Annotated in this window: 93 protein-coding genes and 3 tRNA genes (2 of these 96 only partly in view); 53 read left to right on the top strand and 43 right to left on the bottom strand. The window is 71.6% G+C overall.

Features of this window, described 5'->3' with window-relative positions:
- The 6 genes from D3P35_RS03490 to D3P35_RS03465 form a co-directional block, all read left to right on the top strand.
- Positions 1 to 587, top strand: partial view of an ABC transporter ATP-binding protein gene (locus D3P35_RS03490; protein WP_232830356.1) — the 3' portion only. The gene continues 547 nt to the left of window position 1, outside the view; the window shows 587 of its 1,134 coding nt (coding positions 548–1,134); its start codon lies beyond the left edge, outside the window; its stop codon occupies positions 585 to 587.
- A gap of 35 nt (positions 588 to 622) precedes the next feature.
- Positions 623 to 1,732 (top strand): ABC transporter substrate-binding protein, encoded by a 1,110-nt coding sequence (locus D3P35_RS03485; protein ID WP_118133057.1) that lies wholly within the window; start codon positions 623 to 625, stop codon positions 1,730 to 1,732.
- A 17-nt stretch (positions 1,733 to 1,749) separates the two neighbouring features.
- A complete protein-coding gene (locus D3P35_RS03480; protein ID WP_118133056.1) occupies positions 1,750 to 2,622 on the top strand; it encodes an ABC transporter permease in 873 nt (290 codons plus the stop codon).
- On the top strand, positions 2,622 to 3,422 hold the full coding sequence (locus tag D3P35_RS03475) for an ABC transporter permease (RefSeq protein WP_118133055.1): 801 nt from the start codon (positions 2,622 to 2,624) through the stop codon (positions 3,420 to 3,422). The genes D3P35_RS03480 and D3P35_RS03475 overlap by 1 nt, the downstream gene beginning before the upstream one ends.
- Positions 3,423 to 3,541: 119 nt before the next feature.
- Positions 3,542 to 4,540, top strand: coding sequence for a fatty acid desaturase (locus D3P35_RS03470; protein WP_118133054.1), 999 nt, complete (start codon positions 3,542 to 3,544; stop codon positions 4,538 to 4,540).
- Position 4,541: 1 nt separating this feature from the next.
- Positions 4,542 to 5,372, top strand: coding sequence for a sugar phosphate isomerase/epimerase (locus tag D3P35_RS03465; protein ID WP_118133053.1), 831 nt, complete (start codon positions 4,542 to 4,544; stop codon positions 5,370 to 5,372).
- Between the two features lie 477 nt (positions 5,373 to 5,849).
- On the opposite strand, the gene D3P35_RS03460 is transcribed toward D3P35_RS03465, so the two are convergent.
- The 13 genes from D3P35_RS03460 to D3P35_RS03400 all read right to left on the bottom strand — a co-directional run bounded on the left by D3P35_RS03460 (position 5,850) and on the right by D3P35_RS03400 (position 19,082).
- Positions 5,850 to 6,797 (bottom strand): LysR family transcriptional regulator, encoded by a 948-nt coding sequence (locus D3P35_RS03460; protein ID WP_118133052.1) that lies wholly within the window; start codon positions 6,795 to 6,797, stop codon positions 5,850 to 5,852.
- Between the two features lie 22 nt (positions 6,798 to 6,819).
- Positions 6,820 to 7,590 carry an ABC transporter ATP-binding protein gene (locus D3P35_RS03455; protein ID WP_232830355.1) on the bottom strand — a complete coding sequence of 257 codons (771 nt, stop codon included), beginning with the start codon at positions 7,588 to 7,590 and terminating at the stop codon, positions 6,820 to 6,822.
- Positions 7,587 to 8,402, bottom strand: coding sequence for an ABC transporter permease (locus tag D3P35_RS03450; protein ID WP_198670448.1), 816 nt, complete (start codon positions 8,400 to 8,402; stop codon positions 7,587 to 7,589). The genes D3P35_RS03455 and D3P35_RS03450 overlap by 4 nt, the downstream gene beginning before the upstream one ends.
- Before the next feature lie 41 nt (positions 8,403 to 8,443).
- Positions 8,444 to 9,397, bottom strand: a complete 954-nt coding sequence (locus tag D3P35_RS03445) for an ABC transporter substrate-binding protein (RefSeq protein WP_198670447.1) — start codon at positions 9,395 to 9,397, stop codon at positions 8,444 to 8,446.
- Between the two features lie 191 nt (positions 9,398 to 9,588).
- Positions 9,589 to 11,898, bottom strand: coding sequence for a methyl-accepting chemotaxis protein (locus D3P35_RS03440; protein WP_118133049.1), 2,310 nt, complete (start codon positions 11,896 to 11,898; stop codon positions 9,589 to 9,591).
- A 200-nt stretch (positions 11,899 to 12,098) separates the two neighbouring features.
- Positions 12,099 to 12,174, bottom strand: a tRNA-Glu gene (locus tag D3P35_RS03435).
- A gap of 102 nt (positions 12,175 to 12,276) precedes the next feature.
- A tRNA-Glu gene (locus D3P35_RS03430) sits at positions 12,277 to 12,352 on the bottom strand.
- Between the two features lie 62 nt (positions 12,353 to 12,414).
- Positions 12,415 to 14,223, bottom strand: a complete 1,809-nt coding sequence (gene recJ, locus D3P35_RS03425) for a single-stranded-DNA-specific exonuclease RecJ (protein ID WP_118133048.1) — start codon at positions 14,221 to 14,223, stop codon at positions 12,415 to 12,417.
- 436 nt (positions 14,224 to 14,659) lie between these two features.
- Positions 14,660 to 15,625 carry a class II fructose-bisphosphatase gene (glpX, locus tag D3P35_RS03420; protein ID WP_118133047.1) on the bottom strand — a complete coding sequence of 322 codons (966 nt, stop codon included), beginning with the start codon at positions 15,623 to 15,625 and terminating at the stop codon, positions 14,660 to 14,662.
- Between the two features lie 128 nt (positions 15,626 to 15,753).
- Positions 15,754 to 17,052 (bottom strand): homoserine dehydrogenase, encoded by a 1,299-nt coding sequence (locus tag D3P35_RS03415; protein ID WP_118133046.1) that lies wholly within the window; start codon positions 17,050 to 17,052, stop codon positions 15,754 to 15,756.
- The gene (locus D3P35_RS03410; RefSeq protein WP_118133045.1) at positions 17,045 to 17,410 is read right to left on the bottom strand and encodes a hypothetical protein; all 366 of its coding nucleotides are present in this window, start codon (positions 17,408 to 17,410) and stop codon (positions 17,045 to 17,047) included. The genes D3P35_RS03415 and D3P35_RS03410 overlap by 8 nt, the downstream gene beginning before the upstream one ends.
- Positions 17,407 to 18,642 carry an LL-diaminopimelate aminotransferase gene (locus tag D3P35_RS03405; protein ID WP_118133044.1) on the bottom strand — a complete coding sequence of 412 codons (1,236 nt, stop codon included), beginning with the start codon at positions 18,640 to 18,642 and terminating at the stop codon, positions 17,407 to 17,409. The genes D3P35_RS03410 and D3P35_RS03405 overlap by 4 nt, the downstream gene beginning before the upstream one ends.
- Positions 18,643 to 18,740: 98 nt before the next feature.
- Positions 18,741 to 19,082, bottom strand: a complete 342-nt coding sequence (locus tag D3P35_RS03400) for a hypothetical protein (RefSeq protein ID WP_118133043.1) — start codon at positions 19,080 to 19,082, stop codon at positions 18,741 to 18,743.
- Positions 19,083 to 19,195: 113 nt separating this feature from the next.
- Between D3P35_RS03400 and D3P35_RS03395 the strand changes: the two genes are divergently transcribed.
- The 10 genes from D3P35_RS03395 (at position 19,196) to D3P35_RS03350 (ending at position 28,020) form a co-directional block, all read left to right on the top strand.
- Positions 19,196 to 21,010 carry an alpha/beta hydrolase gene (locus D3P35_RS03395; protein ID WP_198670446.1) on the top strand — a complete coding sequence of 605 codons (1,815 nt, stop codon included), beginning with the start codon at positions 19,196 to 19,198 and terminating at the stop codon, positions 21,008 to 21,010.
- A 577-nt stretch (positions 21,011 to 21,587) separates the two neighbouring features.
- Positions 21,588 to 22,538: a methyltransferase domain-containing protein gene (locus D3P35_RS03390; protein WP_118133042.1), complete on the top strand. Its 951-nt coding sequence runs from the start codon at positions 21,588 to 21,590 to the stop codon at positions 22,536 to 22,538.
- Between the two features lie 127 nt (positions 22,539 to 22,665).
- Positions 22,666 to 23,271: a TetR/AcrR family transcriptional regulator gene (locus D3P35_RS03385; RefSeq protein ID WP_118133041.1), complete on the top strand. Its 606-nt coding sequence runs from the start codon at positions 22,666 to 22,668 to the stop codon at positions 23,269 to 23,271.
- 105 nt (positions 23,272 to 23,376) lie between these two features.
- Positions 23,377 to 23,595, top strand: coding sequence for a translation initiation factor IF-1 (gene infA / locus D3P35_RS03380; RefSeq protein ID WP_118133040.1), 219 nt, complete (start codon positions 23,377 to 23,379; stop codon positions 23,593 to 23,595).
- A 71-nt stretch (positions 23,596 to 23,666) separates the two neighbouring features.
- Positions 23,667 to 24,248, top strand: a complete 582-nt coding sequence (locus D3P35_RS03375) for a nucleoside triphosphate pyrophosphatase (RefSeq protein WP_118133039.1) — start codon at positions 23,667 to 23,669, stop codon at positions 24,246 to 24,248.
- Positions 24,245 to 25,297, top strand: coding sequence for a ribonuclease E/G (locus tag D3P35_RS03370; RefSeq protein WP_118133038.1), 1,053 nt, complete (start codon positions 24,245 to 24,247; stop codon positions 25,295 to 25,297). The genes D3P35_RS03375 and D3P35_RS03370 overlap by 4 nt, the downstream gene beginning before the upstream one ends.
- Entirely contained in the window at positions 25,294 to 25,476 is a 183-nt protein-coding gene (locus tag D3P35_RS03365; RefSeq protein WP_118133037.1) for a DNA gyrase inhibitor YacG, read from the top strand. Before D3P35_RS03370 ends, D3P35_RS03365 begins: the two co-directional genes overlap by 4 nt.
- Positions 25,477 to 25,531: 55 nt before the next feature.
- Positions 25,532 to 25,607, top strand: a tRNA-Phe gene (locus tag D3P35_RS03360).
- 128 nt (positions 25,608 to 25,735) lie between these two features.
- The gene (locus D3P35_RS03355; RefSeq protein WP_157982018.1) at positions 25,736 to 26,158 is read left to right on the top strand and encodes a hypothetical protein; all 423 of its coding nucleotides are present in this window, start codon (positions 25,736 to 25,738) and stop codon (positions 26,156 to 26,158) included.
- A gap of 266 nt (positions 26,159 to 26,424) precedes the next feature.
- Entirely contained in the window at positions 26,425 to 28,020 is a 1,596-nt protein-coding gene (locus D3P35_RS03350) for a bifunctional diguanylate cyclase/phosphodiesterase (protein WP_198670445.1), read from the top strand.
- Between the two features lie 247 nt (positions 28,021 to 28,267).
- On the opposite strand, the gene D3P35_RS03345 is transcribed toward D3P35_RS03350, so the two are convergent.
- The 11 genes from D3P35_RS03345 to D3P35_RS03295 form a co-directional block, all read right to left on the bottom strand.
- Positions 28,268 to 28,717, bottom strand: a complete 450-nt coding sequence (locus D3P35_RS03345; protein ID WP_232830354.1) for a MarR family winged helix-turn-helix transcriptional regulator — start codon at positions 28,715 to 28,717, stop codon at positions 28,268 to 28,270.
- Between the two features lie 18 nt (positions 28,718 to 28,735).
- On the bottom strand, positions 28,736 to 29,449 hold the full coding sequence (locus D3P35_RS03340) for an ABC transporter ATP-binding protein (RefSeq protein ID WP_370029965.1): 714 nt from the start codon (positions 29,447 to 29,449) through the stop codon (positions 28,736 to 28,738).
- Complete coding sequence (locus tag D3P35_RS03335; protein WP_118133034.1) at positions 29,442 to 30,215, bottom strand: ABC transporter ATP-binding protein; 774 nt, start codon at positions 30,213 to 30,215, stop codon at positions 29,442 to 29,444. Before D3P35_RS03335 ends, D3P35_RS03340 begins: the two co-directional genes overlap by 8 nt.
- Positions 30,212 to 32,074, bottom strand: a complete 1,863-nt coding sequence (locus tag D3P35_RS03330) for an ABC transporter permease (protein ID WP_118133033.1) — start codon at positions 32,072 to 32,074, stop codon at positions 30,212 to 30,214. Before D3P35_RS03330 ends, D3P35_RS03335 begins: the two co-directional genes overlap by 4 nt.
- A gap of 101 nt (positions 32,075 to 32,175) precedes the next feature.
- A complete protein-coding gene (locus tag D3P35_RS03325) occupies positions 32,176 to 33,375 on the bottom strand; it encodes an ABC transporter substrate-binding protein (RefSeq protein ID WP_118133032.1) in 1,200 nt (399 codons plus the stop codon).
- A gap of 64 nt (positions 33,376 to 33,439) precedes the next feature.
- On the bottom strand, positions 33,440 to 34,507 hold the full coding sequence (locus D3P35_RS03320) for an aromatic ring-hydroxylating dioxygenase subunit alpha (protein ID WP_118133031.1): 1,068 nt from the start codon (positions 34,505 to 34,507) through the stop codon (positions 33,440 to 33,442).
- A gap of 30 nt (positions 34,508 to 34,537) precedes the next feature.
- A complete protein-coding gene (locus tag D3P35_RS03315) occupies positions 34,538 to 35,116 on the bottom strand; it encodes an amino acid synthesis family protein (protein ID WP_118133030.1) in 579 nt (192 codons plus the stop codon).
- Between the two features lie 19 nt (positions 35,117 to 35,135).
- Positions 35,136 to 35,720 carry an amino acid synthesis family protein gene (locus D3P35_RS03310; RefSeq protein ID WP_118133029.1) on the bottom strand — a complete coding sequence of 195 codons (585 nt, stop codon included), beginning with the start codon at positions 35,718 to 35,720 and terminating at the stop codon, positions 35,136 to 35,138.
- The gene (locus D3P35_RS03305; protein ID WP_118133028.1) at positions 35,713 to 36,597 is read right to left on the bottom strand and encodes a UPF0280 family protein; all 885 of its coding nucleotides are present in this window, start codon (positions 36,595 to 36,597) and stop codon (positions 35,713 to 35,715) included. The genes D3P35_RS03310 and D3P35_RS03305 overlap by 8 nt, the downstream gene beginning before the upstream one ends.
- On the bottom strand, positions 36,594 to 38,165 hold the full coding sequence (locus D3P35_RS03300; RefSeq protein WP_370029961.1) for a 6-hydroxynicotinate reductase: 1,572 nt from the start codon (positions 38,163 to 38,165) through the stop codon (positions 36,594 to 36,596). Before D3P35_RS03300 ends, D3P35_RS03305 begins: the two co-directional genes overlap by 4 nt.
- Positions 38,166 to 38,232: 67 nt before the next feature.
- Entirely contained in the window at positions 38,233 to 39,078 is an 846-nt protein-coding gene (locus tag D3P35_RS03295; protein WP_118133027.1) for a ferredoxin--NADP reductase, read from the bottom strand.
- Positions 39,079 to 39,292: 214 nt separating this feature from the next.
- Between D3P35_RS03295 and D3P35_RS03290 the strand changes: the two genes are divergently transcribed.
- From D3P35_RS03290 to D3P35_RS03275, 4 genes are all read left to right on the top strand, one after another.
- A complete protein-coding gene (locus D3P35_RS03290) occupies positions 39,293 to 40,129 on the top strand; it encodes a xanthine dehydrogenase family protein subunit M (protein WP_118133026.1) in 837 nt (278 codons plus the stop codon).
- A gap of 2 nt (positions 40,130 to 40,131) precedes the next feature.
- Positions 40,132 to 42,855, top strand: coding sequence for a molybdopterin cofactor-binding domain-containing protein (locus tag D3P35_RS03285; protein WP_118133025.1), 2,724 nt, complete (start codon positions 40,132 to 40,134; stop codon positions 42,853 to 42,855).
- Positions 42,856 to 42,963: 108 nt separating this feature from the next.
- Positions 42,964 to 45,045, top strand: a complete 2,082-nt coding sequence (locus D3P35_RS03280) for a hydantoinase/oxoprolinase family protein (RefSeq protein ID WP_118133024.1) — start codon at positions 42,964 to 42,966, stop codon at positions 45,043 to 45,045.
- Positions 45,042 to 46,787: a hydantoinase B/oxoprolinase family protein gene (locus D3P35_RS03275; protein WP_118133023.1), complete on the top strand. Its 1,746-nt coding sequence runs from the start codon at positions 45,042 to 45,044 to the stop codon at positions 46,785 to 46,787. The genes D3P35_RS03280 and D3P35_RS03275 overlap by 4 nt, the downstream gene beginning before the upstream one ends.
- A 249-nt stretch (positions 46,788 to 47,036) precedes the next feature.
- On the opposite strand, the gene D3P35_RS03270 is transcribed toward D3P35_RS03275, so the two are convergent.
- Positions 47,037 to 47,978 (bottom strand): nucleoside hydrolase, encoded by a 942-nt coding sequence (locus tag D3P35_RS03270; RefSeq protein ID WP_118133022.1) that lies wholly within the window; start codon positions 47,976 to 47,978, stop codon positions 47,037 to 47,039.
- A 206-nt stretch (positions 47,979 to 48,184) separates the two neighbouring features.
- Here D3P35_RS03270 and D3P35_RS03265 point away from each other — a divergent pair, with 206 nt between their 5' ends.
- From D3P35_RS03265 to D3P35_RS03225, 9 genes are all read left to right on the top strand, one after another.
- Positions 48,185 to 49,159, top strand: a complete 975-nt coding sequence (locus D3P35_RS03265) for an isopenicillin N synthase family oxygenase (RefSeq protein WP_118133021.1) — start codon at positions 48,185 to 48,187, stop codon at positions 49,157 to 49,159.
- Positions 49,160 to 49,217: 58 nt separating this feature from the next.
- Positions 49,218 to 50,264, top strand: coding sequence for an ABC transporter substrate-binding protein (locus tag D3P35_RS03260; protein WP_118133020.1), 1,047 nt, complete (start codon positions 49,218 to 49,220; stop codon positions 50,262 to 50,264).
- Positions 50,265 to 50,385: 121 nt separating this feature from the next.
- Positions 50,386 to 51,453 (top strand): ABC transporter ATP-binding protein, encoded by a 1,068-nt coding sequence (locus D3P35_RS03255; protein ID WP_118133019.1) that lies wholly within the window; start codon positions 50,386 to 50,388, stop codon positions 51,451 to 51,453.
- Entirely contained in the window at positions 51,450 to 52,292 is an 843-nt protein-coding gene (locus D3P35_RS03250) for an ABC transporter permease (protein WP_118133018.1), read from the top strand. Before D3P35_RS03255 ends, D3P35_RS03250 begins: the two co-directional genes overlap by 4 nt.
- Positions 52,293 to 52,297: 5 nt before the next feature.
- Positions 52,298 to 53,086: an ABC transporter permease gene (locus tag D3P35_RS03245; protein WP_232830367.1), complete on the top strand. Its 789-nt coding sequence runs from the start codon at positions 52,298 to 52,300 to the stop codon at positions 53,084 to 53,086.
- Between the two features lie 5 nt (positions 53,087 to 53,091).
- Positions 53,092 to 53,778, top strand: coding sequence for a GntR family transcriptional regulator (locus tag D3P35_RS03240; RefSeq protein ID WP_118133016.1), 687 nt, complete (start codon positions 53,092 to 53,094; stop codon positions 53,776 to 53,778).
- Positions 53,779 to 54,008: 230 nt separating this feature from the next.
- Complete coding sequence (locus D3P35_RS03235; protein ID WP_232830352.1) at positions 54,009 to 54,617, top strand: sigma-70 family RNA polymerase sigma factor; 609 nt, start codon at positions 54,009 to 54,011, stop codon at positions 54,615 to 54,617.
- Positions 54,614 to 55,255, top strand: a complete 642-nt coding sequence (locus D3P35_RS03230) for a ChrR family anti-sigma-E factor (RefSeq protein WP_118133014.1) — start codon at positions 54,614 to 54,616, stop codon at positions 55,253 to 55,255. Before D3P35_RS03235 ends, D3P35_RS03230 begins: the two co-directional genes overlap by 4 nt.
- 1 nt (position 55,256) lies before the next feature.
- Complete coding sequence (locus tag D3P35_RS03225; RefSeq protein WP_118133013.1) at positions 55,257 to 56,018, top strand: SDR family oxidoreductase; 762 nt, start codon at positions 55,257 to 55,259, stop codon at positions 56,016 to 56,018.
- Between the two features lie 968 nt (positions 56,019 to 56,986).
- Here D3P35_RS03225 and D3P35_RS03220 read toward each other — a convergent pair.
- Genes D3P35_RS03220 through D3P35_RS03210 form a run of 3 tightly spaced genes read right to left on the bottom strand, consistent with a single transcriptional unit; the run spans position 56,987 to position 60,359 of the window.
- Positions 56,987 to 58,234 (bottom strand): cyclopropane-fatty-acyl-phospholipid synthase family protein, encoded by a 1,248-nt coding sequence (locus D3P35_RS03220; RefSeq protein WP_118133012.1) that lies wholly within the window; start codon positions 58,232 to 58,234, stop codon positions 56,987 to 56,989.
- Positions 58,219 to 59,037, bottom strand: a complete 819-nt coding sequence (locus D3P35_RS03215; protein WP_118133011.1) for a DUF1365 domain-containing protein — start codon at positions 59,035 to 59,037, stop codon at positions 58,219 to 58,221. Before D3P35_RS03215 ends, D3P35_RS03220 begins: the two co-directional genes overlap by 16 nt.
- Positions 59,034 to 60,359: an NAD(P)/FAD-dependent oxidoreductase gene (locus D3P35_RS03210; RefSeq protein ID WP_198670444.1), complete on the bottom strand. Its 1,326-nt coding sequence runs from the start codon at positions 60,357 to 60,359 to the stop codon at positions 59,034 to 59,036. Before D3P35_RS03210 ends, D3P35_RS03215 begins: the two co-directional genes overlap by 4 nt.
- A gap of 163 nt (positions 60,360 to 60,522) precedes the next feature.
- Here D3P35_RS03210 and D3P35_RS03205 point away from each other — a divergent pair, with 163 nt between their 5' ends.
- Positions 60,523 to 60,930 (top strand): DUF2177 family protein, encoded by a 408-nt coding sequence (locus D3P35_RS03205; RefSeq protein ID WP_118133009.1) that lies wholly within the window; start codon positions 60,523 to 60,525, stop codon positions 60,928 to 60,930.
- 19 nt (positions 60,931 to 60,949) lie between these two features.
- Here the strand turns inward: D3P35_RS03205 and D3P35_RS26040 are convergent, their stop codons facing one another.
- Positions 60,950 to 61,543: a TetR/AcrR family transcriptional regulator gene (locus tag D3P35_RS26040; RefSeq protein WP_157982017.1), complete on the bottom strand. Its 594-nt coding sequence runs from the start codon at positions 61,541 to 61,543 to the stop codon at positions 60,950 to 60,952.
- 214 nt (positions 61,544 to 61,757) lie between these two features.
- Between D3P35_RS26040 and D3P35_RS03190 the strand changes: the two genes are divergently transcribed.
- From D3P35_RS03190 to D3P35_RS03150, 9 genes are all read left to right on the top strand, one after another.
- Positions 61,758 to 62,939 carry an amino acid ABC transporter substrate-binding protein gene (locus tag D3P35_RS03190; RefSeq protein WP_118133008.1) on the top strand — a complete coding sequence of 394 codons (1,182 nt, stop codon included), beginning with the start codon at positions 61,758 to 61,760 and terminating at the stop codon, positions 62,937 to 62,939.
- Between the two features lie 78 nt (positions 62,940 to 63,017).
- On the top strand, positions 63,018 to 63,902 hold the full coding sequence (locus D3P35_RS03185) for a branched-chain amino acid ABC transporter permease (protein WP_118133007.1): 885 nt from the start codon (positions 63,018 to 63,020) through the stop codon (positions 63,900 to 63,902).
- Complete coding sequence (locus tag D3P35_RS03180; RefSeq protein WP_118133006.1) at positions 63,899 to 64,849, top strand: branched-chain amino acid ABC transporter permease; 951 nt, start codon at positions 63,899 to 63,901, stop codon at positions 64,847 to 64,849. The genes D3P35_RS03185 and D3P35_RS03180 overlap by 4 nt, the downstream gene beginning before the upstream one ends.
- Complete coding sequence (locus D3P35_RS03175) at positions 64,846 to 65,589, top strand: ABC transporter ATP-binding protein (RefSeq protein WP_118133005.1); 744 nt, start codon at positions 64,846 to 64,848, stop codon at positions 65,587 to 65,589. The genes D3P35_RS03180 and D3P35_RS03175 overlap by 4 nt, the downstream gene beginning before the upstream one ends.
- Positions 65,573 to 66,286: an ABC transporter ATP-binding protein gene (locus D3P35_RS03170; RefSeq protein WP_118133004.1), complete on the top strand. Its 714-nt coding sequence runs from the start codon at positions 65,573 to 65,575 to the stop codon at positions 66,284 to 66,286. Before D3P35_RS03175 ends, D3P35_RS03170 begins: the two co-directional genes overlap by 17 nt.
- Before the next feature lie 127 nt (positions 66,287 to 66,413).
- Positions 66,414 to 67,433, top strand: a complete 1,020-nt coding sequence (locus tag D3P35_RS03165; protein ID WP_118133003.1) for a VOC family protein — start codon at positions 66,414 to 66,416, stop codon at positions 67,431 to 67,433.
- A gap of 10 nt (positions 67,434 to 67,443) precedes the next feature.
- Entirely contained in the window at positions 67,444 to 68,628 is a 1,185-nt protein-coding gene (locus tag D3P35_RS03160) for an NAD(P)/FAD-dependent oxidoreductase (protein ID WP_118133002.1), read from the top strand.
- Between the two features lie 146 nt (positions 68,629 to 68,774).
- Positions 68,775 to 69,374, top strand: coding sequence for a MarR family winged helix-turn-helix transcriptional regulator (locus tag D3P35_RS03155; RefSeq protein WP_118133149.1), 600 nt, complete (start codon positions 68,775 to 68,777; stop codon positions 69,372 to 69,374).
- A complete protein-coding gene (locus D3P35_RS03150; protein WP_118133001.1) occupies positions 69,371 to 71,323 on the top strand; it encodes an FUSC family protein in 1,953 nt (650 codons plus the stop codon). The genes D3P35_RS03155 and D3P35_RS03150 overlap by 4 nt, the downstream gene beginning before the upstream one ends.
- 228 nt (positions 71,324 to 71,551) lie before the next feature.
- On the opposite strand, the gene D3P35_RS03145 is transcribed toward D3P35_RS03150, so the two are convergent.
- The 5 genes from D3P35_RS03145 to D3P35_RS03125 form a co-directional block, all read right to left on the bottom strand.
- Positions 71,552 to 72,022: an ion channel gene (locus D3P35_RS03145; protein WP_118133000.1), complete on the bottom strand. Its 471-nt coding sequence runs from the start codon at positions 72,020 to 72,022 to the stop codon at positions 71,552 to 71,554.
- Positions 72,023 to 72,044: 22 nt separating this feature from the next.
- Positions 72,045 to 73,082, bottom strand: a complete 1,038-nt coding sequence (locus D3P35_RS03140; RefSeq protein WP_118132999.1) for an AI-2E family transporter — start codon at positions 73,080 to 73,082, stop codon at positions 72,045 to 72,047.
- A gap of 309 nt (positions 73,083 to 73,391) precedes the next feature.
- Positions 73,392 to 74,189, bottom strand: coding sequence for an ATP-binding cassette domain-containing protein (locus tag D3P35_RS03135; protein WP_118132998.1), 798 nt, complete (start codon positions 74,187 to 74,189; stop codon positions 73,392 to 73,394).
- Between the two features lie 54 nt (positions 74,190 to 74,243).
- On the bottom strand, positions 74,244 to 75,188 hold the full coding sequence (locus tag D3P35_RS03130) for an ABC transporter substrate-binding protein (RefSeq protein ID WP_118132997.1): 945 nt from the start codon (positions 75,186 to 75,188) through the stop codon (positions 74,244 to 74,246).
- Positions 75,189 to 75,270: 82 nt separating this feature from the next.
- Positions 75,271 to 76,293 (bottom strand): ABC transporter permease, encoded by a 1,023-nt coding sequence (locus tag D3P35_RS03125; protein WP_118132996.1) that lies wholly within the window; start codon positions 76,291 to 76,293, stop codon positions 75,271 to 75,273.
- Between the two features lie 132 nt (positions 76,294 to 76,425).
- On the opposite strand from D3P35_RS03125, the gene D3P35_RS03120 reads away from it, so the two are divergent.
- On the top strand, positions 76,426 to 77,328 hold the full coding sequence (locus tag D3P35_RS03120) for a GntR family transcriptional regulator (RefSeq protein WP_118132995.1): 903 nt from the start codon (positions 76,426 to 76,428) through the stop codon (positions 77,326 to 77,328).
- A gap of 6 nt (positions 77,329 to 77,334) precedes the next feature.
- Here the strand turns inward: D3P35_RS03120 and D3P35_RS03115 are convergent, their stop codons facing one another.
- Positions 77,335 to 78,303, bottom strand: a complete 969-nt coding sequence (locus D3P35_RS03115) for an aldo/keto reductase (protein WP_118132994.1) — start codon at positions 78,301 to 78,303, stop codon at positions 77,335 to 77,337.
- A gap of 193 nt (positions 78,304 to 78,496) precedes the next feature.
- Between D3P35_RS03115 and D3P35_RS03110 the strand changes: the two genes are divergently transcribed.
- Together D3P35_RS03110 and D3P35_RS03105 are read left to right on the top strand one after the other, a co-directional pair.
- A complete protein-coding gene (locus D3P35_RS03110; RefSeq protein WP_198670443.1) occupies positions 78,497 to 79,336 on the top strand; it encodes an amidohydrolase in 840 nt (279 codons plus the stop codon).
- A 19-nt stretch (positions 79,337 to 79,355) separates the two neighbouring features.
- Complete coding sequence (locus D3P35_RS03105) at positions 79,356 to 79,685, top strand: L-rhamnose mutarotase (protein WP_118132992.1); 330 nt, start codon at positions 79,356 to 79,358, stop codon at positions 79,683 to 79,685.
- Positions 79,686 to 79,694: 9 nt separating this feature from the next.
- Here the strand turns inward: D3P35_RS03105 and D3P35_RS03100 are convergent, their stop codons facing one another.
- Positions 79,695 to 80,585, bottom strand: a complete 891-nt coding sequence (locus D3P35_RS03100) for an AraC family transcriptional regulator (RefSeq protein ID WP_118132991.1) — start codon at positions 80,583 to 80,585, stop codon at positions 79,695 to 79,697.
- A gap of 208 nt (positions 80,586 to 80,793) precedes the next feature.
- On the opposite strand from D3P35_RS03100, the gene D3P35_RS03095 reads away from it, so the two are divergent.
- Positions 80,794 to 81,888, top strand: coding sequence for a Gfo/Idh/MocA family protein (locus D3P35_RS03095; protein WP_118132990.1), 1,095 nt, complete (start codon positions 80,794 to 80,796; stop codon positions 81,886 to 81,888).
- A gap of 74 nt (positions 81,889 to 81,962) precedes the next feature.
- Here D3P35_RS03095 and D3P35_RS03090 read toward each other — a convergent pair whose 3' ends face one another.
- Entirely contained in the window at positions 81,963 to 82,445 is a 483-nt protein-coding gene (locus D3P35_RS03090) for a DUF6644 family protein (RefSeq protein WP_118132989.1), read from the bottom strand.
- Positions 82,446 to 82,453: 8 nt separating this feature from the next.
- Complete coding sequence (locus tag D3P35_RS03085; protein WP_118132988.1) at positions 82,454 to 82,954, bottom strand: DUF6152 family protein; 501 nt, start codon at positions 82,952 to 82,954, stop codon at positions 82,454 to 82,456.
- Positions 82,955 to 83,273: 319 nt separating this feature from the next.
- Here D3P35_RS03085 and D3P35_RS03080 point away from each other — a divergent pair, with 319 nt between their 5' ends.
- The 4 genes from D3P35_RS03080 to D3P35_RS03065 all read left to right on the top strand — a co-directional run bounded on the left by D3P35_RS03080 (position 83,274) and on the right by D3P35_RS03065 (position 88,377).
- Positions 83,274 to 84,293: a sorbosone dehydrogenase family protein gene (locus D3P35_RS03080; protein ID WP_118132987.1), complete on the top strand. Its 1,020-nt coding sequence runs from the start codon at positions 83,274 to 83,276 to the stop codon at positions 84,291 to 84,293.
- A 549-nt stretch (positions 84,294 to 84,842) separates the two neighbouring features.
- The gene (locus D3P35_RS03075; protein WP_118132986.1) at positions 84,843 to 86,192 is read left to right on the top strand and encodes an MFS transporter; all 1,350 of its coding nucleotides are present in this window, start codon (positions 84,843 to 84,845) and stop codon (positions 86,190 to 86,192) included.
- 52 nt (positions 86,193 to 86,244) lie between these two features.
- Positions 86,245 to 87,246: an NAD-dependent epimerase/dehydratase family protein gene (locus tag D3P35_RS03070; protein WP_118132985.1), complete on the top strand. Its 1,002-nt coding sequence runs from the start codon at positions 86,245 to 86,247 to the stop codon at positions 87,244 to 87,246.
- 177 nt (positions 87,247 to 87,423) lie between these two features.
- Positions 87,424 to 88,377: an alpha/beta hydrolase gene (locus D3P35_RS03065; protein ID WP_118132984.1), complete on the top strand. Its 954-nt coding sequence runs from the start codon at positions 87,424 to 87,426 to the stop codon at positions 88,375 to 88,377.
- Positions 88,378 to 88,563: 186 nt separating this feature from the next.
- Here D3P35_RS03065 and D3P35_RS03060 read toward each other — a convergent pair whose 3' ends face one another.
- From D3P35_RS03060 to D3P35_RS03045, 4 genes are all read right to left on the bottom strand, one after another.
- A complete protein-coding gene (locus tag D3P35_RS03060; protein ID WP_118132983.1) occupies positions 88,564 to 90,747 on the bottom strand; it encodes a xanthine dehydrogenase family protein molybdopterin-binding subunit in 2,184 nt (727 codons plus the stop codon).
- 4 nt (positions 90,748 to 90,751) lie between these two features.
- The gene (locus D3P35_RS03055; protein ID WP_118132982.1) at positions 90,752 to 91,702 is read right to left on the bottom strand and encodes a xanthine dehydrogenase family protein subunit M; all 951 of its coding nucleotides are present in this window, start codon (positions 91,700 to 91,702) and stop codon (positions 90,752 to 90,754) included.
- Positions 91,699 to 92,340 carry an aldehyde dehydrogenase iron-sulfur subunit PaoA gene (paoA, locus tag D3P35_RS03050; RefSeq protein ID WP_118132981.1) on the bottom strand — a complete coding sequence of 214 codons (642 nt, stop codon included), beginning with the start codon at positions 92,338 to 92,340 and terminating at the stop codon, positions 91,699 to 91,701. The genes D3P35_RS03055 and paoA overlap by 4 nt, the downstream gene beginning before the upstream one ends.
- Before the next feature lie 370 nt (positions 92,341 to 92,710).
- Positions 92,711 to 93,781 carry a nitronate monooxygenase family protein gene (locus D3P35_RS03045; protein ID WP_118132980.1) on the bottom strand — a complete coding sequence of 357 codons (1,071 nt, stop codon included), beginning with the start codon at positions 93,779 to 93,781 and terminating at the stop codon, positions 92,711 to 92,713.
- Positions 93,782 to 94,145: 364 nt separating this feature from the next.
- Here D3P35_RS03045 and D3P35_RS03040 point away from each other — a divergent pair, with 364 nt between their 5' ends.
- The 4 genes from D3P35_RS03040 (at position 94,146) to D3P35_RS03025 (ending at position 111,312) form a co-directional block, all read left to right on the top strand.
- Positions 94,146 to 95,072 (top strand): LysR family transcriptional regulator, encoded by a 927-nt coding sequence (locus D3P35_RS03040; protein WP_118132979.1) that lies wholly within the window; start codon positions 94,146 to 94,148, stop codon positions 95,070 to 95,072.
- 265 nt (positions 95,073 to 95,337) lie between these two features.
- Positions 95,338 to 99,096 (top strand): hypothetical protein, encoded by a 3,759-nt coding sequence (locus D3P35_RS03035; protein WP_118132978.1) that lies wholly within the window; start codon positions 95,338 to 95,340, stop codon positions 99,094 to 99,096.
- Positions 99,093 to 100,415 carry a hypothetical protein gene (locus D3P35_RS03030; protein ID WP_118132977.1) on the top strand — a complete coding sequence of 441 codons (1,323 nt, stop codon included), beginning with the start codon at positions 99,093 to 99,095 and terminating at the stop codon, positions 100,413 to 100,415. The genes D3P35_RS03035 and D3P35_RS03030 overlap by 4 nt, the downstream gene beginning before the upstream one ends.
- Before the next feature lie 31 nt (positions 100,416 to 100,446).
- The gene (locus D3P35_RS03025; protein ID WP_118132976.1) at positions 100,447 to 111,312 is read left to right on the top strand and encodes a hypothetical protein; all 10,866 of its coding nucleotides are present in this window, start codon (positions 100,447 to 100,449) and stop codon (positions 111,310 to 111,312) included.
- A 51-nt stretch (positions 111,313 to 111,363) separates the two neighbouring features.
- Here D3P35_RS03025 and D3P35_RS03020 read toward each other — a convergent pair whose 3' ends face one another.
- Positions 111,364 to 112,008, bottom strand: coding sequence for a hydrolase (locus D3P35_RS03020; RefSeq protein ID WP_118132975.1), 645 nt, complete (start codon positions 112,006 to 112,008; stop codon positions 111,364 to 111,366).
- Positions 112,009 to 112,841: 833 nt separating this feature from the next.
- Between D3P35_RS03020 and D3P35_RS03015 the strand changes: the two genes are divergently transcribed.
- Together D3P35_RS03015 and D3P35_RS03010 are read left to right on the top strand one after the other, a co-directional pair.
- A complete protein-coding gene (locus tag D3P35_RS03015) occupies positions 112,842 to 113,270 on the top strand; it encodes a peptidylprolyl isomerase (RefSeq protein ID WP_118132974.1) in 429 nt (142 codons plus the stop codon).
- An 820-nt stretch (positions 113,271 to 114,090) separates the two neighbouring features.
- Positions 114,091 to 114,461: the beginning of an arylsulfatase gene (locus tag D3P35_RS03010; RefSeq protein ID WP_118132973.1), read on the top strand. It continues 1,981 nt past the right edge of the window; the window shows 371 of its 2,352 coding nt (coding positions 1–371); it begins with the start codon at positions 114,091 to 114,093; the stop codon falls past the right edge of the window.

The following is a 114,461-nucleotide window of genomic DNA, read 5'->3' as shown; positions in this document are numbered from 1 at the left end:
CGCTCGACAAGAACCTGCGCGAGCAGATGCAGGCCGAGCTGCGCTCCCTCCAGCGCGACTCCGACACCACCTTCGTCTTCGTCACCCACGACCAGGCCGAGGCGCTGCACCTCTCCAACCGCATCGCCATCTTCGACCAGGGCCGCCTGCAGCAGGTGGGCAGCCCCGAGGATGTCTACGAGCGCCCGGAAAACCGCTTCGTGGCCGAGTTCCTGGGCCAGATAAACCTCTTCCCGGTCTCCGGCCTGCGCGCCGAGGCCGGCCGGATGACCGGTGCCTTCGAGGGCACGGCGCTGGTCGCACCCGAGCGCGCCCTCGCCCCCGGGGCGGCGCATCTCGCGGTGCGCCCGGAGAACCTGCGCATCACCGCCGCGCGGCCGGAGGGGGCGGTGAACGCCCTGCAGGCCTCGGTGGAGGAGGCGGTCTACGGCGGCGCGCGCATCAACCTGGTGCTGCGCACCGCCTCCGGAACCCCGGTGCTCTGCGACCTGCCGGCGGGCAGCGACGCGGGCCTCGTCACCCCCGGCAGCCCGGTGTGGCTGTCCTGGGAGCCGGAGAAATGCCTGCTGCTGCCGCAGGACGCCTGAGACAGAAAGAACCGTTCTCTGACAGGGAGATACAGATGAACAACGCCTTCCAGAAAGACCAGGCCGCGCTGCTTCTCGAACAGGTCGAGAAGGGCCGCATCAGCCGCCGCCGCTTCACCCAGGCCGTGGCCGCCATGTTCGCCGTGCCGGCCGGGCTCGGCGCGAAAATGTCCTTCGCCCAGGCCAGGCAGCTCGTGCTGGTGAACTGGGGCGGCGACGCGATGACCGCCTATGACGAGGCCTACGGCAAGCCCTTCCAGGAGGAAACCGGCATCCGCGTGGTCGAGGACGGCTCCGGCCCCACCGAGGGCGCGCTGCGCGCCCAGGCCCAGAGCGGCAACGTGACCTGGGACGTGGTCGACGCCGACCCGTTCTCCGCCATCGCACTCGGCAAGGAGGGCGTGGTCCAGCCCATCGACTATTCCATCGTGGACAAGTCGAAGTTCCGCGAGGGCTTCGGCTGGGAGCACGCCACCTCGGCGTATTTCTTCTCCTTCGTCATCGCCTACAACGCGACGAAATACGAAACGCCCCCCTCCTCGCTGGCCGATTTCTTCGACGTGGAGAAATTCCCCGGCAACCGCGCCATGTACAAGTGGGGCGTCTCGAGCTGGGAAGCCGCGCTGCTGGCCGACGGTGTGGCGCGCGACGCGCTCTACCCGCTCGACATCGAGCGCGCGCATGCCAAGCTCGCCGCCTTCAAGGAGAATGTCTCGGTGTTCTGGGGCGGCGGGGCGGAGCTGCAGAACGCCCTGCTCACCGGCGAGGCCGACATGGCCATCGCCTGGAACACCCGTGCCAAGGTGGTGGAGGCCGACACCGGCGGCGACGTGAAGTACATCTGGGACGACGGGCTGCTGCAGCCCGCCTCCTTCGCGGTGATGGCCAACAACCCCGGCGGCACCGAGCCGGCGATGCAGCTGCTCGCCGCCATGCAGGTGCCCGAGCGCCAGCTGGTGATGTTCGAGATGCTCGGCCAGGGCCCGGCAAACCCCGCCGCCGACGCGCTGATCGCCGAGGAGGACAAGCGCCACAACTGCGTCGACCCCGAGAACATGGCCAAGCAGATCCCGCTCGACATGGAGTGGTACGCGGAGAACTACGGCGCCGCACTCGACGCCTATCTCTCGGTCATCTCGGCCTGATCGGGGGGAGGAGCGCGATGCCGGCCCCGCTGAACGCCGCCACCGTCGGCCCCGCCCCGCGCGCGCGGGGCTGGCGCACCGGCGGCTGGGTGCTGATCGCGCTCCTGCCGCTCTTCCTCTGCGCGGCCTATCTCGTGCCCTTCCTCGGGGTGGCGAACTGGTCGATCACCCTGCCCGAACCGGGCCTCGGGCAATACGCGAGAGTGGCGACCGACCCCGGCGTGCACTCGGTGATCTGGCGCACGCTGCGCATCTGCGCCCTGGTCACGCTGCTCGCGGTGATCCTCGCCTACCTGCTCACCTATGTCTGGATCCACGGCAACCGGCCGATGCGCATCCTGGCCGAGATCTGCATCATCGTGCCGTTCTGGATCTCGGTGCTCAGCCGCGCCTTCGGCTGGCTGGTGGTGCTCTACAACCGCGGCATCCTAAACACCTGGGCGCAGGATCTCGGCATCCTCTCCGAACCCCTCACCCTGGTGCGCAACGACGTGGGCGTGGTGATCGGCATGGTGCATTTCCTCGTGCCCTTCGCGGTGTTTCCCATCGCCTCGGTGATGCGCGGGCTCGACACCCGGGTGCTGATGGCCGCCCGCGGCATGGGCGCCGGCCGGCTGCGCACCTTCTGGGAGGTGTTCGTGCCGATGACCATGCCGGGCATCTTCGGCTCCGCCGTCATCGTGTTCGTGTTCTCGCTGGGCTTCTTCGTGACCCCGGCGCTCCTGGGCGGCGGCCGCTCGATCATGATCGCGGAATACGTCTACGTGCAGATCTTCCAGGCCTCGAACTGGGGCCTCGCCGCGGCGCTCAGCGTCACGATGATCGTGATCGTCTCGCTGCTCCTGCTGGCCCTGATGCGGCTCACCCGCGTCGAGAAACTGGTGCGCTGATGGGAACCTATCGCCCCGGCCCCGTGGCCATCCTGCTTGCCGTCCTCGCCGGGCTGTTCCTGCTCGCCCCGATGCTGGCGGTGATCCCGATGTCCTTCACGCCCTTCCGCTACCTGAAGATGCCGGAGGGCGAACTGTCGCTGCGCCATTACCGGACCATCTGGGAAAACGCCGACTGGCACGCCTCCATCTGGCTCTCGGTGCGGGTGGGGCTGGTGGCGAGCAGCATCGCCACCTTCCTCGCCACCGCCTTCAGCCTCGGCATGTGGTACGTGCAGCCGCGGCTGAAGGCGCTGCTGATCGGCTTCGTCATGCTGCCGATGATCGTGCCGCCGGTGGTCTCGGCCGTGATCCTCTACTTCTTCATGTCCTGGCTGGCCAAGGCCGCCCCCGCCATCGGCTACGACACGTTCTGGGGCGTGGTGATCTCGCATGTGGTGATGGTGGTGCCCTTCGCCGTGGTGGTGGTGATGGTGGCGCTGTCGCAGATCGACCGGCGCATCGAGATGGCGGCCCGCGGCATGGGCGCCTCGATCTGGCAGGCCTCGGCCTGGGTGATCCTGCCCAACATCGGCTTCGGGCTGGTGGCGGCCTGGGTGATGGCCTTCGTGCTGAGCTGGGAGGAGATCGCGGTGACGCTGTTCATCACCTCGATCAACGCCATCACCCTGCCCCGCCGGATCTGGATGGGCCTGCGCGACAATGTCGACCCCGCGGTGGCGGCGATCTCGGTCATCCTGATCGTGATCACCCTCGCGGTGGTGCTGGGCCGGATCCTCTGGCGCGAGACACGGAAGTAGCCTGTGCCGGCCACGCGCTCACTAAAGCATACGCTCAAGTTTGCTTTGCAACATGCCGCTTCCGCGCCGCCTGCCCCGCGGGCAGGATATGCGCTGGTCCCAACGGAGGAGGTTTTCCCATGCAAGAGGCGTTCGGTAGACGCGACCTCATCGAGCCGGCGAAACTCAAGGAACTGGCGCAGCGCGACGATGCCCGCGGCTGGTTCCAGCTCGGCTCGCATCTCGGCGCCATCGCCGCCACCGGCACGGCGCTGTGGTTTGCCTGGGGGAATGCCTGGGCCGCCGTGCCGCTGTTCATGGTGCACGGCATCCTGATCAACTTCCTCTACGCGGGCCAGCACGAGCTCAGCCATTCCACCGTGTTCTCCAGCCGCCGGCTCAACGAGGTGGTGGGGCGGATCTTCGGCTTCATCCTGCTCTACCCGCGCGATTTCGACCAGATCCAGCATTTCGCCCATCACCGCTACACCCAGGACTGGGAGAAGGACGGCGAGCTCGCCCGCCCGCCCTACACCTTCACCTCCTACGCGCTCTGGGTGCTCGGCCCCACCTACTGGTACTCGCGCGTGCGCCGCATCCTGCGCTTCTCCGCCGGGATCGTGACCGAGCCCTACATCCTGCCCAACGAGCGTCCGAAGGTGATCCGCGAAGCGCGGCTGCATCTGGCCGGCTACGCGCTGATCGCGGCGCTGTCGGTCTGGGCGGGGAGCTGGATCGCGGTGCAGCTCTGGCTCGCACCCATGGTGGTGATGAAGTTCGTCCACCAGTTGCAGAACACCATCGAGCACCTCGGCCTGCCGCATAACGATGTCATTACCCAGAACACCCGCTCCACCCGCACCAACGCGCTGATGCGCTGGGCCTGCTGGAACATGCAGTACCACACCGCGCACCACGCCTTCCCCTCGGTGCCCTGCTACAACCTCTCGAAGCTGCACCGGACCATCTTCACCGACCACGGCCGCAAGCCGCCGCAGATGACCTATCTCGGCTTCCAGGCCGCGGTGCTGCGCGCCTTCGGCCGCGGCCGCACCGAGGCCGACTACCCGCAGGACCGGATCTGGATCTCCGACGATACCGATCTCGAGCCCGTCGCCCCGCCGCCGGCCCGCGCCTGAGATGGCCCTGCTCACCTACCAGTCCCTCTGGGCGACGGAACTCCGCCGCCCCGGGACCCCCGAGGCCCCGCTGGCCGAGCGCTTCGACCGGGTAAAGGCCGCGGGCTATGACGGCATGTGCATCGACCTCGGGGCCCTGAGCCTCGAGGAGGCCCGCGCCACGGTGCCGGAATACCGCCGCACCGGGCTCGGCGGCCTGCTCACCGCCTTCCCCGGATCGGTGGAGGACCTGCGCCCGGCCCTGCGCCTCGGCCGCGAGATCGGCTCGCCCTACGTGATCGTGGTGGGGCAGGTGATGCCGATTACCGTGGCCGGCATGATCCCGGTGATCCGCGACTGGCTGCGCGTCTCGGCCGAGGAGGGCATGCCGATCCAGTTCGAGACCCATCGCAACTGCATCACCAACGACCTCTTCGCCACGCTCCAGCTGCTCGACGCCGTGCCCGAGATGCGCCTCTCCGCCGATCTCTCGCATTACGTGGTCGACCGCGAGCTCACCTTCCCGATCCCGCCCGAGGCGATGGGCTGGATGAGCCGCGTGCTCGCCCGATCCGACAGTTTCCAGGGCCGGGTCGCCACCCGGTCCCAGGTGCAGGTGCCCATCGCCTTCCCGCAGTTCCGCCGCTGGGTCGACCTGTTCGAGGGCTGGTGGGAGGAGGGCTTCAGGGGCTTCCGCGCCCGGACGGATGCCGACTGCATCTTCCTCTGCGAGCTCGGCCCCCCGGAATACGCCATGACCGACGCGAACGGCGACGAGCTCTCCGATCGCTGGGAAGAAGCCCTGAAACTCCGCCGCATCGCCAACGCCGCCTGGGAGCGCGCGGCGCCCTGAACCGGCCGCTCAACGGTCCGGGCGGGCGTGGCACTCCGATCCGGCCACCTCGGGCTGACGGCCTCCGCGGGCCCGGCCGGATGCTGCATATCCGACGACGCCCGCCCCTCTCCCCGATCGCTCCGCGAGGGGTGGGACAGGGCGGCTCCCGATCCGGCTCCTGAAGCCCCCGGGCGCTGCCCTCCGCCGCTTCGCGCCTGCGCCGCGCGGCACGCGCGGCCCGGCCCAAACCGCAGGAGACGCGCCCCGCGAGGGGCGGGTCGACGGAGGGCGGGAGGCCCCCCGGACCGGTCACCAGGCCCGAGCGTCAGCCGGGGCTCTCCCGTGATGCGCCCACCTGTCGGTGATCGCCTCTTTGGGCCCGGCCGGATGCTGCGCATCCGGCGCCCGCGCCCGATGTGCCAGGGAAGGCACGGTGTCGGGGCGGGAGGCGGGGGGCTGGCTCCCTTCATCGGTCGCCGGGCAGCGCGGCCGGCCTCAAGCGGAACCCGGTGCGAGCCCGGCGGCACGGAAGGCGCCGAGGAGTTCGGTGATCATTGCCTCCGCCGCCGAGGAGCGCTGGCCGGAACGGCGGGTAACGAGCTGGAAGGCGTTTTCCGTGCGCAGCGCCTCCGGGCAGAGCGGGCGCAGGGCGTCTCGCGCCACCCAGGGGGCCGCGAAATCCGGCGGCAGGAAGCCGATGTCGCCGCCCGAGAGCAGGAGCAGCACCCGCCCGTCGAGATTGTCGGAGCGCGCGCCGGGCGGGAAGCGCGACAACACCTCGTCGAAGGCCGGGTCGTCGCGCACGCTGGGCCAGATCAGGCGGTGGGCCTGCACTTCGTCCACCGTGGCCTCGGCCGCGCGGGCGAAGAGCGGGTGGCCGGCGCCGCAGTAGAGCAGGAGCTCCTCGCGGAACAGCGGGATGGCGTCGAGCGTGTCCACCGGGCGGGGCATCACCGTGATGCCGATTTCCGCCGTGCCCTTCACCACCGCCTGCACCACGCCCTGGGCGCTGGCGCTGTCCAGCACCGGCACCACGTTCGGCCAGTCCGCCCGGAAGGCGGAGAGGGCGCGCACCAGCGGCGCCTCGGCCACGGTGACGAGATTGTCGATGGTCGAGAGGGTGATGCGCCCGGCCATCTCCCGCGCCGCGGAGCCGATCCGGTCGCGGAAGCGGTCGATGTCGGTGAAGAGCTGCAGCGCCGCGTTGTAGACGATGCGCCCCTCCTCGGTGAGGGCGAAGCCGCCCTTGCCGCGCCGGCACAGGGTGGCGCCGAGACGCGTCTCGAGCTTGGAGATGTCGAGCGAGATCGCCGAGACCGACTTGTCGAGCGCCAGCTCCGAGGCCGCCAACCCCTCGTGCTCCACCACGGTGAGGAAGACGCGCAGCAGCCGCAGGTCGGTGTCCGACAGCCGGCCGGCGAGGCCTGTCCACTTGCGCCGCATCGCCGCCTCCCCTCCCCGCCGCTCAGGCGGCCTTGATCGCCTCCTCGCGGATCTCCTCGGTGAGACGCTCCTTCAGCGCCATGAACTCCGGCGCGGTCTTGAGCTTGTAGAGGCGCGGGTGCGGCAGGCCGATCGGGATGTCGGCCTTCACCCGGCCCGGGCGCGCGGTCATCACCACGCAGCGCGAGCCGAGGAAGATCGCCTCCTCGATGTCATGGGTTACGAAGAGCACCGTCTTGCGGTCGTCCTCCCAGATCTTGAGCAGGAGCTCCTGCATCAGGCTGCGGGTCTGGTTGTCGAGCGCGCCGAAGGGCTCGTCGAGCAGCAGCACCGCGGGGTCGTTCGCCAGTGCCCGGGCAATGGCGACACGCTGCTGCATGCCCCCCGAGAGCTGGCGCGGGTGATGGCCCTCGAAGCCGCGCAGCCCGACCTTGTCGACGTAGAAGGCCACGATTTCCGCCCGCTCGGCCTTCGGCATGCGCTTCTCGCGCAGGCCGAAGGCGATGTTCTCGGCCACGGTGAGCCAGGGGAACAGCGTGTAGGACTGGAAGACCATGCCCCTGTCCGGCCCCGGGCCGGTGACCGGGCCGGAGGGCAGGCGCACCTGGCCCTCGGTGGCCTCGTCGAGCCCGGCGACGATGCGCAGCAGGGTGGACTTGCCGCAGCCCGAGGGCCCGAGGATGGTCACGAAGTCGTTGCGCGCCACGGAGAGGCGCACGGGCTCGAGCGCGCGGGTGGGGCTGCGGCCCCGTGCGCCGGGGAAGGTGCGGGCGACGCCCTCGATCTCGATCACGCGAGGCTCCATGCGAAGAGGCGGCGGTTCAGCGCCTTGAAGGCGGTGTCGGAGATGAGCCCGATCACGCCGATGACGATGATGCCGAAGATGATCTGCCCGGTGTTGAGCAGGGCCTGGCTGTCCACGATCATGTGGCCGATGCCGGCGGAGGAGCCGATGAGCTCGGCGACGATGACATAGGTCCAGGCCCAGCCCAGCACCAGCCGCAGGATCTCGGCGATCTGCGGCGCCGCGGCGGGGATGAGCACGCGGCGCACCACGCCGCCGTCGGTGGCGCCGAGCGTGTAGGCCGCCTCGACCAGGTCGCGCCTTGTGCCGCCCACGGCGCCGGCCACCATCAGGATGATCTGGAACACCGCGCCGATGAAGATCACCAGCAGCTTCTGGGTTTCGCCGATGCCGGCCCAGAGGATGAGCAGCGGGATGAAGGCCGAGGCCGGCAGGTAGCGCGCGAAGCTCACGAAGGGCTCGAGAAACGCCTCCACCGGCTTGTAGGCGCCCATCAGGATGCCCAGTGGCACGGCGACGAGCCCGGCCAGGATGAAGCCGCCGAACACCCGCCACACGGTGATGCCGATGTCGCCGATGAAGCCGAATCTGGTGAACAGCAGCCAGCCTTCCTGCAGCATGGTGAACGGGTCGGCGAGGAAGAACGGCGAGACGAGGCCGCCGAAGGTCGCCAGCGCCCAGAGCGCGACGAAGAGAACGAAGAAGGCAAGCCCGAGCCCGACGCGCATCGCCGGGGAGGCGGGGCGCAGCGGGCGCATGGCGCGGCGGAGGGCGGAGCGGGGCGCGGTCGGGGCGGTCATCGCGGTGGTGCGGGCGCGCAGGGCGCGCGCCCGCCGAGCCTTCACTCGGCCCAGGACGTGTCGACGAGGTCCTCGGTGGCCGGGATCTCGCGGATGATGCCGGCGTCGAGCAGCAGCGGACCGGCCTTCTCGTAGAACTCGGGCAGGCCGGTCTTCATGAACTCGGCGCTCGCGTCCTTGCCCTGCCACTCGAGATAGGCGGCGGACTTGCCGAAATCCTCGGCCGACTGGTTCACATCCGAGCCCATGATCTCGTAGGCCTTCTGCTGGTCGCTGGCGATCATGTCGAGCGCGGCGTAATAGCCCTCGGCCAGCGCCTTCACCGCCTCGGGGTTTTCCTCGATGAACTCGGGCGTGCAGCCCAGCGTGTCCATCACCACCGGGTAGTCGAGCGTGGTGGCGATGATCTTGCCGGCCTCCGGCTTGTCGCGCACGGCGGAGAGGTAGGGCTCGTAGGTCATCGCGGCGTCGTTCTGGCCGGCGATGAAGGCCTGGGCGGCGGCGGAGGGCTCGAGGTTGGCGATGGTCACGTCATCCTTCGAGAGCCCGTTCTCGTTGAGCATCCACAGCAGCACGAAATAGGGCGAGGTGCCGGGGGCGGAGGCCGCGACGGTCTTGCCCTTCAGGTCGGCGATGGAGGCGATGTCGTTGCGCACCACCATGCCGTCGGCGCCGTGGGACATGTCGAGCTGGAAGAGCTGCTTGATCTTCACGCCGTTGGCGTTCCAGATCATGAAGGTCTCCACCGTGGTCGCGGCACACTGGATGTCGCCGGAGGCGATGGCGAGGTGGCGGTCCTTCTGCGGGATCTTCACGATGTTCACGTCGAGCCCGGCCTGCTCGAACAGCCCCGCCTCGGCGGCGAGGGTGAGCGGGCCGAAACCGGTCCAGCCGCTCATGCCGATGGCAACCGGCGTGTTCTGCGCCATCGCCGGCAGGGCGGCTGCGGCGGCAAAAAGGGCAGCAATGCTGCCGAATCGAAATGCATTCTTCACTGTGGTTTTCCCCTTGCTGGACCCGTAGGCCAAAGGGCAGCACAGGCCGGGGAGAGTGTCAATCACGCGGGGCCGCGAGGGCCTGCGACGCCGTGCCCGCACCACGCGCGCGGCGAAGGCGCCAGACTGTGCTGCGCGCTCTCCCGGCTCGCGCCACCGCCGGCGCGGCGGCGGAAGGCGCGACGCCGCCCTCACGCCGCGCGGGGCGACGCGTCGCGCGCGGCAGGTTCCTCGATCAGCCGGAAGCGCGACATGCTGTCGGACAGGGTGCCGATCTGGTCGCTGAGCCCGCGTGCGAGGCTCACCGACTTGTCGGACAGCTGGGCGTTCTGCTGGGTGATGTTGTCGAGACTGGCGATGGACTGCGAGATTTCCTCGATGCCCCGGTTCTGCTCCTGCCCCGCCTCGGAGACCGAGCGGATGTTGGAGGAGAGCTCGGCGATGGAGACGTTGATGGCCGAGAGCGCCTGCCCGGTGTCTGCCACCAGCCGCACCCCGTCGGCGACGGAGACGGTGGATTCCCTGATCAGCTCGGTGATGTCGCGCGCCGCGTCGGATGAGCGCTGTGCCAGTTCACGCACCTCGCTCGCCACCACGGCGAAGCCCTTGCCCGCCTCTCCGGCCCGGGCCGCCTCCACCGCCGCGTTCAGTGCGAGCAGGTTGGTCTGGAAGGCGATCGCCTGGATGACCGAGATGATGTCGGTGATGCGCATGGAATTCTGCTCGATGCGGCCCACGGCCTCGACCGCGCGATTCACCGTCTCCTCGCCGCTGCGGGAGGTTTCGGTCATGCCGCCGGCCAGGCTTTCCGCCTCGCGCAGGGCGACGGAGTTGGAGCGCACGGTGGCGGCGAGCTGCTCCATGGTGGCCGCGGTCTGCTGCAGGGAAGCGGCCTGGGATTCGGAGCGCGCGGCCAGGTCGATCGCGCCGTCGTTGATGCCGCGCGCGCCACCGAGCGCGCCGCGCACCGCGGCACCGATCTCGCTCATGAAGGCCGAAAGCCGGGTCGCGGTGGCATTCGCGCCGTCGCGAAGCTCGGCGAAGGCGCCCTGCCGGTCTCCGGTGATGCGATGGGTGAGATCGGCGTTCGACATGGCGCGCAGCATCACCACCACCTCGTCGATCCCGGCCTCGACCGAGGCGAGCAGCCGGTTCACCGACTGGGCCAGCGTGCGAAGCTCGTCCTCCTCGAAGGCGATGTCGACGCGCACGGAGAAATCGCCGGCCTGTCCCGCCTCGACCGCTGCGCGAAGCGAGCTGCGCAGGCGCTCGGTCTGCTCGGCACGCCGGGCAAGCTGCTGCGCGCGCAGCTCGCGCCGTCGCTCGGCCGCTCGCTCCTCTTCCAGCCGGGCGCGGGCGTTTGCGCGGAAGACCTCGAGCGCGCGCACGATGGCCCCGATCTCGTTACGGCGCTCCGGGGGGAGCGCCACGTCGAGGTTTCCCTCCGACATCTCCTGCATGGGCCGCAACACCTGCCTCATGCCCCGGCTGAGGCCGCCGAGCAGGATCGCCGAGACGATGCCGCAGACGAAGAGCGCCAGCACGCAGGTGACGGTGACGAGGGTGAGCCCGCGCTCCGCCGCGGCGCGCCGGCTTTCGGCCAGGGCGCGGAGATCCTCCGTCAGCAGGTCCTCGAATGCATGCAGGGCGTTGATCTTCTCGGAGATGGCATCGAACCAGGTCGCCGCATCCGTGCCCTCCAGCGCGCCCTCGAGACCGCCGCGGAAGGCGATCTCGCGCAGGCGTTCCACCTCGCGCGCGGCCGGGCCCTGCATCATCTCCTCGAACCGGGCGCGTTGCGCGTCCGGGGCATGTGCGAGGAAGTTGGCGTGATAGAGCTTCTGCGCGCTCACCAGTTCCTCGAACCGGTTCATCAGCACGGGCGTGAAGCGCCCGACGGCGAAGGAGGCAGCCCCCACCGCCCGCTCGATGCCGGCGCGTTCCTTGGCCTGCAGGAAGCTTACGTAGCCCAGGACGGACATCACCACGTCCGGGTCGGCGCTGACCTCGGCCACCCGGCTCACCAGCGAGAGCGCGAGGGCATTGCTCCCGGTGTAATACTCCAGCGCGGCGCCGAGGGGGATGCCCTGCGCGTCGACCTCGCGGCGGATGCTGCCGAGCCGCGACAGCCGGTCCTGCAGTGCCGCGAGATCGGCGGCGAAACGCGGGCCGGCGCCCGCCACGTCGAAGCCGGCGAGCGCCGTCTCCAGCGCGGCACGGCGAGCGTCGGTGTCGAGCCTCTGGCCGGCGAGGACTTCGGCGAAGCGCCTCCCCTCGCTGTTGAGGAACACCGCGGTCGCCCCGCGCTCGCGCTGCTGTTCGTGCACGAGGTCGCTCAGATGCCCGGCCAGCACGACCATCCGCTCGATCGCCTCGAACTCGCGCAGCTCGGAGAGGTTTTCGCGCGCGAGCTGATAACTGAAGACGATGGCGGCAATAGCGGGCGCGACCACTGCGAGAATCATGGCGTGCGCCAGCTTCAGGTCCTGGATCCTAGGCATGCATCTCTCCGGGCAGGGGAGGATCTCTCCGTGACAGACAGCGACAGACAGCGACAGACGGCAGGCGCCGGGCCGGCCTTGCTGCGATGCACGTTAGAGACGAGCCCTGAAGAGAGCGTTACCGCAAGACGCATCCGCGCGCCGCCGGAGCGGTGGGGCGATATCTTCTTGCGAAATCGGGGAAATCCGCCGGGGGAGGTTGGTACGCCCTACGGGGTTCGAACCCGTGTTGCCGCCGTGAGAGGGCGGTGTCCTAGACCACTAGACGAAGGGCGCCCGGGGTGTGGGCGGGTATTTAGTCGGTCCCGTTGGCGGGTGCAAGCGGAAAAGATGATCCCTGTCGAGACTTTCTTCCTGCCGCATCCGTTGCCGGGAAGGTGGTACGCCCTACGGGGTTCGAACCCGTGTTGCCGCCGTGAAAGGGCGGTGTCCTAGACCACTAGACGAAGGGCGCCCGGTGTGTGGAGGGGTGTTTAGTCGCTCGCCCGGCACCGCGCAAGCGGAAATTTGGTCGCATCAGAGGTTTGTTTCGTCATCCGCCGGGGCGGCGTCCTCGACGCGCAGTTTCGCCCGGCGGCGGCCGTTCCAGTCGTCGATCTCGAGCCGGCCGGCGAGGTGGACCGAGCGGCCGGCATGGTCGAGCAGGAAGGGGCCGAGCGGGCCGTTGAGCGCGCGGAAGGCGATGCCGTCGAGCCGGCCGCCGTTGAGGTCGGTGCAGGTGATCTGCACGTGGCTCTCGCCCGCCTGGCGCACCCGGGCGAGGCGCACGCCGGGCAGCACGAAGCGCGGCGCCGGGGCAGAGGCACCGTAGGGCCCGGCGCGCTCCAGCGTCTCCAGCAGGTCGACCGTGGCGCCGGAGGGGGCGAGCACGCCGTCGATGGCGAGGTCGGCCGGCCCGCCCTGCCCCGCGCCCTGGCGGGCGAGCAGGGCGGCGAGGCGCTCCATCGCCGGCTCCACCCCGTCGGGGTCGACCGTGAGGCCGGCCGCCATGCGGTGGCCGCCGCCCTTCACCAGCAGCCCCTCGGCGGCGAGCCGGGCGATGGCGGCGCCGAGGTCGACCCCGGTGACCGAGCGGCCCGAGCCCTTGCCCTCGCCCAGCGCGCGGTCGATGCCGATGACGATGGCGGGGCGGTTGAACGCCTCCTTGAGCCGCGAGGCGACGATGCCGACCACGCCGGGGTGCCAGCCCTCGCCCGCCGCCCAGACCAGCGGGCCCTCGGCGCCGCGCGCCTCGGCCTGCGCGGTGGCGGCGACGAGCACGCCGGCCTCGATCTCCTGGCGGGCGCGGTTCAGCTCCTCCAGCCGTTCGGCGATGGCGGAGGCCTCGGCCGCGTCCTCGGTGCACAGCAGCCGGGCGCCGAGCGCCGCGTCGCCCACCCGGCCGCCGGCGTTGATGCGCGGGCCCAGCAGGAAGCCCAGGTGGTAGGAGGTGGGGGCGCTGGCCATGCGCGCCACGTCGGAGAGCGCCGCGAGCCCGCGGTTGCGCCGCTGGGCCATCACCTTCAGCCCCTGGCGCACCAGCGCGCGGTTGAAGCCGATGAGCGGCGCCACGTCGGCCACGGTGGCGAGGGCCACGATGTCGAGCAACGACATCAGGTCGGGCCCGGGCCGGCCGCGGCCGCGCAGCAGGCGGTTGGCGGCGACGAGCAGCAGGAACACCACGCCGGCGGCGCAGAGATGGCCGAGGCTGCCGTCCTCGTCCTGGCGGTTGGGGTTCACCACCGCCTCAGCCTCGGGCAGGGTTTCGCCGGCGAGGTGGTGGTCGAGGATGAGCACCTTCGCGCCAGCGGCCCGGGCGGCGGCCACCGGCCCGTGCGAGAGCGTGCCGCAATCGACGCAGATCACCATGTCATGCGCGCGGGCGAGGCGCTCCATGGCCGGCACGTTGGGGCCGTAGCCCTCGTCGATCCGGTCGGGGATGTAGATGGTCGCGGCGATGCCGAAGCCGGCGAGCCAGCGGAACAGCAGCGCCGAGGAGGAGGCGCCGTCGACATCGTAGTCGCCGAAGATCGCCACGCGCGCCCGCCCGAGGGCGGCCTCGACCAGCAGCTCGGCCGCGCGGTCCATGTCGCGCAGCGCGGAGGGGTCGGGGGTGAGCTCGCGCAGCGAGGGGGCGAGGAAGGCCTCGGCCTCGGGCGCGGGCACGCCGCGGGCGGCGAGGATGCGGCAGACCGGGTCCGGCAGGCCGGTGGCCTGCAGCAGGGCGAGGGCCTGGCGGTCGCGCTCCAGCCCGGGCGCCACCCAGCGGTGCCCGGTGACGGAGGCGGCGACGCCGAGCAGGGGCGCCGGTTCCGCCGCCCCGGAAAGTGCCGCTTCGCCCGCCATGTCCCGTACCTCCCGTGCCCGTCCGTGTCCCGCGCCCTTCCGACCACGCGCGGGGGGCCGGGTCAAGTCCCGCGGGCAGTGCGGGGTGAAACGCCGGGGCGGGGGCATCGAGCCCCCTTCCGTCGTGTCGCCGCTGCGCGGCTCGGTGCGCGCGGCGGCAGGCCGGGCGCAACGGGGTCAGCCAGGGGGCGGGACGGTGCGGAACGGGGTGGGGCGGGGCGAAGACCGGGGACGCGCACGCCCGGCACGAGGCGGGCACAGGTGCCGCCGGCCCGCGTGCCTTCCCGCGCTCCGCTCTTCGCGGTGCCGGAAGCCGCGCAGCGGCGACGCGGCGGAAAGGGGCTCGATGCCCCTGCCCGACGCATCCCCGCGAAACGGCAGGACCCGGCGGGGAGGCGCCCCGCCGGGTCCGGATCAGCGTCAGCCGGGGTGCGGCTTACTGGTTGCGCTGGCGGTAGAACAGGCGCCGCACGGAGCCGGTCTTGGAGCGCATCAGGATGGTCTCGGTCTCGAGGTACTCGCCGTCGCGGCGCGCGCCGGTGACGACCGAGCCGTTGGTCACGCCGGTGGCGGCGAAGATCACGTCCTGGGTCACCATGTCGTCGCGGCTGTACTTCTTGTCGAGGTCGGTGATGCCGGCCTTGGCGGCGCGGCCGCGCTCGTCGTCGTTGCGGAACAGCAGCCGGCCCTGGATCTGGCCGCCCATGCATTTCAGCGCCGAGGCGGCGAGAACGCCCTCGGGCGCGCCGCCGGAGCCCATGTACATGTCGATGCCGGTCTTGGCGCTCTCGGCACAGTGGATCACGCCGGCCACGTCACCGTCGGTGATCAGGCGGATGCGCGCGCCGGTGGAGCGGATCTCGCGGATCAGCTCCTCGTGGCGCGGGCGCTCGAGCACGCAGCAGGCGATCTCGGCCGGCTTCACGCCCTTGGCCTTGGCCAGCGCCAGCACCCGCTCGGTGGGGGTCATGTCGAGGTCGACCACGCCCGGGGCGTAGCCGGGGCCGATGGCGAGCTTGTCCATGTAGACGTCCGGCGCATGCAGCATCGAGCCGCGCGGCCCCATGGCGATGACCGCGAGCGCGTTGGGCATGTCCTTGGCGGTGAGGGTGGTGCCCTCCAGCGGATCGAGCGCGATGTCCACGCCGGGGCCGTTGCCCGAGCCGACTTCCTCGCCGATGTAGAGCATCGGCGCCTCGTCGCGCTCGCCCTCGCCGATCACCACCACGCCCTTGATGTCGAGCAGGTTGAGCTGCGTGCGCATGGCGTCCACCGCCGCCTGGTCCGCCGCCTTCTCGTCACCCATGCCGATCAGCTTGGCCGAGGCGATGGCCGCTGCCTCGGACACGCGGGCAAGCCCGAGAGAGAGCATGCGGTCCGCGAAAATCTCGTTATCCGCCATGGATAAAATCCTTTCTGTGCCGGAACCCGGGCAGCCTCGCACCGCCCGTCTCCGTATTCCTGTCACCTGCAAGCCCTGTCGTCATCCGTGATCGACAGGGTTCGCGCAAGAAAAACCTTCCCGCGCGATCAGAGCGTCTCGATACGTAGCGCGACCGGCGCCGCAAGCGAGACCTCGAGCCCGTCGATCTCGGCCAGCGCGGTCTGCATCCGCGCCGTATCCGCCGGATGGGTGACGATAACCACCGGGGCACCGTCGCCCTCGTGGCCATATTGCCGCATCATGTCGATGGAGATCTCGTGGCCGCCCAGCACGGTGGCGACCCGCGCCAGCATGCCCGGCGCGTCGCGCAGCAGGATGCGGATGTACCAGGCCGCCGCCGCCCCGCCGGCCGAGCGCGGCGCGGGCTTCAGCGAGGCCGCGGGCTGGCCGAAGGCCGGCACGGTGAGCCCGCGCGCGATGTCGATCAGGTCGCCCAGGATGGCGGAGGCGGTGGGCCCCTCGCCGGCACCCGGGCCCTGCAGGGTGACGCCCTTGATGAAATCGCCCTCGATCACCACGGCGTTGGTGACCCCGTCGAGCTGGCCCACCGGCGAGGCGAGCGGCACCAGGCAGGGCTGCATGCGCTGCTCCAGCCCGTCGGCGTTCATGCGCGCCACGCCGAGCAGCTTGATGCGGTAGCCCATGTCGGCGGCCTGCTCGATGTCCGGCAGGGTGATGCGCTCGATGCCCTCGATGGCGACACCGTCGAAATCGACCTTCGTGCCGAAGGCGAGGGCCGAGAGCAGCGCGAGCTTGTGCGCCGCGTCGATGCCGCCCACGTCGAAGCTCGGATCGGCCTCGGCATAGCCGAGGCGCTGCGCGTCGGCGAGCACGTCGGCATAGTCGGCGCCGGTCTTCTCCATCTCGGTGAGGATGTAGTTGCAGGTGCCGTTCATCACGCCCATCACGCGGGTGATGCCGTTGCCGGCCAGCCCCTCGCCCAGCGCCTTGATCACCGGGATGCCCCCGGCCACGGCGGCCTCGTAGCGGATGGTGACGCCTGCGGCCTCGGCCTTCTCGGCCAGCGCCTGGCCGTGGCGGGCGAGCAGCGCCTTGTTGGCGCTCACCACCGGCTTGCCGGCGGCGATGGCGGCCTCGGTGCCGGCCTTGGCCGGGCCGTTCTCGCCGCCCATCACCTCGACGAACACGTCCACGTCCTCGCGCCGGGCCAGCGCCACCGCGTCATCCTCCCAGGCATAGCCGGAGAGGTCGACGCCGCGGTCCTTGGCGCGCGAGCGGGCGGAGACGGCGACGATCTGAAGCGGGCGGCCGGCGCGCGCGGCGATCAGCTCCGCATGGGTCTGGACCATCTTCACGACCCCGGCACCCACGGTGCCGAGCCCGGCCAGGCCGATGCGGAGCGGTCGTTTCGCGGGGTCACTCATCGTCGGCGTCTTCCTCGTCGTTGGGGTCCCAGAAACCCCAGCCATCGGGCGCGTAGCCGCGGGCCAGGGCGATCTTGGTGGTGCGTTCCTCGTGCTTCCAGATGTCCTCGACGGTGAAGGGCACGCCCTCGATGGTGGCCTCCACCGTGTCGTCTTCCTCGTAGCGGTTCACGTCGTAGCCGAAGGAGGAGAGCGCGCGCATGAAGGCGGCCTCGTCGCTGTCGGTCTCCGCCGGCAGGAACTGCAGGTCGAGGGTGATGACGGTGCCGGGCTCGATGCCGGCCTCCTTCTTCAGCTCCTCGTAGGTGAATTCGGTGTCGCGCCGCTGTTCGGCCCAGTCCCAGGTCTCGTCGCTCATCTGCCGCTCTCCAGCTGGCTGTACCGGGCGAGGATCTCGCCGGCGTTCTGCATCACTTTCTTCACACCGCGCGCCGCCTGGCGGATGCGGTGCTCGTTCTCCACGAGGCCGAGGCGCACGTAGCCCTCGCCGTACTCGCCGAAGCCCACCCCCGGCGCCACGGCCACCGAGGCCTCGCGCAGGAGGATCTTCGAGAATTCCATCGAGCCCAGCCCCGCGAAGGGCTCGGGCACCGGCGCCCAGCAGAACATGGTCGCGGGGGGCGAGGGGATCGCCCATCCGGCCTGCTCCATGGAGCGCACCATCACGTCGCGCCGCGCACGGTAGGTGTCGCGGATCTCGGCGATGCAATCCTCCGGCCCGTTCAGCGCCGCGGCGGCGGCCACCTGCACCGGGGTGAAGGCCCCGTAGTCGAGGTATGACTTGATGCGCGTGAGCGCGTCGATCAACCGCCGGTTCCCCACCGCGAAGCCCATGCGCCAGCCCGGCATGGAGAAGGTCTTGGACAGCGAGGTGAATTCCACCGCCACGTCCCGCGCGCCGGGCACCTGAAGGATGGAGGGCGGGGGCACGTCGTCGAAGTAGATCTCGGCATAGGCGAGGTCGGAGAGCACCCAGAGGTGGTGCTTCTTCGCGAAGGCGATCAGCTCGGCGTAGAAATCGAGGTCGCAGACCTGCGCCGTGGGGTTCGACGGGAAGCTCACCACCACCGCCACCGGCGCGGGCACCGAGTGTTTCACCGCCTGCGCGAGCGAGCGCATGTAGGCCTCGGGGTCGAAGCGCCCGTCATGCAGGGCCGAGACATGGCGCAGCGTGCCGCCGGCGATCATGAACCCGTAGGGGTGGATCGGGTAGGAGGGGTTGGGCACCAGCATCACGTCGCCCGGCGCGGTGATGGCCATGGCGAGGTTGGCGAGGCCCTCCTTCGAGCCGAGCGTGGCGATCACCTCGGTCTCGGGGTCGAGGTCGACGCCGAAGCGGCGGGCGTAGTAGCCGGCCTGGGCGCGGCGCAGGCCCGGAATGCCCTTCGAGGAGGAATAGCGGTGGGTGCGCGGGCGGCGCACGGTCTCCACCAGCTTCTCCACGATGTGGGGCGGGGTGTCCATGTCGGGGTTGCCCATGCCGAAATCGATGATGTCGGCGCCCTGGGCACGGAACTCGGCCTTCAGCCGGTTCACCTCGGCGAAGACATAGGGGGGCAGGCGCTTGATGCGGTAGAATTCCTCGGACATCGGTCGACTCTGGCGCGGCTACGGGCTCTGCGCGGGCTTATAGGGCGCTTGGCCCGCGAAAGACAGATGCTTTGCGCAAGCCGGGGCGCGCGCCCCGCTCAGCTGCGCTTGCCGAGCCTGGCGAGGTCGGCCGGGGTGAGCACGGGGGCTGCAAGCTCGGCCGCGCGGGCGCGCATCGCCACCGCCTCGGCGGCGAGATCGGTCTGCAACTGCTGGCCGGTCTGCGGGTCGGGCACCGCGGCGGAGAAGCTGCCGGGCGCCGGCGGCTCGGGGATGTCGACCAGCCGGGGCCAGGGCGCGTCGCGCACCGCGTCGGACTCGGTGAGCTCGTAATCTCCCAGCTCGGGGCCCAGCGTGCCGCAACCGGCCAGCACCAGGCAGCAGGCGGCCGTGCGGCAAAACGCGCCGGCACGCCGGACTGTCTTCGCTTCAAATCTCATCGGCGTCTCTGGCATGAATTTGTCTCGACCGGCATTTGGCGCATATGCCTTCCCGTGCCATACTTGGGGCATTGAGCACAAGCGCGGCCTGAACCGCGACAGGAGGAACCGTCATGACCACGAAGAGTTTCGTCCCCGACGACTACTCGGAGCAGGCGGAATCGGCACAGGTCTTTGCCCGCAACATGGCCATGGTGGCCGAGCAGTCGCAGCTGATCTGGAGCAAGTTCCTCGACGCCCAGCTGCGCGACGACCACCCGATGCACGGCGACCCGCTCAACACCCTGCCCGCCTTCAACGAGCTCGGCCAGGCCTGGCTGCAGAACCCCGAGAAGCTCGCCGAGCAGACGCTGGAGCTGTGGAACGCCCAGCTCGAGCTGTGGCGCCGCGCAACCCTGCGCTTCATGGGCGCGCCCGACCCCGGGCCGATGGCGAAACCCGCCCGCGGCGACCGGCGCTTCCGCCACGAGGACTGGTCGGAGAACGTGCTCTTCGACTACCTCAAGCAGTCCTACCTGCTCACCTCGAACTACATCCAGGACGCCGTCTCCTCCGCCGAGATCGAGGATGACCGCGACCGGCGCAAGGTGGCCTTCTACACCCGCCAGTTCGTCGAGGCGATGAACCCGGCCAACTTCTACGCCACCAACCCCGAAGTGCTGCACGCCACCATGCAGGAGAAGGGCGAGAACCTGGTGCGCGGGCTGAAGATGATGCTCGAGGACCTCGAGCGCGGCCGCGGCCGGCTGCTCATCCGCCAGACCGACATGACCGCCTTCGCCGTGGGCCGCAACATGGCGATGACCCCGGGCAAGGTGATCTTCGAGAACCACCTGTTCCAGCTCATCCAGTACGCGCCGGTGACCGAGAAGGTGCATGCCACGCCGCTGCTGATCATCCCGCCCTGGATCAACAAGTTCTACATCCTCGACCTCAACGAGCAGAAGAGCCTGGTGCGCTGGCTGGTGGCGCAGGGCCACACGGTGTTCATGGTGTCCTGGGTGAACCCCGACGAGCGCCAGCGCGACGAGACCTGGGCCAGCTACATGTTCGACGGCGCCTCCACCGCCATCGACAAGGTGCTGGAGGAGACCGGGCAGAAGGCGCTCAACCTCACCTCCTACTGCATCGGCGGCACGCTGGCGGGCGGCATGCTGGCCTATTTCGCCAAGGTGAAGGACCGGCGGGTGAAATCCGCCACCTTCTTCACCGCCCAGCTCGATTTCGAGGACGCGGGCGAGCTGCAGGTGTTCGTCGACGACCACACCATCGCCGTGGTCGACGAGCAGATGGACAAGGGCTACCTGCCGGCCGAGGCCATGGCCCAGGCCTTCAACATGCTGCGCGCCTCCGACCTGATCTGGGGATACGTGGTCAACAACTACCTGCTGGGGAAGGAGCCCTTCCCCTTCGACCTGCTGTACTGGAACTCCGACAGCACCCGCATGGCCGCGAAGGTACACCACTTCTACCTCGACCATTTCTACAACCGCAACGCGCTGGTGAGCGGCGACCTGCAGGTGGGCGGCAAGACCGTCAACCTGCACGACATCGACGTGCCCACCTACCATGTCGCCGCGAAGGAGGATCACATCGCCCCGGCGGATTCGATCTACCGCGGCGCGCGGCTGATGACCGGGGCGAAGGTGCGCTTCGTGCTCGCGGGCTCGGGCCATATCGCCGGGGTGGTGAACCCGCCGGAGATGAACAAGTACCAGTTCTGGACCAACGACGACATGACCGCCCGCGACGTGGAGCACTGGCTGGAAGGCGCGAAGGAGACCCCCGGCTCCTGGTGGCCGGACTGGGATGCCTGGCTGGCGAGGCAGTCCCGCTCGAAGGTCGATGCCCGCGCGCCCGGCGCGGTGCTCGGCACGATCGAGGACGCCCCGGGCCGCTACGTCACCGTGCGCTCCGACGAGGGCTGAGTCGGCTCGCTTCGGCCCCGGCGAGCGCCAACCCGGCACATTCCTGACCCGTCCGGGCGCAGGCCCGGCACACTCCTGACCCGTCCGTGCACCGCCCGGCTCGCGCCCAGGCCGGCCGGGAAGTGCCCGGCTGGGGCCCCGCCTCTCCCCGCGTCGGGCGGCCGCTCCCGGAAAGCGCCGGCGAGGCGGATGGCGATGATGCCGGGGCCGTGTCGCCGGGCGCATCCCGGGAGGGGGGCGGACGGCACGCCCCGGTGGCTCGCGGGCCCGGGGCCGCCGCCTGCCGGCTCCCCGCATCCCCGCCCTCGCCGGCCATCTTCCCGACCCGTCCGCGCAGCCCGGCGGAACCGGCCCGGCCCGCCCGCGCGGCGCGGCGGAACAGGCGCCGGCACGCCGGGCGCCTCCGGCCCGGGCCGCCCTCCCCCGGCACTGGCGCGACACCGCATTGACAGCCGATTGACAGCCGGCCGCGCGCTGCTCTAATGCGCGCCGAAGCCCCGCGTCGGCGGTGCAGCGTGTCGCCCGCCGCGTGGCCGGTTCCCGGCAGATGAGCGGGCCCTTTTTGAAAGACCCCGAGATGGCGGGCACAGCCTTCCCCTCCGGCGATCCGCGCGCGGACCGCCGGGCCGAATATGCCGAGACCTTGGCCGACGCGGGCGAAACCGCGGCCGCCGTCGAGGTGCTCACCGGCGCGCTCGATCTCGCGCCGGGCTGGGCGGCCGGCTGGTTCCGCCTCGGCGAGCTGCTCGAGGCGGCGGGCGACACCGAGGCCGCGGCCCGCGCCTGGGACCGCGCGGTGGCAGCCGACCCGGCCGACCCGCTCGGCGCCGGGCTGAAGCGCGACCTCGCCCGCCGGGTGCCGGTGGCCGAGGCCATGCCGCCCGCCTTCGTCGAGCTGCTGTTCGACCAGTACGCCCCGCGCTTCGAGCGCGCGCTGGTCGACGGGCTGGGCTACCGCGGCCCGGAGCTGCTGCTGGCCGGGCTCGCGGCCGCCGGCCTGCACCGCTTCGCCCGCGCGCTCGACCTCGGTTGCGGCACCGGGCTGATGGGGGCCGCCCTGCGCCCCCGCTGCGACTGGCTGGGCGGCTACGACATCTCCGCCCGCATGCTGGCCCGGGCCCGCGAGAAGGGCGTGTACGAGCTGCTGGAGAAGCGCGACATCGCCCGCCTCGCCCTCGGGGCGGAGCGCTACGACCTCATCGTGGCGGCGGATGTGTTCATCTATCTCGGCGCGCTCGAGCGCATCATCGGCTGGTGCGCCGGCTCGCTGGCCGAGGGCGGGGCCCTGGCCTTCACGTTGGAGCTCGGCGCGCAGCCGGTGGAGCTGCGCGAGAGCCGCCGCTTCGCCCATTCCCGCGCCTATGTCACCGGCCTGCTCACCGATGCCGGCTTCTCCGCCCTCACCGTCACCGACTGCGTGCTGCGCGAGGACCGCGGCGCGCCGGTGGCCGGCCTGAGCGTGGTCGCCACCGGCCTGCCCCGCCGCTTCGACCGGCAGGGCGACGGCGAGGCCGAGGTCTGCGCCTGAACCTCGCCCGCGGCCCCGGCGCGTCGGGGCCGCGGCGTCATTCCGTTAACCTCGCCACCCGCTTCCCCTTTCAACTGAACATCCGGTCATTTACTCTGACCACATCGGGCAGGGCGAAGGGGACGGCATGGGGCGCAGGAGCGGATCGAAGGGGGCGAGCACGGCCGAGGCGGTCCAGGCGGCGGCGCGCCGGCTGATCGCGGCCCGGGGCTTCGCCGCCGTCTCGATGCGCGAGATCGCCGCCGAGGTGGGGGTGCAGGCCGGCACCATCTACCTCTACATCCCCGACAAGCAGACCCTGCTGCACGCGCTGATGCGCGAGCACATGTGCGCCCTGCTCGAGGCCTGGGAAGCGGAAAGCGCCCTCGGCGCCGGCGAGGGGGCCTCCGACGCGCTGGAGCGCTTCGTGCGCTTCCACGTGGGCTACCACATCTCGCGCCCCGAGGAGGTGTTCATCGCCTACATGGAGCTGCGCAACCTCTCGGAGACGAATTTCGCCGAGATCGAGGGCCTGCGCGGCTGCTACGAGGCCGCCCTGCGCGCCATCCTGGAGCGCGGCATGGCCGAGGGCTGCTTCCGCCTGCCCGACCTGCGCTTGACCACCCGCGCCATCATTGCCATGCTCACCGGAGTGACGACCTGGTATCGCGCCGGGGGGCGGCTCTCGGCCGTCGAGGTCGCCGATCACTATGCCGACCTCGTCCGCCGCATGACCCATGCGGCGACACCCTAGGTATTCGGCCTTGCATTTCCCCCGCTTTGCCCCCATGTTTCGCCCGGCGTGGGGTCCCGGTGTTCCGTTGGCCCTGCACACCCTTTGTATTTACTCGGAGAAATCATGGCCAAGGAAGAAATGCTCGAATTCCCCGGTGTCGTGACCGAGCTGTTGCCGAACGCGACCTTCCGGGTGACGCTCGACAACGGCCATGAGATCATCGCACACACCGCCGGCAAGATGCGCAAGAACCGGATCCGGGTTCTGGCGGGGGACAAGGTCCAGGTCGAGATGACCCCCTACGACCTCACCAAGGGCCGGATCACCTACCGCTTCAAGTAAGACACGCCGCGGGCGGCCGCACGCCCGCCGACGCGTGCGCCCCCCGAAGGCATCGCCCGCAGGGAGGCTGCATGCGACTGATCCTAGGCTCCGCCTCGCCCCGACGGCTGGAGCTTCTCGCCCAGGCCGGCATCACGCCGGACGCGGTGCACCCCGCCGACATCGACGAGACCCCGGCAAAGGGCGAACTGCCCCGCCCCTATGCCGAACGCCTCGCCCGCGAGAAGGCCGCCGCAGTCCAGGCCGGGGCCGCTGACGGCAGCTTCGTGCTCTGCGCCGACACGGTGGTCGCCCTCGGCCGCCGCATCATGGGCAAGCCGCGGGACGAGGCGGAGGCCGCGCAGTTCCTCTACCTGCTCTCGGGCCGCCGCCACCGGGTGATCACCGCCGTTGCCCTCGCCGGCCCGCGGCTCTGGACCCGCACGGTGGAGACGACCGTGCAGGTGAAGCGCCTGTCGGACGCGGAAGTCTCCGCCTATATCCGCTCCGGCGAATGGCGGGGCAAGGCGGGCGGCTACGGCATCCAGGGCCGGGCGCAGGCCTTCATCCCGGCGATAAACGGCAGCTATTCCAACGTGGTCGGCCTGCCGCTGTGCGAAACCGTGAACCTGCTCGCCGGCGCCGGCGTGCTGCGCATGGAGGAGACTGCATGAAGGGCCGCATCATCGTCACCGACGAGATCGCCGGCCGCGGCTACGCGGCGCTGCTGGTCGACGGCAAGCTCGAAGACCTGCTGGTCGACCCGGCGGAGGACGACCCCACCCCGCGCCCCGGCGCGATCTACTGGGGCCGCGTCACCCGCAAGAGCCAGAACGCCGGCGGCGTCTTCGCCGATCTCGGCGGCGCCGAGGGGCTGGTGCGCGAGGCCCCCGGCCTGCGCCCCGGCGACATGATCCTCGCCCAGGTCACCAGCCATGCCGAGGCCGGCAAGGCGGTGCCGATGAGCGCGCGCGTGCTCTACAAGGGCCGCTACGCCATCCTCTCGCCCACCGCGCCCGGCGTGAACGTGGCCCGCCGCATCCGCGACGGCGCCGAGCGCGACCGCCTCGCTGCCATCGCCGCCGAGGCGCTGGGAGACGACGATACCGGCGCCATCATCCGCTCCGCCTCCGAGGGCGTGGCGGCCGAGGCCATCGCCGAGGACATCGCGACGCTCACCGACCTGCGCGCCGCAGCCGAGGCCGCGGCCGAGGCCGGGCCCTGCCTTGCCGTCGAGGCCCCCGGCGCCATCGTCGAGGCCTGGCGCGACTGGTCGGACCCCGACCCCGACGCTGTCTGGCAGGACGAGGAGAGCCGAGAGGGCCATTTCGAGCATTTCGGCGTGTGGGAGGCGATCGACGCGCTGCGCAGCCCGCGGGTTGCCCTGCCCGGCGGCGGCCACATGTATGTGGAGGCCACCCGCGCCATGGTGGCGGTGGACGTGAACACCGGCAAGGATTTCTCCCCCGCCGCCTGCCTGAAGGCCAATCTCGCCGCGATTCGCGAGCTGCCCCGGCAGCTGCGCCTGCGCGGCTTCGGCGGCCAGGTGACCGTCGACCTCGCGCCCCTCGCCAAGAAGGAGCGGGTGCAACTGGAAACCGCGCTGCGCGCCGCGCTGAAGGCCGACGCGGTGGAGACCAGCTTCGCCGGCTGGACCCCGCTCGGAAACCTCGAACTTCAGCGCAAGCGGGAAAGGCGCCCGATCACGGAGCTTCTCGCATGAGCTGCCCGATCTGCGGAAAACCGACCGAACGAGCCTACCGCCCGTTCTGCTCAAAACGCTGCGCCGACGTCGATCTCGGCCGCTGGCTGCGCGGCTCCTATGCCATCCCCGCCGAGGAAGAAGAGGCCCCCGACGACCTCGATGACGAGAGCGGCGAAAACACCGTCAGAAGGCACTAGACACTGCCTTTCGGCTGGTCTAAACACCGCTCCACCGAGGCGCTGCGCCTCGCCCGCCCGGGTAGCTCAGTTGGTAGAGCAGCGGATTGAAAATCCGCGTGTCGGTGGTTCGAATCCGCCCCCGGGCACCACGCCCCCCCTCGCAGAGACCCGCCGGGACCGGCTTTGCCGAAGACGCGCGCGCGCGGAACTACCCCCTTGCGAACGCGCGCCGGGCGGCCGAATGCTGTCGACCCAACCCCGGAGCGGACAGCGAGCGATGCCAAGTTCTGAGCAGGCCGGCCAGATGACCGAGCTCACGCCCCTCGAAGCGGCGGTGTTTCACCACATCTGCGAGACCGACACTGCCCGGCTGAGCGCCGATCAGCGCGGCACCCTGCGGGCGCAACTGGCCACCGCACGCGTGGTCGACCGCGACAACACCGGGCACGGCTTCTACACCACCATCGAGGTGGACCGGAGCGCGGCGCCGAAATGGGACGGTGAGCGCCTCGCCCATGGCCCGGCCGTGCGGATGCATGGCCTGGGCGAGGGGAACATGCTGGGCTTCATCCTCTGGCTGGAGCACGGCTACGCCCACGTGCTCGAAGCCTTCCAGTACGGCGACAGGACCGGGCAGACCGTGAACCTGCGCGAGCACGACCTGTCGCGGCTTCGCTTCGACCCCGTGCCCGACTCCTGACCCCCGCGGCAACACCCGAAAGGCCACCGGCCCTGCGCGAGGCGATGCCGCCCTCGCAGGCCGCGTCCAGCCATGCGGCGTCGGCCCCCCGCTGCGGGACGGACACGGGGCCCCCGGCCGGCGGGGCTCCCGCGCGCGGGGACAGCAGGGCGAGAGCGGGGCGCGCCGCGTGATCCGGGCCCGGTTAACGCTCGGGCAGAGAATTGCGGCTAGACCCGTGTTTCATGGTCGCCCCGGCCCGGGGCCGGCAGTCGGAACAGAACAGCATGAAGCGCAATCCGGATCGAGACAGGGAGCCGCGCGCACCCGGCCTCCCGGGCCGTCGCCGGCCCTATGTCGTCGTGTTCGTCGTCGCCTTCCTCGCGCAGATCCTGCTCGTCTCGCTGGATTCCTTCGAATGCTTCTACCAGTACTCCCGCGCCCACGAAGACCTGGAGCTGGACGAGATCTTCACCGTCTTCGTGGTGCTTTCGCTGGCGCTCGTCGCCGTGCTGGTTCTGCGCACGCGGGAGCTGTACCGCGAGGTCTCGCGCCGGCAGGCGGCGGAGAACAATGCCGCCGTGCTCGCCCGCTACGACGCGCTCACCGGCGTGCCGAATCGCCGCCTCTACCAGGAGGAGCTGGAGGACCGCATCGCCCTCGCCCGGGCGACCGGGCGCGGCTTTTCCGTGCTGCTGCTCGACCTCGACCGCTTCAAGAGCGTGAACGACACCTATGGCCACGCCACCGGCGACATGCTGCTGCAGACCGTCACCGACAGGCTGAAGGGCAACCTGCGCGCCGAGGACTTCCTCGCCCGGCTCGGGGGAGACGAGTTCGCCGTGCTGATGACACATGACGGCACGGGCAGCGAAACGGTCTTGCGCGTGGCCCAGCGCATCCTCGCCTCGATCGACCAGCCCTTCAGCCTCGGCACGGTGGAGAGCCGCGTGAGCGTGAGCATCGGCATCGCCGGCTTTCCCGGCGACGCGGAGGATGCGGGCGCGCTGATGCAGCGCGCCGATCTCGCGATGTACCAGGCGAAATCGGCCGGGCGAAACACCTATGCCGTGTTCGACAGCGCGCTCGACAGCAGCCTGCGCGCCCGCATCGCGCTGGAGGCGGAGCTGCGCCTCGCGCTCTGCAACGGCGGCATCCGCCCGCACTATCAACCCCTGCACGACCTGGCCAGCGGCGCGCTCACCGGCTTCGAGGCGCTCGCGCGCTGGGAGCATCCGGAACGTGGCCTGCTCACCGCCGATACCTTCATCCCCGTGGCCGAGGACGCGGGCCTGCCGCCGCAGATCTTCCCGGTGATCCTCGGCCATGTGGTGGAGGACGCGCGGGACTGGCCGGAGGCCCTCACCATCGCCATCAACACCTCGCCCAGCCAGCTGCGCGACCGCGCCTTCGCCACCCGGGTGCTGGAAGTGCTCGACAGCGCCGGCTTCGCCCCGGGGCGGCTCGAGATCGAGATCACCGAAACCGCGCTGGTGAACGACCTCGAGGCGGCGCGCGACATCATGAACACGCTGAAGGCGGCGGGGGTGCGCGTGTCGCTCGACGATTTCGGCACCGGGTATTCCAGCCTGCGCCACCTGCGCGAACTGCCCTTCGACAAGATCAAGATCGACCGGTCCTTCGTCCACCGCCTCGACGGCAGCGAGGACAGCGAGAAGATCGTCCGCTCGATCATCAACCTCACCCGCTCGCTCGGCCTCGTGAGCGTGGCGGAGGGGATCGAGACCATCGGCGAGGCGGACTGGCTGCGCGCCCAGGGCTGCGACATGGGCCAGGGCTTCCTGTTTTCCCGCCCGATGCCGGCCGACCAGGCGCATGCGCTCTTCGCCCGCCCCCGCCCGCCCCAGCCGGCGACCGGCTGAGCGCGCCCGCGCCGCAGCCGCTGCGCGTGCCTCGCCCGCGCCGCCGGCCGGCATCCGGCAGACTGGGTGCAACCAGACGGGGGGGCATCCAGCCGGGGGGCATGGCCCGGGTCTGTGCCGCCTGCCGGACCGGCGGAAAGCCGCCTCGGCCGAGCTGGCCGGGCGGCGCGGGCGTCAGGGGCGCGAGCGTCAGCGGCAGGCGGGCGTCAGGGGCGCGCGGGCTCCATGGGTGCGCCCGGCCGCGCGGCTACTGGATCTTGGCGAGCAGCCGCACCAGGGTGCGCTGTTCGGCGGCGGTGAGGGGGGCGAGGGTTTCCGCCGTCACCCTGTGCGCCGTCATCACCGAGGCCTCGAACACCTCCCGGCCCTCGGCCGTGAGCGAGACGAGGTGGCGCCGCCGGTCATCCGGGTCCGGCCGGGTGGTGAGCAGGCCGCGGCCGATCAGCCGGTCGACCACGCCCTTGGTGGTGGCGCCGTCCATCGCGACCGAGCGGCCGAGCTGGTTCTGCGACACCGAGCCCACCTCCGACAGCCGGTACATCACCGAGAACTGGGTGGGCGTGAGCCCGGTCTCCATCCGCTCGGCGAAAATCACCGTGTTGCGCTGCCAGGCCTTGCGCAGCAGGAAGCCCACCTGCTCGTCGAGCACGTAACCGTGCGCCGGGCGCTTCGTGTCCTGCGTGGTGTCGTCCGTCACATGCTCAGTCCCGTGCCATTAAACCGAAAGGTACGCATCCCGGATCTCGGGATGATTTTCAAGCTCGGCGAAGCTTCCGTCGAACTTCTTCTCGCCGCCCTCGATGATCACCGCCCTGTCGGCCACCGCGCGGGCGAAGTGCAGGTTCTGCTCGGAGATGATCACCGTGAGCCCCTCGTCCTTGAAGCGCAGGATGGTGCGGGCCATCTGCTCGACGATCACCGGGGCGATGCCCTCGGAGGGTTCGTCGAGCAGCAAGAGCCCGGGGTTGCCCATCAGGGTGCGGGCGATGGTGAGCATCTGCTGTTCGCCGCCCGACATCGCCTTGCCGCGGTTGTGCCGGCGCTCCGAGAGGTTGGGGAACAGCTCGAACAGTGCCTCCACGGTCCAGAAGGGCGCGCCCTCGCGGCGCGCCTGCCGGCCCACCTCGAGGTTTTCGAGGATGGTGAGGTCGGTGAAGATGCGCCGCTCCTCGGGCACGTAGCCCAGGCCGCGCCGCGCCACCCGGTGCGCGGGCCAGCCGGTGATGTCCTCGCCGCCGAAGCGCACCTTGCCCTCGCGCGGGCGCACGAGCTGCATCACCGATTTCATCGTCGTGGTCTTGCCGGCGCCGTTGCGCCCCAGCAGGGCCACCACCTCGCCCCGGCCGACGCTGAAGCTCAACCCGTTGAGGATATGCGCCTTTCCGTAGAAGGAATGCAGCGCGTCGACTTCGAGAATGGGCTCAGCCATGGGCGTCCTCCGGCGAGAACAGGGTGCCGCCGCCGAGATAGACCTCCTGCACGCGGGCATTGGCGCGCACCTGCGCCGCCGTGCCGTCGGCGATCAGCTCGCCCCGGTTCAGCACCATGATGTGATGGGAATGGGCGAAGACCACGTCCATGTCGTGCTCGGTGAAGAGCACCGATATGCCGCGCTCGGCCACGATGTCGGCGGTGAGCTGCATGAGCGAGATGCGCTCGCGCGGGGCCATGCCGGCGGTGGGCTCGTCCATCAGCAGCAGGCGCGGCTCATGCGCGAGCGCGATGGCAAGCTCGAGCCGCTTCAGGTCGCCATAGGCGAGGATGGCGCAGGCGCGGTTGGCCTGGTCCGCCATGCCCACCAGCGCCAGCAGGGCCAGCGCCTCCTCGCGGTACATCCGGTGGGCCCGCGGCAGGAAGGAGTAGATCTTCCGGTGATGGCTGATCAGCGCCATCTGCACGTTTTCCGCCACCGTCATGCTCTGGTAGGTGCCGGTGATCTGGAAGGTGCGCCCCACCCCACGGCGCCAGACGTCGCGCGGGGAGTGGCCGGTGATGTCCTGCCCGTCGAGGCTCACGCGGCCGGAGCTGGGCTTGAGCTGGCCCATGAGCATGTTGAAACAGGTGCTCTTGCCGGCGCCGTTGGGCCCGATCAGCGCCTTCAGCTCGCCCGCGCGCACCTCGAAGCTCACGTCCGTCACCGCCTTCACCCCGCCGAAGCTCTTGGCCAGGTGCTCTACCTTCAGGATGACGCTCATCGCGTGCCCTCCCCTTCCTTCACCAGGCCCAGCCGCTCGCCCACCCGGCGCGCGGTGCCCACGATGCCTTCCGGCGCCACGATGACCACGCCGATGATGACGAGGCCCAGCACCAGCCGCCAGTATTCCAGCCGGGTCAGCCAGTCCTTCACGCTCTCGAAGAACGCCCCGCCCACCACGGCGCCGGAGAGGGTCTTCACCCCGCCCAGGAACACCACGATCAGCGCGTCGAAGCTCTTGGCGATCTCGAGCTCGTTGGGGAAGATCGAGCCCTTGGAGAACACGAACAGCCCGCCCGCGAGCCCGGCCATCATGCCGGCGAAGGCGAAGGCCACCCATTGCACCCGGCGCACGTCGATGCCGGTGGCCTCGGCCTGGCGGGCGCTGTCACGGGTGGCGCGCAGGGCGTAGCCGAAGGGTGAATGGATGACATGGCGCAGGAACACGATGCCGCCCAGCCCCACCAGCAGGGTGAAGAGGTAATAGGCCGTGGTGTCCGACAGCCAGGCCGCCGGCCAGATGTTCACCAGCCCGTCGTCGCCCCCGGTCACCTCGCCCCACTGGAAGACGAGCGACCAGATGAGCTGGCTGAAGGCAAGGGTGAGCATGGCGAAATAGACGCCCGAGAGCCGGATGCAGAACCAGCCCACGAGGATGGCGATCAGCCCCGCGCCCAGCGGCGCGAGCAGGAAGGCGAGCTCCATCGGCGTGTCCGCATAGGTGACCGCGAGCGCCGAGACATAGGCGCCGCCGCCGAAGAACATCGCGTGGCCGAAGCTCACCAGCCCGCCCGAGGCGAGGATGAACTGCAGCGAGGCGGCGAAGAGGCAGAAGATCACGATATCGGTGATGAGCACCTGCGCGAAGGGCGAGCCGTAGAGCGGCAGCAGCGCCAGCGCCAGCACGATGGCCCCGAAGATCAGCCGGCCGGTGAGGCCGAAGGGCCGGATGGGCCGCTCCGGCTCGCCGACCTGGCCGTGTTCGCCGGCCACTTCCTCGCGCCCCAGCAGGCCGAAGGGCCGCACGGTGAGCACGATGGCCATCACCACGAACATGAGCACCAGCGTGCTCGAGGGCAGGTAGGCCACGCCGAAGACATTGAGCACCGAGATCAGCACCGAGGCGATGAAGGCGCCGGGGAGCGAGCCCATGCCGCCGATCACCACCACCACGAAGACGGCGGCGATGATGTTGAAATCCATCAGCAGGTCGGCGCCGCCCTTGGGCAGCTGGATGGCGCCGCCGAGGCCGGCGAGCGCCGAGCCGAGGAAGAAGACGCCGGTGAACAGCCAGGACTGGTTCACCCCCAGCGCGCCCACCATCTCGCGGTCCTGGGTGGCGGCGCGCACCAGCACGCCCAGCCGGGTCTTCGTGATCAGCCACCAGAGGCCGAAGAGCACGAAAGGCGTGATGCCGATGAGCGCGAGGTCGTAGAGCGGCACCGGCTCGCCCAGGATGCGGATCACGCCGCGCAGGCCGGGCGCACGGGGGCCGAGCTGGTCTTCCGCGCCCCAGGTCATCAGCGTGAGGTCCTGGATCACCAGGATCACGCCGAAGGTGGCGACGAGCTGGAACAGCTCCGGCGCGCGGTAGATCGGCCGCAGCACCAGGATCTCGACCACGACGCCGATCAGCCCCACGGCGATGCCGGCGAGCAGGATGGAGCCCCAGAAGCCCACATGGCCCGGCAGGATGTTCATCAGCGTGAGCCCGATATAGGCCCCCAGCATGTAGAACGACCCATGCGCGAAATTCACGATGCGGGTGACGCCGAAGATGAGCGAGAGGCCGGAGGCCACGAGAAACAGCGCCGCCGCATTGGCCAGCCCGGTGAGGAGCTGCGCAATCAGAAGTCCCATATCAACCCGAGATCAGAAGGGTGGCGGGGGCCGGCCCGCAACGGGGGCCGGCCGGAAGGAAGCAGGCGCCGGGGGCCGCGGGGGCGCCCCGGCACGCGGCGTCACTCGGCCGGGCGCATGGCGGTGATGTCCTCGTCGCTCGGCATGTAGGGCTCGGGCGAGCGGTAGTCCCAGTCGACCATCACGCCGCGGTCGTCCTCGAGCGCGATCCTGCCCACGTAGGCGCCCATCGTCGACTGGTGGTCGAGCCCGCGGTAGGTGATCTCGCCCAGCGGCGTCTCCACCTTCAGGTCCTCGAAGGCGGCGAGCATGGCGTCGGTCTCGGTGGAGCCGGCCTTGGTGATCAGCGCCGCGATGCTCTGGGCGGTCATGTAGCCCACGAGCGAGCCGATCTTCGGGGTCTCGCCGGTCTCGGCCTGGTAGGCGTCGACGAACTCCTTGCCCGGGCCGTCCGGCAGGTCGTACCAGGGGTAGCCGGTGACGATCCAGCCCTCGGGGGCCTCGTCGCCCAGCGGGTCGAGGTATTCCGGCTCGCCGGTGAGCATGCCGTACACCTGGCGGCCGTCGAACAGCCCGCGGGTGTTGCCCTCGCGCACGAATTTCGCCAGGTCCGAGCCGAAGGTGACGTTGAAGATCGCGTCGGGCTTGGAGGATTCGAGGGCCTGCACCTCGGCGCCGGCGTCGATCTTGAACAGGGCGGGCCACTGCTCGGTGACGAATTCCACCTCCGGTTTCAGCTTCTTCAGCGCCGCCTTGAAGGCCTCCACGGCATCGGTGCCGTAGGCGTAGTTCGGCGCGATGGTGGCGTAGCGCACGGCGTCGGTCTTGGCGGCTTCCTCGGCCAGCATGGCGGCCTGCACCCAGGTGGAGGTGCGCAGGCGGAAGGTGTAGGGATTGCCCGCCTTCCAGACGAGCGAATCCGCCAGCGGCTCGGCCGCGAGGTAGATGAAGCCCTTCTGCGCGGCGAGCGAGGAGATGGCGAGGCCGACGTTCGAGAGGATCGAGCCGGTGACCATCACCGTGCCGTCGCGGGTCATCAGCTCGTCGGCGATGCGCACCGCGTCGCCGGGCTGGCCGTCATCGTCGCGGAAGACGAACTCGAGCGGCTTGCCCAGCACGCCGCCGTCGGCGTTGATCTGCTCGAGGGCCAGCTCGATACCCTTGCGGTAGGGCTCGGCGAAGGCGGCCATGCGCTTGTAATGGTTGATCTCGCCGATCTTGATCGTGTCCTGCGCGAGACCGGTGCCGCTGAGGGCAAGCACCGCGGCGGCCGCCGCGGCGAGGGTCCGTATCGGGTTCATGAGGCTCTCCTGTTGGAATTCCGGTTCGGGCCGTTTGCCGGCCACTGTTTCGGGTCTTGGTCTGTCAGTCGTGATACACGAAGGCCGGCGTCGGGTCGGACGCGACATCGTGGGTACGTTCCCTCTCCAGAAGCTCGCTGATCCGCTTGCGATACACCATCGGACCCTTGTCGATGGCGATGCGGATGGGCCGGCGCTTTTGCGGCCGGCTTTCCTCTTCCTGCACGGCCTCGAGGATGGCCTTGTCCTCGGCGAAGGCCTTGCGGAACATCACGTCCATCTGCGCCGCGGCGGTCTCGTCGCCCAGCGCGGTGTTGCGCAGGTGCATCCAGCGGTCGATGGTGTGGGTGGGGGTGACGGGGGTCATGAAGTGCAGCGCGAAGATGCGCACCCCGCGGTTCCGCTCCTCCTCGGGGATGGCGTCTTCCGCCGGGGCGGAGCCGAAGTCGATCACCGCGGTGCAGGGCGTGTAGAGATAGTAGTAGTGCCAGCGGTCGACGTTGCCGGTGAAGCCGCCGAAGTTCTTGAAGAAACCGATCGGCTCCGCGTCACGGATCCAGCGCCAGGCCACGATGGCCTTGCCCTCGGTCACCACGTGCACCGGCACGTTCTCGGAGGCCGAGTTGCCCAGCGTGGTGGGGTGGACGAAGCTCACATGCGCGGGGTCGACGAGGTTTTCCGCCACGTTGAGATAGTTCGACTTCAGGTGCAGCGCGTCGCCCTGGTGGGCCTCCCAGGCGGGGTCGGTGAACTCCGGCATGTCGAAGACATCGGCCGGGTCGGCCTTCTCGGCGTCGCCCATCCAGATCCAGACGATGTCGTGCTTCTCCACGATCGGGTAGGCCTCGACATAGGCGGAGGCGGGCAGGTTCGACTGGCCGGGCACGCGCACGCATTTGCCCGAACAGTCGAAGGTGAGGCCATGATAGCCGCATTGCACCGTGTCGCCGATGCGCTTGCCCTGGCTGAGCGGCAGCAGGCGGTGGGGGCAGCGGTCTTCCAGCGCGGCCACCGTGCCGTCGGACCTGCGGAACATCACCACGTGGTCGCCGAGGATGGTGAAGCGCCTGAGCGCGTCGTCGAACTCCGACGACCAGCCGGCCACGTACCAGGCGTTTCTCACGAATTCCATGCCTTGCCTCCTCTGCTGGGTCTGTCGTCTCTAGCGCAAGCCGTCCTCGCCGATCGCGTCCTCGTGGGTCAGGCCGCCGACACGCGGCAGCGGCCGCCCGCCGGGCGCCACCGCCACGGCGACGAGGATTTCCCCCGCGCGCGGCGCATCGTTGATCCTGACCTCGATACCGTCGAAATGCGAGCGCACATATGCGGCGTCCTTGTGGCCCAGCGGCACGTCGAGCGGCGCGCCGGGCCCGGCCATCTTCTTCGAGGAGGGCACGAGGGCCGCCCCCCGCTCCACCGCCGCGCGCAGCGGCGCGCCGAGCTTCGGGTGCAGGATGGCCGCGGCATGCTCGATCTCGCCGGCCTCGCCCACCATCGCCGCCTTGCCGTAGCTCTGGGCCTGGGCGGGTGTGATGCCCAGCGCCGCCACGCAGCGCGCGCCGAGCAGCGCGCCCAGCTCGGCGCCGATCTCCATCAGCTCCGAAAGGTCGGGCTCGAAGCGCCCGGCGAAGGGGTTCTCGATCACCGCGGCGGAGACGGCGCGGCGGGCGGGCGGGCTCACCGCCTGCCCCATCTCGCGCCGGATCTCCTCGACGGTGGTGACGATCTTGCGGATGCGCATCAGCGGCGGGCCCCCCGGCTCATCGCAGCCCGTCCTCGCCCCTGATCTCGGAGGCCTTCAGGCCGCCGACACGGGCGTGGATGCGCGGCCCGGTGGTCATCACCAGCGCGAGCAGGATCTCGTCGGCCTTCGGCCCGTCGGCGAGGCCCACTTCCATCGCGTCGAAATGCGAGCGCACGTAGGAGGCGTTGCAATGGGTCACCGGGATGTCGAGCCGGGTGCCCGGGCCGCCGAGCTTCTTCGTGGAGGGCACGATGGCGTTGGAGGCGGGCAGCAGCTCGCGCATCGAGTAACCGCCGGGCACATGCCACAGCGCGCCGTGCTCCAGCTCGCCGTTCGCGCCCACGATGGCGCCCTTGCCGTAGCCCTCGACCACCGAGGCATCGCCGCCCAGCGCCTCCACGAGGTCGCCGGCCATCTTCAGGCCCAGCGGCTTCAGGTCGTCCATGAAGCCGGAGATGTCCTCCACGTAGCGGCCCGCAAAGGGGTTTTCGATGACGGCGAGTGCCGCGGCGCGGCGCAGCGGCACGGCGGCGGCGGGGCCGCCCTCGTGGAAGATCTCCTCCACGGTGATCGCGGTCTTGCGAATGACGGGTTCAGGCATCCGGGGCCTCCCTCGGTATCCGTTTCTGATCCTCAGGGGAGAGCACGGTTTCCCGCTCTCCCGCAAGGCTGAGATAGGCGGCGGTGAACAGGCCGCGCGCGTGCCAGGCCTCGGCCCGGGCGCGGCCGCGGCCGAGCGCGATGCGCACCCCGCGCGGCCCGATCGGCCCCACGCCGGTGGTGACCAGCCGGGTGCCGAGGTCGCTGTCGGGCGAGAGCGTGTCGGCCGGCGCGCGGTCGATGAGCGGCGACCAGGGCAGGTCGACGAAATTGGCGATCATGGTGGCGGCGGCATCCGCCTCGGCGGCGGAGGCGGCGAGCACGGTCACCGCGTCGGCGATGCCGCGCGAATGCGAGCGCCCGCGCCAGCCGGAGGTGGCGATGCCGCCCACCCCGTCGCCCGGCCGCAGGGTCACCACCCCGCCGGGCGCGCCGGTGTCGGGGCTTTCGCAGATGCCGATGCGGAACTCGCCCTCCGCGAGGTGCAGCGCGATGTCCCCGCCGTTGTTCACATAGGCCCGGGCGAGGTCGCCCTCCGCGGTGAGCGCGGCCAGCACATGGTCGGCCACGGCCCCGGCCACGGCGGCCATGGGGGTGATGAATTCCGCCGAATAGGGCGCAGTGGCCACCGCCATGCGCCGGGCGACCGGGCCCTGCAGCTCCGCCCCCTCGGGCGCGCGCAGGCGCGGCAGCTCGGCCACCAGTGTCTCGAGCAGGGGGGCGAACGCGGCGCGGGCGCGCTCATGGGCGCGGGCCACAGCGGGCCCCGGCCCCTCGGCCCCGATCACGAGGTCGATGGGCCCGTGCTGGAGGTGCAGCCGTCGCCCGTCGGGCAGCAGCGCCGCCACGGCGCCGGGGAAACGGCCGCCCACGCTCATCGCGCGGTCTTCTTCCAGGGGTAGTTGTCCGGACGGGCCGGCCAGGGGTTTCGCGGGCCCGGAGCCACGGCGCGGCGGCCCTTCAGCTTGTGGTCGTTCTGCCGCCCCGAGGCGCCCTGCACCGCGTCGGCCAGCGGGATCACGTAATCCATGTGGCCGCCCAGCGCGCGGTAATCCTCCGCGCGCATGGTGAACTCGATGGGCGCCACCAGCGCCGGCGTGGGCACGTAGCCGAAGGAGTTCAGCGGCATGCGGGTGACATCGGCCATCAGCGTGATGCCGCCGCCCGGCCAGACATAGACCGGCGCGCCGCCGCAGCTCACGTAGGTGAGCGCGCGCTGCACCGAGCGGGTGAGCCCCACCGGGTTCTCCGTGACGCCCGAGCGCAGCGAGCCGCCGGCGCCGGCCATGAACAGCACCGAGGTCATCGCCGGTTCGCAGTTCTCCTCGATGCGCGCCACCGAGGGCTGCAGCCGCTCCGGCATCGGCTTTTCCACCGGGGTGAGGCTGTCATCGAGCTCGAAATAGGCCGCGTGCTCGCCGGTGGTGGAGACCATCAGGATGGAGAGGCCGGGCCAGGCGAGCTTGGCGTTGAAGGCGCCCAGGATGTCGAGCGGGTTGGTGAGGTCGGTGCCGCCCCAGCCGGTGCCGGGCTCGGCCACCTGGAAGTAGCGACCCGGGGTGGAGCGGCGGCCGTTGATCTTGATGCCGGTCGGCGCCCAGCCGATCACCTTGCCGGCCTGGTGCTCGGACATCACGCCGGTGATGTGGTCGTCGACCACCACCACCTCATCGACGAGCCCCTTCCACTGCGCGGCGAACATGCCCACCGTGGCCGAGCCGCAGCCCACGCGCATGCGCTCCTCGCGCGCGCCGTTCACCACCGGGGCCTCGCCGGCCTTCACCACCAGCTCCGCGCCGCCGTCGATGGTCAGCTCCACCGCCTCGCCGTTGCACAGTGCCAGCAGCGAGGAGCAGGTCACCCGCCCCTCCTTCTTCGAGCCGCCGGTGAGGTGGTTGACCCCGCCGAGCGAGAGCATCTGGCTGCCGTATTCGGAGGTGGTGACATGGCCGATCACCTCGCCCTCGGCGCGCACCGCGGCGCATTCCGAGCCGAGGTGCCGGTCGGTGTCGATCTTCACCTTGGCACCGCAGTAGGAGAAGATGCCCTCGGTGACCACGGTCACCATGTCCACCCCCTCGACCTGCGAGGAGACGATGAACGGTGCCGGCTTGTAATCCGGGTAGGTGGTGCCGGCGCCGACCGCGGTGATGAAGCTCTCCTGCCCGGGCAGGATGTCGCCATCCCACTCGCGCTCGAGGAAGGGCACGAGATCGCCCGTGCCCGCGCCCGCATCGGCGCGGTTTTCCAGGATGGTCAGCGGGTCGAGCCGCACGAGGGCGCCGCCCTCGTTCGCGTAGCGGTCGCAGGCGCCGGTGCGGCCCTCGGCGATGAAACAGGTCACCGGACAGGCGTCGCAGCGGATCTTGTCGGGCTTGCCTTCGGCTGGCTTCACGGCAGTTGCTCCCTGGTCCACGGCTCGCGGGGAGCGCCCCGAGCCGGCCATTCATTTGTATGCGAACATCTTTCCCCGGCCGCTGTCAACGGTTTCGTGACGGGCTCCGGGGCGGCGCTCAGTCGACGAAGGCGCGCTCCACCACGAACTGCGCGGGCTTGTTGTTGGCGCCCTCCTCCAGCCCGTGCGACAGGCACAGCTCCTTGGTGTCGCGCAGCATGGCCATCGAGCCGCAGATCATCGCGCGGTCCTCCTCCGGGCCCATGCGCGGCAGGCCGAGATCGTCGAACAGCTTGCCGGAGGTGATGAGATCGGTGATGCGGCCCTGGCGGGCGAAGGGCTCGCGCGTGACGGAAGTGTAATGCCTCAGGTGGCCGTTGACGAGTTCGCCCACCAGCGGGTCTTCCATCAGGCTTTGCACCAGTTCCTCGCCGTAGCGCAGCTCGGCCACGGTGCGGCAGGAATGGGTGAGGATGACCTCGTCGAACTTCTCGTAGGTCTCGGGGTCGCGGATCAGGCTGGCGAAGGGGGCGATGCCGGTGCCGGTGGAGAACATCCACAGCCGCTTGCCGGGCAGCAGCGCGTCGTTCACCAGCGTGCCGGTGGCCTTCTTGCGCATCAGCACCGTGTCGCCCGGACGGATCTTCTGCAGGTGCTCGGTGAGCGGGCCGTCGGCCACCTTGATGGAGAAGAACTCCAGTTCCTCGTCCCAGGAGGGGGAGGCGACAGAATAGGCGCGGAACACCGGCTTCTCGGCATTCGGCAGGCCGATCATCACGAACTCGCCGGAGCGGAAGCGGAAGGTCGCCGGCCGGGTGATGCGGAAGCGGAACAGCGAATCGGTATAATGCTCCACCTCGGTGACCGTGAGGGCGAAGCAGCCCGCAGGCACGGCAAAGGGAGAGGGTGCGCCCTGCAGGATGGTGACTTCCGCGACGGGGGCGAGGGGAAGGGCATCGGTCATGGCCGGTCTCCGGTCTGGGGGTCGATTCGCTGAGCCGATTTTCAGCCCAAATTCATTTGTATGCAAACGATATTTGCAGCGCAGCACAAATTCTGGGCCGCGTGGCGCAAGCGCGCTTGACACTCGGCGGCTTCGGGGCTCAGCTTGTTTGTGTGCGAATGACAAAACACGAAGCGCACCCGATCTAGCCAGAAGAGCCAACAGGGGGCCGATCATGCTGTTTCACAGGCCTGAGACGCTGGAGAATGCCATCGGCATCATGCAGGCGGGGCCGGTGCGCCCGCTCGCCGGCGGCACCGATCTTTATCCGGGCCTGCGCGACGGCCCGCCCCCCGCGGCGCTGATCGACCTCTCCCGCATCGCCGGCCTGCGCGGCATCACCCGCGAGGACGGGGGCTGGCGCATCGGCGCCACCACCACCTGGACCGACATCGTGCGCGCCGATCTGCCCGCCCTCTTCGACGGGCTGCGCGCCGCGGCGCGCGAAGTGGGCTCGGTACAGATCCAGAACGCCGGCACCGTGGCCGGCAACATCTGCAACGCCTCCCCCGCCGCCGACGGCGTGCCCGCCCTGCTCACGCTCGATGCCGAGGTCTCGCTCGCCGGGCCCGGCGGCAGCCGCCGCCTGCCGCTCGGCGATTTCATCACCGGCGTGCGGCGCACCGCGCTCGGCGAAGGCGAGATCGTCACCGCCCTGCACGTGCCCGACGCCCCCGGCGGCCGCGGCGCCTTCGTGAAGCTCGGCGCCCGGCGCTACCTGGTGATTTCCATCGCCATGGTCTCGGCGGTTGTGATTCCGGCGCAAGATGGCACCATCGGCGAGGCGCGCATCGCCGTGGGCGCCTGCTCGGCCGTGGCCCGGCGCCTGCCCGGGCTGGAAGCGGCGCTGGCGGGCTGCGCCCCGGAGGGCATCGCCACTGTGGTGGCGGCGGCCGACCTCTCGGCGCTGACGCCGATCGACGATGTTCGCGGCTCGGCCGGCTACCGGCTCGACGCCGTTCGTGAAATCCTCGGCCGCGTGATCGTGGCCGCGCTGGGCAGGGAGGGCTGAGAATGAGCCTCGATCAGGTCACCGACGGCCTCGCCATCAGCTTCGATCTCAACGGCGAGCGCCTCAGCCTCTCCGCGCCGCCGGCCGAGCGCCTCTCCGAGTTCCTGCGCGAACGCGCCGGCGCGCGCGACGTGAAGGTGGGCTGCAACGCCGGCGATTGCGGCGCCTGCACCGTGCTGGTCGACGGGCTGCCGGTGTGCTCCTGCACCACCGCCGCGGCCCAGGTGGAGGGGCGCCGCGTCGAAACCCAGTCCGGCCTCGCCAAGGCCGACCCGGACGGCCAGGCCCTCGTCGCCGCCTTCCAGCGCCACCAGGCGGCGCAATGCGGCATCTGCACGCCGGGCATGATGGTTTCCGCCGTCGCCCTGCTGCGCGAGGTGGCCGAACCCTCCGAGGCGCAGGTGCAGGACGCGCTCGGCGGCGTGCTCTGCCGCTGCACCGGCTACCGCAAGATCATCGACGCGGTGCGCGACGCGAAGGGCTCCGCCAGCGTGGCGCCCGGCGGCGTGGGCACCGCGATGGCCCGGGTCGACGGCCTGCCCAAGGTCACCGGCACGGAGGCCTTCGGCGACGATGTCGCCCCCGCCGGCGCCCTCACCCTGCGGGTGATCCGCAGCCCGCATCACCGCGCGGCCTTCACCTTCGGCGACATCGAGGCCTGGCGGGCGGCGAACGGGCTCGACCTCGTGCTCACCGCCGCCGACGTGCCGGGGGTCAACCGTTTCGGCGTCATCCCCGGCTTCGAGGACCAGCCGGTGATGGCCGAAGGCGAGGCGAAGTTCCGCGGCGAGGCCGTGGCGGCGGTGGTGGGCGCGGGCGAGCGCCTCGCGATGCTCGACCTCGCGGATTTCCCGGTGCGCTGGACCCCCCTGCCCCATGCCCTCACCCCCGAGGAGGGGCTGACCGCCGCCCTGCTCCACGAAGAGCGCGCCGGCAACATCATGTGCCGTGGCCTCGTTCAGCGCGGCGATGCCGAGGCCGCGCTGGCCGGAGCTGCCCATGTCGTGGAGGGCGATTTCTCCACCGGCTTCATCGAGCACGGCTACATCGAGCCCGAGGCCGGTTTCGCCGAGCGGGTGGGCGACCGGATCGAGGTGCATTGCTGCACCCAGGCCCCCTACATGAACCGCGACGCGGTGGCCAAGGTGATGGGCCTCGCGCCCGAGGGCGTGCGCATCGTGCCCACGGCGGTGGGCGGCGGCTTCGGCTCGAAGCTCGACCTCACCACCCAGCCCTTCCTCGCCCTCGCGGCCTGGAAGCTGGGCCGGCCGGTGCGCATGGCCTTCACCCGCACCGAGTCGATCTCCTCCTCCACCAAGCGCCACCCCTCGCAGGTGACCATGCGGCTGGGGGTGAACGCCGACGGCACGCTCGCCGGCGCCGATTTCTTCGGCACCTTCAACACCGGCGCCTACGCGAGCTGGGGGCCCACGGTGGCCAACCGCGTGCCGATCCACGCCTCCGGCCCCTACCGCTTTGCCGATTACCGCGCCCGCTCGGTGGCGGTGCACACCAACTGCACCCCCTCCGGCGCCTTCCGCGGCTTCGGCGTGCCGCAATCGGCGGTGGCGCAGGAGCAGTTGCTCGACATGGCGGCCGAGGCCCTCGGCCTCGACAAGCTCGAGATCCGCCGCCGCAACGCGCTCACCAACGGCGACGAGACCGTGACCGGCCAGGTCTTCGACACCGGCATGGGCATTCTCGACTGTCTCGACGCGCTGAAGCCGCACTGGGACCGGGCGAAGGCCGAGGCAGCGGCCTTCAACGCCGCCGCCATAGGCACGAAGCGCCGCGGCATCGGTGTCGCCTCCGGCTGGTACGGCTGCGGCAACACCTCGATGTCCAACCCCTCCACCATCCGCGCCGGCATCACGGCGGACGGGCGCATCGTGCTCCACCAGGGCGCGGTGGACATCGGCCAGGGCTCGAACACGGTGATCTCCCAGATCTTCGCCACCGCACTCGGCGTGCCGGTGGAGCGCATCGAGCGGGTGAGCCCCGACACCGACCTCACGCCCGACGCCGGCAAGACCTCGGCCAGCCGGCAGACCTTCATCACCGGCAACGCCGCCCGGCTCTGCGGCGAGGCGCTGCGCGCGCAGGTGCTGCGGCTCGGGAATGTCTCCGAGGCGGCGGTGATCGAGATTACCCCCGGCGCCATCCGCCTCACCGACGGCGGGGCCGAGCGCGTGGTGCCGCTCTCCGGCGAGGGCTACGCGCTGGAGGCGACCGAGAGCTACGACCCGCCCACCAAGCCGCTCGACGAAAACGGCCAAGGCGACCCCTACGCGGTCTTCGGCACCACGGCGCAGATGGCCGAACTGGAGGTCGACACCGCGCTCGGCACGGTGAAGCTCCTGAAGATCACCGCCGCGCATGACGTGGGAAAGGCGATCAACCCGCTGCTCGTCGAGGGCCAGGTGGAGGGCGGCGTGGCGCAGGGCATCGGCCTCGCGCTGATGGAGGAGTTCCTGCCCGGGCGCACGGAAAACCTGCATGACTACCTGATCCCGACCATCGGAGACGTGCCGCCCGTCGACACGCTCATCGTCGAGACCGGCGACATGCACGGCCCCTACGGCGCCAAGGGGCTGGGAGAGCATTGCCTCATCCCCACGGCGCCGGCGATCCTCAACGCCATCGCCGACGCCTGCGGCGCCCGGGTGCACCACCTGCCGGCCACGCCCGCCACGGTGCGCGCCGCGATCCTCGCCGCCGCGACGTGACGTGCCGCGCCGCGCGGAGGCTTTTTCGCGCCCCTCGCGAAAAACTTCTGGACGGCGCCAAATTCGTTTGCGTACAAACGATAAAACATCCCAGCGAGTGAGCCCCCGATGCCCGGATCTCCTGCCTCCGCCCTGCCCGACACCCGCCAGAGCCAGGTGGCCGGCATCGACGTGGGCGGCACCTTCACCGACCTCGTGCTCTTCGACGCCGAGGCGCGCTCCGTCCGCCTCGCCAAGGTGCCGACCACGCTGGACAACCAGTCCGGCGGGGTGCTGAACGCGCTCGACGCGGCAGGCGCCGACATCGCCGCGCTCGACCTCATCGTCCACGGCACCACGACGACGACCAACGCCGTGCTGGAGCGCGCGCTCTGCCGCACCGGGCTCATCACCACCGCCGGTTTCCGCGACGTGCTCGAGCTCGGCCGCCGCACCCGCCCCAATGCCTACGGCATGAAGGGCGAGTTCCGCCCGATCATCCCGCGCGACCTGCGCCTCGAGGTGCCCGAGCGGATGGATGCCTCCGGCGCCGCGCTGATCCCGCTCGACGAGGCGGCGCTGCGCGACGCCGTCACCGCGCTGAAGGACGCCGGCTGCGAATCGCTCGTCATCCATTTCCTGCATGCCTATGCGAACCCGGCCCATGAGCTGCGCGCCGCCGAAGTGGCGGCGGAGATCTGGCCCAATGGCAACATCACCATGGGCCATGCGCTGCTCTCGGAGAGCCGGGAGTTCGAGCGCGGGGTGACCGCGGCGGTGAACGCCTCCGTCCAGCCGCTGCTGCGCCGCTACGTGGAGCGCCTCGCCGACCGGCTGGCGAGCCGGGGCTATTCCCACGACGTGCTGGTGATGAACGGCAATGGCGGCATGGTCTCGGCCCGGCGCGTGGCCGACGAGGCGGCGAAGACGGTGATGTCCGGCCCCGCCTCGGGCGTGATGGCCGCGGCCTATACCGGGCGGCGCGCCGGCATTCCCGACCTGCTCACCTACGACATGGGCGGCACCTCGACCGATGTCGCGCTGATCCGCGGCGCGGAACCCGCGGTCTCCAACGAGATCGAGATCGAATACGCCATGCCGATCCACGTGCCGATGGTCGACGTGCGCACCGTGGGCGCGGGCGGCGGCTCCATCGCGCGGGTGAACGCGGCGGGCCTGCTGCAGGTCGGCCCCGAGAGCGCCGGCGCCACCCCCGGGCCGATCTGCTACGGCCGCGGCGGCACGCGCCCCACGATCTCCGACGCGAACCTGCTCCTCGGCCGCCTCAACCCCGCGAAGCTCAACCAGGTGCCCGGCGGCATGGAGGTCGGCGATGTCGCCGCGATCTTCGAGCGCGAGCTCGGCGCGCCGCTGGGCCTCGACGCCACCGGGGCGGCGGCGGCGGTCCTTCGGGTCGCCAATGCCAAGATGGCCGGCGCGGTGCGCATGGTCTCGGTCTCGCTCGGCGAGGACCCGCGCGACTTCGCGCTCTTCGCCTTCGGAGGTGCGGGGCCGCTGCACGCCACCGCCATCGCCCGCGAGCTCGGCGTGCCGCGCGTGCTCGCCCCCTCGCGCCCGGGCATCACCAACGCGCTCGGCTGCGTGGTCGCCGACCTGCGCCACGATTTCGTCAACACGGTGAACCGTCCCCTCGATCTCGCCGACATGGAGGCCGTGCACGCGCTCTTCGACGCGCAGTCCGCCGAGGGCCGCCGCCTGATCGGCAAGGAGGCGGTGAAGATCGACGAGATCCGCGAGATCCGCACCGTGGACATGCAGTTCGTCGGCCAGACCCATGTGCTGCGCGTGGCGGTGGACGGCCCGCGCCCGAGCCGCGAGGAGTTGCAGGCGCGCTTCGAGGAGGCGTATTTCGCCCGCTTCCGCGTGAAACTCCCCGAGATCCGCGCGACGCTGGTCAACGTGAACACCTCCGTCATCGGCCGCCGCCCGGAGATCGACCTCTCGACCCTGATCGACCCCGCCGGCCGCAAGGCCACGCTCGAGGAGGCGCTCACCTCCCGCCGCCCGGTCTGGTTCGACGGCTGGCACGACACCCCGGTCTACTGGCGCGACCACCTGCCGGCGGAGGCGACGATCACCGGCCCCGCGATCATCGAGCAGATGGACACCACCATCATCATCGAGCCCGGCGACACCGCGGCGCAGGACGCCGACGGCAACATCATCATCACCCTGGGAGAGACGGCATGAGCATCGACCCGATCACCCTCTCGGTCATCCAGGCGGGCCTGCAGCAGGTCTGCGACGAGATGGACCTCTCCTTCTCCCGCGCCGCCTTCTCGCCCGTGATCGCCGAGGCGAACGACCGCTCGGACGGGATCTACTCGGCCGTCGACGGCGCGCTGATCGCGCAGGGCGCGCAGGGCCTGCCGGTGTTCGTCGGCACCATGCAGTACTCGACGCGCACGCTGATCGAGATGATCGCGGCCGGCACCGCGGCGGCACCCAAGCCCGGCGACATCTACATCGTGAACGACCCCTATCTCGGCGGCACCCACCTGATGGACGTGCGCTTCGCCATGCCCTTCTACCGCGGGGGCGAGATCTTCTGCTGGCTGTCGAACACCGGCCACTGGCCGGACACGGGCGGCTCGGTGCCCGGCGGCTTCTCGGCCTCGGCGACCTCGGTGGAGCAGGAGGGGCTGCGCCTGCCGCCCGTGCGCCTGTTCAAGGAAGGCGAGATGGACGCCGAGATCTATGCCATCATCTGCTCCAACATCCGCGTGGCCGAGCAGCGCATCGGCGACGTGAAGGCCCAGGCGGCGGCGCTGCTGGTCGGCGCCGAGCGCCTCTCGCGCCTGCTCGACCGCTATGGCGACGCGACCGTGCAGGAGGCGATCGGCGAGCTCAGCACCCGCGCCGCGGGGCAGATGCGCGCCAATCTCGCGCTGATCCCGAAGGGCACCTACCGCTCTGTCGCCTGGGTCGACAGCGACGGCGTGGTGAACGAGCCGCTGAAGATCAACCTCGCCGTCACCGCCCATGGCGACCGGCTGACCTTCGACTTCACCGGCTCCTCGAAGCCCTGCACGGGCCCGATGAACTCGGTGCTGGCGACGACCCTCTCCTCGGTCTACCTCGCCATGCGCCACATCTTCCCCGATGTGCCGATCTCCGCCGGGGCCTTCGAGCCGCTCGAGGTGATCCGCCCCGAGGGCACCTTCCTCGACGCGCAATATCCCCGGCCGGTCTCGGGCTGCGCGGCGGAAGTCTCGCAGCGCATCGCGGAGGCGGTGTTCGCGGCGCTGGTCGAGGCGCTGCCCGACCGGGTGACGGCGGCGCCGGCGGGCTCCTCGGGGAACTTCGCGCTCGGCGGCTCCGACCCCGAGCGCGGGCGCGGCTTCGTGATGTACCAGCTCTCGGGCGGCGGCTATGGCGGCAACTCGGACCATGACGGGCTCTCGAACGGCTGCTCGACCATCGGCATCTCCAAGGCACCGCCGGTGGAGATCATGGAGCAGCAGTTCCCGGTGCTCTACCACCGCTACGCGCTGCGCGAGGGCTCGGGCGGCGCGGGCAAGCATCGCGGCGGCTTCGGGCTCGACTACGAGATCGAGCTGCGCCGGGGCGAGGCGCGGGCGAGCTTCGTGATGGACCACGGCCGCTTCGGCCCGCAGGGCGCGCTCGGCGGCGGAGACGGGGCGCCGAACACGGTGACCGTCTGGCAGGGCGGCGTGGCGCTCACGCCCGAGCATCTCTCCAAGGCGCAGGACATCCCGATGGCGCCGGGCGACCGGGTGCGCGTCGGCACCCCGGGCGGCGGCGGCTACGGCCGGGCGCATGAGCGCGCGCCGGAGCTGGTGGCCGAGGACGTGCGGCTCGGCCGCTACACGAAGCTGCAGGCGCACGACCTCTTCGCCGTGGCGCTCGATGGCGAGGGCCGGGTGGATGCCGCGGCCACCGCGGCGCTGCGCGGGAAGGTGCCGGCCTGAGGGGCCGAGGCCGGGCGGCGCTCTGGCTGCTCCGCCGGAGCCCGGCCGGGGGCTTCGCCTCGGGGGCATCGAGCCCCCTTCGGCGAAGGGCCGGCAGGGCCAGCCGGCGCCCGGGCCCGGTGGCGGACAGACGAACGGCCCGCGGGGAACTCCCCCGCGGGCCGTCTGCTTGTGGCGGGTGGGCAGCCGCCCCGGAGCCGGGCGGATGCGCTCAGGCCCAGCGCTTCGGGAGCGGCGCCGGGCCTGCCCTCAGGGGAGTGTCGCGATGAGTTTCAGCATGCGGGCATAGACCTCGGCCGGGTCGGTGCAGCCGTTGAGCCAGAGGCAATTGTCGGGCTTGCCGGTCTGGCGCAGCCAGTCGACCACGGTCATGCCGGTGGTGAGCTCGCCGGCGCATTCCACGTCGACCGGGCAGAGCTTGCCGGTGAAGAGCTCGGGCCAGAGCAGGGCGGCGACGGCGACCGCGTCATGCAGCGGGCGGCTCTTCGTGCCGTGCTTGGCGTTGCCGTAGATCTCGAAGAAGCGCATCATGCCGCCGCAGGCGCGGCCCGTGAGGGTGCCGAGCGCCTCCAGCGGCTCCGACCAGCCCACCGGCGCGGGCGTTGCATGGGTGCAGTCGAGCGGCACGGCGGTGATCGGCACGCCGGAGCCGAGCACGATGCGCGCCGCCTCGGGGTCGACCATGATGTTGTACTCGGCGGCGGGGCTCATGTTGCCGCCCTCGAAATAGCCGCCGCCCATGAAGACGATGCGGTCGAGCCGCGAGGCGATCTCCGGCGCCCGACGCAGGGCCATCGCGACATTGGTCTGCGGCGCGAGGGCGATCAGCGTCACCTCGCGCTCGGCGCGGGCGATCAGCGTCTCGATGATGAAATCGACCGCGTGACCGGGCTCCGGCGCGCGCTCGGCCGGTGGCCAGTCCCAGCCGTCGATGCCGGTGTCGCCGTGGATCTCGGGCACCGGGCGCGGGGCGCGCACGATCGGCGCCGGGCAGCCGCGGAAGACCGGCACATGGCCGTGGCCGGCGCATTCGAGGATGCGGCGCGCGTTGTCGGCTGTCTGGGTCAGGGGCACGTTGCCCGAGACGGTGGTGAGCCCCAGCACCTCCAGCTCGGGGGAGGCCAGCGCCAGCAGGATGGCGAAGGCATCGTCCTGCCCCGGGTCGGTGTCGATGATGATCGGCGTGGTCATGCTCTGGCTGTCGCTCCCCTGGAACTGGCGTGAAGACTGCGCGATTCGTGTTCAGTTTGCGTGCAAAATTTCCATTCTGCACACCGAATGGACATTATCCTTCGGGTGTGAAGATTTTTCCTGCTGCTCGTTGTGCACCTACTACCCAATCCCGCCGGCCTGTGCAAATATTGTATACTGTATTGAACACTCAGCAGGAGGACATCATGCGAGGCGAGTTCACCAACATTCCGCTGGTCGACCTGTCGGGCCTGGCCGAGGGCGCCAGCGCCGAGGCCCGGGCCGAGACCGTCGAGACGCTGCGCGACGCGCTGACCCGGGTGGGCTTCGCCTATCTCGCCGGCCACGGCATCCCCCGCGAGGCGGTGGAGAACCTGCGCGAGCTGTCGCGGCAGTTCCACGCCCTGCCGGTGGACGAGAAGATGGCGCTGAAGATGAACGAGTTTCATCGCGGCTACATGCCCTTCTCCACCTCCACCATCGTGACCTCCACGGTCGACAAGGTGACCAAGCCGAACCAGAGCGAATCGCTCATGGTGATGCACGAGGTGCCCGAGGACGCCCCCTATGCCGGCGAGCCGCTGCACGGGCCCAACCAGTTTCCCGAGAAGATGCCCGAGCTGCGCGAGGCCGCACTCGACTACATGGAGCGGCTCTCGGCGCTGGGCGAGATGCTCTCCGGCGGGCTGGCCGAGGCGCTGGGCCTGCCGAGGGACTGGTTCCTGCCCCATTTCGACACGCCCACCCTGTTCCTGCGCCTGCTGCACTACCCCGAGCAGAAGGACGAGGAGAACCTGTTCGGCTCCGCGCCGCACACCGACTACGGCTTCGTGACCATCCTCGCGCAGGACGAGGTCGGCGGGCTCGAGGTGCGCAACAAGGACGGCGAGTGGATCCCCGCCCCGCCGATCCCCGACACGTTCGTGATGAACGTCGGCGACATCCTGGCGCGCTGGTCGAACGGGCGTTTCGTCTCCACCCCGCACCGGGTGCGCAACCTCTCCAAGCGCGACCGCTACTCGCAGCCGTTCTTCTACGACCCCTCGATGGACGCCACCGTGGCCTGCCCGGAGGAGTTCGTCGCCGCCGGCGAGACCGCCTATTCCAAGCCGGTGCGCTACGGCGACTACCTGCTGGAGCGGCTGAACAAGAACTACGACTACCGCAAGAAAGCATCCTGAAAACCGATTAGCCAACAGGGAGGCGGCGCGCCGCCCCGACAGTGAGAAGGAAGCATCGATGGTCCCGATGAACCGCAGGAACATGCTGCATGCGCTCGCCGCCCTCATGGGGGCGGGCATGCTGAAGATCCCCTCCGTGGCCGCGGCCACCGAGGAGCTGGTGATCACCACCTACGGCGGCAGCTGGGAGAAATTCTGGCGCGACAGCATGATCCCCGCCTTCACCGAGGCGAGCGGCGAGGCGGTGCGGCTCGATATCGGCCTCGGCCGCACCTACACCACCAACCTGCGCGCCGCCGGCACCGAAAACCCGCCCTACGGCGTGCTGATGACCAACGAGATCTACTCGACGGTGCTGCGCAAGGAAGGCTTCTTCGAGAAGCTCGACCTGGAGAAGGTGCCGAACTACGCCGACCTCTACCCCATCGCCACCCGCGCCTCCGACGGCTGGGCCGCGGTGGGGCTGATCTCGCCCATCGGCATCGGCTATCGCACCGACATGGTCCAGACCCCGCCGACGAAATGGACCGACCTCTGGGACAACCCGGAGTTCCGCGGCCAGATCGGCCTCTACAACATCGTGAACTCGGCCGGGAAGATGTTCCTGATGCTGACCTCGAAGATCTACGGCTCGGGCATCACCGACCTCGACACCGGCTTTGCCAAGCTCGCCGAGCTCGGCCAGGTGGTGCAGACCGATTTCAACATGTCCACGGCCATGGCCACGGGCGAGATCATCGTGGCGCCCTTCGACTTCGGCGAGATCGCCCGCCTGCGCAACCAGGGCCTGCCGGTGGACTGCATCATCCCCGAGGAGGGGCTGATGATGTGGGACCAGACCTTCAACATCTGCGTGAACCAGCCGGCGCGCGATGCCGCCTACAAGTATCTCGACTTCGTGCTCTCGCCCGAGGGCCAGACCCTGCTGATGGAGGAGTTCCTCGTCTCCCCCGTCAACCGCAAGGTCGAGGTGCCCGAGAGCCTCGCGCGTGACGTGCCGGTGAGCGGCGAGGCGATGGAGCAGTTCATCGACTGGGACTGGGACCTCATGAACGCCAACGCGGAAGAGATCGCCCGGCGCTGGAACGAGACCTTCGGCGCCTGACGCCCCTGCCCACGGAGGGCGCCGCGCGGGCTTGCGCGCGGCGCCCTTTCCTGATTTTCCCCAAGCCGCCCGCCGGCCCGGCGCCGGTGCGGCCCAGGTTTTCCGCGCCCCAGGACCCCCGATGACCGAAGTCTCCATCCTCTCCCTCGTCAAACGCTACGGCACGGCGCTCGCCGTGAACGATGTCACGCTGAAGGTGAACCACGGCGAGTTCGTCTCGCTGCTCGGCCCCTCGGGCTGCGGCAAGTCGACCACGCTCAAGTGCATCGCCGGCTTCGAGACCGTGAGCGACGGGCGCATCCTGTTCGACGGCCACGACATCTCCAACCGCGAGCCGGAGGACCGGGACATCGGCATGGTGTTCCAGAGCTACGCGCTGTTCCCGCACATGACGGTGGCGGGAAACCTCGCCTTCGGGCTGGAGATGCGCCGCGTCGCGCGCGACGAGATCAACCGCCGGGTGGCGGACGTGATGGAGCTCGTGCAGCTCTCGCAATACGCCGGCCGCTACCCGCGCGAGCTTTCCGGGGGCCAGCAGCAGCGCGTGGCCCTTGCCCGCGCCCTGGTGATCGAGCCCGCGATCCTGCTGCTCGACGAGCCGCTGGCAAACCTCGACGCCAAGCTGCGCGACGAGATGCGCACCTTCATCCGCGACCTGCAGAAGCGCGTCGGCATCACCACGCTCTACGTCACCCACGACCAGGGCGAGGCGATGACCATGTCCGACCGGGTGGTGGTGATGTTCGACGGCCGCATCGCCCAGGCCGCGGCGCCCGAGGATGTCTACGACCGCCCGGCCTCCGAGGCGGTGGCCCGCTTCGTGGGCAACGCCAACATCCTCACCGGCACGGTGGAGGCCGGGGCCGACGGCGCGCCCGGCCTGCGCTTCGGCTCCGAGGGCACGCTGCTGCGCCTGCCCGCCGCCCTGCCGGCCGGCACCGCCCCGGGCCGCGGCCTGCGGGTGATGGCCCGCCCCGAGCAGGTGCGCCTCACCGCGCCGGGCGCGGGCGACGCCACCGGCACCGTGGTCTCGCATTACTTCAACGGCGGGTTCATCGACTACCGGGTGCGCGTGGGCGCCGACGAGATCATGGTGCACGCCCCCACCGCCGACCGCTTTGCCGACGGCGCCGCCGTGGGCCTCGCCTTCGACGCCGGGCGCCTCTGGCCGCTGGAGGGCGCGGCATGAGCGGCCTCTTCCGGCGCCATTTCCTCATCCTGCCGGCGGCGGCGCTGCTGTTTCTCTTCGTGATGCTGCCTTACGTGAACGTGCTGGTGATGAGCCTGCGCGCGCCGTCGGACTCCACGCCCTACGGCGAAGGCTTCTCCGCCGGCGGCTACGTGAAGCTGTTCTCCGACCCCTATTACTTCGAGGCGCTGGGGCAGACCCTGTGGCTCGGCGTGCTCACCGCCTTCGTGTGCTTCCTGCTCGGCCTGCCCATCGCGCTGCACATCTCGCAGGCCTCGCGGCGCTGGCGCGGGCTGCTCTACGGCATCGTGCTCTCGCCGCTGCTGGTGGGCATCGTGGTGCGCTCCTACGGCTGGACCATCCTGCTGGGCAACACCGGGGTGATCAACGCCACCCTGCGCAACCTCGGGCTCATCGAGCGCCCCCTGCCGCTGATGTACAATTCCTTCGGCATCGTGGTGGCGCTGGCGCATGTGTTCCTGCCCTTCATGGTGCTGCCGGTGCTCGGCGCCCTGCAGGGGCTCGACCCCGCGGTGGGCTCGGCCGCGCGCTCGCTCGGCGCCTCGCGCTTCACCGTGTTCCGGCGCATCACCCTGCCGCTCGCCATGCCGGGCATCCAGTCCGGCGCGATCCTGGTGTTCGTGCTGGCGGTGAGCTCCTACGTCACCCCCGCCCTCGTGGGCGGCATGCGCGTGAAGACCATGACGGTGATGGTGGTCGACGCGCTGATCGACCAGTTCCAGTGGCCCTTCGGCTCGGCGCTGGCCCTCTCGCTCGCGGTCTCGGCCGGGGTGATCGTGCTGGTCTTCGCCCGTCTCACCCGCATGAAATGGAAGTGACCCAGATGCGCCTCGCCTCCGCCCTGCTGGGCCTGTTCCGCCTGCTCGTCTACGTCTTCCTGCTCGCGCCCATCGTGGTGGTGGTGCTGGCCTCGCTCAACGCGGGCAACTTCCTCACCTTCCCGCCGCAGGGCCTGTCGCTGCGCTGGTTCTTCACCTTTCTCGAGAACGAGGTGTTCCTGCGCGCCATCGGCTTCTCGGTGGTGCTCGGCCTCGCGGCCACCGCCGCCTCGCTGGTGATCGGCACCATGGCGGCCCTCTACTACGTGCGCCACGCGAAGCGCCGCGCCGAGAGCGTGCGCATCGCCATCCTGATGCCGCTGATCCTGCCCGAGATCCTCACCGCCATCGCGCTGCTGTTCTTCTTCTACGAGGTCGGCGTGGGCACCGAGTACTACATCGCCCTCTTCACCGGCCATGTGCTCATCACCCTGCCCTTCGTGTTCCTCAACGTGGTCACCTCGCTGCAGGGGATGGACGAGATGTGCGAGCTCGCCGCCCGCTCGCTGGGAGCGAAGCGCTTCACCGCCTTCCGGCGCATCACCCTGCCGCTGGCCAAGCCCGGCATGATCAACGGCGCGCTCTTCGCCTTCATCATCTCCTTTGACACCTTCGGCATTTCCTACATGCTCAAGGGCACCGGCTCCGCGCCGCTGCCCATCCAGCTGTTCGACTACCTGAGGTTCAATTTCACCCCCGAGGCCGCGGCCGTCTCCACCGTCAGCATCATCCTCACCCTCGCGGCGGTGATCCTGGCCGACCGTTTCTTCGGCCTGAAGGTCCAGAGGTTCTGATCCCCGTGTTCTCCGACGCCCCCTCCGCCCCCGCCGGGCCGATCGAGCGCCAGCCCATCGGCTTCGACGTGGCCGGGCGGCTGGAGCGCGAGATCATCCGCGGCGACCTCGCGCCCGGGGCCAAGCTGGTGGAGACCGAGCTCTCCGCCCGCTACGGCGTCTCGCGCTCGCCGCTGCGCGAGGCGCTGCAGATCGTCGAGGCGAGCGGTCTCGTCACCCGCCGGCCGCGCTACGGGGTGCGGGTGGCCGAGCTCTCGGTGGCCAACCTCGACGACATCTCCGTGTGCCGCGTGAGCCTGGAGGCCACCGCCGCCGCCCTGCTCGCCACGGCGCCCGAGCACCGCGCCATCGCCGACGCGCTCGATGCCCACGTGCAGCGCATGCGCGAGACCTTCGCCGCCGGCGACCTTCCCGGCTGTTTCGAGGCCAATGTCCGCCTCACCGACCATATCCACGCAGCCCTGCCGAACCCGGTTCTGCAGAAGCTGCTGGGCCAGCTCAACAAGCCCGCCCTGCGCTACCGCTACTGGGCCTACCAGCGCGCGCCGCAGACCGTGCGCATGCTCATCGGCTCGAACGAGCAGATGATCGGCGCCATCCGCAGCGGCGACGGCCAGAGCGCCGAGACCGTCACCTCCGGCCTGGTCTACGACGCCTGGCGCCAGGTGCGCGCCGCCCTGCTGGAGGCCTGAGGCGGGCCGGGGCCCGGGCCGCCGCCGGCGCCCGCGGCGAGGCCGCCCGCCGGGCGACCGGGAGCGCCCCCGGGGGCGCGCGGCCACGGCATGACTCGCATCGGCGGGGTTTTTGCGCTCTTGTGGTCCGGCCGGTGATCCGGCGCCGCGCCTGCCGCGTATACCCGTGGACGAAGCGGGAGCAGCGCATGCAATCGGCCAGATTGATCGAGCAACCACCGGGATATGCCGTGTCCGACCTCCGGAGCGAACAGGAACAGGCGCGGGCCCTGCGCGAGGCGGAAGCCGCGCGGCTGCGCGCCGAGCACCGCGCCCTCGTGGCCCGCATCGCCGGCGCGCGCGACCGCGCCGCCTTCGCCGCGCTCTTCGCCCATTTCGGCCCGCGGATAAAGGCGCTGATGATCCGCGCCGGTGCCGATCACGCCCAGGCCGACGACCTCGCCCAGGACGTGATGCTCACCGTCTGGCGCAAGATCGACCTCTACCACCCCGCCCGCGGCTCGGTTCAGGGCTGGATCTTCACCATCGCGCGCAACGCCCGCATCGACCGGCTGCGCCGCGGTTCGGCCCGGCCCTACGAGGACGTGGAGGCGCTCGAGCTCGCCTCCGACACCCCCGACGGCGAGGAGGGCGTGCTCTCCTCCGAGATCTGCGAGCACGTGGGCGCCGCCATCGCCACCCTTCCCGACGACCAGAGAACCATCATCGAATACGCCTATGCGCACGACCTGTCACAAACCCAGATCGCCCGGCGGCTGGAGCTGCCGCTTGGCACCGTCAAATCCCGGATGCGCCTCGCCTATGGCAGGCTCAAGGACCGGCTGGAGGAGCTGAGATGAACGTGCTTCATCATCTCGACGACGCCACCATCCTGCGCTACGCGAGCGGCGACCTCGACGAGGCCTTCGCCGTGGTCGTGGCCTCGCATCTCGCCATGTGCCCGGCCTGCCGCCGCGCCGTGCGCCTCGCCGAGGAGCTCGGCGGCAGCCTTCTCGAGGACACGGAGGAAACCGCCCTCGCGCCCCGCGCGCTGGAGCAGGTGCTGGCCCGGCTCGACACGCCGGCCCCCGCCCCACGCCTGGCCGAGGCGGAGCCCGGCGACGTGCCCCAGCCCCTGCGCCGCTACATCGGCCCCCGGCTCGACGACGTGCCCTGGAAGACCGTGGCGCCCGGCATCCGCCGCCACCGCATCCGCACCGGCAGCGCCTCGCCGCTCTACATGCTGCACATCGGCCCGGGCAAGGCGGTGCCCGAGCACGGCCATGGCGGGGCGGAGATGACGCTGATCCTCTCGGGCGCCTACAGCGACGCGCTCGGCCGCTTCGGCCCCGGCGACATCGCCGATCTCGACGAGCACGTGGAGCACCAGCCGCGGGTGGAGCCGGGCGCGCCCTGCATCTGCCTGGTGGCCACCGAGCGCCCCACCCGCTTCAAGGGGCTGGTCAGCCGGCTGCTGCAGCCTCTCGTGGGCATCTGACATGGACGGGACGCGCTGGGGCACGGTCTGGATCACCGGCGCGAGTTCGGGCATCGGCGCCGAGCTCGCCCGGCTCATGGCACCCACGGCCGGGCGCGTGGCGCTCTCCGCCCGCTCGGAGGAGAAGCTCGCCGCCCTCGCCGCCACGGCACCCGCGCTCGAGGCCCGGCCCCTCGACATCACCGACCGCGCCGCCGTCGCCGCCTGCGTCGCGGCGCTGGAGGCGGAGGGGCCCGTCGACCTCGCGGTGCTGAATGCCGGAACATGGGCGCTGATGGATGTCGAGGCGCTCGATGCGGAGGCGATCCGCCGCGGGATGGAGGTGAACTACCTCGGCGTGGTGAACGCGGTGGAGGCGCTGCTGCCCCCCATGCTGGCGCGCGGGGCGGGGCACATCGCCATCACCGCCTCGGTGGCGGGCTACCGGGGGTTGCCCAAGGCGATCGCCTACGGCCCGACAAAGGCGGCGCTGATCAATCTCGCCGAGACCCTGCGCTGCGAGCTCGCCCCCCGCGGCATCAGGGTAACGGTGATCTGCCCCGGCTTCGTCGACACGCCGATGACGCGCGACAACCCGTTTCCCATGCCCTCCATCGTCACCGCGGAGGAGGCCGCGCGCGAGATCCTCGGCGGCCTCGAGCGCGGCGCCTGGAAGATCACCTTTCCGCGCGGCTTCGCCCGGGTGATGGCCCTGCTCCGCATCCTCCCCGACGCGCTCTACTTCCGCGCCATCCGCCGCTTCGTCATGAAGCAGAAGCGCTGACCGTCCCGCCGCGCGGCACGCGCGGCCCGGCCCAAACCGCAGGAGACCCGCCCCGCAGGGGCGGGTCGACGAAGGACGGGAGGACTCCCCCCCACCCTCGCGAGGCCTGTCGGCCGGGGCCCTCCCGCGATGCGCCCACCTGCCGGTGACCGCACCCTTGGGCCGGGCCGGGTGCTGCGCACCCGGCGCCCGCGCCCGTGCCCCGGCGTGGGTTCGCAAACAGGCACGGCCCCGGCGCACCCGCCTGCAGGAAGCCGGCCGCCAGATCCTTGATCAGGCCCCTTCCATGGCCAGGCTCTCGATGCCCCGACGAGATGCACGCGGTTGCTTGCCGAGAGCGTCTGGGCGATGCGGCCGAACGTCACCGTCCCGACGCGGTCACCGGGCAAGGCGCAAAGGAGCGCACGCCTCGCTCCCCCGTCTGCGTCCGGTCTTTTGCCTCGTGTCCATGACGGATGACCCGCGCACCCGCTGCAGCAGGCGGCGATGGTCCCGCAACCTGCAAAGTCCTCTCCTGAGGACAAGAAGCGCACCGCGAATTCACCTGTTTCGCCCGGGCGATCAGCCCGGGCCGCGCCCGACGCTCCCCCCGGGAGGGCGCGATGGCGATGTCACCCGCCGCACAATCCTGGCCCCGGGACTTTAACGATAAACCGCCGACCGCGGGCGCTGCTGCGCCCACCCAGGGTCGGGCGCGTCCCTCGCCCCCTGTGTTCGGGCTCGCGTTCGCAAGGCACGCACCTGCCGCCTCCATGTCCGATCGGTGAAGTCGGGCCGCCGCTCCGCACGGCGGAGCGGCACGGCCCAACGCGGAGGCGACATTCGCGCGCAGCGCGGGTGTCAACGGAGAGGCGGGAGGCCTCCGGCATGTCGGATCGCTGGCGGAAAGGCGCACGGTGCCGGTGACATGGGCTGCGCACGGCAGGGCATCGCGGGTCTCCGCCGGCGGCTGTCCCCTGCGCGCCCCCTCAGGCCGGGGCCTTGCGCAGGCGGTAGAGGCCCACGTCGATGAGCCCGTCCTCGAAGCCCGCCTCGCAATAGGCGAGGTAGTAGCGCCAGCGGCGGCGGAAGCCCTCGTCGAAGCCGAGCTCGGCGATGCGCGGCCAGGCCTCCTCGAAGCGGTGGCGCCAGTCGGCAAGGGTGCGGGCGTAGGAGGCGCCGAAGCATTCCACGTGGTCGAGGGTGAGGCCCGCGCGCGCGCCCTGCTCGCGGATCACCTGCCGGGTGGGCAGCATGCCGCCGGGGAACACGTGGCGCTGGATGAAATCGGCCGAGCGGCGGTAGCGCTCGAAATGCGCCTCGTCGATGGTGATCGCCTGGATCACCGCCGAGCCGCCCTGGCGCAGGCGCTCGCCCAGCACGCGGAAATACTGCGGCCAGTAGGCCTCGCCCACCGCCTCGATCATCTCGATGGAGACGATCCGATCGTAGAGCCCGCCGGTGTCGCGGTAATCCTCGAGGCGGAAATCGCAGCGCGCGGCGAGGCCGGCGGCCTCCGCCTTCTCGCGCGCGAAGGCGAGCTGCTCGTGCGACAGGGTGAGGCCGGTGACCCGGGTCTCGCCCGTGGCCGCCGCCATGCAGGCGAGCGCGCCCCAGCCGGAGCCGATCTCCAGCACCTCCGCCGCGCGGTCCTGCCGCAGGTCGAGCAGGGCGACGATGCGGGCCAGCTTCTCGCGCTGCGCCTCTTCGAGCGTGCTGCCGGCGTCGGGGTAGATGGCGGAGGAATAGACCATCTCGCCGTCGAGCCAGGCGCGGAAGAAGGCGTTGCCGAGGTCGTAATGCTCCATGATGTTGCGCTTGCTGCCCGAGCGCGAGTTGCGCCGCATCAGGTGGGCCAGCCGGTCGAGCCCGCGCACCCGGAAGAAGCGCCGGCCGGAGCGGGCGAGGTTGTCGCGGTTGCGCAGGAAGAAGCGGAACAGGGCGGTGAGGTCGGAACACTCCACGTCGCGGTCCATGTAGGCCTCGGCGAAGCCGATGGCGCCGGAGCGCAGGCCGGCGCGCAGCACCCGGAAGTTGCGCAGCTTCAGCACCGGCTCGGCGGCGTCGCCCGCGCGACCGAAGCGCAGGCGGGTGCCGCCGGGCAGCTCGACCACCAGCGCGCCCTGCGGCTCCCAGTCGAGCACGCGGCGGGCGATGCGCAGCACCAGCGCCTCCAGCGGCGAGGGACGGCGCGCGGTGCCTTCGGTCCCTGTCCGGGGGGTCAGTTCGGTGAGCATGCCTCGGCCTCCTGCACTGCGGTCGGCGCCCCCTGTCTGATCGGCACCCCGTGGCTGACCGCCGATACCGGGCCCCGGGGGCGGGGCTTCAGCCGCAGCCCCTTCGCCCAGAGCCGCAGCGCCTCGTAATGGATGCCGGTCATCACCTTCGCGGTCAACCACCCCGTTCGTAGCAGGGCGCCGAGCAGGGCCCGGTCGGTGAGCGGCCGGCCGCGCGCGGCGAAATGCGCCTTCAGGAGCGGCCCGCCCGCATCGCGCAGCGCCACGCCGAGGCCGAGCTGCTCACCCGGCGTGGTGAGGTTGAAGCTGTAGGCGCCCGAGACATCGTTGAAGGGCGAGACGTAGAGCGCCTTGTCGCAGGTCTGGTGCACATGGCCCTTCGCATCGGGGCGGGCGGGCAGCACGTAGGTGCGGCGCTGGCCGAAGGTGTTGTTCACCTCGTAGACCATCAGGCAGATGCGCCCGCCGGCGTCGTAGCCGTAATAGACCGTCACCGGGTTGAACACATAGCCCAGCACGCGCGGGTAGCACAGCATCTCGAAGCGGCGCACCAGCCCGCCGCCGGGGCTGGCGGCGGCGAGGCGGAACAGCCAGTCGCCGATCGGGCCGCCGTCGCCATGATCGGCGTCGCGGATCTCGAGCAGGTTGCGCCGGTTGTGCGACAGGATGCGGTGGCGCGCCCCGAGGCCGCCCAGCTCGCCCACGTCCACCAGCAGCGCGAAGACCCGGTAGCGCAGCGCGTGGGTGACAGGGCGCAGGCGCGTGTGGCGCACCTCGCCCTCGTAGATCATGTCGGGCATCATACCGCCGTTTCCATTCTTGCCGCAGGGGCAAGGGTGATGCGGCCGGAAGGGTTTTCAACCTGCCAGGGCCGGGTGACACCGCCCAGCTCCTCCGCCACCGCGAGGCCGCTCTGCAGCCCGTCCTCGTGGAAGCCGTGCCCGGCGTAGGAGCCGCAGAACCAGGTGCGCCGCGGGCCCTGCAGCGCCCAGAGCCGGCGCTGTGCCGCGAGCGCGCCGGCGTCGAACACCGGGTGGCGGTAGGTGAAGCGCGCGTCCACCGCCTTGGGGTGGATCTCCTCCCAGGGGTTGAGGGTGACGAAATGCTCCACCGGGCTCGCCAGCCCCTGCAGGCGGTTCATCCAGTAGGTGACGCAGAGCCCCTCGCCCCTGCCGCCGCGGGCCATGTAGTTCCACGACGACCACAGCCGCCGGCGCTTCGGCATCCAGCGCGCGTCGCGGTGCAGCACGGCGGTGTTGTCCTGGTAGGAGAAGGCGCCGAGCACCTCGCGCTCGCGCGCATCCGGCGCGTCGATCAGGCCCAGCGCCTGGTCGGCATGGGTGGCGAGCACGGCGTGGTCGAAGGGCCGCTCGGTGCCGCGCCCGTCGGTCACGTGGACGAAGCCGGGGTGGCGCACCACCCGGTTCACCGCGTTGCCCGGCTGCAGCTCGATGCCCCGGCCGGCGAGCAGCCGGTTCACGTATTCCCGGCTGCCGCCGCACACGGTGCGCCAGGCCGGCCGGTCGCGGAACCGCAGCAGGCCGTGGTTGCCGTAGAAATCGATGAAGCTGCGGGCCGGGAAGTCGAGCATGCCGGCGGCGGAGGTCGACCAGATGGCCGCCCCCATCGGCAGGATATGGCGGTTCACGAAGCCCTCGCCATAGCCCTCCCGCGCGAGGAAGGCGCCCAGCGGCGTGTCTTCCGGACAGGCCTGCACGCGGGCCTGCGCGGTGCGGAAGAAGCGCCTCACGTCGCGCAGCAGGCGCCAGTGGTCGGGGCGGAACAGGTTTGCCGGCTGGCCGAAGAAGCCGCCCGCGCCGGAGCCCGCGTATTCGTAGCGCCCCCCGTCGGCGGAGAAGGCGAAGCTCATCTGCGTGGCCCGGCTCTCCACCCCCAGCCGGCCGAAGAGCGCGGTGAGATTGGGGTAGTTGAGCTCGTTGAACACGATGAAGCCCGTGTCCACCGGCACCGGGCCGGCGGGGGTATCCACGTCGACGGTGTTGGCGTGGCCGCCGAGGCGGCCCTCGGTCTCGTAGAGCGTCACCTGATGGCGCTGCGCCAGCAGCCAGGCCGCCGAGAGGCCGGAGATGCCCGAGCCGATCACCGCGATCTTGAGAGGATTCATGCTTTGCTCCGAACGCGTTCCCATGAACGGACTACGCGGGGCGGGGCATTTCGGATCACGGCCGCGGCGGGAAATCGCCTGCCGCGGTGATCCGCCGCGCGCAGGCCTGCGTATTGCGCAGCGACATCCCCCGCCCCGGCGGGCCCGACCCGACAGGAAAGCCATGGCCCAGTATTCGATTGCCTATCTCGTGACCGCCGTCGTGTTCTTCGCCATCGACTATGTCTGGCTGTCGCGCATCGCCACCGGGCTCTACATGCAGGAGATCGGGGCGCTGATGCGCGAGCGGCCGAACCTCGCCGCCGCCGCCGGCTTCTACCTCGTCTACGTGGTGGGGGTGGTGTATTTCGCCGTGGCCCCGGCGCTGGCCGAGGCTGCGGCCGCACAGGCGCTGCTGCGCGGCGCGCTCTTCGGCTTCTTCGCCTATGCCACCTACGACATGACCAACTACGCCACCCTGCGCGACTGGCCGGTGAAGATCGTGGTGATCGACATCGCCTGGGGCACCGCGCTCACCGGGGTCTCGGCGCTGGCGGGCTACTGGGGCACCCGGGCGCTCGGCGCCGGCTGAGCCCCCCGCGCCGGCCCGCTCAGGCCGGCTCGGCCGGGGCCCGCACCCGGGCGAGCAGCAGGCTCACCATCGCCTCGTGCAGCCGGGCGCTGAGCTCCGGGCGGGGCGGCAGGTCGCGGCGCAGGCCCACGCCGTCGAAGATCAGCATCAGCATGTAGGAGATCGCCTCCGGGCTCACGCCCGCGCGGCCGAAATCTCCCACCTGGTTTAGGATCTCCAGGATCCGCCCCTCCGCCCAGCGCAGCAGGTCGGAGGTATAGCCGTCCGGTGGGCCGGTGACCGAGACCGCCTGCACGAGGGCGCGGGTGTAGCCGTCGGGGTCGGCGGGGATGTCCTCGAGGATGCCGCGCACGAGGCAGCGGAGCTTCGCCTCCGCCCCTTCCTCGGCCGCCACGCGGGCCTCCAGCGCGCTCACCTGCTCCTTCAGCCAGGGCTCGTAGATCTCCAGCATGATGGCGAGCTTGGAAGGGTAGTAGACGTAGAGGTTCGACGTCGACATGCCCCCGGTGCGGGCGATCCGGCTCATCGTGGTGGCGGCGTAGCCGTCACGGGTGAACAGCTCGGTCGCCGCCGCGAGTATCGCCTTGCGCACATCATCACTCTTCGGGCGCATGCTCCGCCTCCGTCTGCTCGGTTCCTCGAGCGGGTGCTATGGCATGAAATTTTACCGAACGCCATTCGCTATTGACAGACTCGCGGGTCGGTCACAAAACTGAATCACGTTCGCTAAAGCGCCGCAAAGGTGCCTCCATCCAACGAGAACTCCCGGCCCGGAAAGCCTTTTTCCGGGAACGGGACAGGATTGCCAGCCAACAGGGAAACCAAGAATGAAACCTGCATTCCGCACGATCGCCGCCCTGGCGCTCGCCGCCGCATGGGCCGTCCCGGGCCTCGCGGCAGACCCGGTGCGCATCGGGGTGGGCATCGCCCGCACCGGCCCCATCGCCCCCGCCGCCGCGCCGCAGCTCCAGGCCTACGAGCTCTGGGTCGACCAGGTGAACGCCGCCGGCGGGCTCGACGTGAAGGGCGAGAAGCGGCCCGTCGAGCTGGTGGTCTACGACGACCAGTCCAACTTCGCCAATGAGGCCGGCATCTACGAGAAGCTCATCACCGACGACAAGGTCGACCTGCTGCTCTCGCCGCATTCCACCCCGGCGCATTTCGCCATCGTGGGCGTGCTGGAGCGCTACGGCTTCCCGGTGGTGGGCTCCACCGCCGCCTCGGTGCAGCTCAAGGAGCTGGAGCCGGGCAACATCTGGTTCCCCACCTCCGCCTTCGCCGACACGATGGCGCCGGAGTTCGCGAAGCTGCTCAAGGCGCAGGGCGTGAAGACCGTGGGCCTCGCCATGCAGCAGTCGCCCTTCCCGCAGGAAGTGGCGAAATACTTCCGCCCGGCGCTGGAGGAGGCCGGCATCGAGATCGTGGCCGACGAGGAATACGCGATGAGCGCGAAGGACCTCACCTCGGTGGTCTCGGCCATCAAGGCGGCACAGCCCGACGCGGCCGTCATCCTCGACCTGCCGCCCGACGGCGTGCTCTACATGCGCGCCGCGCGCGAGCAGGGGCTCGACGTGCCCTACCAGTTCATGCTGCTCGGCCCCTCGGCGGATTTCTTCAAGAAGATGTTCGGCCCCGCGCTCGACGGCATGATGACCATCGGCCACTGGACGCCCTACAAGGCCGAATGGCCCCGGGCGATGCCCTTCTTCGAGGCCTATACCGCGCGCTTCGGCGAGGAGCCGGACTATCTCGATGTCGCCCTGTCCTGGATGTCGGTGGAGATCCTGCAGCAGGCGGTGGCGCAGGCCGGGCTCGACCATGACGCCCTGCGCGAGGCGATCTCCTCGATGACCTTCGACACCATCAACGGCCCGGTGCGCTTCGAGGGGGTGGAGAATGTCGAGACCCCGGTGATGTTCCTGCAGATCCAGGACGGCAAGACCCAGGTGGTCTGGCCCGAGGCCGAGGCCTCCGCCCCGGTGGCGAAGATCTCCGCACCGGCGGACTGACCCCCGCCCCGAGGCCGGCCGGGGCCGCCCCACGCGCGCGCCCCGGCCTTACCGCACTCCTTGATCCGGAGGTCCCGCATGGATCAGATATTCTCGATGCAGCTGCTCATCGCGGCGCTGGTGCTGTCCTCTATCTACGTGCTCGTGGCGCTGGGGCTGAACCTCGTCTACGGCACGATGCGCCTGCTCAACGTGGCGCATGGCGAGCTGATGATGATCGGCGGCTACGTGGCCTACTGGGCCTTCGCCCTCACCGGCACCGGCGCGCTGGTCTCGATGTTCGCCGCCGTGGCGCTCACCGCCGGGCTGGGGGGCGCCTTCTACCTCGCCGTGTTCCGCCCGCTGTCGCGCCGCGCGGCGCTGGCCGCCCGGCTGGAACAGAACTCGATGATCATCTTCTTCGGCGTCTCGATCGTCATCCAGAACCTGATGTCGCTCGCCTTCGCCGCCGACCCGCGCTCCTACGACTATCTCGACACGCTCATCGACCTCGGCGGCGGCCGGGTGGAGCTGAACCGGCTGGTGATCCTCGGCGTGGGCACGGCCGTCACGCTCGCCTGCGTGGGCTTCTTCCGCTTCCACCGCCTCGGCCTCGCCGCCCGCGCGCTGATCCAGAACCGCGACGCGGCGGCGCTGATCGGCATCGACGCCGACCGCATCAACCTCATGGTGTTCTGCCTCGGCTTCGGCCTCGCCGGGCTCGCCGGCGCGCTGGTGAGCATGACGGAGGAGATCACCCCCTTCGGCGGCTTCCCCTACACCATCGCGGCCTTCATCGTGATCATCCTCGGGGGGCTGGGAAACCTCGCCGGCGGCATCCTGGGCGGCATCCTCCTCGCCTTCATCGAGATCTACGGCGCGGCGCTCACCTCCTCCGCCTACCGCTCGATCCTGATCTACGGCGTGTTCATCGCCATCCTGTCGCTGCGCCCGCAGGGGCTGATGGGCCGGAGGCTGGCATGAGCGCGGAAGCCGATACCCGCCCCGCCCCGCGCGCCCTGCCCGCAGGCCTCGCGCCGGTCGCACTGCTCGCCCTCCTCGGCCTGCTCGCCGCCCTGCCCGCCCTCGCCGGGGCCTACTGGCTGTCGGTGGCGCTGCAGCTCCTCTCCATGGTGGCGCTCACCCAGAGCTGGGTCGCCTTCTCCGGCATGACCGGCTACGCCTCGCTCGGCTATGCCGCCTTCTACGGGCTCGGCGCCTACGTGATGGCGGTGTTCTGGCGCGACATCCCGCTCTGGGGGCTGCTGCCGCTGGCGGGCCTCGCCTCCGGCGCGCTGGCGCTGGTGGTCGGCTACGTGGCGCTGCGGGTGCGGGGGCCGTATTTCGTCATCCTCACGCTGGGCATCGCCGAGTTCGTGAAATTCGTGGTGATCGCGCTCGAGGCCGCCTCCGGCTCCAGCGGGCGGCTGCTGTTCGGCGGGCCCTCGCCGGCGGCGCTCTACTGGATCATGCTCGGCCTCGCGGTGGCGGCGACGCTGCTCACCCGGGCCATCGGGCGCTCGCGCTTCGGCATCGGCCTGCGCACCATCCGCGAGGACGAGACCGCCGCCGTCACCATCGGCGTGCCGGCCACCCGGCTGAAGACCCTGGCCTTCACCCTCTCCGCCCTCATCCCCGGCATGGTGGGCGCGGTCTGGGTGCTGCGCGCCACCTATTTCGAGCCGATGCAGATGTTCAGCCCCGCCACCTCCTTCTCCATCATCACCATGGCGATCATCGGCGGCTCGGACCGGGCCTCCGGCGCGGTGCTCGGCGCGGTGTTCGTGGGGCTGCTCTCCGAGCTGCTCTGGTCCACCGCGCCGCAGCTCTACCTCGTCATCCTCGGGGTGCTGCTGGTGGGCTTCGTGCTCTTCGTGCCGGAGGGGCTCTCGGGCCGGCTCGCGGCCCTCGCGGGGAGGGCGCGCGCATGAGCCTGCTCTCCGTCCGCAATGTCACCCGGCGCTTCGGCGGCATCCTCGCCGTGTCCGACGTGAGCTTCGATGTCGGCCGGGGCGAGATCCTCGGGCTGATGGGCGCGAACGGCGCCGGCAAGACCACGCTCATGTCGATGCTGGCCGGAAACGTGGCGCCCTCCTCCGGCGAGATCCTGCTCGAGGGCCGGCGCATCCACGGGCTGCCGCCCGAGCGGGTGAACCGGCTGGGCGTGGCCCGCACCTTCCAGATCGTGCGGCCCTTCGCCGGCATGAGCGTGGCGGAGAATGTCGCGGCGGCCGCACTTTACGGCGGCGGCCGCCTCGCCTCGCCCGCCGAGGCGCGCAGGGTGGCACTCGACATCCTCGCCGCCACCGGGCTGGCGGACCGCGCCGAGCGCCCGGCCGGCGCGCTCAACCTCGCGGGGCGCAAGCGGCTGGAGGTGGCGCGCGCGCTGGCCACCCGGCCGAAGCTGCTGCTGCTCGACGAGGTGCTCGCCGGGCTCAACGCCAGCGAGGCGGAGGACGCGCTCGGGCTCATCCGCCGCCTGCGCGCCGAGCACGACCTCACCATCATCATCATCGAGCACGTGATGAAGGCGCTGATGCGCCTGTCGGACCGCATCGTGGTGCTGCACGACGGCCACAAGGTGACCGAGGGCGCGCCCGCGGCCGTGGCGGCCGACCCGCGCGTGATCGAGGCCTACCTGGGGAAGAGCAAATATGTCCAGCCTGCTTGAGATCGCCGGGCTCGACGCCGGCTACGGCGAGGTGGGCGTGCTGCACGCCGTCTCGCTCAGCGTGCCCGAGGGCGGCATCACCGCGGTCATCGGCTCCAACGGTGCGGGCAAGACCACGCTGATGCGCGCCGCCTCCGGGCTGGTGGCACCGCGCGCCGGCAGCATCCGCTTTGCAGGCAGCGAGGTGGGCGCCCTGCCCGCCCACCGCCGGGTGGAGCTCGGCCTCGCGCTGGTGCCCGAGGGGCGGATGGTGTTCCCCGAGCTCACCGTGCACGAAACCCTCACCATCGGCGGCTATGCCCGCCGGGCCCGGGCCGGGGCGGCGGCGCGCATCGATGAGATGTACGCGCTCTTCCCCCGGCTGGCGGAGCGGCGGCACGCGCAGGGCGGCGCGCTCTCGGGCGGCGAACAGCAGATGCTCGCGCTTGCCCGCGGGCTGATGAGCCGGCCCCGGCTGCTGCTGCTCGACGAGCCCTCGCTCGGCCTTTCGCCGGTGATGGCGGAGGAGGTGATGGACGCGGTGCTGCGCATCCGCGAGGCCGGCACCACCATCTGCCTCGTTGAGCAGAACGTGTATTCCGCCCTCGCCGTGGCCGACCGCGCCTACGTGATGGAGGAGGGCCGCGTGGTGAAATCCGGCACCGGCGCGGCCCTGCTCACCGATGACAGCATCCGCGAAAGCTACCTCGGGATGTAGGAGCCCCGCCCCCCCGTTTTTACCGCCGGCCCCCGGGCCGGCCCACCCCCGCGCTTCCGCCCCCCGGCGGGAGACGGAGCCCTGCACCCGCACGACAGGGCAGACCCAGCAGAGGAGAGACCCGAAGATGACCACCGACACGACAGACGCCGGCACCCGCCCGGCCGCGAAGCCGAAATACTTCACCCCCCGCCGCATCGGCCACGTGAACCTCTGGGTGGAGGACCTCCAGACCTCGGAGGATTTCTACAACCAGTTCTGCGGCCTGAACGTGGAGTTCACCGAGCCCGACCTGATCGCCACCTTCCTCGGCACCGGCCACACGCCGCATGACCTCGGGATGATGGAAACCACCAAGGGCAAGGACCGCTACGGCAAGAACGGCCTGCTGCAGCTGCCCGGCACCATCGGCCTCGCACCCGGGCTCAACCACCTCGCCTGGGAGCTGGAGAACGAGAAGGACCTCGTCGACGCCTTCCGCGCCCTGAAGGCCGACGGCATCGACACCGACATGACCGTCGACCACCAGGTGGCGCATTCGGTCTACATCTTCGACCCCGACGGCAACTACAACGAGTATTACTGCGACACGATCAAGGACTGGCGCTCGGTGCTCTCGGGCCCGCAGGAGCTCATCACCTCCGCCTGGGACCCGCTCACCGCCGAGGGCTTCACCGACAGCCGCTACGACGAGAACCCGGTGCTGCGCTATGTCGAGACCGCCTTCGTCCACCCCCAGCGCCTCACCCACGCGGTGCTGCACACCGCGCAGCTTCCCGCGCTCGAGGATTTCTACTGCCGCATCGGCGGCATGCGCGTGGCCTCGCGGCAGAAGGACGGCGGGCGCGAGGTGATCTACCTCGCCAGCGCGCTGCCCAACTACCTCTACAACCTCGTGATCGTCTCCGGCCCGGAGGCGCGGTTCGGCAATTCCGGCTTCGAGCTGAAGAGCGAGGAGAAGCTGCAGGAGGCGGTGGACAAGCTGAAGGGTGCCGGCATCGCCATCGAGGCCGAGGTCGACCTGCCCTGGAAGCGCGCCTTCTACCTGCGCGACCCCGACGGCCTGCTCTCCGAGTATTACGTGCGCCGGCCGGTGGACATCGACGTGACGCAGCGCGGCACCGTCCCCCTCGAGTTCGCGGTCTGAGGGGGCGGTCATGGCACTGAGTGCAGCAATCGCCGGCGGCGGGCTCGGGGGGCTCGCCGCCGCCACCGCCCTCGCCTTGCGCGGCTGGGAGGTGACGGTGCTCGAACGCCAGCCCGCCCTGCGGGCCTCCGGCTCGGGCATCTACATCTGGGAGAACGGGCTGAAGGTGCTCGGCGCCCTCGGCGCGGCCGAGGCGGTGCTGGCCGAACCCTTCCGCGGCCTCGCCTTCGAGCAGCGCGACAGCACCAACGCGGTGATCGACCCCGGCCCCCTGCCGGCGGACAAGCGCCTCGTCACCGTGCCGCGCAGCGTGCTGCTCGGCGCGCTGCGCGACGCGGCCCTGGCCGCCGGGGTGACGGTGCGCACCGGCGCGGAAGTCACCGGGGCCAGCGCCCACGGCAAGCTCGCCCTCGCCTCCGGCGAGACGGTGCGCGCCGATCTCGTGGTGGGGGCGGACGGGGTGTGGTCGATGTGCCGCCGCGCGCTGGGGCTCGAGCTGAGCCACGAGCAGACCGTGGAAGGCGCCCTGCGCACCCTCGTCCCCGGCACCCAGGCCGATCTCGGCGAGGATGGCCGGGACCGCTACATCGAGAACTGGAACGGCACCCGCCGGCTGCTCATCACCCCGATCTCGCGATCGGAGATCTATCTCGCCCTCACCTGCCCGGGCTCGGACAGCGCGGGGCGGCAGATCCCGGTCGACATCGCCTCCTGGGCCGCGAGCTTCCCGCACTGGGCGCACCTGATCGGGCGCATCGGGCCGGAGGTGAGCTGGGGGCTCTACTCCACCATCCGGGTGAAGAGCTGGTCGGCCGGGCGCGCGGCGCTGATCGGCGATGCGGCGCATGCCCAGCCGCCCAACCTCGGCCAGGGCGGCGGCATGGCGATGCAGAACGGCCTCGCCCTCGCCTGCCACCTCGAAGGCGTGCGCGACGCGCGCGACATCCCCGCCGCCCTCGCCGCCTGGGAGGCGGCGGAGCGCGAACTGGTCGACCATTGCCAGAAGTGGTCCTGCCTCTACGGCGAGGCCACCTTCCTGCCCGACGCGGTGCGCGCCCGGGTGGTGGCCGCGGCGATGGCCGACCCCTGGGTGCAGGGCCAGGTGGCCCGGGCGGCAAACAGCACCCCCACAGGCACCGGCCCGGAAACCGACCCGCCCCTCGCCCCGGCGCGGGCGGAGGCAGAGACCGCCTGACCCCTTCCCGGTCCCCGCCGCGGCGGGGCCGGGCGCCCCCGCGCTCCCGCCGATGGTGCCGGGCATGCCGCCTCCGGATTGCCGGCATGGCGGCCATGCATGGAAATGATTTGAATGCCAATCATTTCCATGTAAATCACTCCGGCATGACCCGATCCGCCACCACCCGCTTCCGTTTCGGCGTGCTGTTCGTTGGTGTCGCGCGCCGCTGGCGCCGCGCGCTGGACGAGCGCATCGCCTGCACCGGCCTGACCGACGCCACCTGGACACCGCTCGTGCACCTGCACCGCTCCGGCGGCGGCATCAGCCAGAAGGAGCTCGCCGCCCTGGTGGGCATCGACGGCTCGAGCCTGGTGCGCCTGCTCGACATCCTGTGCCGCGACGGGCTCGTCGAACGCCAGCCCGACCCCGACGACCGCCGCGCCCGGCGGCTCTTGCTCACCCCCGCCGGCCACGCCGCCGTGGCGGAGCTGCGCACCGTGCTCGAGGTGGCCGAGGCCGAGATGCTGGCCGATGTCGACGATGCCGAGCTCGACGCCATGATGTCGGCGCTCGAGCGCATCGACACCCGCCTGCAACTGCTGCGCGCCGCCCCCGGCCCCGACTCGGGCACGGGCACGGGCGCCGATGCAGGGACAGACACGGGCCCGAGCTCGGACACGAGCTCCGGCACCGGCCCAGACGGTGACACGCAGCCGGAGGCGGCCGCGCCCATGCCCCGCACCGCCGCGAGGCCGGGCCGATGACCCTCGCCTCCCTCGGCTTCGACCGGCCCCGGCTGGGGTTCGCGCTGCGCACCGCGCTCGGCGCCTGCATCGCGCTGTGGATCGCCTGGGCGCTGGGGCTGGAGCACCCGCAATGGGCGGGGATGACGGTCTGGGCCACCTCGCAGCCCATGCGCGGGCAGTTGCTGGAGAAGGGGCTGTTCCGCGTCGCCGGCACGGTGCTGGGCACGCTCGCGGGCATCGCGCTGGTGGCGGGGGCGGCCGGCAGCCCGCTGGTGCTGGTGCTGGGGCTCGCCGCCTGGATCGGTTTCTGCGCCGGGCTGGGCAACCTGCTGCGCAGCTTCACCTCCTACGGGGTGATGCTGGCCGGCTACACCGCGGCCATGGTCTCGCTGCTGGACACGGCCTATCCCGGGCACATGCTCGCGCTCGGGGCCGACCGCATGCTCACCGTGCTCACGGGGGTGCTCGTGGCGCTCGCCATCGGCTGGCTCTTCGCCGGCCGGGCGGCGGAGGACGTGCTGGCCGGCCGGATGCGCCGCCTTACCACCCGGCTGCTGCAGCACCTGGCAAGGCCCGGCGGCGCCGGGGCCGCCACGGCGCGCGAGCTTCTCGCCGAGATGGCCGCTCTCGAGGAGGCGCTCGACCCCCATGCCGCCGGCTCGCTGCGCTCCCGCCAGGCGGCGCGGGCCATGCGCCGGCTGCTTTCGGCCCAGGTGGCGGCGGTGCTCTGGCTCGCCGGGCGCGATGCGGAGGCGGTGCCCGCCGCCGTGCACGCGGCGCTCGACGACGCTGCCCTGGCGCTCGGCGTGCCCGGCGGCAGCCCGGTGGCCGCCGCCTGCATCGACCGGGCCCGGGCGGCGCTTCCGGGCGGCCCGCGCCGCGGGCCAGGCGCGGCAGCGGGCGCGGGCATGGCCTCGGATGCGCTCCCGGACGCGGCCGACATCCTCGCCGATCTCGCCGCCGCCCTGCGCGAGCGACCGCTGCACGCAACGGCGCCCACGACAGCCGCCGGCCGCCGCCCGCGCCTCGTGCTCCACCGCGACTGGGTGGGCGCGCGCGAGGCGAGCATCCGCGCCACCGCCACCATGCTTGCGCTCGGCCTGCTCTGGGTGGTGACCGGCTGGCACATCGGGCCCTTCGTGCTGCTGGGCACGGCGATCATGACCTCGCTGTTCTCGACCTTCGACAACCCGGCGGGGATGATGCGCTTCGTCTTCCTCGGCCAGCTCTGCGGCGCGGCGGCGGCGCTGGCCTGCCACTGGCTGGCCTGGCCGCTGGCGGGCGGCCCGGCGGGGCAGATCGCGCTGGTGATGCCCTTCGTGCTGCTCGGCGCCCTCCTGTCCGGGCACCGGCGCGGCCAGCCGCTGGGGTTCGACTACAACATGGTGCTGCTGCTGCTCCTGCAGCCGCACTGGCCGCTGACCGGCAGTTTCGGCGACTCGCTCGCCATCTCCGTCGCCGTGCCGATGGCACCGATGCTGGCCTGGTTCGCCTATCGCCACATCTTCCCGCCCAGCCCGCAGCGCCGGCGCGACACGCTGGTCGCGATGATGGTCCGCGAGCTGGAGGACATGGCCTCCCGGCGCGGCGGCAGCGACCGCCGCCCGGTGTGGCAGGCCCGGCTCAACCACCGGGTGCTGCGGCTGGCGAGCGCGAGCGAGAAGAGCCCGCGTGCCGGCGTGTCCGCAACCCGGGGCAGCCTCGCGGTGCTGCTGCTCGGCCGGGCCATCCTGCACCTGCAGGACCTGGCGGCTGCGCCCGGGCTGGGCCCCGGCACCGCGCGCAGGCTGGAGGCCGCCCTGCACCGGCTCGCCGCCCTCCGCCGCAACCCCGAGCGCGCGGCCCGCGCCCTGGCGGCCACCGCCCGCCATCTCTCCGCCCTGTCACGCGGCGACCCCGCCCTGCTGGGCGGCGCGGCCCGTGCCCTCGCCGACAACCGCGATTTCTTCCGCGACGCGAGGCTCTGAGCGCGCCGCATGCGGGGCCCCGCCGCGACTGAGCCCCGCCGGCCCCGCGATGCGCCGCGGCTGCGGCCGGGCCCTGCGGCACTGCCTGCTCTGCGTCCCGGCGGGACGGATCTGCCGGAGGACCGGGCGGGCGGGGCAGGCCCACGGGCTCCGCCTCCTCCCGCGCCGGCCGATGCGCCCTGCGCGGGGGGGGACTGCCCGTTGTGCGCCCGGGCCCGGCCGGCTGCCTCAGCCCCGATCCCCGTCCCGGGGCCGGTCCCGGCCCGGCGACGGGGCGCGCAGGCCCTCGGAGAAGCTGGTGAGCGCACCGAGCACCCAGATGAGCACGCCGCCGGAGAGGCCGAACATCAGCACGCCGTTCGCCGCCGCCAGCGGCCCGAGGATGGCGCGCTCCGGGCTCAGCAGCACGTCGCCGTAGCCCAGGGTGGTGAAGCTGGTGAGCGCGAAGTAGTAGGCCGGCATCAGGGCGCCGAACTCGCCCAGGGCCTGCAGCACGAGGGCCCAGACCAGCACCTGGGCGAGGTTGCCCGCCAGCAGCAGGATGAGCGTGCCCGAGATCAGCACCGTGTCCTGCACGAAGCCCTTGGGCGGGTGGTGCGCCAGGTGGTGGCGCACCCGCGCACCGAGAAACGCCAGGATGGCGCATTCGATCACCGTGCAGGCCACGGTCACCGCCAGTCCGAGCAGCAGGTTGGCCATCGCGCGCTCTCCTTCCTGCGGGTCAGTCCTCGAGCCGGCCGTCGCTCGACATCAGCAGTGCCACCGGCCGCATCGAGGGGATCTGCGCGAAGATCAGCATCATCACCGAGAGCACCGGCACCACGATCAGCGCCCCGACGATGCCCCAGATCGCGCCGCCGGCGAAGATGCCCACCAGCACCACGAGGCCGCTGAGGTTCATCGAACTGCTCATCATCCGCGGCTCGAGGTAGTTGGAGGCGAAGAGCTGCACGGGCAGCATCACCGCGAGCACCACGACGAAGGGCGTGAAGGTGTCGAACTGCACCAGCGCCATCAGCGCCGGGAACACGATGCCGAACAGCGTGCCGATGGTGGGGATGAAGCTGGTGATGAAGATCACCACCGCCCAGAACACCGGCGCATCCACCCCCACGGCCGCCAGCACGGCCCATGTCGGCACCGCCTGGATCACGCCGCAGAACATGTTCACCCCCATGTAGGCGTCGATCTCGGTGATGATGCGGCGGATGATCCGGTGCACCCGCTCGCGCTCCACCGGGTCGGAGATGACGGCGGCGAGCTTGGCCTCCGCCGCGCCGGCCTCCTGGTTGATGAACAGCACGTAGACCACCACGATCACCAGCGAGGAGAGGAAACTCGCCATCGACCCCGCGAGGCTGAGCAGGATGGGGGTGAGCTCGAGCCGGTCGAGCAGGTCGGAGATCGCCACGGTCTCGTTCATCCGCGCCGCGCGCATCAGCGAGGAGAGCACTGTGTCGAGGCGCTCCTCGTAATGCGGCAGCGCCTGGGCGATCTCGTAGGCATTCTGCCCCACCAGCGCGCCGAGCAGCACCAGAGTGGCGCTCACCACAAGGATGCTGAGCAGTTTCGCGGCGGCATGGCTGTCGAGCCCGATGGCGTGCAGCACCCGGCGGCTGCCGCGCGAGGTGACGTTGAGGATGAGCCAGACGAAGAGTGCCAGCACGAGCGGGATGAGCACCGGCCGCGCGATCACCAGAAAGGCGATGGTCGCCAGCACCGCGATCAGTGCCCGCGTGTATTTCCAGCCGTCGTCCATTCCTGCCCCGCCCCGGTTCCGCGGCCGCACGCTGCGCGCACCGGCCAGGCCCAGAATGGGCCGGCGGGCGGGCCCGCGTCAATCGCACCCGCGCCGGGATGCCGGGCGGCCGGTCGCCCGGGGGCCCCGGCGACATGCCCCGCCTCGCGCCCCCCGCCGGGGCGGAACGCCGGGGCGCGCATGATCCGGGCACCGGATCAACTTTCCGGCTCCGCCGGAAAGCGGCATGCGGCATGCATGCCGGCGCGCCGTCCCGCCCTGCTCCGGTGCGGGCGGCGCGGGGCGACAGGGATCAGTGCACGTCGGGGATCAGTGCGCGGGCGCGGCCTCGAGGTGGCGCGGGCGCCAGCCGGGCGGCAGCTCGCCCTTGATGATCAGGCTCAGCACGTCGTCCTTGCTCACTTCCTCGATGCGGTGCGCGCCCACGCGCACGCCCTTGTTCATCACCACCACCCGGTCGCAGAGGTCGAACACGTCGTGCAGGTCGTGGCTCACGAGGAAGATGCCGATGCCCTCGGCGCGCAGCTTCTGGATCAGCTCGGCCACCATCGCGGTCTCGGAAGGGCCGAGCGCGGCAGTGGGCTCGTCCATGATCAGGATCTTCACGTCGAAGTAGATCGCCCGCGCGATGGCGATCACCTGCCGCTGCCCGCCGGAGAGGCGCGAGACCGCGTCGGTGAGATTGCGGAAGTTGGGGTTGAGCCGGTGCAGCACCTCGCGGGCCTCGCGCAGCATGCGCCTGTCGTCGAGATTGCCGAAGCGGGTCTTCAGCTCGCGGCCGAGGAACAGGTTCGCCGGCGCGTCGAGATGGTCGGCGAGGCCGAGGGTCTGGTAGATGGTCTCGATGCCCTGCGCACGCGCGTCATGCGGGCTGTCGAGGCTCACCCGCGCGCCGCGCACCCGGATCTCGCCGCCATTGGGCGCCATCGCGCCGGAGAGGATGCGCATCAGGCAGGACTTGCCGGCACCGTTATGGCCCAGCACGCCCACCACCTCGCCGGGCCAGAGGTCGAGCGAGACGCCGTTCACGGCGCGCACGCCGCCGAAATGCTTCTCGATGTCGATCATCTCGACGAGGGGGGCGCTGTCGCGGGGCTGCTGGCTCATGAAGGCTCTCCGGTGTGAGGGCCGGCCGGGGCGGTGCCCGGCCGGCGGACAGGCTCAGTAGAGGACGTTCTGCGCCACGGGGTCGTCGATGTTGTCGGGCGTCACCAGCACCACGCCGGTGTCGATCTGCGGCTCGACCCTGTTGCCGGCGAGGATCTCCATCACCGCCTTCACGCCCTCCTCGCCCATCTGGAACGAGCCCTGCACGGCGGTGGCCTTCAGCGTGCCGTCGCGCACGAACTGCTGCAGGTCGCCGTTGCCGTCGAAGCCGATGGCGGCGATCTCGCCGGCCTTGCCGGACTGCACCAGCGCCCGGCCCATGCCCACCGCGGTGGGCTCGTTGGCGCCGAAGATGCCCTTCAGGTCGCCGTTCGCGGCCAGCACGTCGGTGGTCTGGTTCAGCGCCAGCGCCATCTGCGACTGGGAGTAGTAGGGCCCCACGATGTCGAGCTTGGAGTTCGCCTCGATGTAATCGGTGAAGCAGCCCACCCGGCCGATCTCCGAGCCCACGCCGGCGACATAGGACATGATCGCCACCTTTCCCTCGGTGCCGACCTCGTCGATCATCATCTTCGCCACTTCCTCGCCGGCGGCGCAATTGTCGGTGGAGAGGAAGGCCTGGTAGGTGCCCTGCGCGCTGTCGGCGAGGGCGGAATCGATGATCACCACCGGGATCGCGTTCTCGTAGGCGCGCTTCACCGCGGGCGCCAGCGCCTCGGGGTCGGACGGGGCAAGCACGATGCCGGAGACCCCGCGGTTGATGGCGTTCTCCACCAGGTTCACCTGGTCGGCGATGGCCGATTCGGAGGCCGGGCCGTCGAAGCTGAGCGTGTGCTCGGACTGGCCCTCGATGGCGGCCTGCGCGCCGCGGTTCACGTTCTGCCAGAAGTTGGAGCTGGTGGTCTTCACGATCACGGCGATCTCGCCGGCCTGGGCCGATACGGCCGCCGCCCCGGCGAGAAGCCCGGCTGCGAGCACGGGCACGAGGGTGGTCTTCATGGTGTCCTCCGGTTGGTCGCGTTTGCGATTTATCTTTGTTGTCCCGGGGCTTCAGCGCCCCGGTGTGCCGCCCGCGCGCGCCTCAGCGCCGGTTGCGGATCTGGTCGACATAGACCGCGCCGATCACGACGAAGCCGATGACGATCTGCTGGATGAAGGCCGAGGTGCCGGCCATGTTGAGCCCGTTGCGCAGCACCCCGATGATGAAGGCGCCGATCATCGTGCCCGAGACATTGCCCACGCCGCCCATCAGCGAGGCGCCGCCGATCACCGCCGCGGCGATGGCGTCGAGCTCGTACATCACGCCCTCGCTGGGCTGGGCGGTGATGAGCCGCGACATCAGCACGTTGCCCGCAAGGCCGGCCAGCGCGCCGGAGAGCGTGTAGGCGATGATCTTGGTGCGGTGCACCCGCACGCCCGAGAGGCGGGCCGCCTCCTCGTTCGAGCCGGTGGCGTAGATGTGCCGGCCGGTCTGGCGGCGGCGCAGCAGGTAGGCCGCGGCCAGCGCCACCACCGCCAGCAGGATCACCGGGTAGGGGATGCCGGGAAAGATCACCTTCGGAAAGCCGTTCGCCCCCATCTCGACCATGCGGAACAGCGCGCCGTTGCCCAGCACGCCGAAGGCCTCGCCGAGCTGCGAGATCGGCGCAGCACCGGTGAGCTGCAGCGCAAGGCCGCGCGCGATCAGCATCATGCCCAGCGTGGCCACGAAGGGGGTGATCCGCATCTTGGTGATGACGAAGCCGTTGAACAGCCCGCAGGCCGCCCCCACCAGCACGCCCACCGCCATGGCCGGCAACACCGGCAGACCCGCCTTCACCGCCATGCCGGTCACCGTGCCCGAGAGCGCGAGCACCGAGCCCACGCTCAGGTCGATGCCGCCGGTGATGATCACCATGGTCATGCCGATGCCGAGCAGGCCGATGACCGAGGTCTGCAACAGGATGGTGAGCCCGTTGTTGACCGACAGGAATGCTGCATTGCCGAAGGAAAACGCCGCGATCAGCAGAAGAAGCGTGAGAAAGGCCGACATCCGGTGGAACAGGCCCGCAGAGGGCCGGAATTTCCAGCGCGCAGAAGGTTTGCGTTCTGTGAACTCGACCATCTTTCCTCCCCGATGATCTGACTTTAATTATTAAAAACATACTGAGGGCTGGATCCGCCCGCGTCAACCGCCTTGAATGGGGCGCCGCGGCGGGGCAGACCGCGGGAAGACAGGGAGGAGAGGGAAGCGAAGATGGCCCGCACGGATGTCCGTTTCCGCGAGGCGTACAACACGCTGATCGAGATCTGCGCCGGGCTCGGCGAGAGCGCCAGCCTGCCCTCGGAGAATGCGCTGGCCCGCAGCATGGGCGTGAGCCGCACGGTGGTGCGCGCCGGGCTGCAGCGCCTGTCGGACGAGGAGATCATCCGCTGGGAGGGCCGGCAGAAGGTGCTGCTGCGCCGCCCCGGCGCGGCCGACCGGCTGGAGATCCGCATCGACGGGCCCGATGCCGACACGCTGGAGACCCGGTTCCTCGAATGGGTGCTGCGCTTCGACGTGCCGGCGGGCACCACGCTCAACGTCGCCCAGCTCTCGCGCGAGTTCGGGGTGGCGCCGCACGTGCTGCAGGAGTTCCTCGCCGGCTTCACCCGATTCGGGCTGGTGGAGCGGCGCCAGCGCGGCGGCTGGCGGCTGCTGGGCTTCACCGCCGATTTCGCGGTGGAGCTCTCCGAGTTCCGCACCGTGCTCGAGCTCAACGCCGTGCGCCAGCTCGTGGCGCTGCCGCCGGGCCACGAGATCTGGCCGCGGCTGGAAGGCCTGCGTGCCCGCCACCTCGACCTCGCCTCACGCCTGGACCGGGATTTCCACGAGTTCTCCCGGCTCGACGAGGCGTTTCACACCACCGTCACCGGGGTGGTGCGAAACCGCTTCGTGGCCGAGTTCCAGAAGGTGATCTCGCTGATCTTCCACTACCACTACACCTGGGACAAGACCGAGGAGAAGCGCCGCAACGCCGCCGCCATCGCCGAGCATCTCGACTGGATCGAGGCCATGCTGGCGCGCGACGCCGCCGCCTCCGACGCCGCCGCACTGCGCCACCTGCGCACCTCCAAGACCACCCTGCTCTCCTCCATGCGCTCGCACCGGCAGGCCTGAGGGCACTCAGGCGAAGAGCGCCTCCGCCTCCGCCGGCACCTCCGCGTGCAGCGCGTCGAGGTTGCGGCGCAGCGACGAGGCCTTCGCCGTGCCGATCAGCACCGAGGCCGCCGCCGGGTGGCGCAGGGCGAAATGCAGCGCCGCGGTGGCAAGCGGCAGGCCGTGCCGCTCCGCCTCCGCCTGCAGGGCCGCCACGCGCTCCAGCACCTCGCGCGGGGCGGGGCCGTAGTCATAGGTGGCGCCGGGCACCGGGCCGGTGGCGAGGATGCCGGAGTTGAAGATGCCGCCCAGCACCAGGCTGGTGCCGGCCTCGCGGCAGCGGCCCACCAGCTCCGCCTCGGCCGAGCGGTCGAGCAGGGTGAGCCGGCCGGCGAGCAGGATGGCGTCGATCGCCCCGTGCGCCATCACGTCGAGGCAGACCTGCGTTTCGTTCACCCCGAGCCCGAAGGCGCCGATGCGGCCCTGCTCCTTCAGCCGCGCCAGCCGCTCGAAGCCCGAGCCGAGGAAGGCCTCCATGTGGCCGGCATTCGCCGCCCCGTGGGTGTAGGTGCCGATGTCATGAACGTAGACGATGTCGATGTAGCCGGTGCCCAGCCGCTCGCGGCTCTGCTCCAGGCTCGCCTCGATGCCGTCGCCCGAATAGTCGTAGCGCACGTCGTTGGGCAGGGGTTCGACGAAACCGTCCGCCTCCGCGATCGGGGCGGCGGCGGGCGAGAGCACCCGGCCCACCTTGGTCGAGACCACCCAGGCGTCGCGGTCATGCCCGGCGAGGAAGGCGCCCAGCCGGGCCTCCGACAGGCCGCGGCCGTAGTGCGGCGCGGTGTCGAAATAGCGGATGCCGGCGGCCCAGGCGGCCTCCAGCACCTCGGCGGCCTCCGCGTCCGGGATGGCGCGGTAGAGGTTGCCGATGCCGGCGCAGCCGAAGGATAGCTCGGTGACCCTCACCGCGGTGCGGCCGATGCTGCGTGTCTTCATGGGGTGTGCTCCTCCCGCCGCGCGTGGGGCGGGCCCGGGGGCCGCCGCCGCGTGTGTTCTGGTATCCGGAAAGCTCCTCGCCCGGGCCGCGTGCGGCGTTGACAGGCCGGCCTCTCCGTTTATGTTTTTTATGATTAAAGACAAAATGCGTCAACGCCCGCGGGGCGGCAGGCGCCGGGGGAGGAGCCGCGCCGTGATCGACGCGCATCAGCATTTCTGGCAGATCGGGCGGGGCGACTACGGCTGGATGGACGACAGTGTCGCCGCCATCCGGCGTGACATCCTGCCCGGCGACCTCGAGCGCATCGCGCCCGCGCTCGGCATCACCGGCACGGTGGTGGTGCAGGCGGCGCCCACGGTGGCGGAGACCGAGTTCCTGCTCTCGCTCGCCCGCGGCTCGTCGCTGATCCGCGGCGTGGTGGGCTGGGCCGATCTCGCCGGGCCGGAGCCGGGGGCCGAGATCGCCCGCCTCTCCGCCAACCCGATGCTCAAGGGCCTGCGCCCGATGCTGCAGGACATCCCCGAGACCGGCTGGGTGCTGCGCGCGGAGGTGCTGCGCGGGCTCGCCCTGGCAGCCGAGGCGGGCCTGAGCCTCGATGCGCTCGTCCAGCCGCGCCACCTGGGCGTGATCGACACGCTGGCCCGCCGCCTGCCCGGCCTGCCCATCGTCATCGACCATTGCGCCAAGCCGGTCTTCGGCCCCGGCCGCCCGCCCGACGCCGACTGGGCAGCCGGCATGGCCCGGCTGGCCGCGCATCCGCAGGTGATGTGCAAGCTCTCCGGCCTCGCGAACGAATGCGGCCCGGGCTGGGGGGCCGAGGCCCTCGCCCCGGTGGCAGCCCATGTGCTCGACATCTTCGGGCCGGAGCGGGTGATGTGGGGCTCGGACTGGCCGGTGCTGGAGCTCGCCGGCGCCTACCCCGACTGGCTGGCCTGCGCGCAGGAGCTCACGGCGGGGCTCACCGCAGGGGCACGCGCGGAGGTCTTCGGCGGCACGGCCACGCGCTTCTACCGCCTCTCCCCCACTCCCTGAGCCCGCGAAAGGAGCCCCGATGCAGCGCATGGGCATGATGATCGGCATCGCGCCGGAGGCCATCCCCGAGTACCGCCGCCTCCACGCCGAGGTCTGGCCGGAGGTGCTGGAGCGGCTGCGACGCTCCCACATCACCAACTACTCCATATTCCTGCGCGAGCCGGAGAACGTGATGTTCGGCTACTGGGAATACACCGGCGAGGATTTCGCCGCCGACAGCGCCGCCATCGCGGCCGACCCGGTGACCCGGCGCTGGTGGGAGGTCTGCGGCCCGATGCAGCGCGCCCTGCCCAGCCGGGCGGAGGGCGAGTGGTGGGCCGGGATGGAGGAGGTCTTCCACCTCGACTGAGCCCGCGCCTCAGGCGGGCGCGTCGGAGCGGATGTCGTGTCGGCGCAGGTCGCGCACCGGGGCGTTGCCGAACTCGCGCTGGTACTCGCGGCTGAACTGCGAGGCGCTGGCATAGCCCACGGCATAGCCCGCCCGCGCCACCTCGCTGCCCGCGAGGATGAGCCGCCGCGCCTGCTGCAGCCGCAGCCGCTTCTGGTACTGCACCGGGCTCAGCCCGGTGGCCGCGCGGAAATGCCGGTTGAAGCTGGCGAGGCTCATGCCCGCGCAGCCGGCCATGTCGCGCACCGGCACGGTCTCGTCGAGATGGCCCTGGATCCAGGTCACCGCCCGCCGCACCTGCGCGAGGCGCTGCTCGGAGGCCATGAGCCGGCGCAGGGTGGCGCCCTGCGGCCCCGTGAGCAGGCGGAAATGGATCTCGCGCATCAGCATGGGCCCGAGCACCGCCGCCTCGGCCGGGTGCCGGGCGCATTTCAGCAGCCGCAGGCAGGCGTCGAGCAGCGCCTCCTGCGCGGGTGCGCAGGAATGGCTCTCGCCCTCGTCGACCGCCGTCGCGCCGCCCGGCAGCTCGGCGATCAGCGCCGAGAGCATCGGCAGGTCGAGCGCGAGGCTGAGCCAGAGGCAGCCCTCCCCCGTCTCCGGGCCGCTCACCGGCAGGTCGAGCGCGCCGAGCAGGCATCCGCCCGCCCGACAGACGAGGACATCGCGCCCTGCCGCGACCGCCATCGCGCCGTCGAGCACGATGCAGGCCAGCGGCCGGTGCGGGCCGGGCACGGGGCCGGGCACGGGGCCGGCGCCCCCCGCCCCCTCGCGGATGCTCACCCCTTCGGGCAGGCCGGAGCCGTGCCCCGGCGCGAGTTGTGCCCGGGCCTCGGCCAGCAGGGATGCGAGCGTGGAACTCATGTCACGAACCTTCCTTCAGCCGCTTCCCGCCCGGCGCCGGGAATGATCGGATCAAGCAAATCATAGAGCGAAACCGGCATCGGCTGCCACCGGGGGGCCGCATATATCTCCGCAGCAGTGCCGGGAGCGGCCCCCGGAACCGGCGCGCCGCACGTGGCGCCGCGCCCCTCCAGCCCGCGTTCCGACAGCGATCGAAGGACCTGATATCATGACCAAGACCCCCATCCGTGTCGGCTTCATCGGCCTGAATCCCGACAGCCACTCGGCCGCCACGGCCCACCTGCCGGCTCTCCGGTCCCTCGCAGGGGATTACGAGATCGTCGGTGTCGCCAACAGCAGCCCAGAGAGCGCGCGGCACACCGCCTCCGCGCTCGGCCTGAAGCACGCCTTCGCCGGCGCCGGGGCGCTCGTCGCCTCGCCGGAGATCGACCTCGTGGTCGTCACGGTGAAGGTGCCGCATCACCTCGAGCTGGTGACCGCGGCGCTGGAGGCGGGCAAGCATGTCTACTGCGAATGGCCGCTGGGCAACGGGCTGGCCGAGGCCCGCACCCTCGCCGGACTGGCCGGGGAGAAGGGCGTCGTGGCCGCCATCGGCACCCAGGCGCGCGCGGCGCTCGAGGTGCAGCACCTGCGCGGGCTCATCGACGAGGGGTTCGTGGGGCGCGTGCTCTCCACCACGCTGGTGGGCTCGGGCGGCAACTGGGCCGGTGAGACCGTGGCGGATTACGCCTACCTCTTCGACGCGGCCAACGGCGCCACGATGCAGTCGATCCCGCTCGCCCACACGCTCGCGGCGATGGGCGACGTGCTCGGCCCCTTCGCCAGCCTCGATGCGACCTTCGCCAGCAATTTCGACACCGTGGCCGTGACCGATACCGGCGAGACCCTGCCCAAGACCGCGCCCGACCAGGTGATGGTGCAGGGGCGGCTGGAGAGCGGCGCCGCCGTGTCGGTGCACTACCGCGGCGGCAGCTCGCGCGGCACGAACCTGCTGTGGGAGATCAACGGCACCGAGGGCGACATCCGGGTCACCGGCGGCTCGGGGCACGCGCAGATGACGCAGCTCACCATCACCGGCGCGCGCGGCGAGGAGACGGAGCTCACGCCGCGGATGCCGGCGCCGGAGGTCTATGCCGGCCAGCCCGGGTTTCCCGGCGCGCGCAACGTGGCGGGCATCTACGCCCGGATTGCCGGGGACATCCGCACCGGCAGCCGCACGGCGCCGAGCTTTGCCGACGCGGTGAAGCTGCACGAGCTGCTCGACCGGATCGAGACCAGCGCAGGCGCGAAGGCCGCCGGCTGATCCCGCCTCCCGGCCCCGCCCCCTGCTCCCGCGCGGCGCGGGCGGCGCGGGCCGGGGCCCGGGCGCGGCGCCCATCAGGCGTAGGCCAGCCAGCGGCCGGCAAACGTGATGCCGGTCCACAGCACCAGCGAGGCGAGGGCGCAGAGCCGGGCCGCGCCCGGCACGGCCCCCCCGGCCGGCAGGCCCGGCAGCACCCGGGCGTGGAACACGAGCACGTTGACCCCGGCCAGCAGCAGCAGGCCGAACTTCACCGGGGCCGCGGCGCTCTGCACCACGGTTCCGGCCATGGCGGCGGCCATCGCGAGCCCGGTGACGAGGGTGAGCGCGAAGCCCGCCCGCGACAGCGGCAGCAGCAGCCGTGCCGCGCCCGCCAGCGGCACCTCGCGCCGCGCCAGCCCCAGCAGCCGCGCGTCGAAGGCGGCGGCCCCGCCCACGAGCAAGGCGATGCCCAGCACGTGCAGCGCCATCAGCGCCGGGTAGAGCCAGGGCACCATCCGGATCGCCGTGGCGGGGCGCGACTGTTCGACCATCCGCGCCAGCTCGAGCAGCGGTTCCATCGCGGCGGTCAGGCCGGCTCCGGCAGGGTCGGGAAGGCGGTGAGCTGCTGCCAGACCCCCTGTCCGTCGCCGGTCCAGAACATCACCGGGCGCAGGGTGTCGGCATCCTCGGCGGCGAGAAAGCCGAGCGCCTCGATGACCTCGCCCTCCTCCAGCGGCCGGTCCAGCCCCCAGCGCGACATCCAGGACGGCCCGGCCAGCACCAGGGTGAGCGCCGGGCGCCCGCCCTCGTAGGGCCGGGCCGAGGCGAGCGTGGCGCGGCCGTACTCCTCGTCGGCACCCGGGGGCAAGGGGCGCTGGCGAAACCCCTCGGGCAGCGCGGTCTCGTCGGCGCGCATCACCACCTCGCCATGCGGGTTGCCCCAGCGCACCGAGGTGGCGGCGCCGCGCAGGTAGCAGGCGCGGTCGGTGCGGAAGCTGGTCCAGCCATGATGGGCCCATGCCGGGGCGGCCATGCAGCCGAGGCCGGCCCCCAGCGCGCGGAGCACGAAACGTCTGTCGAAAGTCACGGGAAGGCACCTCCGGCCATGTGAAGCGTGTCAGGCGGGCACGGCGGCGCCCGCCCTCCAGCCTAGCCGCGCCCGGGCGCCCGGCCATCCCCCGTACCACCAAGCCAGACATGAGCGGCCCTCATGAACCCGGGCGGGACGGAGCGGCGCGCGGGGGCGTGACCGGGGCATGGAGTGCTGCGATTTCATGAGGAGGGCTCATTTCCGGCTTCGGCACCCCGGGCATTCTCGCCCCCGCCCGCGCGGGTAACATGGCAGGGGCGGCTTCCGCCCGCTCCCGGCCCGCCGGCCGCCCCACGTCACGCGGAGACGCCCCGAGATGAAGACCACCACGCCCCGCCCCGCGCCCCTGCTGCGCGCCCTCGCCCTCGCCGCCCTGCTGCCGCTGCCCGCCGCGGCGCAGGACACCCTGCTCGGGGGGCTCGACTACCCCTGGGACATCGAGACGGGCGCCGGCGTGTTCTACATCACCGAAAAGGCCGGCACGATCGGCACGCTGGAGGGCGGGCGCTTCACCCGCCTGCCGGTGCAGACCTCCGTGCCGGTGCTGGACGACCGTGGCGGCGGGCTGATGGGCCTCGCGCTGCGCCCGGATTTCGCCACCACCGGCCGCGCGGTGGTCTACCATCACTACGGCACGCCGGAGGCGCGGCTGAACCGGGTGATCGAGGTGGAGCGCGGCGCCGATGCCTGGACCGAGACCCGTGTGCTGCTCGACGCCATTCCCGGCCATCCGCTCTACAACGGCGGCCGCCTCGCCTTCGGGCCGGACGGCATGCTCTACATCACCACCGGCTGGACCGGGAACCACGCCCTGCCGCAGGACCCCGGGAGCCTCGCCGGCAAGATCCTGCGCCTCGCGCCCGACGGCAGCGTTCCGGCGGACAACCCCTTCCCGGGCTCGCCGGTCTGGTCGGTCGGGCATCGCAACCCGCAGGGCATCGCCTTCGACGACGAGGGCCGGCTCTTCGCCGCCGAGCACGGCCAGTCCGGCAACGACGAGGTGAACCGCATCGCCCGCGGTGCCAACTACGGCTGGCCGCTGGTGGAGGGCGACGGGGCGGGCGCGGGCATGACCCCGCCGCTGGCGCATTCCGGCCGCAGCACCTGGGCGCCCTCCGGCCTCGCCTGGCACGCGGGCCGGCTGCTGGTGGCGGGTCTGCGCGCCGAGGCCGTGCTGGGCGTGAGCCCCGACGGCACGGTGGCCGCGGCCTTTCCCGCGGGCGAGCGCATCCGCGACGTTCTGGTGAGCGGCGACGAGGTCTATGCCATCACCACCAATCGCTCGCCCCGGCGCGACGGTCCCTCCGAGGACCGGCTGATCCGCCTCGCGCCGTGAGGCGCGGGTGCCGGCTTGCGCCGTGAGGCGCGGATGGGGCCTCCTGCCGTGAGGCGCGGGTGGGGGCTTGCGCCCCGGGGCGCGGACGGCAGCTCACTCCCTGACGCGGAGGGGCGAGCTTGCGCCCCCGGGGCGCGGGTGAGACCTCGCGCCCGGAGGCGGGGATGGAAACCTCCCCGGGGCGCGGAGCAGGTTTGCCCCCGGTGGCCCGGCTGGGGCTCGCGCTTCTTCGCGCCCGGGTGGGGGGCCGGGCGCCCCGGCCCGGCCGGAGTGCGAGGCGGGGGGGGGCGCGAGGCGGGCCATGAGCCGGGCTCATCGACAGGCGAGCGATCCGAAGCGTTGATGAGACGCGCTCATGACTGCAAGTCGCAGCCGGGCATGTTCACCCCCGGCCCGCCGCACTAGGTGAGGTTGGAGGCGACAGTGACCGCAGCCAGACCGTGAGATCCCGCAGATGACCCATCCCCGACCCGCCCCCGGCAGGGCGCAGGGCCCCCTTCCCGTGAGCGCCCGCGGCAGCCGCCACCGCCTGACCGGCAGGGCCGCGGCATGAGCGACACGCCCCCCTCCGGGCCGCTGGCGGTCATCACCGCGGCCACGCTGCTGTCGCTCGCCGCCTTCTCGGCGCCGCTCACCACGCTCGAGGCGATGACCGTCTCCCTCGGGCTCGGCCCCGGGGCGCAGGCCTGGGTGATGAGCGCCATGCCGCTCGGCGCCGCCGCCGGCCTGCTGACCGCCGGCGCGCTGGGCGACACCCGGGGCCGGCGCAGCACCTTCGCCGGCGGGCTCTGGCTCACCCTGCTCGCCTCCGTGCTCGCGGCGCTGGCGCCCACCGGCACCGTGCTGATCGTGGCGCGCATCCTGCAGGGGCTGGGCACTGCCGGCCTCATGGCCTGCGGGCTCGGCCTGCTCGGCCAGGTCTACCAGGGCGAGGCGCGCCAGCGCGCGGCCGCGGTCTGGGCGGCGGGGCTCGGCGCCGGCGTGGCCTCGGGCCCGATCCTCTCCGCGGCGCTGCTGCCGCTGGGAGACTGGCGCGCCGTGCACTGGGTGGTCGCCCTCGCGGCCGCCGGGCTCGCGCTCGCGGCGCGGCGGGTGCTGCCCGAGAGCCGGCGGCTCGCCGGGCGGGTCGACTGGCCGGGCTCGGTGCTGCTGATGGCCGGGCTGGGCTGCCTGCTCTCCGCCCTCACCGAGATGCGGATGGGGCCGGGCGGCATGGTGGCGGGGCTGCTCTGCGCCGCCGTGGTGCTGCTGGTGCTGTTCCTCCTCGTGGAGCGGCGCACGCACAATCCCATCCTGCAGGTCGGCCTGTTCCGCGAGGCCGCCTTCACCAGCGCCACCGTGGCCGCCTTCGCCTCCGGTGCCGGGGTGCTGGCGCTGATGTCGCTGGTGCCCACGGCGCTGGAGCGCGGCGTCGGCATCCCGCCGGTTCCGGCGGCGGTGATCCTGCTGGCCTGGTCGGGGGTCGCCGTGTTCTCGGCGCTGGGCGCGCGCCGCATTCCGCCCGCCATCACCTCGCACACGCGCATCGTCGCCGCCATCCTGGGCTGCACGCTGGGCCAGCTCCTCCTGCTGCTGCTCGCCGTGGCGCCGAGCTGGTGGGCCGTGCTGCCCGGGCTCTTCGTGGCCGGCATCGCAAACGGCGTGCTCAATGCCTCGCTCGGCCATGCCGCGGTGCAGAGCGTGCCGCCGGAGCGCGCGGCGATGGGCTCGGCCGCCAACAACACCGCCCGCTACCTCGGCTCGGCGCTCGGCATCGCGCTGAGCTCGATCCTGATCGCCGGTGCCGGCGGGGAGCGCTTCTTCACCGGCTGGCGCGAGGCGGTTCTCGCCACCTCCGTGCTGGGCCTGCTGGGCCTCGCGGCGATGGTGTATTCCGGCGCGCGCGGCCGCCGCGGCTGAGGCGCGCGCCCCGCCCTCCCCCGCCACTCCCACCCGAGCAAAGGAGACCGCCATGACATCGAACACCCGCATCTGCGTCGCCGGCGCCACCGGCCTCGTCGGCTCGGCCGTCCTGCGGCTGGCGCTTGCGCGCGGCCACCACGTGCACGGCACGCTGCGCGACGCGACCGATACGGCCCGCACCGCCCCGCTGATGGCCCTGCCGGGCGCGGCCGGGCGGCTCACGCTCTTCTCCGCCGACGCGGGCGAGGAGGGCGCCTTCGACGCCGCCATGCACGGCTGCGACGCGGCCGCCATCGCCTGTTTTCCGCCGCTCTACAAGGCCGCCGACGGCACGCCGGCCCGCGCGCTCGACCGGCGCCGCGGCTACGAGGAGATCGTGCGGCCGGTGCGCGACGGCGTGCTGAACGTGCTCGGCTCGGCCCGCCGCGCCGGGGTGGGCAGCATCGCGCTCTGCTCCTCCACCTCCTCGACCAACCCGCCGGTGCCGCTCGCGGTCAAGCATGAGGCCACCGCCCTCTCCGACGCCGAGGCGCAGATGGCGGACGGCAAGTTCACCGCCGCCGAGAAGATCGTGATGGAAACCGCGGCGCTCGATTTCTGCGTGCACAACGACATGCGCCTCGCCGTGCTGCTGCCCACGATGATGCTCGGCCCCGTGGTGCTGCCCGAGCACATGCGGAGCCACGGGCTCGCGCTGCTCTCCGGTCTGCTCGAGGGGCGCCGGGCGATGCACGAGCAGGTGCCGGCCGGCTCGATGTCGGTCTCGCACCTGGAGGACGTGGCGGCGCTCTTCCTCGCCACGATCGAAAACCCGCAGGCCCGCGGCCGCTACTTCGCGGTCTTCGACAGCCTGCCCTGGGCGGAGATCTACGACATCCTCGCCCGCCATGTGCCGGCCGCCGGCCTGCCCGCGCCGCTCGACGGCGCGCCCGAGCCCCCCACCCGGTTCGACTTCACCCGGCGCGACAGCCTCGGCGTAACGATGCGCGACATCCCGGCCACCATCGCCGCGACCGTCGACTGGCTGAAAACCCGGCCCTTCCCGGGCTGAGCCCGCGCCCGGAGCCGCGCCCGAGCCCGTCGCGCCCCAGCCCGTCGCGCCCCAGCCTGCCGCGCGCAGGGGGGGCATGACAGCCGCCCGTCGCTGCGGGACCGCCCGCATCCCCATCCGCCAGCGGACAGGCGGCCCCGCGCCGCCTGCCCCTCCCCCACGCACAGGAGCATCCCCATGCCCAAGGACAACTACATCTTCAGCCTCTCCGAGGCGGTGACCCGCACGCCGGTCTCCTACCGAACCCGCTACGGCATCGGCATCGCGGCCGATCTCTACACCCCGGCCGGGTTCGACGCCGAGGGCTTCTGGCCCGCGCTGATCATCGGCGCGCCCTATGGCGGGGTGAAGGAGCAGGGCCCGGGCCTCTATGCCAACGAACTGGCGCAGAAGGGCTTCGTGGTGCTCACCTTCGACCCCGCCTACAACGGCTATTCCGAGGGCACGCCGCACCACCTCTCCTCGCCCGACCAGATGGTGGAGGACTTCATGGCCGGGGTCGACTTCCTCGGCACGCGGCCCTTCGTCGACCGCGCGCGGATCGGCGCCATCGGCATCTGCGGCTCGGGCGGCTTCGCCCTTTCCGCGGCCCAGGTCGACCGGCGCATCCGCGCGGTGGCCACCGTCTCGATGTACGACATCTCGCGCATGCACAGGATGGGTTTCGGCGACAGCATGACCGACGCCGACCGCGCCGGCTTCCTCGACTTCCTGGCTGAGCAGCGCTACGCCGATTTCGAGGCCGCGAACCCCGCCCTCACCGACCGCGGCGCCCCGATCGGCTTCGACGCGGACACGCCCGCCGTGGGCATCGAGTTCGGCGAGTTCTACTCCACCCCGCGCGGCTACCACCCGAACGCGATCACCCAGTTCACCCTCACCAGCGCCGCGGCCTGGATGAACTTCCCGCTGCTGGAAAACCTCTCCTGGCTCGACGGCCGGCCCATCCTGCTGGTGATCGGCGAGACCGCGCATTCGCGCTACTTCAGCGAGGATGTCCTGGCAGCGGCGAGCGAGCCGAAGGAACTCCACGTGGTGCCCGGCGCGGGCCATGTCGACCTCTACGACAAGCGCGACCTCATCCCCTTCGCCCGGCTCGAGAGCTTCTTCAACGACGCCTTCACGGGCTGAAGCCGCGCCCCCCGCACACACCGCGCCCCGCCCGGACAGGCTCCGGGCGGGGCGTTTTCATGCCGGCCGGCGGGCGGCAGGGAGGGGGGGAAGGGCGCAGACGCGAAGGCCCCCCGCCACCGGGGGGTGACGGGGGGCCTGCATCCTCCCGGGGCCCCGCATCGCGGGGGCAAGGTCCGGCGGGTCTCAGATCGCCGGCAGGCCGCCGATGATCTTGTCGAGCGTCACCGGGTAGTCGCGCACCCGCACGCCGGTGGCGTTGTACACCGCGTTGGCGAGGGCGGCCGCCACGCCGCACAGGCCCAGCTCGCCCACGCCCTTGGCCTTAAGCGGCGAGGCGACACCGTCGAGCGTGTCGAGGAAGATCACCTCCTGCTCGGGGATGTCGGCATGCACCGCCACCTCGTAGCCGGCGAGGTCGTGGTTGGCGAACATGCCCTTGGCGGTGTCGAGCGCCATCTCCTCGGAAAGCGCGGCGCCCACGCCCATGGTCATCGCGCCGATGAGCTGGCTGCGCGCGGTGACCGGGTTCAGGATACGGCCCGAATCCACGACGGCGAGCATGCGGCGCACCCGCACCTCTCCGGTGGCCGCATGCACGCCCACCTCGACGAAATGCGCCCCGAAGGTCGACATCTGGTAGCGGGACTGGAAGTCGCCCCACTCCATGGAATCGACCGCCTCGATCTGGCCCTCCAGTTCGGCCAGCGCCATGTTGGTGTTGCCCGCGATCACCCGGCCGTCGCGGAACTCGGGATCCTCCACGCCCAGATGCCCGGCGATGCGCTCGCGCAGCGCCATGCAGGCGGCATAGACCCCCGCGGTGGAACTCGCGGCGCCGAACTGGCCGCCCGACCCGGAGGAAACCGGGAAGGCGCTGTTGGCCAGCCGCATCTCCACCGCCTCCATGGGCAGGCCCATCACCTCGGCCGCGGTCTGGCCCAGGATGGTGTAGGAGCCGGTGCCGATGTCGGTCATGTCGGTCTCGACCACCAGCCGGCCGCCTTCCAGCACCGCGCGCGCGCCCGAGGGCATCAGCAGCGCGCCGCGGAAGGCGCCGGCCACGCCGTGCCCCACCAGCCACTGGCCGTCGCGGGTGCCGCCCGGCGTGGTGTTGCGCGTCTCCCAGCCGAAGGCTTCGGCGCCGCGCTCGAGACACTCGACGAAATGCCGCTCCGAGAAGGGCTGCTCCGGGTTCGACGGGTTCACCTGCGTGTCGTTCACGATGCGGAACCGCACCGGGTCCATGCCCAGCGCTTCGGCCATCTCGTCCATCGCGATCTCGAGCGCCATCAGGCCGGAGGCCTCGCCGGGCGCGCGCATGTCGGAGGATTCGGGCAGCTTCATGTCCACGACATGGTTCTGCACGCGCATGGTCTCGGTGCCGTAGAAGAAGGGCGTCTGGGCCGTGGGGTTCTCGCCGCGACCGCCGGGCAGCGAATGCGACGCGGCCTCGTGCCAGATGCCCTTGAGCTTGCCGTCGGGCCCGGCGGCGAGGCGGATGCGCTGCACCGTGGCCGAGCGGTGGGTGGTGTTGTTCATCATGAAGGGCCGCGGCAGCGCCAGCTTCACCGGCGCCCCCACCTCGCGGGAGCCGATGGCCGCCAGCACCGCGTCGGCGCGCAGCCACAGCTTGCCGCCGAACCCGCCGCCCACGTAGGGGCTCTCCACCCGGATGCGCTCGGGGTCGATGCCGAAGGTGGTGGCCAGCGCCTGGCGGTTCCAGGCGATCATCTGGTTCGATGTCCAGACGGTCATCTCGCCGCCGTCCGACCAGTCGACCACCGAGGCATGCGGCTCCATCATCATGTGGCTCTGCGAGGGGGTGTGGTACATCTGGTCGACCACGGCCGCCGCGTCGCGGAAGGCCGCCTCCACGTCGCCCACCAGCGTGCCCGGCTCGCCCGTGCCCTCCAGCCGGCGGAAGGCGGCATCGAGATCGTAGTCCGCCGGGTCGCCCGGGGCATAGTCGACCTCGATCAGCGCCGCCGCGGCCCGGGCCTGCTCGAAGCTCTCGGCCACGACCACGGCGATTGCCTGGTGATAGTGCTCCACCACGTCGCCGCCGAACAGCCGCGCCACGTTGTAGTCCCAGATGTCGAGCGGCTCGATGTCGAGCGCGGTCACCACGGCCCGGACACCGGGCGCCGCGCGGGCCGCCCCGGCATCGATCGAGCGGATGCGCCCGTGCGCGATGCCCGCGCCAAGCGGATAGCCGTAGAGCTGCCCCGCCACGACATCGTGGCGCTCGTAGGCATAGGGCGCGACACCGGCCACCTTGAGCGGCCCCTCGACCCTGCGGTGGGGCTTGCCCACCACGCGGCCGCCGTCGAACAGGGTGTTTTCACCTGCGGGCTGGTTGAATTCCATGGGATTACTCCTCTGCCAGCATGGCTGCGAGCGTGCGCTCGGCCAGGGTGATCTTGAAGGCGTTCTCCTCCGTGGGGCGGGCGCCGTCGAGCAGGCGGGCCATCACGGCATGCGCGCCGTCGGGAAGCTCGGCATCCGCCTCGGCGCTGCGCCAGGGCCTGGGTGCCACGCCGCCCAGCGCCACCCGGCCGCTGCCGTCGGGCTGGCGGATGAGCGCGACCGAGACCAGCGCGAAGGCGTAGGAGGCCCGGTCCCGCGCCTTGTGGTAGCGCTGCACGCCCCCCACCGGCGCCGGCAGGGTCACCGCGGTGATCAGCTCGCCCGGCATCAGGGCGGTCTCGCGCTCCGGCGTGTCGCCGGGCAGGAGGTGGAACTCCCCGAGCGGGATGCGCCGGGTCATGCCGGCGGGGGTCACCGTCTCCACCGTGGCGTCGAGGACGCGCATCGCCACCGCCATGTCGGAGGGGTGGGTGGCGATGCAGCTGTCCGAGGTGCCGATGATGCCGAGCTGGCGCGAGAAGCCGCCCTCAGCCAGCGCCGAGCAGCCCGAGCCGGGCACCCGCTTGTTGCAGGGCTGGGCGGTGTCGTAGAAATACGGGCAGCGGGTGCGCTGCAGCAGGTTGCCGCCCGTGGTCGCCTTGTTGCGCAGCTGGCCCGAGGCGCCGGCCGCGATGGCGCGGGTGAGCACCGGGTAGTCGCGGCGCACCCGGGCATCGGCCATGAGAGCGGTGTTGCTGACCAGCGTGCCGATGCGCAGCCCGCCCTCCTCCGTCTCGCCGATCCGGTCGAGGCCGAGGCCGTTCACGTCGATGAGGTGCACCGGCGTCTCGATCTCGAGCTTCATGAGGTCGAGCAGGTTGGTGCCGCCGGCGACGAACTTCGCCCCCTCGACCTCGGCCGCGCGCGCGGCGGCGGCAGCGGGGTCGGTGGCCTTCTCGTAGCTGAAGGATCTCATGCCTGTTCCTCCGCGACTTCGGTGATGGCCGCGAGGATGTTGGCATAGGCCCCGCAGCGGCAGATGTTGCCGCTCATCCGCTCGCGGATCTCGGCATCGGTGACGGCGATCGTGGCGGTGAGGTCTCCGGTGACATGGCTGGGCACGCCGGCGCGGATCTCCTCGAGCATGGCGCGGCCGGACTGGATCTGCCCGGGGGTGCAGTAGCCGCACTGGAACCCGTCATGCGCGAGGAAGGCGGCCTGCATCGGGTCCGGGGCGTCCGGCGTGCCGATGCCCTCGATGGTCTCGATCTCGTCACCCTCGTGCGCGACGGCGAGCGAGAGACAGGAATTGATGCGCTCGCCGTTCACCGTGCAGGTGCAGGCGCCGCACTGGCCATGGTCGCAGCCCTTCTTCGTGCCGGTGAGCCTGAGATGCTCGCGCAGCGCGTCGAGCAGGGTGGTGCGGTTGTCGAGGGTCAGCTCGCGCGCCTCGCCGTTCACGGTGAAGCGCACGGTGCCGGTGCTGGCGCCGGGCGGGGTTGCCGCCCGGTCCTGCGCCTGCCCCCGTCCCGCCATCCCGGAGCCGGCCGCAACGGCCGCAACGCTCGCCAGCAGGGTCCGGCGCCGGAGTTCGAACTCGATGGGTGGGCTCATGAAGATGTCCTTCCTGTCTGAGTGCCCTTCCGGGGCTTGCTACGGGGACAGCTAGGACTGGGTGTGGCAGCGACCAGCAAAACAGGGGCTCATGACAGAGATTAGCCCTGCTCATGATTTCTCCGAGCGCGGCGGACAAGGCCGCGGCCGCCCGGGCAGGAGCCACGTGAATCCGGTAGCCGAATCGTCGCCGCGCCGCAAGACCATGCATGAATCGATGTCATCCCCCGCGGGCCGGCGGGGCGCCCTCTCGCCGGCAACGGGGCGCGCCACCGCCGGCCTCACGCGCGGCGCCGGAGCCGCGCCGGCCCGGCTTTCGCAGGGGCGGGCCGGCGCGGCAGGCGCGCCGCGCGGCCGGTGGCGTGGCGCTTCAGGCGCGGGCCCGGCGCAGTTCCTCGACCAGCAGCGCCATGAGCCGGGCCGCCGGCAGCGGCCGGGCGAGCGGTGCGCCCTGCCCGGCCCAGTGCGCGCCGTAGCCGGGGTTGCCCGCCGCCTTCGCCGCAGCGTTGAGCGCCTTCGCGGCATCATAGGCGATGGGGTAGTCCGGCACCTCGACATCGGCGACGCCGGCGCAGAGCCGGACCATCGCATTGTCGAGGCAGCGCGCCGGCCGCCCGGAGATCGCCCGGGTCATCTGCGTGCGCTCCGCCGCGGCGGAGGCCAGCGCGGCGCGGTAGCCCGCGTCGGCCGCGGTTTCCGGACAGGCGATGAAGGCCGTGCCGAGCTGCGCCGCCGCCGCGCCGAGCGAGAGCGCGGCGGCGATGCCCGCCCCGTCCATGATGCCCCCGGCCGCGATCACCGGGATGTCGAGCCGGCTGGCGAGCAGCCGCACCAGCGCCACGGTGCCCAGCCGGCCGTCCGGGCCGTCGGGTGCAAAGATGCCGCGGTGGCCGCCGGCCTCCCAGCCCTGGGCCACCACCGCGTCGAGCCCGGCCCGTTCCACCGCCCGGGCCTCCTCCAGGCTGGTGGCGGAGGCGAGCAGCACCGCGCCGGTGCCGCGCAGCGCGGCGAGCGTCCGCGCCGGCGGCAGGCCGAAGTGGAAGCTCACCACCGCCGGACGCTCCTCGAGCAGCATGTCGAGCATCGCCGGGTCGGCGAGGAAGCTGGTGTAGCTCTCGCCCAGCCGCTCCGGCGGCCGGGCGCCATGGGCGGCGAAGGCCGGGGCGAGCCGGGCCAGCCATGCGCTCTCGCGCGCCGGGTCGGCCACCGCGGCGGCATGGCAGAACAGGTTCACGTTGAAGGGCGCGTCGGTGAGCGCGCGGGTCTCGCGGATGGCGGCCCGGGCGGCGCCGGGGTCGCTCGCGCCGAAGCCGAGCGCGCCCAGTCCGCCCGCCTCGCTCACCGCCGCGGCAAGGGCGGGTGTCGCCACGCCGGCCATCGGCGCCTGCAACACCGGGTGCGCGCGGCCGAGCCGGGCGAGGAATTCCGGTAGCTTCGTCATGCCGGGCTGCTCCCTTCATCGAACCTGACGCTCCGCGACACTGCCCCGCGCGGCGCCGCCTGGCCACCCCCCGCGACGGTTTTCGCCCGGGGACCTCGCCGAGGGGGTCCCGGGCGCGCACCGCCGGAGCCCGCCTGCGGCTCCTCGGGCGCCCGCTGCCGCGCCGCCCCCCGCTGCAGCGGGGCACGGGCGCGGAACGGGGCCAGGGCCGCCGCCACGAAAGCGCCTGCGGCGAGCGCGGGGGGCCGATCGGGCCGGGCCCGGAGCCTCCTCCGACGTGGCGGCGCCTTCGCGGCTGTTTGCGTGCGCCGCGCGACGCAATACCATTTCCGCGACAGACAGAATTCCGGACCGGGGAAGAATGATGGATCGACTCGATGCGATGCGGGTGTTCGTCACCACCATTGACGAAGGCAGCCTGGCGGCGGCCGGACGGCGGCTGGGCAAGTCGCCCGCCGCGGTGAGCCGCGCCATCGCCGGGCTCGAGGCGCATGCCGGCATCCAACTGCTGCACCGCACCACCCGGGCGCTGCGGCTCAGCGATACCGGGGCGCTCTACGCCGAGACCTGCCGCCGCGTGCTCGCCGAGCTCGACGAGGCCGACAGGATCGCCGCCGGCGAGGGCTCGGCACCGCGCGGCACGCTTTCGGTCACCGCGCCGGTGGTGAGCGGCGAGGAGGTGCTGCGGCCGGTGGTCGACGCCTTCCTCGACACCTACCCCTCCGTGAGCCTGCGCCTGTTGCTGCTCGACCGCCCGGTGAACCTGATCGAGGAGGGGATCGACGTGGCGCTGCGCATCGCCCAGCTGCCGGATTCGAGCCTGGTCGCGCTGCGGGTGGGCGAGGTGCGGCGGCTGGTGGTGGGCGCCCCGGCCTATCTCGACACTGCCCCGGCCATCACCGCGCCGGCCGATCTCGCGGCGCATCGCATCATCTCGATGAGCCATTTCGGCCAGGAGAGCTGGAGCTTCCCGCCCTCCGGCCGGCACGCGGCGCGGGTGGTGAGCTTCGCTCCCCGCCTGGTCGTCAACAGCGTGCGCGCCTCCGTGGCCTCGGCGGTGGAGGGCCACGGCCTCGCCCGGGTGATGTCCTACCAGGTGGCCGAGCAGCTGCGCACCGGGCAACTGCGCTGCGTGCTGGCCGAGGCAGACCCCGAGCCGCTGCCGGTGCAGATCGTCACTCCCGCCGGGAGGCTGGCCATGCCCAAGGTCCGCGCCTTCGCCGATTTCGCCGCGCCGCGGCTGCGGGCGCGCTTCGCTGCTCTCGCCATGCCGGAGACCGACGGCGCCTGAAACGGGCGCCGAATCCCCGCCGCGCCGCCCGCTCCGGTCCCGGCCGCCTCCGGCGCGGCCAGGACCCCGCTGCGCCGGAATTCACCGGAGGATTTCAAGCGGCTCCACTCAACCAGTACGAATGTACTGCAATTCTATGCAACCTTAGGTTTATCTGATACCATCCTTGCAGGTTCCCGGCCCCCCGCCCTTGCGCGAGGGGTGTGCGGACAGACCCGCCTGCATCCTCACGGCGGGGCATAATGAAAAGCAGGGAGGTCTCCGCGTGGGACAGGACGGTGACGACCCGGCCGAGGGCCCGGTCTTTCAGCGGATTGCCGGAACCGACCCGGCCGTCTACGCCATCGCGCCGGCCACGGCGGCGCAGATCTGGTTCCGCCCCCGCACTCCCGCCACCGAAGACAGCCTGCCGGCCGATGCGGTGCTCGCCCGGCCCGAGGGCGGCACCGGGCTGGCCGGCGCCATCGTCATCGGCCCGAACGAATCCCCGGTCAGCCCGGCGGCCCTGCCCGGCTACATCGCCGCGGCCGTGCTCGCGGCGGTCTCCCGCCCCTGGGACGACGGCGCGAAACACCTGGTCTGGGCCCGCCCGGCAGCCGACGGCAGCACGCCGCTCACCGCCTTCGGCCTGAGCGCGCGCCTCGACACGCTGCGGGTGGAGACCCCGCTCGAGCTGCCCTTCGGCGGGGAGCGGCGCATCAAGGTGCTCGCCGAGGCCCGTCTCTCCTACGCGGCACCCGACCTGGTGGTCAGCGGGCCGGAGGGGGCGGGCGGCGTCGGCATCGCCCTCGCGCCCGCGAGCTTCGCCGCGGGCGCGGCACCATCGGGGGAGGCGCGCGTTCCGGTGCAGGGCGGCATGGCCGGCGTGCTCGCAACCCGGGTGGCGGCCAGCTTCCCCGCCCTGCTGGAGGACTTCCGCGAAGGGTTCGCGCTCGGCTTTCGCGGCGGCGACGGGGCCTTGGTGCGCCAGCGCTACCCCTCCGTGCAATGGAGCGAGATCGCCGACCCGATAGCGCTGCCGATGGCACTCACGGTCGACCCCGCCCAGCGCGCGAACGATCTCGTCTGGGCCGGCCCCGGCGACAGCGCGCCCCCTCCCGGCACCGTGACGGCCCGGAGCGGCTTCTGGGCGCTCGGGGTCGCGCCCGCCCCGCTGCCCACGGCGTTCAAGACCCGGGGCGACTCGGTGCTGGAGGCGGTGCTGCAGGGCGACGCCGCCTTCCCGCCGGCGCTCAACCGCGCCGGTTTCGCCACCTGGGCCGGCAGCGACGACCCGGCCGCGGCCGGGACGCTGCACCTCTCGCTCTGCGGCCTCGCCAGCCTCGCCTCACGCGATGCGCCGGGGGATGCGGAGGTCGAGATCCTCGGGGGGTTCTCGGGCACCGAGACGCTGCTCGCCTCCGTGGGGGGCGGCGAGGCCCGGCTCTTCGCCGAGTTCGTGCCCGGCCGGCCCGGCCTGCTCGCCGGCTTTCCCTATCACGGCGTGAGCCTCGATTCGCCGTGGCAGGCGCCGGGCGGCGGGGCGCCCTTCGCGCCCGGGCTGCACGGCACCTGGCTGCGCTTCGCGCGCCGCGCGGCGGAAGCCGATCCCACGGTCATCCACCGCACCTCGCCCAACGGCGCGCCCTATTTCGCCGCGCCCGCCGCCCCGCCGCCCCCGCCACCCCCGTCGCAGGCGCGCCCGGCCGAGGGGGAGGCCGCCATCCTGCAGGCCTTCGACATCGCGCACGGCTTCGACGGCACGGCGGCCCTGTTCCCGCTGCTGGCCTATACCGCGCTCGCGCCCGACAGCGGCTTCACCCCCGGCGAACTCGTGATGGCCGAGGCCCGTGCCGTCGCACCCTTCCGCGCCGCGGCGATCCGGCGGGTGGGGGCGGTGCGCGGCCTGCTCGGCGCCCCGCTCTCCGCCGCCGCGACCGGCACCGAGCTCGGCGATGGCAACGCCACCAACCCCCAGGGCCTCGTGCTGGGGGTGGACCCCGCCGCGAACGGCCGCATCGTGGACGTCACGCTGGGGCGGAGCTTCGCCAATGCCGCCACGCCGGAGGCCTCGGTGGCGCCGATGGGCTTCACCAATCCCGGGCCGGAGCTCGAAGCGCTGTTCACGGCCAACCAGGTCTGCGCCGTGGTGGTGAACGGCGCGCCGCTGGGCGCACCGGTGGCAAGCCTTGCCGACTACGCCGAGGCCCATGCCGCCGACCCGCAGAAGGCGCTGTTCCGCAATGCCGTGGCCTTTGCCAGCGACGCGGACAAGCAGCCGGCCAATGCCTGGGTGTTCCGCCTCGCCGTGGGCGGCAACACCAGCCTGAGCGACCTGCGCAACGTGCTGGTGATGAAATACTGCGACGGGCGGCTCGACGAGCTGGCCGCCAACCCCGCCGCCTGGAGCGATGCCGAAACCCTCGCAGCCGACCCCGCCCTGGCCACGATCGACCGCACGCTGGTGCTCTCGGGCGTCGCGGACTGGCTGCAGGGCTACATCGCCGACGCGAAGCAGCGCCAGGCCGCGGGCGACACCCAGTACGACGCCTTCGTGGACGTGGTGACCGACCCGGGGTGGCGCGGCTTCCTGATGCTCAACGCCGAGCTGAGCCCCGAGGCGATCCCCACCCAGCTGCGCGGCCTCTCCGCCGGGCTCAGGCTCGACAATTTCCGCGCCCATCACATCGGCGCCACCGCCTCGCGCGTGGCGATGCGCAGCGGCGAGGGCGAGGCGGCGCCCTTCCTGCGCCAGGAGGGCCAGTCCTCGCTCTTCGCGCTGGTGAACTACGAACACCCCGGCTGGCGGGCCAACGTGGTGGCCGGGGGCGATCCCGATCGGGAGATCCCGATCACCGACGAGGGCGACTACGGCTTCGACGTGCTCCAGCTCACCGCCGTGTTCTCCAACGGCGTGATGGAGACCTTCTCCAGCCGCATCCAGCTCGGCATCAACGCCTTCTACGGCGCACCGGTGTCCGGCGCCTTCGAGGCGGGCGCGGGCGCAGCCGGCCGCCGGCTCACCGACGCGGCGCTGCTGCTCACCGGCTCCTACCAGTCGCAGGACGAGGGCGGCTCCTATTCCTTCGGCCGCGACGCGCCGGTGGTCTTCGCGCTCGAGAGCACCACCTTGCGCGCGGTCACGATCTCGCAGGCGCAGTTCGACACGCTCGACCCCGGGCTGGACGGCGCCGACATCGTGAGCCGCTTCCGCTTCTGGGGGCGGCTGTGCTTCGGCATCGTCTCCGGCCCCGAGGGCGAGGAGACCGACCTGCTCTCCTACGGCCCGCCGGCCGGGGCGCAGGGCTACGCGCTCGGCGAGGGGCTGGCCTATTCCAACATCGACCTGCGCCTCCTCTCGCCCGCGGCAAACCCCAACGCGGTGCGCTACGCCTTCGAGGCGGCGGACCTCTCGCTCAACCCCGGTGACAGCGCGCCGCGCAAGGGCTCGCTGGTCTCCGACCTGGCGCTGGTGCCGCGCGCCTACGTGGCCGGCGCGCCGGACATGCGGCCCGAGGATCTCGATTTCCTGCCGGTGCGCACCGGGCAGGTGGCAACCCGGCAGGTGGAGGGCACCTGGTTCGGCATCGCCTGCCAGGTCGACATGGGCACCCCCGGCGCGCTGGCCGGGGCGGCGGGCTTCTCCTCCTCGCTGCTGCTGGCGGTGGCGCCGCGCACGCCGGAGGGGCTGGCGGACTCCTGGGCGGTCTGGGCGGGGTTGCAGCTGCCGGGCACCGCCCCCGGAGCCAAGCTGATGAGCGTGCAGAACGTGCTCAAGCTCTCCGTGGCCGGCGTGGCGCTGAACCGCGAGACGACGGCCACTCCGGGCGCGGCAGCCGGGGCGGAGCCCGCGCGCGCCTTCGTGCTGCGGCTCAACAACATCGGCCTGAGCTTCATGGGCCTCGCCAACCTGCCCTCCGGCGCCACGATGAACTTCTTCCTGTTCGGCGAGCCCTCGGGCAGCGGCAGCCTGGGCTGGTTCGCCGCCTATAACGAGGACCCGCCGGACCCGCCCCCGGCCCGGCTGGCAGGGGGACGGCCATGACCCGTATCCTGTTCTGGCAGCTCGACGATTTCTCGGTGTCCGACGTGCATGGTGCGGCCGGTGCCGCGCCCGGCTTCGGGGTGGGCGCCGCGTCCGAGGCGGCACGCGCCCGGGTCGGGCTGATACGCAACCTCATCGCCTCGGCCGAGCCGGACATCATCGTGCTCTCCGGCTTCTCGACCGACCGCGGCCTGAGCGCCGCGCCGGGCGAGCTGATGACCGGCCGCGGGCTCGACGGGCTGCGGCTCCTGCTGTCGTTGCTGCGCTCCATGTCGGGCGATGCCTGGGCGATGACCCCGCCGATCCGCTCCTCCGCCTCCGACGGGGTGGCCATGCTGTTCCGCCGCGCCGGGCGCTTCTTCGCCGGGCCGCATGGCTGGAGCGGCGGTCGCAACGGGCTGTCAACGGACGTGGCCACCGCCGTGCCCGCCGCCTATCCGCCCGATTTCGCCGCCTTCCTGCCCGCCGGGCGCAAGGTGCCGCCCGCGGCCCCGCTGAACGGCGGCCTGCCGGAGGCGCACCTGGCGCTGCGGGCCACCGGCTACACGCTCGGCGGCGGCCGCGCGGCCTTTCCCGACGCCTTCTTCGCCGGTTCGCTCGCGGTGCGGGCCCCGGTGCTGGGCGCCTTCGCCGAGAACGCGGGCGGCAAGTATCACCGCATGGTCTACATCGCCGTGCTGCGCGCGCCGGAGGGCGCCGCGCATGCCGGGCTGTTCAACCGGCGCCTGGCCGAGCTCGACGCGCTGGAACCCGCGCTCTCCGGCGACGACGCCATCGCCCTGCTCGGCAGTTTCGGCGAGAACATCTACGCCGGCGGCAGCATCGCCCCCTCGCTGAAGCCGCTGCGCGACCGCGGCTTTTCCGATGGATTTGCCCATGCCCCGCCGGGCAGCGCGCCCGACACCGAAGGCTTCTACGCCACCACGCTCAGGCCGGTGGACGAGGCGGGCTACTACTCCGAGCCGCGCGAGGCGCCGCTGGTGTTTCCCGCCTACGGCTATGCCCGCACCGAGGGGCCGGACTGGAGCGTGGACATGGCCTTCACCCGCCCGGCGGAGGCGGCGAAGAGCTTCACCGTGCTCAACCCCGTGGTGGGCACCCCCTACCGGGTGCCGGACGCCAGCCCGGCCTGGCCACCGCAGGGCGTCTTCACCGGCACCATCCCGGTGCCCGGACAGGTGGCGACACTGCAGCCCCTGGTGGTCGAGCGTCCGCTCACCTCCGGCGGGGTCGACTGGACCGCCTGGTTCCGTTCCGAAACCCAGTACGCGAAGGTTCGCGCCGTCTCCGCCCACCTGCCGGTGGCCGTCGATGTCTGACAGAGCGCGCGCGCCCGAGGGAGGCCCCGACATGGACGAGCCCACACCGTTCCGCAGTCTCTACGATCTCGTGCAGAAGGCGATCGGCGGCGAGGGCCTCTCGCTCGACCAGGCCTTCCTCACCAGCACCGGCCTCACCGTGCCGCCGCAGATCGCCGAGGTCATCCGCAACAGCTTCGGCGACGCGAAGGTGAGGTTCGAGACCGGCGGAACCCTCGGCCCCTTCGACGACGACCGTTTCGCCATCACCGGCATCACGCTGGGCGAGAGGTTCGTCTTCCTCCCGAAGCTCTCCGTCACGGTGAACTTCCGGCTGATCGACGGTGCGGGCGTCGGCTTCCAGGTGGTGGTGGCCCAGCAGGAGGACTGGAGCCTGCGCAAGTTCCTCGGCGAGCAGTTCGATGTCTTCCCGCTCGACCAGGTGCTGTTCCACGACGCGAGCTTCGTCTTCTCCACCTTCGCGGACAAGGCCGTCGCCCTCGCCTTTTCCGGCGAGACCGACATCGTGCCGGGCCTCACCTATGACGCGCGGGTGTCGCTCGCGCCCGGCAATGCCTTCACGCAATACGGCGCGCTGTTTCCCGGGCTGGGCCCGCTCATCGAGAAATACACCGCGCCCGGGGGCGAGGGGCTGGCGCTGAGCGGCCAGCTCAACCTTGCCAAGGTGCTCGGCCCCGGCGCGCTGCCCTTCCCGCAGCTCAGCCTCTCGGGCGACCTGGGCGCGCTGGCGGCGAAGCTGCTCGACCTCGATCTCGACGCCCCGGCGGTGTTCTTCGAGATCCTGCCGCTGCAGGCGCTGCTGCCGGAGGCCGGAGGGGCGCGCATGCAGGCGCCGCTCGCAGAGGGCGGGTTCGACCCCACCTCGCTCGCCGCCGCCTTCTTCCCCGCGGTGGGGGTGCGCTTCGACTACCGGCTCACCCTGGGCGACGGCACGGCCCGCGACATCCGCCTCTACGCCTCGCTGAAGCCGCGGCCCGGCGATTTCCTGCCGCCGGGGCAGGCCCTGCTCCCCGCGCCGACAGGCGCACTCCCGGCTCCCGCGCCGACAGGCGCATTCCCTGCGCCCGCGCCGACAGGCGCATTCCCCGCTCCCGCGCGGGCCGGCGCGCCCCTGCCCGATTTCGACTGGCAGGTCGACCTCGTGGCCTCCGCCGAGGGGCAGACGAGCGAGGTCATCCAGCCCGGCGAGGCAAAGAGCCTTGCGCAGGGCGAGGGCTATTTCGGCGCCATGCCCGCACCGCTTCAGGGCTTCGTGGCCAAGGTGGGCTACGGCGGGCTCAGCTTCTCCGGCGCCTACAGCCAGGCCGCCGAACCCGCCCTCAGCCTCGACAGTTTCGCCATGGACCTGCGCTCCATCGACGGCCCGGCCTGGAGCGTGATCGACGACCCCAACACCGGCTTCCGCATCGACGTGGAGCATTTCGCCCTGCTCTGGACCGTCACCGGCATGGCCGACGCCGCCACCCGCGACACCACCCTGAACTTCGAGACGGCCCTCACCATCTGGCCCGATGTCTTCGTGCCGAAGGAGCCCGACAGCCCGAACTTCCTGCTCAGGATCAACCAGGACCTCGACCTCGAGGCCCGGTTCGACGGCACCGCGAGCCTGCGCGCCGCCATCCTGAAGCTCTCGGGCGAGGGCGTGAGCCTGCCCGACGGCAACGGCTCCGACCTGAAGATCTCCGACATCGCCGTGGAGGTGAAACCCACCGAGCGCAGCTATGCCTTCCGCTTCGGCGCCGAGGCGACGCTCGACCTCGTCTCCGGCGGCAGCCCCACGCCGATCCTGAAGCTGCACGACATCCGGGTGGACCTCGCCGCCGTGCTGCCCGACACCGGCGCCACCGCCACCGCCTACACCGCCCGCATCGAGGGCGCGATCGACCTCTCCGACGCCGTGGGCGCCACCGGCTATCTCAACTACGCCACCGTGGAGGGCGGCGCGCTGTGGAGCTTCGGCGCCGCCCTCACCCACCCGGTGAACCTCAGCGAACTCGTCGACACCTTCCTCGCGAAGGTGGGCCTGCCGGAGTTCATGCCCGGCACCCTGCAGGTGGAGAGCTTCTCCATCGACGGCGAGGTGCCGCGCACCGCCCCCTCCGGCACGGAAGAAGGGGGCGCGCTCACCTACCGGCTGGGCGGGGTGCTGAGCTGGGACTACGACATCGCGGGCACGAATTTCGGCATCCGCACCGCCGCCACGCTTGATCTCGGCTACGACGGGGCGAAGGCGGAGGGGCAGCAGTATTCCGGCTCGGTGGTGGGCGAGACGCTGATCCGCGGCATCATCGACGTGCCGGTGGTGGTAGGCTACGAGTTCGGCCAGGACGCGGCACAGGAGACCCCGGGCACCCGGGTGGCGATCCTCGCCGACACCGGCGCCGGCGCGAACGACCGGCTCTACGTCGACTGGAACGGCCTCAACGCCACGTACCGCATCGAGGAGAAGATCCTCGACTTCACCCTGAAGGGCTGGACGCTGGGCCGGCTCGTCGAGGCCATGGTCGAGACCCTGGGCCAGCGCGACTTCTCGCTGCCGCCGCCCTGGGACCTGCTCAACCGCATCCCGCTCGACGGGCTGGGCCTCACCTTCTTCATGGCCGAGGGCGCCGACCCCACGATCACGGCGCGCTACGCGCTCGCCTCGCCGCTCGACCTGGGCTTCATGAAATTCAGCGGCTTCACCTTCAGCCGCCGCCCCAACGGGCGCACCGACGCGCTGGGAAACCCGCTCTCCGACGTGGCCATGGGGCTGCTCGACGGCACCTCGCCCATCCCCGGGCTGGAGGAGAAGTTCGCCGACCTGTTCGACCCGGAGAAGGGCCAGCCGGTGGACGAGCTGCCCTCCGGCGGCGTTCCCGGCTGGGGCGACGCCGCGTTCCGCCTGCGCCTGCTGGCGCTCGGCCAGCGCATCGGGCTGCGCAACAGCGAGGGCTTCACCTCGATCTCCGACGCGATCGCCAAACTCTCCGCCGCGCTGCCCGCCTCCGACGGGGCGACCAACCCCATCGACCCCACCAACCCCGAGGACGGCCAGCCCTTCTACGACCGCGGCAAGACCTGGCTGGTGGCCGGCGATTTCGGCCTGCTCAAGGCCGGCGAGGACTACACCGTCGACCTGAAGTTCCTGTTCCTCGACCCCGAGCTCTACGGGCTGCGCATCGGCTTCAACGGCGAGAAGGCGAAGATCTTCGACGGCCTCGCCCTCGACGTGCTCTACCGCAAGATCAGCGCCGACGTGGGCGTGTTCGAGACCCGCTTCACCTTCCCCGAGGCCTTCCGCAGCCTCACGCTCGGGGCCTTCTCCGTCACGCTGGCGGACATCGAGTTCCGCATCTACACCAACGGCGATTTCTACTTCGACCTCGGCTTCCCGCACGACCTCGACTTCGAGCGCTCCTTCACCATGACGGCGATGGTGGGGCCGGTGCCGGTGCTGGGTGCGGCCGGGCTCTACTTCGGCAAGTACAGCGCCGAAACCGCGTCGGAGGCGAACCTGCCCTCCAGCGAGAAGGGCCAGTTCAACCCGGTCATCGCCTTCGGCGTCGGCATCCGCATCGGGCTGGGCTACAAGATCTCCGCCGGGCCGCTGAACGCGGGCTTCAGCCTCACGGTGTTCGGCGTGCTCGAGGGGGTGCTGGCCGGCTTCACCCCCACCGAGAGCGGCGCCGTGGCGCTGCTGGCCGCCCGGCGCAGCATGGTGAGCGCCAACGAGGACTTCTACTACCGCATCCGCGGGGTGTTCGGCATCCAGGGCCAGCTCTACGGCGTGGTCGACCTCTCGATCATCTCGGCCGAGGTGAACGTGGGCGTGAAGCTCTATGCCGAGGTGGTGTTCGAGACCTACCGCGCCATCAGCGTGGCGGCGGAGGCGAGCGTGCACATCTCGCTCAAGATCCGCATCGGCTTCGGCATCTTCTCCTTCAAGATCACCGTGGGCTTCGATGCCACCATCCGCCAGGAGATCGTGATCGGGCAGAACGAGCCCGCCCCCTGGGACATGAGCGTCTTCCGCCTGCGCCGCGCGCTGCGCGCCCGCCTGCCGCAGGACCGGTTCCTCGCGCTCTACGCCGGGCACGAGACCCTGTCGCAGACCGCGGCGCGCCTCGCCCGCCTGCGCCCCCGCGCGGAGGGCCGGCAGGAGCTCAACCTGTTCGTGGCGCTCTCCGACACGGTGTTCAGCCCCGACCCCACGGCCGGGGACGCAGCGCGCAGCCAGCAGGCCGCCTTCATCATGAGCTACATGATCGACGCGCCGGGATCCTCGCCGGAGTTCGCCCCCGAGGACAGCTCGCTCTACCGGCTGGGCGGCAAGCTGCTGGAGCATGTTGTCGCCAACATCACCGGGGCCGACAGCTTCCGCGCCATGGCCGAGAACGACACCGTGCTCACCCGCCGGAAGCTCGACGCCGCCCTGCGCCTGCTGGCCGACCCCGCGCGCAGCTTCCTCGACTACCAGTGGATCATGGATGATTTCCTGTCGAAGGAATTCACCCTCGTGGTGCACAGGCTCAACGCGGAGGCCGACTGCGCCGCCGACGGCAGCACCTGGAAGGCCCGGCTGGAAAACGGCGCCGCCGCCTTCCCGGTGTTCGACGGCGTCTCGATGCAGGTGCCCTCGGCGAAGGGCGACGGCACCACCTCCACCATCGAGTTCTTCCGCTACGTCTCGGTGCACGACAGCTACCGCGACAGCGTGCGCAACCTCTTCGGCAAGGTGGCGGCGCGGCTGGACAACCTCGCTGACGAGACCGGCAGCGACACCCCCCGCGCCGGGGTGCGCGGCCTCACCGACGCGCAAGGCAACTCGGCCATGGCCGGGCTGGTGCTCACCGACTACTTCTCGATCCTCGCGCGCCAGCTCGTGCAGGGCGCGCTCGACACGCTCGACAGCTATCCCCTCGTGCTGGGGGAGAAGACCTCCGTCAACGACATCATCCGGGCGCTGAACCCCTCCCGGCCCGACGTCCCGGAGGCGGACCATCCGATCACCCCGGCCGAGGTGTTCCTCGCGCTTCTCGACACGCCGCTGAGCAATGCCGAGCTGCTCTACGTGCCCGGCGTGCTGTACGACGTGCAGACCGGCGACAGCCTGCGCGCCATCACTGCGAAATACACCGACGACACGCATTTCGGCCTCACCGCGAAGGCCCTGGTGGAGACCAACCTGCACGCCACCGACATCCTGCGCGCCGGCACCCGGCTGCGGCTGCGGGTGAGCGCCTCCGGCGCGGTGTTCGAGCACGTGATCGGGCTGAACGACAGTTTCGACCGCATCCTCGCGGCAGGCGGGCAGGCCGGGCTCACCCTCGACGACCTGGTGGCGGGGCTCAACGAGTCCACGCTCACCGACCTGTTCCGCCCCGCCGCCACGCTGGCCCTGCCGGTGGTGAGCTACCGGCTCGCCGGCGGCCAGACCCTGCGCGAGATCCTCAACACCTACAACGTCACCGTCGAGACCTTCGCGCGGGAGCCGCGCAACCACGCCACGCCCGGGCTGTTCGACGCCGCCGCCGTGCCCGGGGCCACGGTGCGCATCCCCGGCCTGCACTGGCTGCAGGCCGACACGCTCAACGCCGGCCTGCTGCGCAACGGCGCCTACGGCAAGGCGGCGCGGGTGTGCACCCGCCAGCTCGTGCCCGGGCTGCGCCTGCCCAACAGCGCGGCGGGCATCAGCTTCGACCAGACCTTCCTCTACGGCGGCAGCGCGCCGGAGGCGAAGGACTTCGGCCTGCAGCAGCTCACCGGCCAGCAGTTTCCCGTCGCCCCCTACCCGGACGACGGGCTGCCGGCGCAGTTCATCCTGCGGCTGCAGCGCGACCGCGCGCGGGAGTGGATCCGCTTCGACGACAGCGCCTCCGCGCCCGGCAGCGAGAACCCGGTCGACCTGCAGTTCGACTTCGCGCCCGAGGTGGCGGTGCTCGCACGGGTGGCGAACGCCATCCGCGGCACCGGCGGCGGCGAGCCCTGCCGCTTCGCGCCCCCCGGCCTCACCCTGCCCGACACGCGCAGCTTCGTGGCGCGCAGTGCCGCGAGCTACGGGCTGGTCGAGCCGGTGCTCTGGTCGCTTTCCGACCATACGGAGGTGGCGGGGCTCACCGGCGCGGGCAGCGCGGGGGGCCAGGGGGTGCAGCCCCAGCCCTATCTCTGGGCCCTGCCCCGGCCGGTGAGCGGCGTGGCCGCCCGCCGTGCCGCCACCGCGCGCGACACCGGCGCCGACATCCGCCGCACGCTCACGCTGCTGCCCGCCTTCGACGTGCGCAAGGGCGAGGGCGACGCCGCCACCGGCGGGCTCAGCGCCGCGCCGCTGCCCAACTGGGCGCCGATGCTCACCGTCTCGCTGCGCGTGCAGCGGCTGGCCGGGCGCGAGGTATCGGCGCGCGCGCGCGTGCTGCGCCCGGCCGATGCCCCGCCGGGCGCCGTGCCGGCCTCGGCCAGCCAGCCGTTCATGTACGAGGTGGTGGGCGTGAGCGAGAGCGATGCCGCGCGCATCGCCGAGCTCATCCGCTTCGACGCCGCCCTCACCGGCGCGGGGGCGGAGACGCCCATCCGCGCGATCTTCGTGGCCTATCCGGACGGCGGCACCGACGCCACCACCATCATCGGCCGCGGCTCACGCGAGTACGTGAGCCTGATCGCGGAGACCAGCCGCCTCGAGGCGCTCGCCCGCGGGGCCGACCCCGCCGCCGCGCTGGAGGAGGAGGGTGAGCGGCTCTCGGGCATCCAGCCGGGTGCCGGGGCCTTCCTCAAGCAGCTCTGGGAACTGTCGATCAACCGCTCGGGGGGCTACTACCTGCTCTACGGCACGCTGGCCGACGGCCAGGGCCTGCCCGACCACCTGTTCTCCAACGACGGGCTGGCCACGGTGCGCATCCTCATCGGCCTGCCGCGCAGCATCTCCCTGCCGCAGGGCGAGGGCACGGAGGAATTTGCCCACAAGTTCCCCGCCTTCGCCGACAGCGTGCTCACCTACGACAACGTCGACCCCTCCCTCGGCCCGCCGGTGCTCGTGGCCGAGGAGCAGAGCGCCGAGGTCGCGACGGGCGGCAAGCCCTGGTCCGAACTGGCGGCCGACCTCGGCGTGGCGCCGGGCGACCTGGGCTTCATGAACCGCGACCGTCCCCTGCCCGCGGGCACCGAAGTGCCGCTCGGCCGGTTCACGCTGCAGGTCACCCCGCACGACATGTACTTGGTGGCGCAGGCGCCCGGCGAGGGCACGGAGTTCGACAAGTACGTCGCCATCCTCGGCCAGCGGCTCATCCCGAACGACCCCGGCCGGCTGACACCCGAGATCCTGAGGAGCTGGAACCCGAACGTGAGCTTCGGCCTGTGGTCGATCTGGGACTTCCGCTTCGACGCCTCGGCGGTCTTCGTGGTGCCCGAGCCGCCGCCGGAGGGCGGCGGGCCCGACTATACCCTCGCCGGCATCGCGGCGACGCGCGGCGAGCGCGCCGAGGCCCTCGGCACGCTGATGGCCGGGCGCAGGATCGACTGGAGCACCGGCACCTACAGCGCCACCGATTATGCCTTCCAGCCCGGGATCGGGGTGGGCAATATCGGCCTGTCGCTGGCGCGGACCATCGATTTCGGCACCGGCATCGAGGCCGACGAGGAAGACCCCACCACCTATCTCAACCGCCGCTTCACCCAGATGTCGGCCCGTCTGCGCGCCACGGCCGACTACGAGGCCTCGCCCGAGACCATGCCCACCGGCTCTTCCGCCGAAGGCGGCCAGGACAGCACGCGCCATGCCTTCACCCAGTCGCTCAACGCCACGCTGGCGCTCCTGCAGGGCGCGAACCCGGCGCGCTGGCCCGGCTGGCTGGACCGCGACACCCCGAACCCCTATGCCGGCGTGGGCACCCGGGCCCAGGTGACGGCGCGCTGGCTCGACCTCTACGGCAATCTCGTGGTCTCGGACTGGAGCGCGCCGGTCCAGCCCTCAGCCGAGAGCCCGGTCGACACGTTGCTGATCCCGGTGGGCTATGTCGACCCGGTGATCGGCACGGACCAGTGGCCGAATGTCGAGGCCTCCTACTGGTTCGAGCGCCGCAGCCCGGAGGGCCCGTTCGAGCTGATGGTGGCACTGCGCCTCAACACGGAGGCCTATTTCCCCGCCAGCGCCCCGGACGCGCCGCAGAACCAGTCGATCCGCGCCGGGCTGCCGGCCTGGCAGACCCAGGCCCAGGACGACTACGACGCCTTCCTCGCGGTCATCTTCCAGCTCTTCCAGGTCTACAAGCTCGACGGCGGCTCCGAGCAATCCGCCATCCGGCTGGAGCTGAACGCCACCGTGCAGGACGCCGGGCGCCAGGAGATCCCGATCGACGAGTTGCGCCGCTTCGTCTCCGACTGCGGCCAGTTCCTCGACGCGCGCCGCGCCGGCAGGGACAGCGCCCTGCGACCGGCCATCACCCTCTCGACCCGCTACGCGGAAAAGGAGATCCGCGCCGCCTCGGTGTTCGAACTGTCGGTGGAGATGCGCCTGAGCCGGCGCGCCGAGCTCTGCGACCCGCTGCTGGCCGCCGACCCGGCGCGCCACTCGGCCGCGAGCGAGGTGCTGCCGGACCGCTCCCCCCCGACGCCGGAGGCCGCCGCGGCCGGCCCCGCCGCCGGCGAGGATCTCAAGGCCTTCGCGGCCAGCTTCGAGGCCGCCTTCGCCGCGGTGAACGACGGGGCCTTCAAGCTCGCCCTCGCCCCCACCTCCGGCGGCGGCACGGCGCGCCGGCCGCTCTGGGTGGTCAAGATCGGCGATCCGGGCCGCGAACCCGAGAGCGGCCTCACCTGGGATCTCGTCGATACCGAGACCTATGCCGGGGGGCCGGTGTTCTTCGCGCCGAGGCCGGTGGCGAGGAACCTGCGCAGCGGCACGGTGCCCGGTCCCGACGGGGCCCGGGCCAATGTCACCGCCGCGGACATGAACGAATGGCTCAACACTGTCTACGACACGGTCGACGCCCTGCTCTCGCCGGAGATCATCGTGCCGGCCGAGATCGCCGACCAGCTCGCGGCCGCGCGCGGCGAGGGCGCGGCGCCGCAGGCGGAGCGGCTGCTCTCGCTCAAGGTCGACCTGGCCCGCACGACGGCGGAAACGCTGATCCCGGTGGTCGAGCCGCATTCCGGCATCTCCGACCCCGCGTCCTATGCCGAGGCGGCACGCCGTGAACTGTTCTCGCGCATGCTCGGCCGGCTCTCGGCGGCGAGCGCGCTCAGCTCCGTCGCGGTCTACGACGTGGCCGACGCGGCAGACCGGGGCGGGGGCGGCGGCAGCGCCCCGCCCGAGGTGCGCGGCAGCGCCGGCATCACCGGCGGCGCGCCGGACGCGGCCGCGCTCTCGGTGGCGGGCGGCGGCTTCGGCCTCACGCGGATGGACACGCCCTCCGGCCCCGGCCCGCGCTCCCGGCTCGCGCTCACCGTATCGAGCGGCAACCCCGCGGCGCGCGGCGCCGTGCCGCTGCAGCTCGCCTTCAACGTCACCGGCGTCGACACCGACTTCCGCGAGGTGCCGGACCTGCCCGGCTACACCCAGAGCACCTTCCTCACCTTCCTGCTGCCGCCCGCGGCGACCCGGCTCACCGCCGGGCCGGTCACCTTCCCCAACGTGCTGCGCACCCTGCCCAGCCCGCCGCGCATGGTCGACCAGGGCGGCCGCGGCAAGTGGGCGCCCGGCGACCCGCCGGAGGCGCTGGCCGACTGGGACTACCTGTTCAGCTTCGACGCGGAGCCGCCGATGCAGGACTCGCCGCATTGCCGGGTGCTGTTCAACGACCCGGACCTGGTGTCGCGGGCGCTCGCCGTGCCGGGGGAGGACGCGCTCTTCGCCGCCCTCGGCGCCTTCGCGCTCGGCTCCCGGGCGCTGGTGGCCGAGATCACCGCCGCGGCGCGCGCCGTGGGCCCGCTCGCCCGCAGCACCGACAGCGATGTCACCCGCCTGCACGCGGCGCTGGACCGGTTCAACACGCTGCTCGAAGACGTGGCGACCGCCTATGCCGACTGGGCGAAGCCGGCGGCCGGGCTCGGGCTGCGCGACGCGCCGGAGCGCCAGATCACCGCCGAGTTCGACATCGAGCTGCGCGCCGAGGGCAATGCCGGGGTCGTCGCGGTCACCAACCTCTCGGTCACCGGCGCCACCGGCCCGAAGCCGGAGGCGTTCACCCCCGAGGTGCTGCTCAACCCCGGGCGCTGGACCGCGGAGCCCTGGAGCGGCGAGAGCATCGCCGGCGCCGCGGCCGCCTGGCGCTACAGGCGCGCCGACGGCAGCTTCGCCACCCCCGAGCAGGTGCGCCGCGTGCGCGAGAAGCAGCTCGCCTTCCGCGACCTCGGCCTGTTCCGGGTGCAGGACGCCCGGCCGACGGTGCGCATCACCCGCAACCGGGTGCTGGCGGAGGGGCTCTCGGCGGCGCCGGCCTTCGTCTTCACCACGCCGGAGACCGGCTTTCCCGCGCCCTACACGCCGAACCTGGTCTACGACAGCTACGATCTCGATGCGGCGCTCGACCCGGAGACGGAAGAAGGCGGCTCGCGCTTCGAGGCCGGGCTGTCGCGCTTCTTCATCGGCCTCACCCGGCGCGCGGGCGAGGACCCGGTGTTCCTGCGGCTCGCCGGGGCCTACAGCTACCGGGTCACGAACGCCACCATCGGCCTGCCCCGGGTGAGCCTGCCGCTGAACCTGCTGCTGCCCACTGCCGTCACCATCCGGCAGGCGAGCGAGCCGGAGATCGTGCGCACCGTGGCGGCGGCGATGTCGGCGCGGGCGGCGGAGATGAAGCTCAACCCCGACAGCCTGGGCGAGCCGCGCTTCAGCCTCGACCTCGAGATCTTCGCGGCCTCCTCCGCCTCGGTGGACAAGCAGCCGCCGCTGCTGCGCATCCGCTCGCTCCACGCGCCGCCCGGCTAGGCCGCGCGGCGCGGGAGGTGGCGGCCCCGGGCGAACCGGGGCCGCGCGGTCTCACGCGGTCTCTGCCTCCGCCGCGGCGGCCTCGACGTTGAAGCCGTCGTGGTTCTGGAAGACTTCCATGAAGCCCGGCACGGTCTCCTCGCGTGCCCAGTCGCGCTGCAGCTCGCAATACATCTGCACGCGGCTGATGAGCCTGGCCCCCGCCTGCTCGATGCGCCGCAGCGCGGCCTCGTGCGCCGCGAGCGACGTGCCGCCCACGGCATCGACCGGCACGTAGACCTCGTAGCCCTCGCGGATGGCATCGAGCGCCGGGAAGGTGAGGCAGGCCTCGGTCCAGAGCGCGGTCATGATGAGCTTGGGCCGCTCGGCCTCGCGCACCGCCTGGCGGAAGCCGGTGTCTTCCCAGCTGTTGATCGAGGTGCGGTCCCAGGTGGGCAGATGGCCCAGCACCTGCTGCAGCTCGGCGATCGGCGGCTTGTTGCGGCCGGTCTCGACGTTCACCGTCGAGTGCACGATGGGCAGGCCGAAGTTCACCGCCGCCCGGGCGGTGCTGACGATGTTGAACACCAGCTCGTCGCGCGGCATGGAGCGGATGGAGGACACCTGGATCGGCTGGTAGTCGATGACGATGAAGGCCGCGTTCTGCGGCGTGAGCAGCTGGTCGGTCTGGGGATTGCGGATCTTTTCGCTTGCCACTTGGCATTCCTTTGCTTCGGGAGGGGAAACAGGCCGCCCGGGCCGGTGAGGTCCTGTCCGGGCGCCGCTGCGGGGGCGGATGGTGCCGGCGTGCGCTGGCCGGGGCGGAGGCGTGTCCGGACGCTCCGGAGAACCCATCGAGGCATCCTCCTGCTGGCGCGATTCGCGGCACTGGCCCGCAGGGCAGGCAGGCACCGGAACCGGCCCTGCCCGCCGCCGAGACTGCGCCGTGCGGACCCGCCGGGCTAGCCTCGCGCGCCGGGAAGCTGTGTGTCGGGAGGTGGAACGCCGACCGATGGCGGGGCCGGCCGCCCCTTGCGCGACTCACCCGCCCCGGGCCGCGAAGGCCCTCTCCCGGCGGCGCTCACCGCGGGCAATCCGGCCGCGACGGGCGCCGGGGACCGCGCCCGGCCGCCCGGCCTCGTCGGGCCCCTGGGCGTCTCCCTCCGGCCCCGGGATCGGCACCCCCCGGAGGGCCCGGCCGGCACGAGCGGCGAACTCTTGAACACCCGGACACAGGAAGGCCGAAAACTTCCCCGATTCTTGAGAATGACAGGCGATTATGGCGCCCGGATTCGATGAATATTTGCACCGCGACACAGAACTGACCGCGGCGCGCGAAAGAATTCCGCCCCTCCGACGGCCTGCTGCCGTGCCGATTTCTCCCCGAATTCCGGGCATATGGCACAGTGCCGGGCCGCGCCGGCACGAATGAATTGCCCGCGAAAGGTTTACATTCCGGCTCCGAGTGGCCAGCTTGGCTGCTGAACGACCGAGCAACCCGCGCAGCACGCGGCCTCGAAAATTCACAATCACCCGAAAGGACACGCACGATGACCCAAGCAAAGCCGGGCGATACCCTGCATCTTCACTACAAAGGCTCGCTGGACGACGGATCGGTTTTCGACAGTTCCGAGGGCCGTGACCCGCTGTCCTTCGAGCTCGGCTCGGGGCAGATCATTCCCGGGCTGGAAGCCGGCCTCACCGGCATGGAAGTGGGCGAGAAGCGCACCGTGCGCGTCGAGGCCGCCGACGCCTACGGCGAGCACCAGCCGGAGCGGATGCAGGCTGTCGAGCGCGCCCGCCTGCCGGGGCATATCCCCACCGACCCGGGCACCCAGCTGCAGGTGCAGACCCAGGACGGCCAGACCCTGAACGTGACCATCGCCGACGTGACCGACACCGAGGTGGTTCTCGATGCCAACCACCCGCTAGCCGGCAAGGCGCTGATCTTCGACGTGGAACTCGTCGCCATCGCCTGAGGCGCGTCCTCCGCGGGCGGCGGCCCCCGGGGCCCCGCCGCCCGCACCCCTGGAAGCCCGCGCCGCGGGCCTCCCCCCGCGGACCGGGTGAGCCTGGTCTGCGCGCGACGCCCCCCGGCCAGGGGAGCGCCGCTCCTCCGACGCCGCATCGCTCTCGATCTCCGGCCCCGCAAGGGATCGCCGCCTGCCGTTTCCCGCAATCCGGCTACGGCTGCCGATCATGCGAAGGCCCGGCGTCCGGCCGGCGGCATCGGCAGCTTCCCGGACAGGAGACGGGTGGCGGACGGGACGGCCATCGCTGACATCCGCGCCCTGCCGAGGCATAACATTCTGAATTTATTCGATATTAGTCAGAAATTCGAAAGTTGATCATCGAATTTCATCTCGATACGCTTGAACCTTTATGTTTGAATAATTCACGAAGAAAGGAAATAAAGGCTAGAACCAAACGCGCTGAAACCGCTCAATGGCAAGTATCGGATTCAGAATTTCCGCCCAATATATAAATTGACTGAAAATCCCGGTTGCATGATCCTTTCCGCGGATGTCCGTGCCGAGGCTGACCAGCCGAATCCGGCGCGCATGCAGGGGCGGAGTATCTGGCCCGGCAGCTCGCAATGCGCCATCGGAGCCTCGTCCGGGCCGCCTCTCCCGAGCCCGGCGCTTTCGCCACTGCAGCCCGAGGGAGACCAGGGCTCCCGTGTCGGGACCCCTGCTCCGCTGACGAGAACCGGCTCCGCGGCCGGTTTGGCTGGGTCCGAGACGAGGAGTTGACCCCATGACTGGACGGCAACAGAGGCGGCTGTGCGCGGCGGCTTTCATGGCATCCGTGGTATTGGCGAGCGCAACGGGCGGCCGGGTCGGCGTTCTGGCGCAGGAGGCGCCGCAGAGCCCGGCGCGGGGCGGACAGGCCGTCCTCCCCTATGCGGAGAAGAAGTTCGGCGGCGATGTGGGCACGACCTTCCAGGATGCCGATCCCGCGCAGTTCCCCCAGCCGGTCAGGGCGCCGGAGGGCGCGCCGAACGTGCTGCTGGTGCTGCTGGACGACGTCGGCTTCGGCCAGTTCGGCGTGACGGGCGGCGGCGTGCCCTCGCCCGCGATGGATGCGCTGGCCGCCGAGGGGCTGACCTTCACGCGCTTTCACACCACCGCGCTCTGCTCGCCGACCCGGGCCGCGCTCCTGACCGGGCG

The organism is Oceanicella sp. SM1341 (assembly GCF_003448965.1).
Taxonomy (GTDB): Bacteria; Pseudomonadota; Alphaproteobacteria; order Rhodobacterales; family Rhodobacteraceae; genus Paroceanicella.
This window is presented reverse-complemented; position numbering and strand designations above follow the sequence as displayed.

Bases quoted from the DNA above. Each gene is read 5' to 3' on its own strand.
- glpX (WP_118133047.1), bottom strand. From the start codon at position 15,625: ATGGCGGATAACGAGATTTTCGCGGACCGCATGCTCTCTCTCGGGCTT.
- recJ (WP_118133048.1), bottom strand. From the start codon at position 14,223: ATGGCGGGCGAAGCGGCACTTTCCGGGGCGGCGGAACCGGCGCCCCTG.
- D3P35_RS03015 (WP_118132974.1), top strand. From the start codon at position 112,842: ATGACCCAAGCAAAGCCGGGCGATACCCTGCATCTTCACTACAAAGGC.
- D3P35_RS03370 (WP_118133038.1), top strand. From the start codon at position 24,245: ATGAAGGGCCGCATCATCGTCACCGACGAGATCGCCGGCCGCGGCTAC.
- D3P35_RS03215 (WP_118133011.1), bottom strand. From the start codon at position 59,037: ATGATGCCCGACATGATCTACGAGGGCGAGGTGCGCCACACGCGCCTG.
- infA (WP_118133040.1), top strand. From the start codon at position 23,377: ATGGCCAAGGAAGAAATGCTCGAATTCCCCGGTGTCGTGACCGAGCTG.
- D3P35_RS03290 (WP_118133026.1), top strand. From the start codon at position 39,293: ATGCTGTTTCACAGGCCTGAGACGCTGGAGAATGCCATCGGCATCATG.
- D3P35_RS03100 (WP_118132991.1), bottom strand. From the start codon at position 80,585: ATGAGTTCCACGCTCGCATCCCTGCTGGCCGAGGCCCGGGCACAACTC.
- D3P35_RS03270 (WP_118133022.1), bottom strand. From the start codon at position 47,978: ATGACCACGCCGATCATCATCGACACCGACCCGGGGCAGGACGATGCC.
- D3P35_RS03145 (WP_118133000.1), bottom strand. From the start codon at position 72,022: ATGGCCAACCTGCTGCTCGGACTGGCGGTGACCGTGGCCTGCACGGTG.
- D3P35_RS03030 (WP_118132977.1), top strand. From the start codon at position 99,093: ATGACCCGTATCCTGTTCTGGCAGCTCGACGATTTCTCGGTGTCCGAC.
- D3P35_RS03415 (WP_118133046.1), bottom strand. From the start codon at position 17,052: ATGAGTGACCCCGCGAAACGACCGCTCCGCATCGGCCTGGCCGGGCTC.
- D3P35_RS03105 (WP_118132992.1), top strand. From the start codon at position 79,356: ATGCAGCGCATGGGCATGATGATCGGCATCGCGCCGGAGGCCATCCCC.
- D3P35_RS03310 (WP_118133029.1), bottom strand. From the start codon at position 35,720: ATGCCTGAACCCGTCATTCGCAAGACCGCGATCACCGTGGAGGAGATC.
- D3P35_RS03220 (WP_118133012.1), bottom strand. From the start codon at position 58,234: ATGCTCACCGAACTGACCCCCCGGACAGGGACCGAAGGCACCGCGCGC.
- D3P35_RS03040 (WP_118132979.1), top strand. From the start codon at position 94,146: ATGGATCGACTCGATGCGATGCGGGTGTTCGTCACCACCATTGACGAA.
- D3P35_RS03375 (WP_118133039.1), top strand. From the start codon at position 23,667: ATGCGACTGATCCTAGGCTCCGCCTCGCCCCGACGGCTGGAGCTTCTC.
- D3P35_RS03330 (WP_118133033.1), bottom strand. From the start codon at position 32,074: ATGGGACTTCTGATTGCGCAGCTCCTCACCGGGCTGGCCAATGCGGCG.
- D3P35_RS03350 (WP_198670445.1), top strand. From the start codon at position 26,425: ATGAAGCGCAATCCGGATCGAGACAGGGAGCCGCGCGCACCCGGCCTC.
- D3P35_RS03465 (WP_118133053.1), top strand. From the start codon at position 4,542: ATGGCCCTGCTCACCTACCAGTCCCTCTGGGCGACGGAACTCCGCCGC.
- D3P35_RS03180 (WP_118133006.1), top strand. From the start codon at position 63,899: ATGAGCGCGGAAGCCGATACCCGCCCCGCCCCGCGCGCCCTGCCCGCA.
- D3P35_RS03230 (WP_118133014.1), top strand. From the start codon at position 54,614: ATGAACGTGCTTCATCATCTCGACGACGCCACCATCCTGCGCTACGCG.
- D3P35_RS03150 (WP_118133001.1), top strand. From the start codon at position 69,371: ATGACCCTCGCCTCCCTCGGCTTCGACCGGCCCCGGCTGGGGTTCGCG.
- D3P35_RS03080 (WP_118132987.1), top strand. From the start codon at position 83,274: ATGAAGACCACCACGCCCCGCCCCGCGCCCCTGCTGCGCGCCCTCGCC.
- D3P35_RS03320 (WP_118133031.1), bottom strand. From the start codon at position 34,507: ATGGAATTCGTGAGAAACGCCTGGTACGTGGCCGGCTGGTCGTCGGAG.
- D3P35_RS03255 (WP_118133019.1), top strand. From the start codon at position 50,386: ATGACCGAAGTCTCCATCCTCTCCCTCGTCAAACGCTACGGCACGGCG.
- D3P35_RS03390 (WP_118133042.1), top strand. From the start codon at position 21,588: ATGGCGGGCACAGCCTTCCCCTCCGGCGATCCGCGCGCGGACCGCCGG.
- D3P35_RS03065 (WP_118132984.1), top strand. From the start codon at position 87,424: ATGCCCAAGGACAACTACATCTTCAGCCTCTCCGAGGCGGTGACCCGC.
- D3P35_RS03485 (WP_118133057.1), top strand. From the start codon at position 623: ATGAACAACGCCTTCCAGAAAGACCAGGCCGCGCTGCTTCTCGAACAG.
- D3P35_RS03410 (WP_118133045.1), bottom strand. From the start codon at position 17,410: ATGAGCGACGAGACCTGGGACTGGGCCGAACAGCGGCGCGACACCGAA.
- D3P35_RS03280 (WP_118133024.1), top strand. From the start codon at position 42,964: ATGCCCGGATCTCCTGCCTCCGCCCTGCCCGACACCCGCCAGAGCCAG.
- D3P35_RS03315 (WP_118133030.1), bottom strand. From the start codon at position 35,116: ATGCGCATCCGCAAGATCGTCACCACCGTCGAGGAGATCCGGCGCGAG.
- D3P35_RS03340 (WP_370029965.1), bottom strand. From the start codon at position 29,449: ATGGCTGAGCCCATTCTCGAAGTCGACGCGCTGCATTCCTTCTACGGA.
- D3P35_RS03055 (WP_118132982.1), bottom strand. From the start codon at position 91,702: ATGAGATCCTTCAGCTACGAGAAGGCCACCGACCCCGCTGCCGCCGCC.
- D3P35_RS26040 (WP_157982017.1), bottom strand. From the start codon at position 61,543: ATGCGCCCGAAGAGTGATGATGTGCGCAAGGCGATACTCGCGGCGGCG.
- D3P35_RS03190 (WP_118133008.1), top strand. From the start codon at position 61,758: ATGAAACCTGCATTCCGCACGATCGCCGCCCTGGCGCTCGCCGCCGCA.
- D3P35_RS03175 (WP_118133005.1), top strand. From the start codon at position 64,846: ATGAGCCTGCTCTCCGTCCGCAATGTCACCCGGCGCTTCGGCGGCATC.
- D3P35_RS03440 (WP_118133049.1), bottom strand. From the start codon at position 11,898: ATGCCTAGGATCCAGGACCTGAAGCTGGCGCACGCCATGATTCTCGCA.
- D3P35_RS03285 (WP_118133025.1), top strand. From the start codon at position 40,132: ATGAGCCTCGATCAGGTCACCGACGGCCTCGCCATCAGCTTCGATCTC.
- D3P35_RS03090 (WP_118132989.1), bottom strand. From the start codon at position 82,445: ATGGAACCGCTGCTCGAGCTGGCGCGGATGGTCGAACAGTCGCGCCCC.
- D3P35_RS03300 (WP_370029961.1), bottom strand. From the start codon at position 38,165: ATGGCCGGCTCGGGGCGCTCCCCGCGAGCCGTGGACCAGGGAGCAACT.
- D3P35_RS03155 (WP_118133149.1), top strand. From the start codon at position 68,775: ATGACCCGATCCGCCACCACCCGCTTCCGTTTCGGCGTGCTGTTCGTT.
- D3P35_RS03135 (WP_118132998.1), bottom strand. From the start codon at position 74,189: ATGAGCCAGCAGCCCCGCGACAGCGCCCCCCTCGTCGAGATGATCGAC.
- D3P35_RS03075 (WP_118132986.1), top strand. From the start codon at position 84,843: ATGAGCGACACGCCCCCCTCCGGGCCGCTGGCGGTCATCACCGCGGCC.
- D3P35_RS03070 (WP_118132985.1), top strand. From the start codon at position 86,245: ATGACATCGAACACCCGCATCTGCGTCGCCGGCGCCACCGGCCTCGTC.
- D3P35_RS03045 (WP_118132980.1), bottom strand. From the start codon at position 93,781: ATGACGAAGCTACCGGAATTCCTCGCCCGGCTCGGCCGCGCGCACCCG.
- D3P35_RS03170 (WP_118133004.1), top strand. From the start codon at position 65,573: ATGTCCAGCCTGCTTGAGATCGCCGGGCTCGACGCCGGCTACGGCGAG.
- D3P35_RS03305 (WP_118133028.1), bottom strand. From the start codon at position 36,597: ATGAGCGTGGGCGGCCGTTTCCCCGGCGCCGTGGCGGCGCTGCTGCCC.
- D3P35_RS03405 (WP_118133044.1), bottom strand. From the start codon at position 18,642: ATGTCCGAGGAATTCTACCGCATCAAGCGCCTGCCCCCCTATGTCTTC.
- D3P35_RS03025 (WP_118132976.1), top strand. From the start codon at position 100,447: ATGGACGAGCCCACACCGTTCCGCAGTCTCTACGATCTCGTGCAGAAG.
- D3P35_RS03475 (WP_118133055.1), top strand. From the start codon at position 2,622: ATGGGAACCTATCGCCCCGGCCCCGTGGCCATCCTGCTTGCCGTCCTC.
- D3P35_RS03205 (WP_118133009.1), top strand. From the start codon at position 60,523: ATGGCCCAGTATTCGATTGCCTATCTCGTGACCGCCGTCGTGTTCTTC.
- D3P35_RS03450 (WP_198670448.1), bottom strand. From the start codon at position 8,402: ATGACCGCCCCGACCGCGCCCCGCTCCGCCCTCCGCCGCGCCATGCGC.
- D3P35_RS03470 (WP_118133054.1), top strand. From the start codon at position 3,542: ATGCAAGAGGCGTTCGGTAGACGCGACCTCATCGAGCCGGCGAAACTC.
- D3P35_RS03120 (WP_118132995.1), top strand. From the start codon at position 76,426: ATGGCCCGCACGGATGTCCGTTTCCGCGAGGCGTACAACACGCTGATC.
- D3P35_RS03335 (WP_118133034.1), bottom strand. From the start codon at position 30,215: ATGAGCGTCATCCTGAAGGTAGAGCACCTGGCCAAGAGCTTCGGCGGG.
- D3P35_RS03260 (WP_118133020.1), top strand. From the start codon at position 49,218: ATGGTCCCGATGAACCGCAGGAACATGCTGCATGCGCTCGCCGCCCTC.
- D3P35_RS03095 (WP_118132990.1), top strand. From the start codon at position 80,794: ATGACCAAGACCCCCATCCGTGTCGGCTTCATCGGCCTGAATCCCGAC.
- D3P35_RS03225 (WP_118133013.1), top strand. From the start codon at position 55,257: ATGGACGGGACGCGCTGGGGCACGGTCTGGATCACCGGCGCGAGTTCG.
- D3P35_RS03125 (WP_118132996.1), bottom strand. From the start codon at position 76,293: ATGGTCGAGTTCACAGAACGCAAACCTTCTGCGCGCTGGAAATTCCGG.
- D3P35_RS03210 (WP_198670444.1), bottom strand. From the start codon at position 60,359: ATGAATCCTCTCAAGATCGCGGTGATCGGCTCGGGCATCTCCGGCCTC.
- D3P35_RS03365 (WP_118133037.1), top strand. From the start codon at position 25,294: ATGAGCTGCCCGATCTGCGGAAAACCGACCGAACGAGCCTACCGCCCG.
- D3P35_RS03130 (WP_118132997.1), bottom strand. From the start codon at position 75,188: ATGAAGACCACCCTCGTGCCCGTGCTCGCAGCCGGGCTTCTCGCCGGG.
- D3P35_RS03165 (WP_118133003.1), top strand. From the start codon at position 66,414: ATGACCACCGACACGACAGACGCCGGCACCCGCCCGGCCGCGAAGCCG.
- D3P35_RS03265 (WP_118133021.1), top strand. From the start codon at position 48,185: ATGCGAGGCGAGTTCACCAACATTCCGCTGGTCGACCTGTCGGGCCTG.
- paoA (WP_118132981.1), bottom strand. From the start codon at position 92,340: ATGAGCCCACCCATCGAGTTCGAACTCCGGCGCCGGACCCTGCTGGCG.
- D3P35_RS03325 (WP_118133032.1), bottom strand. From the start codon at position 33,375: ATGAACCCGATACGGACCCTCGCCGCGGCGGCCGCCGCGGTGCTTGCC.
- D3P35_RS03355 (WP_157982018.1), top strand. From the start codon at position 25,736: ATGCCAAGTTCTGAGCAGGCCGGCCAGATGACCGAGCTCACGCCCCTC.
- D3P35_RS03060 (WP_118132983.1), bottom strand. From the start codon at position 90,747: ATGGAATTCAACCAGCCCGCAGGTGAAAACACCCTGTTCGACGGCGGC.
- D3P35_RS03245 (WP_232830367.1), top strand. From the start codon at position 52,298: ATGCGCCTCGCCTCCGCCCTGCTGGGCCTGTTCCGCCTGCTCGTCTAC.
- D3P35_RS03480 (WP_118133056.1), top strand. From the start codon at position 1,750: ATGCCGGCCCCGCTGAACGCCGCCACCGTCGGCCCCGCCCCGCGCGCG.
- D3P35_RS03185 (WP_118133007.1), top strand. From the start codon at position 63,018: ATGGATCAGATATTCTCGATGCAGCTGCTCATCGCGGCGCTGGTGCTG.
- D3P35_RS03250 (WP_118133018.1), top strand. From the start codon at position 51,450: ATGAGCGGCCTCTTCCGGCGCCATTTCCTCATCCTGCCGGCGGCGGCG.
- D3P35_RS03460 (WP_118133052.1), bottom strand. From the start codon at position 6,797: ATGCGGCGCAAGTGGACAGGCCTCGCCGGCCGGCTGTCGGACACCGAC.
- D3P35_RS03395 (WP_198670446.1), top strand. From the start codon at position 19,196: ATGACCACGAAGAGTTTCGTCCCCGACGACTACTCGGAGCAGGCGGAA.
- D3P35_RS03295 (WP_118133027.1), bottom strand. From the start codon at position 39,078: ATGACCGATGCCCTTCCCCTCGCCCCCGTCGCGGAAGTCACCATCCTG.
- D3P35_RS03400 (WP_118133043.1), bottom strand. From the start codon at position 19,082: ATGAGATTTGAAGCGAAGACAGTCCGGCGTGCCGGCGCGTTTTGCCGC.
- D3P35_RS03140 (WP_118132999.1), bottom strand. From the start codon at position 73,082: ATGGACGACGGCTGGAAATACACGCGGGCACTGATCGCGGTGCTGGCG.
- D3P35_RS03275 (WP_118133023.1), top strand. From the start codon at position 45,042: ATGAGCATCGACCCGATCACCCTCTCGGTCATCCAGGCGGGCCTGCAG.
- D3P35_RS03385 (WP_118133041.1), top strand. From the start codon at position 22,666: ATGGGGCGCAGGAGCGGATCGAAGGGGGCGAGCACGGCCGAGGCGGTC.
- D3P35_RS03115 (WP_118132994.1), bottom strand. From the start codon at position 78,303: ATGAAGACACGCAGCATCGGCCGCACCGCGGTGAGGGTCACCGAGCTA.
- D3P35_RS03160 (WP_118133002.1), top strand. From the start codon at position 67,444: ATGGCACTGAGTGCAGCAATCGCCGGCGGCGGGCTCGGGGGGCTCGCC.